Genomic DNA, 113,881 nt, shown 5'->3' with positions numbered 1-113,881 from the left:
AACAAGCATTCCCGCTAACAGGTTGTGCTGCGTGCTTGAAGTGAAGACCAGGTTCCGATGAAGATATCAGACCCTTTCTTAAATGGAAAATGTCCAAAGTTTCTCCTGACTCTCGGGTTCATCCTCATACTCTATAACCTCCTTATTCTGTACTCGCATCAGCCTCAAGGCTATGCTGTGGACATCTACTCGGTTCTCCCACTATCATTTTACAGTGCCGCAATACTCTGCTACCTTATCAGTTCTATCGCTCTCCTTTCGGGACGGGAACGTGCGAAAAAACTCGGAGTTCTGTTACTTATTCTCAATCATGCAGTCATCCTGCTGATTCCCTACATGCTCGGCTACTACTCCATGGGCAGGGCAGACGACATGTCGTATATTGGTGAGTATCTCCACATCAGCAAGACAGGTTTCACCAATGATGAGTGGAACATCTACCCGGGAAGCCTCATCCTTGGTGCTGCTCTCTCAATGATGTCGGGGCTCCCGGTGAGCGGTGCAGCCTTCGTGATGCCGGTTATCTTTTCATTCATCCTCGTCGGTGGACTGTATCTCTGTTGCCGTTTCTTCTTGAAGGGAAAGAACTTGATGAATATCGCTATCCTCTCCTCATTCATTCTTTACCTGGGCCCCTACAACTTTCTCAACGTCCCTCATGCCCTGTTTTTCGCGTATATGCCCCTATATATCTTCATTCTGAGTCGTTACATCAATAAAGCCGGTTTCTCGAATGCCATTCTGCTTATTCTCCCGACAATTCTTGTCCCTTTCATGCATCCGTTCATCGTTCTCTTCGTGTTTGCCCTCCTTCTCTCCTTAATACTGTCCGGAGGGCTACTGAACCGGTTTATTCACGAACGTTATTGGCGTGCCGCACATCCTCTCACAATCTCCATCATGGGGTTTCTTGCATGGTTTGTCTACTGTGACGCCCTCATGGGCAGTCTCAGGATAAACTTTCAGAGTTATCTTCTGAAGATAACCGAACCCAGCCTTCTTATGACGACAGAGAAGATAGCACGTATCAATATTGATCTTCCCAGCATGATGAAATTGCTATTCGTCTATTACGGCCGATATCTAATCCCCTTCATCATCATTGGCATCGCGCTAATTCTGATCCGCCTTAAGCAGGATAAGATCACTCAAGCAGTAAAGAACCGCATGTACTTCTTTTCAGCCTTCTATATCGCACTCCTGATCATTGAGGCAATCATCTTCCTGAACCCTATGTTTTCCCATCAACCCGACCGCCTGACCAATTTAAACTTCATGCTTTATGCCCAGGTACCGTTGTTTGTGCTCTCCCTCTCTGTAGTATTTGCAGCGCCGAAGTTTTTCAACCGGCAAACCGCACTTGTACTCATCATTTTGACAGGTATGTGGAGCCTTGGTCTTTTCGGGACGTTTGATTCACCAAATATCTTCGTGACAAATGCCGCTCTGACGCATAACGAAGTTGAAGGAATTGAGTGGTATTATGAAGCAAGGACTGGTGAGAATACGATTGTCCCGGTGAGTCAGATCCAGAGGTTCCACGATCTATTTGATGATGGGGGAATCGACAATGAGATCCAGATACCCGATCACTTCGGTTACAACTCCTCTCATAGAACATTTGCCGATATAAATCTAGAGCCTGATCAGCAGGGTTATGTCATTCTGCTGAATCTCGATGAACTTTTGTACCAGGAAGTTCCCGGATACAGGGAAGTCGGCCGGTATACTGCAGGAGATTATGCCTGGTTCAGAAGCGACCGGTCAATTCGTACAAAAGTCTATGACAATCGCGATATTGAGATTTATTCGACGTGAGGGCTATCCAGAAGGCAAAATCGTCCAGTATTCAACACGCTCTGCAAACCATCGGTGCATCTCATCTCCCGGGCCTTGAGAGCGCAAAGTGTCATTTATTGCCTCACGGGGAAGGTACAGGGGATGGGTGAGCGCTAAAAAGGTATGGTACGGCCCACTCCAGAGGATGCTGGGTCGGCCTCTGTATCAAAGATTCCTTCATATTCGTAAGTATGGCAGGTATGCTGGATGAATCACCCTAAAAAAGAGCAGGGCCATACCGCCCCGCAAAGAAGACCTCATGTCTCCCAGGCACCTGTCCGGAGGTACTTGCCGGTAAGCACACATTAAGGAGTTAACTCATCGGATGCGTGTTCTCGTTGATCTAAACCACTGCAATGACCCCCGATATAGTGGTGAACGACTGCTACCTTTATCCCGAAACTTATTACCGCGGCTACCCCTGTTGTCAGAGCAGCTCCGTTTATCCCGAGATGAGGGATGAGCAGGATGTTCAGGACGATCTTCAATGCCCCGGAGACTGCGCTGATCCGGAAGGGAATATGCACCTTTCCGATGTTTGCCAGTGTGGCACCAACCGCACCAAAAGACGCATTGACGGCATACCCCGGCAGCAATATCAGCAGCGGGGTATACGACATAAGATACTCTTCGGTAAAGAGAAGAACAATGACATATTGACCAAAAACAGCAATGAGCGTTGCAATTCCTGCTGAAATGAGAAGACTCTTCTTCAATGTTGAGTAAAAGAGCCTTCTTATACCTTCGATATCCCTTTTCCCATACAGCGTCGCCGTCACCGGTGCTGTCACTCCCTGAACAGCCGTAGGTATGAGCGTGAGTATCTGTGTGAAGAGGAAAGCGACAGCATAGATCCCTACCTCAGTCGGGTTGAGATAGTACCCGATCATGATGCTGTCAATCTGACCGCTAAGAAACGATATCGAATCTCCGAGCATGACATAAAACCCAAAAACTGTCGTTGCACGAAGGGCGGCGATATTGCTCAAAGATACATCGAGCTGGATCCAGTCACGGATCAGAACAGGACATACGCTGCCGATGAGTATGGTCGGGCCAACAAACCCGATCACCGCCCCCATCACACCCATCCCTGCCAGTAGCACCAGAGTAATAGATGCTACGACAACGGTGACATTCTGAATGATGTTCAGAAACGCATAAAGATGCATTTTACGGAACCCATTCAGTGTCCCAAGCACTGCCTTCTGGATGGCGATGAAGGGGTAGCAGAGGGCGGTCAGCTGGATCAACGGCTCCAGTTCAGGGATCCGGAAAAAAGATACTGCAATAGAGGGAGCCAGAAAGTAGAGTGCAACTCCCATCAGGGCGCCTACAATGATCGAACTAACCATCCCTGAAGAAACGTAATTTCTTATAGCGACGTGATTATCGAGGAACTCCGCAACGTATTTTGTCAACGCAGTTCCAATCCCGAACGCGGCAAACTGCATCCCAAAGAGATAGATAGTGAAGGCAAGGGTGTACACCCCAAGCCCTTCTGGCCCGAGTTCCCTGCCGAGGACGATCCTGAGGATGAAGTGAGCCAGTGATGCCGTGGCAATACTGATGAATGCCCATTGTACATCTATTATTGCCTTGCTCACCGGGATCTTCAAGATTTCAACCTCATTTACGTGTTAGCGGATTCGTATGCTGATCAAAAAGATACAGAGCGACTGGAGGATTCACCTGTGACTATGCGTTACATTTAAGGCTTGTTTTCTCTCGTTTTGTGGATCTACACTTATCCCCGCCATATCTTCTGACGCTCCGATATCACCTGCCAGGGAGTACCCACACTCACACGGCAAGGAGCCCCTGCACGCCAGCATCAAGCAACGATCACCCTGCAGTTACAGCAACGGCGCATTTTCAGGCAGTCACTCGTAGGACCCGATGCAATTGCCCGGGACAACGATACGAGACCCCTCGTCTCTGAAAGATGCGGACTAACAGAGTATGCACATGGTAATCGCTTCAGGTGAGATACAAGACACATCGCATCAGCATGTATAAATGTTTCTATACATTGCTATGTCAGGCAGTCTCACCGGGGGTTACTTTGCCCAGATCATAACCTCTGTCTTCGTTTCGACCGCATGGTAACCAGTATGCTGCAGCAATCCAATTTTCAGTATAACCTCCAACGAATCTGTCAAACCCATCGCTGGACCATCCAGGTTTGAACACATCAGCATCTTCTGCAGGATTCCGGGGAAGCAGGGCGCTCAGGCGCTCTGAATCTGTAACGAGTTCATTTGCGAAGTAGTCCTGAACAAAAGTTCCGGGATGAACGATGGCGGGCAAGCCCAATAGGTTTCCGGCTTTCCGTTTCAAAGCGGCCCGGAAAGTGGATTTCCCATTAAACGGATTGCAGAGAACGATACGAAGATATTTAGAAATCCGGCTTGCCGCGATCGATCATATCCATATATATAAAGAGGGTCAGTATTCTCTCCAGTTTGTCCAGTTCCTCCTCGGTACGAATCACATTCCGGGTTGCGGCAAGAGAGAAGTATCTCTGGATCAGGCTCGATCTCTCAAGCAGGTTCAACGCAAAGGCTCGAATTTCCTCCTTTTTCGGGTTGAATCTCTTTGAAACGCCGAATTTTTCTTTAAAATGCAATGCCTGCCATCCAAGTTGTCTTATCCATGGGGTCCGCACTCCCTTCTCTGCAAACCTGTAGATATACAATGTTAGAGGGTTCTTAAGACTCATTCCGGTATTGTAGTAGCCCACAGCGCAGGTTCTGGGGTCAAGCGAGTAAAGAAAGTCTCTGAAGAAGAGAGTGTCCTTTTTACGCTCATCTATCGTATACGCTGTCCAGAAAAAGTCTCTGGAGTAAAACGGTGTAACTGTCCAGAAGAAAAATCGGTTTCTATCCTCACCCAGACCAGCCCACTTATAGTCTTTCTCAAACTTGAAATGGAGATACTTGGCATAGAGATCCTTCTCCGGGTAAGCAGCGATATGCTCCCGGATATGTTCCTGGATCTCATCTTTTGAAGCCTGCAGCATCGCGCAGACTTTTTGGTGAGCATACCCATACTGATCCGGGGTGGTGAGGAGAAATTGTGCCAGATCATCGTCTGAGCCAAAGCCGGACGTCACATTCAGATATCTGCATAACTCCCCACCATACAGTCCGGTGTAATGAACAATATCGCTTCCCTCGTGAAGCATGATCTGTTCTTCGATGTTCACGACGTTTGCCAGGTTTATAGATTGGCCTGCATCGACCAGTGCGACATAACGGAGATACTCCTCATAATCCATATCCTTTGAGGGAGCGAAATGAGTGAGCGAAACACCGAAGGTTTCTGCAATTTTTTGAGTGTATCCCAGTTCCCCGGCATCCTCCGGGGCCGTATCATAGGTTATCCCCCGGGGTTTAACTCCCTGCGCAATCAATCCTGCCAGCGTCGCCCTCGAGTCCAGGCCCCCGCTCAGCGAGATAAGGGACCTTCTGGGACCCAGTTTTGAGACCCTGCTCCGGAGACCCGCGAGAAAAGATCGCTTGAGGTCTTTGATATTTTCCTTGGATATCTTCCGGTCTTCTTTCTCAAATTCAAACGTGAGAGGTAGAACCTGTTCCTTTAAGAGAGTCTGACTCAATCCGCTATACATCATTACGGTAGCCGGCAGCAGCCTTTCAACGCCCTCAATAAGTGTCCTCTCACCGAGGGGGAATTCATAAAGAAGATACTCCATGAGCGCCAGCCTGTTGAATGCTATTGGTCTCACAAAGGGGTACATAAATTTCATCTCGCGAGAGAATACCAGAACCGCATCATCCCTGTACCAGAAGAACGGCAACCTTCCCAGCGCATCATTGAAGACACAAAGAAGCTTTGTCGGTTTGTCGTAGATCAGGACAATGAACTCGCCATCGGCATGAGTTAAAAATCTGGCTATCGTCTCTGAAACCGTTGCTCTTTCCGGAACAAGATCTGCGATGGCAAAAAGATTGTTTTTAATTGTCGCATCATCGATGTTGTATATTATACCTTCAAGGAGAATGAAAGATCCGGGGCTTTCAAAACAGGTTATGGGATACTGATCGTATGCTGTCGACCCAATAAGAAGGCAGTCATCTTCGAACAGCGTATTTGCCTGGTATTTAGGGTAATGCAACATCGTATTTTGAATATCAGAAAATTTTATGCGGTGATCTGACATTCCAGAGGAGATGAGAGCATTTATCCCGACCATGCCCTGATATGCCCGATAGATGTATTAACGATTTCGGTGCCTCCATTAAATGAGAGAGCGATCTGAAGAGCCATTCCCTGGCACTGAAGCGATCGGAGCAGTATAGCCTCCTTGAAAACTGCACTTTATTCCAGGTTTAAAGCGTCAGCCAAATTTACCCTCCGATGTACGATTCACAAAAAAATAGGAATGGTTAACTGTTTTTGATAGAATCTGCTTCCCTTTCAGATCAAAACCCACAACCTCAGCAGAGGTCAATAAATCTTGGCAGCCCTCATAAATCCGTTTACCCCGGCAGCGTTTACCCCGGCAGGAATGTATGATTCTATAGCAAGGCATTTAATACCCGCAAACAATCTAGAGGTCATACGATTGATAAGCACGTCAAAGGGGATAAAATGCACAATATCTGTATAATTGGACCTGATGGAGCAGGTAAGACATCACATATTACAAAACTCATTGCAAAATTCGGGCAGCAAGATCAAGAATACAAGTATTGCTGGTTGGGTTCTCGTTATCTTCTATCGATTCCTCTTCTCCTTTATGCAAGGGCAATGGGGTACACCAGTGTAGAAGTGCCCCCGAATGGGGAAAAAGTTAGTTATCACCATTTCGAGGAGTCTAAATTCCTGTGTTTTTTTTATCCTCTATCGTTATGGCTGGATACCGTAATACATTTAACACTTAAATACTACATTCCCAGGTACATCCTTGGTCAGAATATAATCTGTGACCGGTTCGTTTTTGATACCCTTATTGATCTGGGTCTATCGATTAATCACAAAGAGATAATCTCTACAAAGATAGGAAAATTGTTTTTGCGGTTAGTGCCATCGAAATTAGTTGTTATCTTGCTAATCGCGGATCCGGAGCAGTTACGGAAGAGAAGGAGCGATGTATATTATGATAAGAAGATAGCCGAAAAAGTAGTAGCATACAGGAGACTTGCCACTCAATTAGACATCCCGATAATAGACGCGAACTCCAGATCTGAGACAGTGCAGAAGGAGATCATCCGAATAATGAGAAAATACGTGGATACCATCACATAGACGCATCAGTTAGAGGATTCCATAGGTTCAATCAAGCGTGCATACGTTATAATCAATCTCGCTAAATTATATTTAGTCCCGTATCTCGTCAACAGAACAGATGTCAGCATATTTTCCAAAATTCGGCGCATGCGGCGTGTGTCTGATACGTTTGTTTTTGGGAGGTATACTCATATAGTCCCCAAAGGCGCACGTAAGACAGTCAGTGTAGCCTGCCGGGACTGGAAATTTGATACCCTCAAACTCTAGCTCCACAAATTGTTCGAATGCTTCCGATGGGAAACAACAGAGCGTACTGTAGATATACGAGCCCGGATTTTCTCTGTTGTACTTCTGAAACAGGTACTCTCTTCGATTCTCAAGCCAGGTTCTGCTGAATGGTCTTGAAAACCATCGCAAACCCAAATAGAGCACTCTTCTTAGCAGCGTAGAAGGTTCTACCGTATAATTGTACTTAATCTCGCACATATGAATGATTGTCATAAGCCTGAACCGGTGAATATCTCTTAGAAGACGGTTGCTTGGAGTGGAATCAAATGGAAATATATCCATCCAGATGCCTCTCTGATCAGATACGGCCTTGTACTTCGGTTCAGGATACTCGGTACCAACCAGGCGAATTTTAGCAAAGGGGTGAGCATATGTCCTGTCAGTCTCGAATGTTTGAAGGGTATATTCCTGCGACAACTCGTCTTTGCAGACGTTAAGGAACTTGATATACTCGGATCTCATCATCCCGACATCAATATCATCGTCCCAAGGAACAAATCCCCGGTGGCGAACAGCGCCAAGAAGTGTACCCCCGATCAAGAAGTATTGGAGATTGTGTCTTTCACAAATACGCTTAAACTCCAGTAATATCTTCAATTCGAGAATCTGTAATTTACGAAGAGTTGCACCCTCGCTAACCATAGTGCAAGCGTGCAATTCATATTATATATATGTTGGCCGGCACCATCAACAGTTCCCGAACCGATACCTCCCATTCGGCACCCGGATCTCGAACCGTGCCCCCTTCCTGGTGGCTCCGGTCTTCCTGATCGTATCGGTACTGCCCATGTGCGTTATTTACTCTTTCGGCGCTTACAAGAGAACGTCATCCAGACCGGGGCGCCTGCCGCGGCCGCTGACGTCGACGAACCTTTCTCGAATTTTATTCACAGTGCTAGATACAACAACTATTTAAATTACCTCAGAAGAGATACCGGCGTTGATCGCCGCTCGCCGCAAACAAAGAGCCTAAAGGGGTTATGGGCGAGAATATCCTGCTAAAGGCTGAAAGCGCTCTTCAGTCAGACCAACTCGTTCCTCCGCAGGAACTCCCGGATCTCGCGTGATTCAACCCAGCCCTCATCGAGCTGCTTCACAATCCCGTTGATACGCTTCACCTGCTCCCGGATCCTCTCCGAGGCCGGTCCGTCCTCGATCAGGTCGGCCATGCCGAGGATCACCTGCAGGGGCAGGCGGATGTGGTCCGCGAGGACGGCAAACTGCTCGATATTCTGCTCTATCTGCTCGAATGCCTGCAGCCGCAGGGCCTCGTGGCGTTTCCGATCCGAGACATCACGCCCGACGACCTGGACGCCGATCACTGTTTCATCCTCGACGACGGGCGAACAGTTCATCTCGATGACGGCAACCGTCCCGTCCTTGCGGCAGAACTCAACCAGGACCCCCTCAACGGACTCCCCTTGCGCGATCCGGCGTCGCACCTCCTGCCATCCGGGGAGAGCCCGCTCAAGGAGGTAATCCCTGCAACGGCGGCCGGTCATCTCTTCCGGGGTGTAGCCGAGGATCCTTGCCACAGCCGGGGAGATATAGGTGATCCCCCGATCTGCGTCGCAGATGAAGATCATATCGAAACTCCGCTGGGCGATCTTCCGGAATCGCTCCTCGCTCTCCCGGAGGGCGCGTTCCGCCCTCTTCTGCTCGGTGATCTCCTGCCCGACGACAGCGAGCCTCCCGACCTCCAGGCGGAAGATGTAGAGGTCGTACCACCGCCCGCTCCTCGGCTCCTGCAGCCGCCGTTGCACAGGAACACCCTGATCGGCGACCTCACCGTAGAGGAGGCGTGCCCCCTCGCGAATCGCCGGAAAGACGTCGAAGAGCCTTCGGCCGACCAGTTCCTCCCGACTGCGGCCAAAGAGATCGGCCGCCTTCTCGTTCAACTCAAGGATGCGGTAATCAACGGGGTTCCCGGCGCCGTCCCGGATCACTTCGTAGAGAGTATAACTCTCGAGCATCTGTTCGTAGAGGCGACGGTAACCCTCATCGGCCCTGCCGGAAGTCGGCTGCACCTGCTCGATGACCCGGCCGAGCCTGATGGCGACTGCATCGGCCAGAGGACGCCCGTCGGCGAGGAATGATCCTTCACCCTCCCGGTAGCAGATCTCTACCCTCCCGGCAGTCCGGCCGTGGACCAGGAGCGGGCTCTCCTGTCGCCGGGAGGTCTCGACGTAACCGGGCGACCGGTACTCCCGGCCTTCGAACGCGATCCGGATGCCAGCCTCCTCAAGGTCGAGCCAGCCGGCAAGGACGGCCGCGATGACCCTGAGAATCTCGTCGATCGGTACCCCTGATCGCTCCATAATGCTCACGGCAGAGAGCATTGCAGGGTCCTCGCGATGCGGCTCATCACGGACGGTGGCATCAAGACTGATCCCTACCCAGAAGAGGACCCTGTCAGCCGCATCCCTGACGGGAACGCCCCTGCTTGCGACGGTGAGATACTCCCCATCCTCGCCTCTGATGCGGTAGGTGCACCTCCACGGCGTGCCGGCCGCAAGGCTCTCTCTCCATCCGGCAAGCACTGCGTCAGCGTCCTCGGGGTGGAGAGCCTCCACCCACCCGGAGCCCCGGCAGACTTCGAGCATCACCCCGGCGAGGAGAGGACAGGGCTCCGGGAGGGAGAGGGGCTCGCCCCCCGGCCCGCAGATCCAGACGCTACAGGCTCTCCGCTCTCCGGCAGGACACACAGACGCGTCAGGGTCGTTCTGCCGTGCTCGGGCAACGTCGGGTGCTCTCATGCTTCGGTCCTGAATGGTTGGTGCAGGGGAGGCAGCGTCTGGCCCCGCCTGTCGTTTGGGGCGCCACCTCCGGAAGGGGTCTCGCACCCGGGTACAACCGTGCACCGGTGGTCCGGGCAACCACCCGGTGCAATCGCACCATAATTTGAGGGATCTCACTATAATGGTTACCATTTGAAGAAAGGGCAGTCTCGCCCCGGGGCTGCGCGCGGATGGTCGGAGCGCCATATTTATCCCGAGCATGGCAAATACCTCCTGCAGTATGCTTACGACCCATGCCCGGACGGCGGGGAAGTATCCGGAGGCGAGCCGTGGCCGCTGATGAGGCATGCCCATCCTGCCCCCGCTGCCGGGCCGGCGTCTGTGAGGTTCACGGACCGATCGTCGGCCGGCGGGAGGTTGCGGTCTTCGCAATATCAGGCATCCTCCTCCTCGCCGGGATACTCGTCGAGTATCTCACCCCATACCCCCTTGCGGGCACGGTTCTGCTCCTCGCCGCCGCGGTCATATCCGGCTACGAGGTCCTGAGAGCCGGATTTCTCGCTCTCATACGGCTCCAGTTCAGCATCGCCGTGCTGATATCCATTGCGGCGGCGGGGGCGTTCCTGACCGGCAACCCCGCAGAAGGCGCGACCGTCCTCTACCTCTACGCCATCGCCGAGTTCCTGGAGGAGTACGCTGCCGGGAGGGCGGAGCGCTCGATAGCCTCGCTTCTTGAGATCGCGCCGCAGACGGCCCGGGTCCGGCGGGACGGCGGGGAGACGACCGTCCCCGTCAGCGAGGTCGGCGTCGGCGAGACGGTGGTCACGAGACCGGGCGACACCGTCCCGCTCGACGGCGTCGTCATCGCCGGCGCATCCTCCGTCGGCCAGGCCGCGATCACCGGCGAGAGCGTCCCCGTGGCAAAGGGTGTCGGCGACGGGGTCTATGCCGGGACCCGGAACGTGGAAGGCTACCTCGAGGTCAGGGTGACGAAGCCCGAGGAGGAGAGCACGATAGCCCGGGTCGTGGCGCTGGTCGCGGAGGCCCAGGCCCACACCTCCGCAACCGAAGCGTTCATTGAACGATTCTCCCGCTACTACACCCCGGCGGTCATCCTCCTCGCCGCCCTCCTCATCGTGGTCCCGCCGCTCGCCTTCGGCGTCCCGTTCCTTGAGGCGTTCTACCGGGCGCTGATCCTCCTTGTCATCTCCTGCCCCTGTGCGCTTGCCATATCCACCCCGGTCTCGATGGTCTCGGGGATCACGACTGCGGCGCATAACGGGGTGCTTATCAAGGGCCGGGACGCTCTCGAGGCCGTGGGGCTTGCAAAGGTGGTCGTCTTTGACAAGACCGGGACGCTCACAACCGGGAGGCTTGAGGTGGACGATGTGGTCGGCTTCGGAGTCCCGGCGGCGGAGGTGCTCGCGATCGCCACGTCGCTTGAGTCCCGTTCCGGCCACCCTATCGCAGAGGCGGTTCGGCGTCGGGCGGAGGAGGAGGGCGCCGCCCTCCGGGATGTGGAAGAGTTTATCTCGATCACCGGCAGGGGCGTTCAGGGAGTGATCGGCGGCGAGACCTATCTCCTTGGGAACGAGACTCTCTTTGCAGACGTCGGGGACAGCGGATGGCGGGCAGCGTATGACCGCCTGGAGCGCGAGGGAAAGACGGTCGTCCTCGCCGGTACCGATACGACGGCCATCGGGCTCATCACTCTCGCGGACGTCATTAAGGAGGACGCCCAAACGGCCGTGACCAACCTTCGGTCACGGGGGATTCGTACGGTGATGCTCACCGGGGACAACGAGCGCGTCGGGGAAGCGGTGGCCCGCCGCATCGGGATCGACGAGTGTCATGCCGGGCTCCTCCCCGAGGAGAAGGTGACGATGGTCGAGCGACTGATGGACCGCTACGGGCTCGTCGTGATGGTCGGCGACGGCGTAAACGACGCGCCGGCGCTTGCCAGGGCGAACGTCGGGGTCGCGATGGGGGCCATCGGGTCGGATGTCGCGATCGAGGCGGCCGATATCGTCGTGATGGAGGACAACGTATCCCGGGTCGCCTACCTCGTGGCCCTCTCGGAGAAGACGGTCTCGGTCATCCGGCAGAACGTCGCGGCAGCACTCGTTGTGAAACTCGGCATCGCCGGACTCGCCGTCGTCGGTCTCGTCACCCTCTGGATGGCGGTGGCGTTCGGGGACATGGGACTCTCGCTCGCGGTGATCGCGAACGCCCTCAGGATAGGCCGGCCGGACACCGGCAGTTGAGGCGCCGGCCGGCAGAAAAAGGAGAAGCACCTCACTCAAAGAGGCCGGTCTTCTCCGGTGTCCATGCCGGATCGATGAACGAGAGGATCGTTGTCGTCGAGTTCGCGGTGTTTCGGGTCTCTTTCACCTGGCCGGGGAGAACATACGCAGCACTCCCGGCAGGGACCCGGATTGTACTTCCGCCGGGTGTGGCGACCTCAATCTCCCCCTCGATCACGTAGAGGAGATCCGATGAGCCGCGGATTCCGTCATAGCCGAGATAGCCGCCCGGGAGGAGTTCCACGTAGGCAACGCTGTAGTCGATCGGGATCTCCGTCTCGTTCATCAGTACCGGATTTATGAGAGTGAAGACCGCCACGCCGGACTCGAGGTCCCACTCGATCCCTTCGTGGGGATCGGCTACGACGATCGGTGTACCGTCCGTCGTGATATCAAGTGCGTCAAGGTTGTCCCCTGCGATCTCGATATCCGCTGAGAAGGGGGGCTGGGTGACGGTGAGGTAGCAGAGATCAACATCTCCGACCGAGGCTATCGACTGCAGCACTCCTTCCGGGAGGAGGACGGTCTCCCCTTCGCGGGCGGTCACCGTCTCGTTGTCGCAGCGGATCTCCGCCACGCCGGCGATCACGTGGACGAGCTCGGTACTTCCGAGCAGTCGGTGCGGGGGCGTCGCGTTTCCGGGCGGGATGACGACGCAGCCCGCGCTGTAGTTCGTCCGGATCTGCGGGGTCTCATTCCCGATGAGCCCGGCGTAGGTCGCCTGGCCATCGAATAGAGAGATCTCGTCGACCGGGGTGATCAGCGCGATCTCCGTCTCTGCCGGGGACTCGCTTGCGGTGAGGCAGCCGGCGGAGAGGAGGATACAGACAAAGAGAGGCAAAACAATCTTGTGCATGGCTATATTTTCCATGACAGGGGAATTAAATCCTATCGTTTTGGCCAGCCGGAGACCCGGGGGCAGGAAAGACTCCCCGGACGGATTACGCTCCCCTATCCTGGTCGGCCTTCCGGAGCGTGAACCGGAACGCCGCACCCATCTCCGGGCGGCCCGGGACACGGTCCTCGACCCAGATCCTCCCTCCGTAACGCACAGTGAGCATCCGGCAGATCGAGAGGCCGAGACCCTGGCTTCCCTGCCTGCCGCCCTCCCGCTCGAAACGGAAGAATATCGCCTCTTTCGCATTGTCGGGGATACCAGGACCGTTGTCGGCAACGGTGACAAGGATGGTGCTCCGGTCCAGGTCTTCGATATCCACAGCGACCTCGATGCCCTGCCCACCATGCTTTGCGGCATTGCCGAAGAGGTTTGTGAAGACCTCCGACAGGAGATCGTCGGCGAGGACCTTCAGCGGCAGCCCGTTGTACCGGATGCTGAGATCGGGATAGTGAGCAATCTCGTCCCGGATTACGTCGTGGAGGTCAAGGGGCGCAAGTCCGGCACGGGTCTCGTGGATCTTGCGGATAGTGGCGACATTTGCGGTGATCTCGATGCTCTTCTTGATCCCGTCTTTCAGTTTCCGGGCGTGCCGGGCCGGTTCCCCGTCGAGTTCTTCGATGAGGAGGTCGGCGTAGATGTTCGCCACATTGTCAGCGTTCCGGATATCGTGGGTGAGGATGTCGAGGTAGAGGTTCGCCTCCCGGTTTGCCGCCTCAAGTCTCTGGTAGAGCATCCCCCGCAGGATGCCGCCCCCGATCTCCCGGCAGACCGCCTCAAGGAGCGCACGCTCCTCGGCAGAGAAGGAGCCCCGGGCCCTGCTCCCGACAAGGAGCGCCCCGACGACAGCGGACTCGACAACGAGCGGGATGCAGGCAAGTGCCGCAAACCCGAGTTCCCGCAGGAGGCGAGATCCCGAAGGATCCGGGGCTCTGTCCTGTTCAAGGTAGCAGGGCAAACCGGTGGTGAGGGTCTCGGCGAACGAGACTCCCAGAATGGCCTCAACCGAGTTTTGGCACGCGTCCGGCATGTCTCGCCGGCACTCAAGGGTTGCCTCACTCAGTCCAGGATCGAGACGGTAGATGGCGCCGCTATCGTAGCCGAGGAGGTCAAGTGTCTGGTCAAGCGCCGTCTCCAGGAGTTCGCCGGGTGTTCGGGCTGATGCTGATGCACCGATGATCTTGTTTAACAGCAGAAGGTGCCGGTTGCTCGCCTGCAGCCGTTCCTCCGCCTGCTTTCGATGGGTGATATCCCGCATAACGACCTGAACCGCAGGCCGCCCCTCAAAGAACGTCCGTGTACCCCTCCCCTCGATGGGGACCGTCTTCCCGTCAAGCCTGACAACCTCCAGTTCGGCAAGAGGCGTCTCCTCCCCTTGCAGGTCCCGCGCACTGAAGGACCGGATGGTGTCCCGGGCCTCCGGGTGGACGATATCAAGGATAGCTTTCCCGAGAACCTCCTCCGGGCGCGAAGCACCGAGCAGCCTCAGCCCGGCGGGGTTGACGAATACGATCTTTCTATCGCGATGGATCAGGGTCGCTTCGGCGGAGAGTTCGACGAGCGATCGGTACTTCTCCTCGCTCTCCCGGAGCTGCATCTCCATCCGTTTCAGAGGGGTGATGTCCTGGACCCCGGCAAGGAACCCCAGAGGGGCGCCTCCGGCGTCAAGGACCGGGGTGGTCGCCATCAGCGTGTGGATACGGCCACCGTCCTTGCGGATGAGATCGATCTCAAAAACCTCATGCGGGGATGTATCCAGGTTCCGCAGGTACTCTGCCATGCACCGGGCCCCCTCGTCATCAACGACCGCAGAGACAGGCATCCCGATCATCTCGGCGACCGGGTAGCCAAGGATATCGGCTATCCTCTGGTTGGCAAAGACCGCGATACCCTCCCTGTCGATCAGCCCGATGCCTTCATTGAGGTTCTCAACGAGGAACCGATACCAGTTCTCGTTCTGCTGCACAATCTCGTCTATCTGCCTCTGCCCTGAGGTGCCGGAGACTGTATCTCCCCGGTGGCCGGAGGGCTCGGGAGACAGGCGGATGACCCGCATACCCCGGAGAGGCCCTTCATCGACGATCCTGCACGAGCAACAAACCCGCTTGTCCCCGGCAGGCGAGTGTATTGTGCATGGCATATCATCGGTCGGGGAGTGGCTGGAGAGAGACGCCAGAACCTCCGCCCGAGAGGATTCGTCGGAGATCAGGGGGACCAGGATCCGGCGGATGAGCCTATCCGCATCGGTGCCGCTGAGCGCATCCCGATCGATGCCAAGTAGACCCTGGAGATACCTGTTGATGCAGGCCACCCGATTATCTGGACCGATAACGAGCAGTCCTTCGTCAAGCGCATCAAGTATGCCGGAGAGCGCCGTGATACCGCCATGTTCGGGTGTGTATTCGTGCATCGGACAGGGCCACCTTCCATTACTATTAGGGGATTTTTATACCATATGTAGATAAAATGTTCCCATCGTGCTCGAACAGATCAAAGCAGCATTTAGAGGAATTTGCCCGATATGCCACTTCTGGGGGCAGGTTTGCCTGACTACAAGCAGTATGCTATTCCCCTGAATTTATAAACCTGTTCATTTCCTCTGGAGGGCATTCGTGTCTCTCCGGTGGCGGACGCTTCCTGCAACAGTATACTTCCGGCCGTCCTGAACTGTGGGAAGGTGCCTGAGATTCTCCTATGCCGCTGTAGCCGGTATAGCCTCATTCCGGAAATCTGCATCCCCCACCATGGACAGATGCATGCACCTGTACCGGGACAACGGCCACCATACGGTGACGGGCGTGCTCCGGGAGCGCTTCGCGCGGGGCGAGACCGATGAGGATGGCCCCCGGGGCGCAGTGAGAAGTTTGACGGGGAGGGGCGGATAGGGAACCACAGGTACGGGGGAACCAGACGGCAGCCCGGGGCGCAACGTGCGGAGGCGATCCGGCAGAAGCCGCCGGAGAGCCATCGGCCCCAGGGCAGCCAGAGTTCGAGTTCCGTTTTCAGGAACATCGCAGCAGCACCACGCCTCGAGGACCTGCGGCGCCGGTTTATCGTCCCGAGCCGGCTCCAGCGCCGTTGCCATCTCACTTGCCGCGGCACGCTCTCCGGTATCGGTATCATCCTCACCCCGGCCGCCGGGGCAGTGCTGACGAGCGCAGGCATCGTGATTGCCGGGATCAGTGCCCGGGCGATCGGTTGAACCGGGAAGCTCAATGCGGTCAAATAGAGAGAATGGCCAGTATCTACCGGAGCTCGATCACTCATGAAGCGTAATACTACGATCCGGGTCTTCTCCCTCTTAATCGCCCTCGCTGTGGCGATCCCTGCCGTGCAGGCCGCTCTCACGGTCGATGCAGGGAGCGACCGCACCATACTCGCCGGGGAGCCGATCACCATCCTCGCTACATTCAACGGGACGGATTCTTTCGATGCGATGAACATCTCCGCCTCCATCAACTGGAGCACAGGAACGACTGAGGCGGAGATCGTGCCGGACGACGGCCACAATGGCACCATACAGGCCACCCACACCTACGTTACCGCCGGAACCTACGCCGTCACCGTGAAGGTTGCAGACAATCTCACGGGTGCTGCCGCCTACGACACCCTGAACGTGACCGTGAATCGCCAGCCTGCAGAGATGAAGGTCGTCCCAAAGACCCTGAATGAGAAGGGCAACGGCGTCTCGACCGTCTTTGTCAACCTTGCGGAATGGCTCGGATTCGCCCGGACCGACCGCACAAACATGACAACACCTGACCCCTCGGAGTTCAGGATCGGAAACGCAACGCCCGAGAGGATCAACTTCTGCATGAAGGACGGCGGCACGCTCATCCTCAAATACCGGCGAGCAGATCTCGACCCCGCCGCCAGCGACGGTAACCTGACCGTGATCGGCAATGGTGCCATATCCGCGATCAATCCGGGCAACGGGCAGAAGGGAGAGTTCGGCAACCATAACGGACATGCCGGGAATGCAAAAGAGAAGGTGAAGAACCAGAAGGAGTTCCGTGAAGAGCACCAGAAACAGAACAGAAACGCAAACAAACAGGCATCGTAATGGTGCAACGGAGGGGGCCTGAATCCCCCCATTTACTATTTTGTAGACGTTGCCTCAAACCCAAACGAGGCTTTGTTGGTTTCCATTGGATACAACCAGGCTCTCCTTAAGCCGACGCGTGGGATCATTATTGAAGGTAACGGTTCAGTTCACAGCCCGAATAAAGGAGGAGAACGCTAACCTCGAGCCGCACGCTACAACCCGGATCAATCCACTTATCGGTTCTGCAACCAACCTGTATGCACATGGGGCAGTATATCAGTGGAGACGTCGTCTTGGCCCCCGTGCGCATAGGAGGTCTCGGCGAACGGAAAGTGCGCCCGGTGGTGATCATTTCTGCAGAGAACGGGGACCTGCTCATCTGTCCGGTGTCAAGCAATCCGTCGTCCGACGCTCCCTCGATCCCGATCTCGCTCGACGACTTTGCCCGGGGCGGGCTCGACCTCTTCACCGAGAGTTACGCCCTGACCGCCCACGCTTCCACCATCCGGAGAGCGGACGTCATCGGGAAGAAAGGCACTCTGCTCCCGGAGACGCTTGCTGCCATCCGTGAGGCCATGCCGGCAGTCCGTAGCCCCCGCGAGAAGCGCCAGCGGCGGTAGCGCGGGTCTCTTGCCTCTCAGAGTTCGTACCTTTTCAGGAACTCACGGATCTTCCGCGATTCAATCCACTCCCGGTCGAGATAACTGATCCGGGCGTTGATCCTCCGGACCTGCTCCCGGAGTTTCTCTGCGGCTTCCTCGTCGTCGAGCAGGTCCGCAACCCCCATGATCACCTGGAGCGGGTGGCGGACGTGGTCGGCAAGAACGGCAAACTGCGCGATGTTTCGCTCGGTCATATCAAAGGCCTGCTCCCGGAGCCGCTCATACAGGATCCGCTCGGATATATCTCTCCCGACGGCCTGAAACCCCACGATCTTTCTCATCTCAATGATCGGAGAGACGTTCAGTTCCAGTATGACGGTCTCCTCGTCCTTTCGCCTGCCTTCAATCTTGAGCCCTTCGACCTGCTCGCCCCGGAGTACCTTCCACCGTCCTTCCTCCCATGCCGGAAGGCTTGAAGGGAGGATATACTCCTCCCAGGCTGTCCCGACCATCTCCTCAGGAGAGTATCCGAGTATCCGTCCCGTCGCCGGCGAGACATAGTTCAACCCACCGACCAGGTACGATGTGACGATGAGGTCAAAACTCCGCTGGGCGATCCCCCGGAACTTCTCCTCGCTCTTCTGGAGCGCCGCTTCGGCCCGCAGCCGTTCGATGATCCGGCCGAGCCGCTCCGCGACAGCGTCAAGCAACATCTGCTCTTCCGGCAGAAACGGCTCTTCCCCCGCCTCCGGTGCCTCTGCGAGGTAACTGACCTCAACCTCGCCAAGCTGCTCCCCACAGACAATGATCGGGCTACTCTGCTTCCAGGGGGTCTCTCCAGGGTCACCCCACCGGTACTCGCGGTCGTCGACCCGGATCCGGACTGCGGTATTCTCCGGGTACAGCCAGCCCGAGGGAAGGGTGCCGGCAACCGCCTGCAGGAGCCCGTCGAGTGTCATCCCCGGCGTTTCCACAAGATGCGTGATGGTGTACAGGCACCGGAGTTCATCCATCCGTTTCTTCAACTCACACGTCTTCTCCCGGAGCGCATTCTCTACCCGATTTCGTTCGGTCACATCGAGGGCTGTCCCGGTAACACCGACGATCCGGCCTCCGGCATCCCGGAGTGGCTTTAACGTCAGATCCCTGACGCGGGGATCGCCTGTGACGGTGATGGGCACCGCCGCCCGCACGGTCTCTCCTGTATCGAGGACCCGGCGCTTAAGCGAGGTAAGGAGCCCGGTATCATCAGGAAAGACCTCATCATCCCGCATGCCGATGATGGACGCATCCGGGGGCCCCAGCTGCTGGTTATACGACCAGATGTAGCGAAGGTCCTCATCCTGCGCAAAGACAACCACCGGCGACTGATCGAGCGCGGCCCTGAAGTGGTGCGCATCCAGGTCTCCGGTGACGTCCCGGATCTGGATGAGCCGACCTCCGGTGGAAGCCGGGGACGGCATATCCGATATCGAGATCCAGTGCCGGGTGCCGTCAGGTGCCCGGACACGGCAGGGATGGGCAGGCAGGCTCGCCCCGTTCTCCAGGGCCTGTCGAAGCAGCAGCGCGGAGGCATCGTCGTCGAGGATCGGTACAAGGTACCTGCTGAAGAGAGTGCACAGATCCATCCCGGTGATATCTTCCTGCTGGATGGCAAGGATCCGCGCGAGAGCCGGATTGTACCAGAGAATCTTACGATCGCTGTTTGCCACGAGAAGCCCGTCGTCGAGAGCATCGAGCACTCCACGATCACAGAGCTCCCGGTCTTGATGTGAGTCTGTCATATCCCTCCCGCGCTGGAATGTAGTCACTTTAGTGATTTTGAGTCCGCGGGGATAAAAACAGTTCCATCCGACTTCCGGCCATGCAGTCAGGTTTTCCAATATCCGGGGGCCTTTCGGTGAGATTCCCGGTCTCCTGGAGGATCATCCCCCGATGCGGTGTCCGGAAGGGGGATTGAGTACGGATAAGTTCTGCCGCGGCGATCTCTGGTATATGGCAGTGAGAACGCATCTGTTCATCAGCGGGGAGGTACAGGGTGTCGGGTTTCGGTGGGCCGTAGAGGACAAAGCCCGGGCGGCAGATATCACCGGCTGGGTCAGGAACCTCCCCGACGGCCGCGTGGAAGCGGTCTTTGAGGGTGACGAGGAGCAGGTGCAACGGATGATAGAGTTCTGCCGCCGTGGTCCGACAACGGCCCGGGTCGAGGATGTGCAGGTCATCCCGGAGGAGTATTCAGGGGAGTGCACCGCGTTCTCCATCCTTCGGTGAGGGAGAGATCCGTACGGCCCCCCTCAAGACATAAATATTGCCAGCGGGTCATACGGGAGTCCATGATGAGGGATATGGAACCAGTCGAGATCCTCTCCGTGATCCGGGAACGCCGGAGTGTCAGGAACTACATCGACCGGGAAGTCTCTGATGAGGCCATCCGGGCGATCATCGCTGCGGGCATCCAGGCGCCGACTGCTCTTGGACTTCAGCCCTGGCAGTTCGTGGTCGTGAGGGACAGAGACCTGATGCGGCGGGTCTCCGACTACTGTAAGCCGATCCTGGCAGAGAAGATCGGCGAGGAGGCCCGCCCGGGGACCGAAGAGTTCCTTGCGGCGCTCAAAGATCCGGAGTACAGCATCTTCTACAACGCCCCGGTGCTGGTCCTGGTCCTCGGCGCACGGGAGACCGTATCGAGTGTTCTGGACTGCACCCTCTGCGCGGAGAACATGATGCTTGCCGCCTGGGCGCTCGGCATCGGGAGTTGCTGGATCGGTTCTGCGGCCCTCATCGAGCAGAACCCCGACTTCCGCGCGGCACTGAAGATCCCCGACGACCACCAGATAGTGGCACCACTGATCTTCGGTTATCCCGCCCCCCTGCTGCCGAAAGCAGAGCGGCGGGAACCCCGGATCACGTGGATCCCATAACCGCCCCTCGTCTCATCCGGTTGCAGGGCACGCGACAGCTTCCGCCGGGACGATCGGGAGCGTGATCCGCCGTCCTCCGCGAATAAGCGTCAGGGTCGCCGGCTCCGCAATCGGCCAGGTGGTGAGGAACCGGTGCAGGTCGTCCACGCACGCGACGTCGGTCTCGTTGATCGCTATGATGAGGTCTCCCGGGCGGAGCCCTGCCCGACCGGCGGGGCTTGCCCTGCTCACCGAGACGACCTCAACCGCCTGGTTTGCGGTAAGCCCGAGCACCGTGATGAGCGAACGCTCAAGCGGCCGGGACTGACCGGCGATGCCGAGGTACCCGCGCCGCACCCTGCCGTCGGCGACCAGCTGCGGAAGGACCCAGGCAGCGGTGTTTGAGGGGATCGAGAAGCAGAGACTCTGGGCCATCGGAATGATGGCTGTGTTGATGCCGATGACCCGGCCGCGCGAGTCAACCAGCGGACCGCCGGAGTTGCCGGGGTTCAGGGGAGCGGTGTGCTGGATGATGTTCTCGATCAGGCGGCCGTCCCGGCTCCGGAACGCCCGCCCGAGAGCGCTCAGAACTCCCGTCGAGACGGTTGAGTCAAAACCAAGCGGGTTGCCGATGGCTATAGCGAGCTGGCCTACCGAGAGAGACCCGGAGTCCCCAAACGATGCGTACGGCAGCCCGCCGGTATCCACACGGAGCACGGCGAGATCGGTCGCGGGGTCGGCCCCGGCGAGGCGTGCCAGAATAGTGGTCCCATCCGACGTACGGACCTCAATCCTCCCTGCCCCCTGCACCACATGGTTGTTGGTCATGATGTAGCCTTCCGGCGCCACGACCACGCCTGAACCTGCTCCCGTCTGCTCGCCGTGCCGGCCCCGGGGATTCTTCCCCACAACCACGCTCACGACCGCGGGTCCCACAGAACGAACGACCTGGATGACAGCCCGGGAGTAGGCGTCGAGGAGGTCGGCATCGGACTCCCCGGTATCGAGAGGTGCAGCGGGCACATGTGCACCGGATACCGGTCGAGATTCGCCAACCTGCTGGAAGAATTTGTGGCTGGTTTTATTCATTACTGTTTATAATTGGTAACCAATAGTAATGTACTTTCTGCACCGATTGGCGACATCACGCCATCCACGGTGCGCAGGGCTGCCACTCTCATGGATCGCATAGGGCTCCCACCGTTCCGATCGCTCCCGGGCTCCACGCCGCAAGGGACAAATAGGGACAGTATCTATTGCCCCACTATGCTTGGGACGGCTGCGATTGAAGTGGACGCAACGAGGATCGAGGTACACCCCACGAACGTGAGAAGAGTGCCGGAGGCCGGCAAGGCTTATGATCTCGTAGAGATTGAGACCGACCGCGGAACGACCACCTGCCGTTACTGCGAGGCAAAGGGTGCCAGAAGCGGCGTCGTCATGGTGGGCGGCGTCGGCGGTGGGTTTGATACCCCCGCCCGGAGACTCTACCCGCGGCTGGCGCAGGACCTCCGAAACGACCGGATCAGCACGCTCCGGGTACGCTACCGGCACCCGACCAATCTCGTGGAATCGACCGTCGATACGATCCTCGGCATACGCTACCTCGAGAGCCAGGGTATGACGGCCATCGGACTGATCGGGCACTCGCTCGGGGGAGCAGTGGTGATCCAGGCAGCAGCAAGCGATCCGGCAGTCAGGGCCGTCGTCGCCATCTCCTCCCAGGTCGCCGGAACCGAACCGGTCAAAAATCTCGCCGGCCGTGCGGCAATCCTACTGGTTCACGGGGATGCCGACACGGTCGTCTCTCACCACTCTTCAGAGGATGTCTACCGGCGCGCTCAGGAGCCCCGGCGGCTGGTCATCTACGAAGGAGCGGGCCACACCCTTGACGAGGTGGCGGAAAGCCTCTACGTCGAGGTGAAGGCGTGGCTCCTCAAGCACCTGCCGGGAACGCTCATCTGACCGGTCCGTCACCCTGCCGGGACACGAGACTCCGCGTTCCTCCCCTCCAGGCACTGCCGTGCAACGCAGGGGTCGTCGCTCGCGAAACCGTCAACACCAAGCCGGGCTGCTTCCTGAATGGCGCCCTCTTCATTCAGGACCCAGGGGATGACGAGCAGCCCGGCATCATGCGCCCGTTCCACCACCTCACGCGAGACCCGGTCCCACCGCGGGAGGATGAGGTCCGCCTGCACCGGACTCGCGAGCCCAACAGGATCGCTGGTTTCCTGTGAGTAGATGAGGCCGGCCTGCACCCCGGGGAAGAGTTTCTTTGCCATCGCGACGCTTTCAGGATGAAACGAGACTAGAATGAGCCGTTCCGGCATGAGGTCCATGAGCCCCGAGGCGATGATGGCTTCAGTCCCGGGTTCCTTGATCTCCACGACGAGCCCCGTCTGACCATGGGTCAGATCGAGAACCTCATGGAGTGTCGGAACAGTCTCGCCTTCACCCGCATCCAGCCGTTTTAACTCATCAAGGGTGTAGCCTTTGACCGGTCCGGATCCGTCGGTCGTCCGGTCGACCGTTGCGTCATGCATTATAACAGGAATGCCGTCCCTTGTGAGGCGCACGTCGACCTCGACGAGGTCGGCACACGCCATGCCGCTTTGCAGTGCCCGGAGAGTGTTCTCCGGCTCGACGCCCTTCGCGCCACGATGTCCGACGATGAGCATGCAACGCCATGCATCCAGGAACCAGATATAACTGGCGGACGACCCCGGAGATATCCAGGCTCATGATGCCGATACCGGCTGCCACGGCTTCTGCCCGGACCCGGGCACCCTGTCTCCGGCGTGGCACTCGTAGCGGAAGAGTTACCCGGGTCCCCGGGGCTAAAAAAAAAGATTATTTTCCCTGAATCCTCTGGATCTCGGACTTGATGTCATCCGGACTGTTGTACTGCTTGTCCTCGAACTGGTTCAGCATGTCAAGGATGCCCTGAGACGCTCCGCTGTCCTTTGCCTGGGCGATAAGACTATCCTTCGATGCAGGGAACTTGATCCTGGAGGAGATCTGCTCGATGAGCCGTGGGTCAAGCCCCTGCAGGGCCCCGGCGGCCTTTGACATTCCGCCTGTGGCGGATTCTTTCATGCCTCTCATACCTTCTCACCACCAAATCCGCGCCCCATCTCGGGAGGCGGCCCCTGAAGGAGAATATGGAATAAAAAGGTATCGTCCGTAGACAGCAGGAAGGAGTACCTAAAGAGCGATGAAAGGAGAGCCTCTTCATGATGGCTCTCTGCGGGACCAGGCCGTTCTCGAAAGCCAAATCAAAAGGTTCATTTTACATACCTAACTAACTCCTTCTCCATGAGAACGCAGGGCATTCTTACGTTGCTCGCCTGTATGGTTGCAGTGCTGGCAGTCGCAGGTGCAGGGTGCACCGGCACAACCGAACAGACCGGTGGAGCAGAATTGAAAGATTCCTACATCGTCGGGATCGACGGTGCATACCCGCCTTACAGTTACGTCGATAAGGACGGCAACGCCCAGGGATTTGATGTCGACTCCATGAAGTGGATTGCCGAGAAGAAGGGTATCAAAGTAACATTCCAGGCAGTAGACTGGGACGCCATCATCCCCACCCTCCAGGCAGGGAAGATCGATATGGTCTATGCCGGGATGTCGATCACCCCTGAGCGGCAGGAAGCGGTCAACTTCACCAACCCCTACTGGTCAATCAACCAGGACGTCGCGGCCCGCGAGGACTCAAACGTGACGCTTGATGATGTCCTTGCCGGAAAGGTGGTCATCGGAGCGCAGCGGGGATGCACTGCCGCCATCTGGATCGAGGAGAACCTGATCGAGACCGGGAAGTTGCCCAAAGACAACCTGAAATACTACCCCGACACAGTGGCTGCCGTCAGCGACCTCGAGATCGGCAGGGTCGACGCAGTCATGTACGATGACGTCTCCCTGCAGGACATCATCAGGGGCAAGGCGCTGAAGACCATCGGGTCCGTCGAGACGCAGGAGCAGGAGCAGTTCGGTGTCGCCATCCGGAAGGAGGATACCGCACTCCTTGCGCTCATGAACGAGGGGATCGCGGAACTGCAGGCCGACCCGTACTGGGAAGAACTCAAAGTGAAGCACAACCTGAGCTGATCGGGGACGATCTATCCCCCAATTTTTCAAACTTTCAATTCATCCGGAGGCCCTTCTTCTGTATCCCCGTAAACCCGCCGGCATAGACCACGGAGCCACTCTTGCCCGCTACCGGGCACCCGTCATCTGTGCGCTCTTAACGGCAATCCTCATCGGCGGGAGCGCCCCGTTCACCAAACTCCTCATCGATGGTGCCGGGCCGCTCGCGCTCGCCGCGCTGGTCTCGCTCGGGAGCGGTTCGGGCGCCCTGCTCTTCTCCCTCTTCGGGACCGCGTCAGGCACCCGGCGGAGCAACATGGAGGCGCCGCCAGGAAGGAATGACATCCCCTGGCTCATCGGCGTGACCCTCTTTGGCGGGGTCCTCGCGCCGGTCACCCTGATCTTCAGCCTCCCGGGGACGGCGGCAGCGACGGCGGCCCTCCTCCTGAACTTCGAGGCCGTAGCGACGACGCTGATCGCCGCAGCGGTCGTCGGCGAGTGGGTGAGCCGTCGGGTCTGGGTCGCGCTCGGGTGTATCACCGCCTCATGCATCATCCTCACCTATGACCCGGCAGCCGGTCTCGGCCTCTCGCTCCCGGCGCTCGGCATCCTGCTCACCTGCCTCTTCTGGGCCGTCGACAACAACCTCGGGCAGCGGCTCTCGGCGAAAGACCCCCTTATCGTCATCTCCGTAAAGGGGATCGGCTCCGGCACCGTCACGTTCCTCGCCGCGCTCGCCGCCGGCGAGGCTCTCCCGGCACCGGTCACGGCCGCTGCCGCTATGATCGTCGGGTTCCTCTGCTACGGCGGCCTGACAAGCATCCTCTTCCTCCTCGCCCTCCGGGGTATCGGCGCCGCACGGGCAGGCTCGCTCCTTGCCGTCTCCCCGTTCTTCGGCGTCTTCTTCTCGCTCCTGCTCTTTGCCGAACTCCCGACGAGCGCGTTCTACGTCGCGTTACCCATCATGGCACTCGGGGCGTGGCTGCTGATCTCCGAGGAGCATACCCACCCCCACCGGCACCCAAAAATCGTCCACGAGCACAGGCACCGCCACGACGACCTTCACCACGACCACACCCACGCGGCCGGCGACCCGCCGTTCTCGGCGAGCGGCGAGCACTCTCACATGCACGCCCATACCGAGATCTTCCACGAGCACCCGCACCAGCCCGATATCCATCACCGGCATTCGCACCGGCGATAGGATGAGGGGGGGGCTTTTGCACCTGTTACAAGTAGTGCGGGTGAGCGGGTGGGAGTGAGCACAACTCAAAGCTTGACGATCTCTCACGGTTTTTGCAACCGCATTTGCGCTTTTCGCATACCATGCCCCATTTCGTTGGATAAACTCTGGCACGGATCTCCAGCGGATATCGCGCCCAAAGAGTGGGGCTGCTTGAGACCATCCCGGAACTCCAACGGTCCCTCTTTAAAAATTACAACTGAGCCGCGGTGGTGCCCCGGGTCGTTCCGGGGATGGCCACACGCTTCTCCAGGATATTGACCGCGACAGTCGTGATCGTCACCAGCACGAGATAGACGATGCCGACGGCTGCAAACGACTCCGTATAAAGGAAGTACTTCGTTGCCACCAGTTTCCCCGCCCCGGAGAGCTCGATCACCGTGATCATGTAGGCGAGCGACGAGTACTTGATCAGGTAGATGAACTCGTTCGAGAGTCCCGGGATCGCGCGGCGGAGCGCCTGGGGCAGGACCACGTGCCGGATCGCCTGCCACCGGGTCATCCCGAGCGCCTGGGCGGCGATCATCTGACCATCCTTGATCGATATGAGCGCACCCCGGATGTACTCAGCGTTGTACGCCGCGTTACAGAGGATGAACCCGACCACCGATGCCGTGAACGCCGTGAAGGTTATCCCGATCGCCGGGAACCCGAAGTAGAGAATGAAGAGGAGGAGGAGTAGCGGCGTGCCCTTGATGAGAAAGACGAACGTCTTACAGAGCCATGATATGGCACCGCCGCCGTACTGTCTTCCCACCGCAATGGCGATTCCGAACGCGAGGCCGAACGGAGCGGAGCATGCAATCAACTGCAGGGTTATGATCAGCCCCTGCATCAGCGCCGGGAGGAGGATGTCGAACGTAAAGGCCGCTAGATCCATACCGCTCCTCAGTCTCCCAGGCGTGAGTCGATCCGGCCGATGAAGTCCTTCATCCGGGTGTACTGCGGGTCATGCAGGAGTTGGTCAGGCGTCCCCTGTTCGGCCACCACACCATTCTCCATGAAGAGCACTTCGTTTGCAACCGAGCAGGCAAACCCCATCTCGTGGGTGACGACGAGCATGGTCATCCCCTCCCCGGCCAGTTTCTTCATGACTTCCAACACCTCCCGGGTCAGCTCGGGGTCGAGCGCAGACGTCGGTTCGTCAAAGAGGATGACGTCCGGGTCCATGGCGAGCGCCCGGGCGATGGATACCCGCTGGGCCTGGCCGCCCGAGAGCTCGGCCGGGTAATGGTCGGCCCAGTCTTCCATCCCCACCTGCCGGAGTTCGTTGAGCGCTTTTTCGCGCGCCTCCGCTTTTCCCATGCCTCTGACCTTCAAGAGCGCCAGTTCGACGTTCTTTAACGCGGTGAGGTGGTCAAAGAGGAAGAAGTTCTGAAAGACCATCCCGATCTTCTGTCGGAAGTAGTTGATCCGGGCTCCCGAGTTGGTGACCTCCTCTCCGTCAAGCCAGACCCTTCCCCGGTCAGGCGGCGTCAACTGGTTGATGCACCGGAGAAGCGTGCTCTTCCCTGTCCCCGAGGGGCCGATGAAGACCTTCGTCTCACCTCTCCGGACGTCAAACGAGACCCCACGCAACACCTCGTTATCCCCGAAGGACTTGTGTATGTCCTCGACTCTCAGCACAATATCGTTGTTCATGTTATACTGCTCCGGATCCAAATCCCGGGATTGCTATCCTCTTCTCCAGCCCGTGCAGGACTTTGAGGCCCCCGTAGTTCAAGATGATGAAGATCCCCGCCGCAGCGAGGTAGATCGGCATCGTAATATGGGTCTGCGTGACCATCCGCGACGTAATGGTGAGCAGTTCAGCGACCCCAATCGCGTAGCAGACCGCTGAATCGGTCAGGATGTTGGGGTACTCGTTCGACCACCCCGGAAGAGCGATCCGCATCGCCTGCGGGAGAATGACAGAACGGATGGCGGTGAGCCTGCTCATCCCGAGGGAGCGCGCCGCTATCATCTGGCCTTCCCCGATCGACTGGACGGCTCCCCTGAAGATCTGGGACTGGTATGCCGCCCCGCGGAGGCCCAGTACCACAGCCCCGACCGCGAATGCCGGGAGAGCACCGAGCCCGAGCATGGGAAATATGCCGAACCAGAAGAGGAAGAGCAGAACAAGGATGGGAAGACCCCTGAAGAACCAGACGTATATTCCAATGACCCAGCGCACCGGCCGGGAGCCGTACACCTGGCCGAGCGCCATGGGCAGACCGAGAAGGAGGCCGAGGCCCAGAGCACTCAGAACAAGACCGAGAGTTGTGGCAATGCCTGAGAGAAGGTATGGAAACCAGTCGATAAGGATTAACAGAACGTCCATTTGGCTATCCCTGAATCATCATGCGGCACTATTTCTCAGCCGGAAGAACAGCGCCAGGTAATCTACGAATGATTCTGACGGAGAGCAAAATAAACGTTCTGAAACGCACTTCGATTCCGAACATGGTTTCCATTAATACACTGCCCGGTCCACCGGAGTCATCGCTTGGAAAAGAAGTTCTGCCAAATCTTCGCCGGGAAACATGAACCGGCTCGTGTCCGGCTTACCGCATCCAGCCCCATTCTCCCGGGACTCCAGCAACACTTAAGTATGTGGGGATGGGGAGGAGGGGTATGCCACCTGCACCCGATATCAGGATCCCTCTCGATGTGCCCGCCGAGGAGCAGGAGAGGTACCGGGAGAACTACAGTGCGATCACCCATGGCACCGGGAGGCTGATGCTCTTTGCCGGGGACCAGAAGATCGAGCATCTCAATGACGACTTCTTTGGCGAGGGTATCCATCCCGAAGACGCCGACCCCGAGCACCTCTTCCGGATAGCGAGCCGCGCGAGGATCGGGGTCTTTGCGACGCAACTCGGGATGATAGCGCGGTACGGTGCTGACTACCGTGACGTGCCGTACCTTGTCAAACTCAACTCAAAGACCAACCTGGTCGGGACCGCCCAGCGTGACCCCCTCAGTTCGGAACTTCACCACGTCCGGCAGGCCGTCGATCTCCGGGACGAGACGGGGCTGTCGATCCTCGGCGTCGGCTACACGGTCTACCTGGGGAGCGAGTACGAGCCGATGATGCTCTACCAGGCGGCCCAGATCGTCAACCATGCGCACGCAAACGGCCTCATCACCGTTCTCTGGATGTATCCCCGCGGCAAGGCGGTCAAGGACGAGCGTGACCCGCACCTGATCGCGGGCGCAGCGGGTGTCGCAGCGACCCTCGGGAGCGACTTTGCGAAGGTGAATCCGCCGAAGGTGGGCGGGTCGATCGATCCCGCCCTGCTCCGGGAGGCGGTGGCGGCCGCGGGCAGGACCGGTGTCGTCTGTGCGGGCGGGTCGCATGCCGATATGCAGGAGTTCCTGCAACAGCTCCACGATCAGATCCACATCGGCGGTACGGTCGGGAACGCGACCGGCAGGAACATCCACCAGCGGCCGCTCGAGGAGGCGGTCCGGTTCTGCAACGCGATTTCGGCGATCACTCTCGACGATGCGAGTGTAGCGGAGGCAAACAGGATCTGCATGGGAGGGAGGTGTTAGGATGACGACGGTCGGCGTCCTCACGGGAGGAGGGGACTGCCCGGGTCTGAACGCGGTGATCCGGGCGGTCGTGCGGACAGGGGCGAAGCACGGGTTCGACACGATCGGGATCCGGGACGGATGGCTCGGCCTCGTGGCCGGAAACGTCGAGCCGCTCACCGATTACTCGGTAACCGGCATCCTCCCGAAGGGCGGGACGATCCTCGGGACGTCGCGGACGAACCCCTTCAAGAGTGAGGCGGACGTCCAGCGGCTGCGCGACAACATCAGGAAGTTCGGGATCGATGCGATCGTTGCGATCGGCGGCGAGGATACCCTCGGTGTCGCAAACAAACTCTCGCAGATGGGCATTCCGGTCGTAGGGGTACCAAAGACCATCGACAACGATGTCGGTGCGACCGACTACACCTTCGGGTTCGATACCGCCGTCGCGACCGTCACGGAGGCGATCGACCGGCTTCATACAACGGCGGAGTCGCACCACCGGATTATGGTGGTGGAGGTGATGGGCCGGCACGCGGGGTGGATCGCAACCATGGCCGGGATCGCGGGCGGGGCCGACGAGATCCTCATACCGGAGATCCCGTTCGACCTCGACGAGGTCACCCACCACCTCCGGGCGCGCTACGAGCGGGGAAAGAAGTTCAGCATCGTCGTGGTCGCGGAGGGCGCCCAGCCGAAGGAGATGGAGGGCGCAATCACCCGGTCGGGCAGGACGGACGAGTTCGGCCACGTGACGCTCGGCGGCGTCGGGAACTACCTGCGCGACGAACTCGAAAAAAGGCTCGACATGGAGGTGCGGGTGACGGTGCTCGGGCACGTCCAGCGCGGGGGATCGCCGACGGCGCACGACCGGGTGCTCGCGACCCGGTTCGGGGTGGCAGCCGCGAACCTCATCAAGGAGAAAGACTTCGGGAAGATGGTCGCGCTCCGGGGGGACGATATCGTCGCGGTCCCGATCGAGGAGGCGGTGGCGAACCTCAAGACGGTGGATATGGACCTCTACAAGATCGCGAGCATATTTTACGGGGGGTGAAAGGAGCCTCCCCTTAATCCTCAGGCCCTTTCAAGTTCTTGTCCTGCTCTTTTCCCGAAACTCTGCCGCACAACCGCGCCGGCAACCCCCCCGGCGGTCCCGAGGAGCGGAAAGAGCAGTCCCAGCGCGATGGCGACCATCCCGGCAAGCCCGGCGGCGAACCCCGTTCCATGGGACGCCGTCCAGAGCATCGGGAGCAAGAAAAGACCGGTCCCGAAGAGCGCCGCGACAAGCCCGGCCTCGAGGCCGTCTTCCGGCCGGGTCCCGGCGGAATATCCTGCGATGAATCCGCCGGCGAGCGGAACGATCACGACGAACGGGGCGATAAAGACGAGCACGAGAGCCGAACCGGCGATGACGGCCGTCCCGATGCCGATCCCGAGCCACCGGCCCCGTCCGTGGCCGTCGGCAGTGCCTCCTCTCCCGATGCCGTTTCGCACCGCCGTCCCGCCCGCTCCGCCGACGGCGCTGTAGGGGAGGAGGAGCGCCGTGAGGATGAGGGCGTAGAAGAGGAAAGTCATCCAGAACGGGGGATACTGCGGGTTGTTCTCCACCAGGCTCATGAGGGTTATCGTAGAGGCTGCAAGCAGGGCCACGAGCACCCCGCAGACGGCGCCGGTGATGGCTCCGTCCTTCACCGAGCCCGGGGTGAGAAGCCCGGCAATGAGCCCTCCGCAAAAGAGGAACGCCACTATTTCAAACGACCCGGGGAGGACCTTCAGGAGACCAAGGAGTGAGGCTGCACCGATCACCGCCGCTCCCACAACCGCCCCGTAGAAGCGTCTGGCTACGGCACGCGATACCATGCGTCGATCTCATTTCGCCGGATATTATCCGTTTCGGTTTACCCCCGCCTCCAGAGCAGAGGTATTATACGCGAGGAGGTTATGGAACTGGAACGGAGACGTGGCGGGAGACCGGGTGGCGGCCCTCCGGAATCCGGCCTCAGACTCGCTGCTCCTTAACCGGACCGGTATACCATGAGCATCACTGACTACTGTCGACGTACCGTCGCCTTCACCCGGGATATCATGCGCCAGCCGGTGAAGACAAGGAGAGACCTCCAGTTCTCCGACCTTGGCTTCTTCCTCCGGTTCGCCCGGCCCATCTGGAGCGTGGGCGTGCTGGCCCTCGCAGCGACTGCTCTCGTCTCGGCCGCAAAGACCGTGCTCCCACTCAGCATCAAGTTCTTCATCGACAACATCCTGCTCGGGGAGACCCCGGCCACCGATACCCTCCTTGCAGGGGCCGGAGGGATCCTCTCGTCGCTCAACACCCTGATCGCCGCCCTCCTGGTACTCGGGTTCTTCACCGGCGGCATGGATCTCTTGCGGAACTACTGGACCGCCCGGTTCCGGGAAGGCTACGCCTTCAATCTCCAGACCGCTCTTGTCGAGCACGTCTTAAGTTTCCCGCTCTCGTACTTCAAGTCGCAGCAGACCGGCTACATCATGTCCCGCCTCTCCGACGACGTCCAGATCCTGCAGTATACTATCTCCCAGTACCTCCCCCAGATCATCGCAAACGCCCTCTATGTCATCTTCACCTTCGCCATCCTCTGCATCTTAAACCTCAAGTTGACCCTCGTCGTCGTCGCCTTTATTCCCCTCTACCTGCTGGTCAACGCCGTCTTCATCAGGAGGATCCGTGCCGCCACCCACCGGGAGCGCGAGCGGCAGGCCTACGTCTCGCGGGACCTGCAGGAGGTGATCTCCGGCATCGACACCGTGAAATCACATGCCGCGGAGGACCGGGAGGTGCGCAAAGTATCCGGGACGCTCCGGAACATGGTCGATGCCCGGATCCGGAACACCATGCTCTCGGCGTTCTCTGAGTACTTCAGGATCGGCACGATGTCGCTTATGCTGATTGCCGTCTTCTGGTTCGGCGGGACTGAAGTGATCGCCGGTGCTATGACTGTCGGGGATTTTGTCGCGTTCGCTGTCTATATCGTGACGTTCGCTCCCACCGTCAACACCTTCTTCGCCTTCCCTGTCGTCATGCAGCCCGCGGTGACATCCGCCGCACGGTTGCGCGACCTCTTCCGTATGCACGGCGAGCCGGGCACAGTCTCCGGCACCGGCGGGATTGTCCCCCCCACGGTGCAGGGACGGATCGAGTTCTCGGGTGTCACGTTCGGCTACGCGGAATCGGAACCGGTCCTCTCGGACGCGAACTTCGTCGCCCATCCCGGGGAGGTGGTCGCCGTCGTCGGGCGGACCGGTGCCGGGAAGACGACGCTCATCAACCTGATCCTCCGGGCGTTCTCGCCTCAGAAAGGGACGATCACGCTCGACGGACACGACCTCTCAATCCTCGATCCCCGGTGGCTGCGGCGGCAAGTATCGCTCGTCTCGCAGGACCTCTTCCTCTTTCACACCACCATCGAGGAGAACATCCGCTACAGCAGGCCCGAGGCGACCCTTGATGAGGTCATCGTAGCAGCTCAAAAAGCGCAGATTCACGATGACATCCTGCAGTTCCCGGAGGGATACGGGACGATCGTCGGGGAACGCGGGACCCAGCTCTCCGTCGGTCAGCGCCAGAGGGTCGCCATCGCCCGGGCGTTCCTGAAGGACGCGCCCATCCTGATCCTCGACGAACCCACATCGGCGCTCGATATGCAGACCGAGGATCAGATCCGGCAGACGCTCCAGGCTCTCGTCCGGGACCGGACAACCATCCTTGTCACCCACCGCCCTTCGCTCCTGTCCCTCGCCGACCGCGTCCTCGCGATCGAAGGCGGGCGGGTGCTGGAGGAGCGGGGAGCGGGGGCCGGTCGCGGGGTTGATCCGGATCGTGCCTCGCCAGATCCCGGCCAATCCGCCGTCCCCTGATCCCGGCCGCAGGCTTATGGGATACTGCGACGCACCCTATGGCATGGAGCATAAGGCAGGATGCCTCATCTGCGGAAGAGATCTTGTGTACAGCGAGGAGCCCGGGGATATGGTGTGCGCCGTCTGTGGTGAGACCCGGAGCACCACGGCGGCCTGCGAAGCCGGACACTTTGTCTGCGACCGGTGCCACAGCCTGGAGGCGCTCGATCTCATCGAAGAGTTCTGCATCACGACAACGCTCGAGGACCCGCTTGCCATCGCCCATACCCTGATGCGTCATCCGGCGATCAGGATGCATGGGCCGGAGCACCACTTCCTTGTGCCCGCTAGCCTCATCGCCGCATACTGTAACCATCAGGGGGAGCCGGGGCGAAAAGGGGCGCTGCTCCGGCAGGCGCGTGCGAGAGCCAATGTGGTCATGGGAGGATTCTGCGGCACCCACGGCACCTGTGGAGCGGCGGTCGGGACCGGTATCTTCGTGAGCCTGATCACCGGGTCGACGCCCCTGAAGAAGCAGGAGTGGTCGGTCTCGAACCAGATGACCGCACGAAGCCTGATGGCGATCGCCCGGCACGGCGGTCCCCGGTGCTGCAAACGCGACTCGTGGCTTGCGATCCGGACGGCGGTCACCTTCCTTGCCGAGCGGTTCGGCGTGGCTCTCCCGTTAGGGGAAGCAATGCGGTGTGAGTTCAGCGATATCAACCGCGAATGCCTGAGAGAGGAGTGCCCCTTCCACGCGAGTTATTCGACCGGGTGACCCGCAGCCCGGAGAGCGGTTATGATGATGAAGTAGCCAAAGACGGTCCCGAGAAGCGTCGATACGACGGTGATCAGATCGTTTCCCCAGTGGATACGGCTCCACCAGCCCGCAACACTGCCGATGAGGAAGGAGGCGAAGATGATGAGGATCTCCAGTCTGTCCAGTCTTACCATGACTATTTTCCTGCCGGTTGATGGAGAAGCATCGGTTTTCACAAGTCATATCGGTTGCGAATACCCCCAACCACAGGATTATAATCAACCAGTGTCGAACTCATGAAGAATGTTCATCGCCTGCCACCTCTTTGTCGGCCTCATCCTGGGCCTCGTGATCGCCGAACGCCTGGGTGATCGGCGGTTCATCGGCTTCTCTGCTCTCGGGGCCGTCCTTCCCGACCTGCTCGACAAGCCGGTGGGGCATATCCTTCTTGCGGACTCGCTCAACTACGGGCGAATATTCGGGCATGGCCTGCTCTTCCTTGCACTCCTGCTTATCGCAGGCATTGCCCTCAAAAGACAGCGTGGATCGTTTGCGCTCATCGTCGTCACGGCAGGCGCACTCTCCCACCAGATCCTCGATGCGATGTGGACAGTGCCCGTAACCTGGTACTTCCCGCTCCTTGGCTCGTATCGGCCCTATGAGTTCACTAACTACTTCGGCAACGCGATTCTCGCTGAAGTCTCTTCCCTCTCGGAGTGGATATTCCTCGCTGCATCGGCAGGTATTGCCCTCACGGCATGCCGGGGCTTCTGCCCCGATCTCTCCGGGGCTGCCCACGGGCTCATTCGCGCCGCCACTCCGCTCCTTGGAATCCTCGCCATTGCCTCTCTCTACGCCTGGGTGACCGGTATCCCTGAGAGCATCCTGATGGCCGGGGCAGGGCCGGAGGATTACCTGCTGCTTGCAGCGGTGGGTGCCATCGGGGTCATGGGGGTGGTCAGGCACCGGAAACTCCTGGATACCGAATAACCTCAGTCCAGACGGGTCAGCTGGCTGATACTACCCGGGACAGTCCTTTCCACACGGAGCGCCGCCCGCCCCGCCGGTTTGATCTCGATGGCAAACGATCTGTATGGGGCGCAGTCCTTTCTGTTTTCCAGCGTAATGTTCAACACATACTCTTCCCCGGCTTCGAGGAGCAGATCGGAGTCGCCGTTCAACCGTTCCTGGATGCTCCATCGATTTCTTTTGGGATTTACAGAAACAAGAGGATCATTCCGGTCAATTTCTATCATGTGGTTACGGCCAACAAAACGGACGGAGACTGTGGTCATATCGATCGGTTCGCCGCCGACGGTGAGCTTGATCGGGATGATGACGGAGTCGATATAGTTATAGGGAGCCTCGCTGACGCCATGGATACTACCGGACACCATACAGGCCGAGCCGGCCTGCCGGATGCCCTGGTGAACGGTAGACTGGCTTTCCTCCGAGAAGAAGAGACCCATCGCAAGGGCGATATAGGCAAAGACGGCAGCGACCACTACAAAGGCAATCAGCACGATTGCCGCCTCGAGCCCGGTGAACCCGGCATCCGGCAGGCCGGAAGCATCAGAAGAGTTCGATGTAGACATTCTTCTCAATGCCTGCGGGAATGGTCCTGGTCAGTGAGGCGGCCGCCCCTTCCGCGGCGTTCATACCGATCGTAAACGTATCCCCCCGCCCAATGCCCATCCCTTTTAAATCCAGTTTCACCTTGACGACTTCGCCGGCTTCCAGGAGGTTTCCACCATCTTTGGGGTAACGCCATTCTATATCAGTTATGCGGTCGTCACCCGGAGGAAGCGTGACAAGGGCCTCTTTTGTGGCGACGGTGTAGGTCATGCTCCTCATATCAATTGCGGCGAGATCGGTCGTGACCTCAAGATCGAACTCTACAGACACAACGAGGCCCTGATCGTTGTCCAGCTTTGCGATGACCGCGTATCCTGGACGAAGGGCGGATCCGGCTTTCTCAAGGCCAGCATGCATCACCTCCTGGCTCTTTTGCGACGCAAACATGCCCGCTCCAAGCACGACGTACGCGAAGACCGATGCAACAACAACGAAGGCGATGAAGACAATGGCTGCTTCGAGACCGGTGAAAGCCTGATCGTCCCTGTCTTCCCGGGGCATCTTATGGGGCATTGGTCGCACTTTAATTAAAACCTGCTGATTTTTTCTTCAGACTGCAGTCAGCATTGAAGCGCTGAAAGTAAACCCTGTTTCCGGGCGCCTCGTCCGTTCCCGTGGTGAAAACGTAGCAGGGGTTTCTGCACCGGGAACCTATTTATAGCATGCCTTTTTATGGGGTAACAGAATGCTGGTAAAAGCCGCTATGGGCCATCTCGTCCATCCCCCCGACCCTCGCGCCATCCTGCTTGCGTACGGAGTCTTGATAGCCATCACGCCGCTTTCCGGCCTCATGCTCAGTTATGCGCCCGGCGGTGTCCGGCCCGCTCCCATTCCCCTCATGCTCGCGGCATTCAATCGCGCCATCGGCCTTACCGTGCAGTCTCAAAAGAATAAGCGTGCTGAAGAGGTCCATCTCATAGCCCCGGGCCAAACACATTTCTCCTCGACAAAAGGCAATTCTTCCAGCACCTCTCCATCCCCTGCCGAGCGGGTCTTGAGCATCGTCCTTGCTGCCGCCCTCCTTGTGGCCGCCGCGACGACGATACTCATTGTCGTGAGCCCAAAGGAAGGAGAGAAATTCACCGAGTTCTATATTCTCGGCCCCAAAGGGAAGGCAGCCGATTACCCGACCGAGTTCATGGCCGGAGTACCCCAGACGGTCATCATCGGGATCGGGAACCACGAGTACCGGGATATCACCTACACTGTGGAGACGTTTGCCGTAGAGAGCAGGTATGACAGCGCAGCAAATCAGTCGACAGTCATCTCAGCGACGCTTCTTGACCGGTTCTCCGTCACGGTGCCGCACAACCAGACCGTGGAGCAGCCCTACTCCTTCCGGATCATGGATCCGGATGCAAACAGGATCGAGTTCCTTCTCCACAAGGAGACGCCGCCGGAAGAGAGCCCGGAGAGCAACCTCCTCGATGCCGGTTATCGCAACCTGCATCTCTGGCTGCGAGTGCACTGACAGCAGGATTGCAGCCGATAAGTCCCCGCTCAGCCCATCGTGATATTCTTGCGGACCGTTAGGACGACCGGTGCAAACGACCCTCATGGGGGGTGAGAGGTGCCGTCCTGCAGGTCGGTACCGTCTCCCAGGTGATAGTGCTTCCTCAGAAACTGCCTGGCACTCAGCGACGCTACGTACCCTCTATCCAGCTCTGTAATGATCCCGTCAATAACCCGGGCCTGCCCGGCGATCTTTCGGGCGGCCTCATCACCCTCCAGGTCTGCAAGACCGACGATGACAGCGAGCGGGTTTCTGATGCGGTCGCCAAGGCATGCGAGCTGCTCGATGTTTTGATCGATCTGTGAGGAGACTTCCCGCCATACGGAGTCATCGCTGTGGTTATCGTCGGCTTTCTGCTTTGCAACCGCGATAATCCCGGTGAAATTGCCTCCACAGTCCCTGACCAACGAAAATCCGAAGGTCACGGCTACCTGCCGGCCCCGCACGTCGGTGAGGTTCGCCTCCACTATGCGCGCTCCCCCGGCCGGATCGGAGCGCCCCGCCGATCCTCTGGAGACGCGATCCAGGAAACAGGCTTTCTGGAGTTCAGCAACAGAATCCCGGGTCATTATGGAAGAGAGGTGTTTGCCTGCCAGATTGTCAGGGTTGTGCCCGAGGAGGTGCTTCACCGAGGGGCTCACCGATGTTATCGTAAGGTCGAGATCGAGGGATACGACGAGATCCGAAGAGAGAGCCGTCAGAAGTTCATACCGTTGTCGGTACTCCTGACAGCTCGCCTCCAGCCGGCTGGAGTCCACGGCGGTGTGATAGATGTCCAGGCGCGCGCCCCGGCTCACCCCGGTGGGGATCACGGTGCTTGAGTACTCCACCCAGACCCTTTCAGCCGGAGTACGGGATATGCAGTACTGCCTTGTCGGGATATTTTCACAAAAAAAACAGGAACTGATGAATTCGGCTTTTAAATCCTCACCGTTCACGAGATTTGGGGAGATGCAGAGAGAGATGAACTCCACGGCATTCATGCCGATGGTTTCGTATTCGCTCACCCCGAAGAGATCTTCCATGGCCTTGTTCATCCAGGCCACAGTCTGATCCGGGCTAATCACCACGATTCCATCCCCCTGGCAGCCAACCAGCAACGCCAGGAGATCCCGGGCGGATACCGTAGCGCGGACACCGTTCTGAGAACAGCAACTGTCACGGTAAAGCAGCATCTCGGCTACCTGCTCTCGTTTCGGTTTCTGCTGTCCGATCCCGTTGCAATTCATACTCGCCGTCCCGGACTGATGCATCTGTTTCCCCGTGATATACATTAAAATAACCAATATAAATTGCTTTCTTACGGTTTCGCCGAAAGAATACAGGTATTTTGAGAAATTACAGCAGGATTGAATCTGTACAATAGTACTGTACAATTTCCATCAGAATGTAATATTTTCCCCTTGTGGGTTGTATACAATATGCAAGCACAAGGCCTAATCATCTCGATACTTGTGGTTACGCTTTCAGGAGCCCTCAAACTGCAGTTTGCGTATGGATTCCTCGGTGACCATGTACCGCTCACTGAATTTGCCGCCGCGGCGCTCATTGCATACGCGGCCTATGCGTTCGATCGTGGTGTGGAGAATAAGGAGGATGAGAAGCGTGGAAGTCGGTTCAAAAAAGCGCTCCTGGTGACAGCAGTCATCGCCACAATCGGTGCATTCGCCCTCTACCCGAACCCCGCCCTTCTTGTGCCGTTCCTCGTCGCATACCTCTATACAAAAGGAATCGGCGGGTACCGGCTGAAAGGCAGCAGGGGGATAAAGAACTGTATCGTCGCTCTCACCTGGTCGCTCGGCATCCTGATATTCCTCGGCACCATCAGTATGCCGGTCATGCTGGTCTGCCTCTTCTTCTTCTGCAAAAGCTTTGTCAACACCGTCATCTACGACGTTCGCGATGTTGATAAAGATAAAGTGGCAGGTATCCTGACCATCCCGACAGTCCTCTCCCGGACTCAGGTCACCGCCCTGCTGCTCGGCCTCAGCCTGGTCGCCCACCTGGCAGTTATCGGCGCGTATTTCTCAGGTTTTATTGCCGGTATCGACGTTCTGCTCATCAGTTCGGTTCACAGCACCTTCTACATCATCGCCTACTGCAACCGGTTCGAGATGTTTCGGAACGCGCTCGTCGATGGGGAATGGATTCTCTATACAGGCTATACAATCCTGCGGGATTGTGTCCTGTAGTAGTGGATAAGATCCTTTCCAAATTTTATCGCCTCAGGAGACACTGCGATGAGGTCGCGCGTGAAATCGTAACTTCCCGATTTGTAGAAGAACCCGATCGAGAGGAACGTATCCGTAACAGTGGCGGCGATCCCGGGGGATTTTGGAGCGAGGTATATCTCAAGGTTATCGTAGTTCCCGAGCGGGTAGGTCGAGACAATATCGAAGACATCCTGCGTGACCACAAGTGAGATCGTATCGACGCTCTCTGCCAGACCCTGGAAGAACTCAGGATAATCAGGGAAGAGGATTGGCGAGACACCGTAAATCTCCCGGGTATTCTTCAGGTAGTCGGTAAATACCCGGTGTGGCTTTAAGATGTCGGACGGCTCCGAGACGATAACCTCGGCATCGCAGATCTCACAGAGACGGAGAGCAAACTCGTCAGGAAAAGCAATAGAATGGTCTGGAAAGGCTTTGTAGAGCAGCCTGAGAGTATTGATGCTCTCTTTGAATCTCTCAAATATGACGAGGTTGGCATGTCCCCTATCGGTCAGCGAAACGTCACCGTCAGCCTCTCTTACAAAACCCACTTTCTTGAGGTAATTGACTGTGAAAGCGTAGGTTGAGGATGGTATATGCTTCTTAATCTCATCCTTGGTCTCCTGCCGCATGAGTGCATCAAGAACCTCAATTCGACGTTCACTCGAAAAGATCCGCATGAAATCGGTGATCTTCATGTGTCTCCTAATACTTCGTCGGCATCGTCAGATTAATCTTGTTCTTTACAGAGACGGTATATAGAATGCCCTGCAGAGCCAATCGTTCCCCGGCTCCGCGGGAGAATCAACACCGAAACTGCTTCTGCCGGCCCCGATTCCCGGACGGGACGGCAGGCAAGAACCTTTCGCACCTATGAACGTTAACTGGCGAGCCATATCCCAGGCAAACAACTCCCTCGCTGCCCTCTCCGCGGCGTGCGAGGGCTACGGCTATCACCTTGAGGTCACTGACAGACCGCTTCACGATGTCACCATCTACAGCATAAACTCCATCAATGAGCGCCTGTATCGTGACGAGATCGCGGAAGCGGACTGCATAACGATCGCGGGGGGCCCTCACCCCTCCGCATGCTACGAGGAGGTGGCGCGGTATGCCGATTATGTCGTCGTCGGAGAGGGCGAGTACACGCTCCCTGCCCTCCTTGCCGCGATCGAGGAGGGGAGGGACCCGCCCCCGGGTGTCGCAACCGCCGCCGGGTATACCCCCGCCCGCCATACCGTTCTTCTTGACGGTCACCCGCCCTTCTCGCATATCAAGGGGTTCATCGAGATCACCCGGGGATGCCCGTTCTCCTGCGGCTACTGCCAGACGCCCCGTCTCTTCGGGAGGTGCATGCGCCACCGCTCCGTCGACGAGATTGCCCGGTATGCCTCACGCTACCGTGATATCAGGTTCGTCACCCCGAACGCCTTTGCCTACGGCTCGGACGGGGTTCATCTGCGGCTTGATCGGGTAGAACGTCTCCTCCAGAGCCTCAACGGCCAGATCTACTTTGGGACGTTTCCCGGCGAGGTGCGCCCTGAATGCGTCTCGCAACAGTCCATCGAGCTCATCCTCGACTACTGCGCCAACACCCGTCTGCACTTCGGGGCCCAGTCGGGGAGTGATGAGGTGCTTCGCCGGCTGCACCGGGGGCATACTGTTGAGGACGTCATCCGTGCCGTCGATCTCTGCCGGGAGAGCGGGCTCGTGCCGATTGTCGACTTCATCCTGGGGCTGCCGTTTGAGAGCGACGACGATCAGCGCGCAACGCTCGACCTCGTGCGGCAGGTGACCCGGCACGGGAAGGCGCACATCCACTATTTCATGCCGCTGCCCGGGACCCCGCTCTCAAACGCCCGGCCCCGCCGGCTTCTCCCGGAAACGGAAAAAGTTCTTGGCAAACTGGCGCTCGGCGGCAGAATAACCGGCTCATGGATGGATCATGAGATAAGGTTTTTTAGACGCACTTCTCATCTATAGTGCATGACGGATGTGCTACTCTTAGCAGATCTGCACGGTAACTACGGAAAGCTTGACGCTTTTCTCAGCTACGACTACGATGCAGTCATCATTGCAGGCGACATCACCAATTTCGGTCCACTTGAGCCTGTAGATTCGGTGCTCTCCAACTTTGAAGTACCGTGTTTCGCAATCCCCGGCAACTGTGATCCCCGCGAGATCATCGACGTGCTCGAGCGTTCTGATGCGGTCTGTCTGCATGACTCGTGGATCGCACTCGGCAAGATTACGCTCGCAGGTCTCGGGGGCTCGAATAAGACGCCCTTCGACACACCGTTTGAGATGATGGAAGACGAGATTGATGGTAAACTCACCCGGATTGTCAACCACATGGACAAGAACGTTCACAACGTCCTGATCAGCCATGCCCCGCCGTACGAAGCGCTGGACGCTGTCGGCGAGAATCACGTCGGGAGCCAGAGCATTCGGAAGCACATGACCCGGTTCGACCTGGTCTGCTGTGCCCATATCCACGAGGCACGGGGCATCACCGAGGTCGACGGGGTCACCGTCGTTAACCCCGGGCCCGCCTCAGAAGGGTATGGCGCTCTCATCCACTTTGGGACGGAGCCAAAAGATATCCATATCGACCTTATTGCTGTTTAGATAACAGCATCTCCAGATACGAGGTGTAGATCGGTGGACCGTCTACACCCAATTCTTTTGCAATCATTCCGATCCGGTCGGCAGCGTCGCTTGTTTCCTCTTCAGTCAGGATCTCGATCTCGATGAACTTCCCAAGGCCGTCGACGTCGTCGAGTGTCACCGTCACGTCCCCCATCTCGTAGAACTCCCGCACTTTAGATACCGTGGCAGCCCGGCGGAAACCGAGACGGGAGAGGATCTCCTCAAGGGTCTTCCCCGAGGCCACTACGAGGTTGAACTCCTCACGGGCCTTCGCGCTCCCGACGCGGACCTTGGGCCCTTTATATGTCACGGTAAACCCGGTGTCGTCATACCTGACCCTTAATGCTTCATCGGTCTCTCCGAAATCACGGTGAGGAGCGTTGTAGTAGACGTCGCGCTCCTGCTGCCTGCTGGCCATCCGCACTCCCCGCCGGTCAAGCCGGCCCCTGATCTCCTCAAGACCCGGAACCGCAAACTTTGCTTCTACTTCGAGCATATCAGTCGAGTCAAACCGTCTCTCCGGAAGCGTGATAAATCCTCACCGGCCGGCCCGTCCCGGCCCGGAGACCTTCTGCCGGACCAGGTCTCTCTGCTGCTCTGCGGCGGCAAGGAGGGTGTCGTCCGCAAGATGCCCGGCAGCGGTGATCGCCCGTTCCGTGAGCACCAGCGCAGTATCGTAATCCTCACGATGGTAGAACCGGAGCCCGAGCTCCAGGTTCAGGTCCGCTGCTTTCCCGTACTCCCGCGCGTGGAAGAAGTGGCAGGCAAGCGAGAGAAGTGTGTGCAGCCTGCCGGGGAGGCGGTGCATGGACCGCTCAAAGCAGTCTGCCGCGCGGGCATTGAGCGCCGCTCGTGCGTCGGCAGGGAGTTCGCGCCTGCAGTGCTCCTGCAGGAGAGGATGGGCGAAGGCGTACTCCCCGCCCGGAAGCCTCCGGAATACGCTGCTCTCCCGCAGCCGGTCAGTAGCGCTCGTTCCCTGGAGACCGAGCATACAGGCCACGACCGGGACCGGGAACGGGGGGCTCAGGATAGAGAGTTCTTTTGCCCACGTCCTCCCGGACCCGGTGAGCCCGGCAAAGGCGATCTCTGCCGGACTCTTTGCACCGGCGAGGATGGTTGCGATGTTCTCGGGAGAGGGGTCGAGGCCCCGTCGGCTCAGAGCGTTGAAGCAGGCCATGAGGCTGAATGGGTCGCCCGAGGTACCTTCGAGGAGATCGGCGGCTGCTTCGCTGACAAAGAGATCGAACCGCCTCTCTGCCATCTCACGGATCTCATCCCCCCGCATGCCGGAGAGGCGCACCTCGGAAAAACCGAGATCCCGGAGTTCCTCCTGCATCGCCGGGTATCCGGGGCAGGCCCCATCCTCTGCCCGGCAGGTGAAGGCAAGGATGATGCCTGGCGGGAGGTCGCGCATGATGTCCAGGAGGAGGCGGCGATCAAGGCTTGAGGCAAGATGGACGTCGTCCAGCAGAATCGTCCCGATACGACCGGTCCCGCTCATCAGTCTCCCGAGTTCCTGGAGCAGTTCGAGGAATGCCTGGCACACCCGGTCATACCCGACCTCAGGCGAACGAGCGAATATGCCGATGATCTCCTCTCCGGACTTTGAGAGGAGGCCGACCGGCTCGACCGGGGCGACATACTTCTCGAGCACATCATCGGCGTACCGGACCGCTTCCTTGATCCTCTCGACACCGAGGGTCTCTCCGAACCTCGTGGACGCAGTATGCCTCCGCAGGTCTTTCAACAGGTCCCGAAATGCAGAAAAGATCATCCCCGGGAGGTCAAAGACCTCTCCTTTGAGAGCAGGAGACCGGAGACCGCCGGGGCGTTCCTGCACCTCGTATGCGAGCCAGCTCAAGAGTGAACTCTTCCCGATGCCGGGCGGGCCGGAGATCATCACGACCTGTCCGCGTTCCCCTGCCTGCGAGAGGAGGACCGTGAGCCGCTCACGCTCTTCCTGTCTGCCGCAGAACTCTTCTGGAGGGGAGGGTGCATACGAGACACCCTCAGCCTGCTGCTGCACCTCGTCCATGATCCTGCCCGCCTACCCTCCATCCGGGGCATACTTCAACGTTTGGGCGGGGGTCTCAGGGGTGCGCCGGACATGCCCGGAGATTGGCAGCCGTGCCTGTGAGACAACAGCGGCGAAAGGCCGCCCCATACAAGGCAGCCATGTGTCCCCCGGGGCGGCCCGGTAAACACTATAAATACCATTCCATCCAAATAAACTAGAACAACGAGACGCAGGCATGCGGCGGGCCGGCACGGGAAGCGTGCCGGGGACCGCAACGCAATCTGCTATCCAAGGTGAATGGAATGGCACTTCAGGAAGGAGATTTTATCAGGCTCAGGTATACCGGCCGCTTCGATGAGAATATCTTCGATACAACAGATGAGGAGAAGGCAAAGGAAGAGGGGCTCTACAACCCGCGGGCGGAGTACGGTCCGGTCACCGTCCGCCTGGGGAGCCACCACATCATCGTCGGCCTTGAGGACGAGCTGATTGGAAAGGACGTCGGCGCTGAGGGAGAGGTTGACGTCCCGCCCGAGAAAGCGTTCGGGGCACACGATGACGAGAACGTCCGGTCCGTCCCGGTCGCGCAGTTCCGCGAGAAGCCGAAGCGCGGGACGCGGATCGAGGTTGAAGGGCGCGAGGGCGTTGTTGTTGACGTCATCGGAAGGCGTGCGGTCGTCGACTTCAACCACCCGCTTGCCGGAAAGACCCTGAACTACTCCTACGCGATCATCGAGAAGGTCGAGGACCCGGTGGAACAGATCAAGGGTCTCATTAAGCTCTACTCGGGCCGGACCGACATCGGCATCAGCATCACCGACGGCGTGGTCGAACTGGCGCTTCCCCCCGCGATTACATACGACCGGCGCTGGATGGTCTGGCGGGGCACCCTCGTCCGCGAGATATTTGAATACTACCCCGATATCAACGACGTCGTCATGAAGGAGACGATCTCGCGCCCGGCCAAGCCAGAGGCGGCGCCTGAGGTCGTTGAGGCCGAAGAGCCCGCTGAGACGGAAGAGACGAAAGAGTCCGAGGAGTAATTCTCCTCTGCTCTTAGGGTTTTGCTTTTTTTGAAGACTATTCTACGTTAGTGTGCATCTTTGAGATGCTGTGGGGCGTGGGGTAGCCCTGGCCGGACTTTTACGCTCCTGCGGTTGCACATCCCCGAACACAGATTCCCGGTGGATATCGCCACGCAGGGGAGGGGCTGACGAGGAGGGGGGAGCACCCCCCCTCCCCTGTCCCCACCCCCCTTAGGGCGATACTCCCACGGTCCAGTGCATCGGGTTTTTCCCACGCTTTGAATGCACCGTCTATTACAGTTCGGGCTTTCGATGCTTGAATATCTAGCACTAAGTTCACTCCTACCGGTCACAACCAAACATGCCATTGGTCTCCGGGGTGCAAGCAGTCTGTGAACATAAGCACTGGTAATGAAGGATGCACTTGAAACGTCTTGATAAGTTCAGAGTGCACTCTGCAAGTTACCGGGTGCGGCGGGCCCAGACTCACTATCCCAACCCTCGCTCCTCCGCCCGCTCCCCACCGGATCAAGAACCTGCATCACCTGCCCGTACCCTTCTTTAGGTACCGGACCGAATGTATTCTGGAACCAATGGCAACATTACAGGGAATGAGCGGGGTCGATCTTCGGGCGCTGGTAGCGGAGGCTGCCGATCGCCTTCCGCTCTGGGTCGGCAAGATCTACCAGTTCGACGCAAAGACCCTCGGGATCAGGCTGAACGGTGAAGACCGGGCAAAGTATCAGCTGCTCGTCGAGACAGGACGGCGTGCTCACTTCACCGCGGAGTTCCCGACACCCCCAAAGAACCCACCGAGTTTTGCGATGCTGCTCCGAAAGCACCTCGATGGCGGGAAGGTGCTCGGCATCCGCCAGCTCGGGCTTGAGCGCACGATAAGCATCGATGTCGGGAAACGGGATACAACCTACCACCTGATATTCGAACTCTTCGATGAGGGGAACGCGGTCCTCTGCGACGAAGGGTATACGATCATCAAACCCCTCTGGCACCACCGGTTCAAGACCAGGGAGGTGGTCCCGGGGGCAGTCTACGCCTTCGAGGGCTCCGACTGCTCGGCACTTCCTCCTGTTGAGTTCCAGAAGATGCTCGCCGGGTCCGACCGCGACATCGTCCGGACGCTTGCCGTCGGGTGCATGCTCGGCGGTGCGTATGCCGAGGAGGTCTGCAGGATCGCGGGCGTCGAGAAGAGTGCCGCGGCCGCGGAGGTGGACGCAGAAGCCGTCCGCGAAGCGCTCGAACGGCTGATGGCCGATGTCGCCGGGCGCCGGGAGCCGGTGATAACGTCGTCCGGGTGCTGGCCGGTGGTGCTGGCCGGCGAGGAGGTCCGCGAGCGGTTTGCGACGTTCAGTGAGGCGTTGGATGCGTTCTACCCGAAGGTGGCGACCGAGAAGGAGGGGGCTGCGGCCGAGACACCGCGCCTCTCCCAGGCGGAGGTGATCCGCCGGCGCCAGGCAGAGGCGATCAAAGGCTTTGAGAAGAAGATTGAGCGGTATGGGCGTATCGTGGAAGTGCTCTACGAGAACTACACTGCAGTCACCGGGATCATAACGACGCTTGATGAGGCGAGCAAGACCCGATCCTGGCAGGAGATCGAACGGGTCCTCAAGTCGAACGGCGATAACCCGACGGCAAAGATGGTCCGGGCGGTCCACCCCGCGGAGGCGGCGGTGGACCTCGATCTATCGGGCGAGCGGGTGAAGGTCTACGTCCATGAGACGATCGAGCAGAACATCGGCCGCTACTACGACCAGATAAAGAAGTTCAAGAAGAAGAAGACAGGCGCACTCGCGGCGATGGAGCGGATGGTCCCCGAGAAGCCCCGGACGAAACGGAATCTCGCCCTCCAGAAGAAGCGGTGGTACCACCGGTTCCGCTGGTTCACGACCTCCGATGGCATCCTCGTCATCGGGGGCCGGGACGCCTCCCAGAACGAGGAGCTCGTCAAGAAGTATATGGAAGGCGGAGACCTCTTCGTCCACGCCGACGTCCACGGCGGGAGTGTCGTCATCGTGAAGGGCACGACCGAACACCTGGACGAGGCCGTGCAGTTCGCCGCATCCTACTCCAACGCCTGGAAGGCCGGGCACTTCACGGCGGACGTCTACGCCGCCCGCCCCGACCAGGTGAGCAAGACGGCCGAGTCCGGCGAGTACGTGGCCCGCGGAGCCTTCATCGTCAGGGGAGAACGGCAGTACTTCCGAAACGTCCCGCTCGGAGTGGCGATCGGTCTTGCGATAGCGCCCGAAGTCGCCGTCATCGGCGGCCCGCCCGGGGCCGTCACCGGACGTGCGAAGGTATGGGTGGAACTCCGTCCCGGGCAGTTCGAGCCGAACGATACAGCAAAGAAGGTTGTCCGGGCACTCAGGGAGAGACTCTCGGAGGACGAGTGGAAAGGCCTCAAGACCGCCCTGAATACCGAGGCGGTCGCAGCATTCGTCCCGCCGGGCGGCTCCGACATCGTGGAATCATGAAGGCTGAAGTCAAGGAACTCCGGAAGCAGTTCGGCGAGATACGCCTCTTTGCAGAGACACTCGACGACCTCTGGCACCTCTCCCACCTGGTCGGGCCGGGGGATCTCGTCTTTGCGACGACTTTTCGGAGCGTTGAGGCGGCAACCGATAAACTCCGGCCTGAAAAGGCGGAAAAGAGACCGGTCCGGCTCGGGATCCGGGTCGAGAAGGTGGAGTTTCACCAGCACACGAATCGCCTCCGCATCGCTGGCGTCATCGAGAGCGGTGTGGACGTCACCGCGCACCACACCCTCAACGTCGAGCCCGGATTCGAGATCTCGGTCATCAAGCAGTGGCGGAACGTCGACTGCGAGAGGGTCCGGCGGGCCGTCGATGCCTCCGCATACGGCGTGGTCCACGTCGTGAGCGTCGAGGAAGGGGAGACGCAGGTCTACCGTCTGCGCCAGTTCGGCCCGGAGTGGGTGACCACCGTCACGGCCGGAAGCAGCAAGGGTGCGGACGCCGGCACCCGGTCCGCGCTCTTCGAGAAGACGCTCGAGGCGATCGCCGCGGTCACCGGCCCCATTGTCGTCGCGGGTCCGGGGTTCGTGAAGGACGAGTTCGTGACCTACGCAAAATCCCGTGTACCCGACCTTGCTGAGCGGATGGTCGTTGCCGAGACACGACGCATCGGGCGCGGCGCCGTCCAGGAGGTGATCGGGCAGGGGATTCTGGAGCGACTGCTCGGCGATCTTCACCTTGCCCGGGAGGTCAGGCTGATGGACGAGGTCCTGCACCGGATCGCGACCGACGGTCCCGTCGCCTACGGCATCGACGAGGTCCGTAAAGCGGTTGCCTACGGTGCGGCGGAGACGGTCCTGGTCTCCGACACCCTGCTCCGTGACGAAGAGGCTACGCGCGTCGTCAGGGAGGCCGAGCGCGTCAACGCATCGGTCGTCGTGATGAGCACCGAGTTCGAGCCGGGAGAGCGTCTTTCGGCCCTCGGCGGAGCCGCAGCAATCCTGCGGTATAAGATCGAGTGAGGCCCGGGTTTATCGGGTTTTTGATCCGGGAGTTCGAGAGTGAGAAGAAGTCGGAGCACCTTATACGCGATATACAAGCGCGACTGACCCTGAAACCCCAACTTCCCGACAACCTCCTGCCTCCGCCTCCTCTGCCGTATCCCCACATGAAATTCGTCACGAATCATCCCGATCTGCCGGGCCTCCGGTTCCGCAGGGTCGGAGGTACCTACCTTTATAACCGGAGAACACCCTATAATGTAGTAATTCCGTCGATCCGGGGGGGCGGCCGGGAGCCTGTTATTCTCTCGGGTCGCCGTCCCAAGGAGACCTCCCTTCCCGGAATGGCGTAACACTGGTGTCACGATGAGCGAGAATGCGGTAGCAGCAGAGGTTGAAAAGACACGGCCCCGGACACGTGCCGAGAAACAGGTCGAGCACAGAGATCGGATAAAACGGACGCTTGTAGCCTGTCTCATGGGCATTCTGACCGGAGGGCTCTCGTTCTATCTCTCCGGCACCCCTGACCCGGCAACCGGGCTCCAGCAAAACGCTATCATCGGCATCCTTCTCCTGATGGCAGGCGTCGTCTTCCAGAAACACATCTTCATGCTTATCCGGGTCGACTACATGGAACTGACCGGCAAGGACTGGTTCTACCAGAGTTTCATGACGTTCGCGCTCTGGTTCATGACCTGGACGATCCTCTTAACCACCACCGTTCTGTGATCTCTCATGCGTATTGCTGTTGTACACCGTGATCGGTGCCACCCTGTCAAGTGCGGCACCGAGTGCATCCTTTACTGTCCGCGTGTCCGAACCGGTGACGAGACCGTCATCATCGGTGAAGACCAGAAAGCAGTCATATCCGAGGAACTCTGTGTCGGATGCGGCATCTGCGTCAAGAAGTGCCCGTTCGAGGCCCTCGATATCGTCAACCTCCCCGAACAGCTCGACCAGCCGACCCACCGCTACGGCAGAAACGGCTTCGTCCTCTACGGTCTCCCGATCCCCGTCGAGGGGAAGGTCACCGGGATTCTGGGTCCGAACGGTATCGGCAAGAGCACGTCGGTGAAGATCCTCTCGGGCACGCTCGTCCCGAACCTGGGAAGGACCGACGCCGAGGTCTCCTGGAAGGATGTCCTCGACCTCTACCAGGGGACCGAACTCTTCGACTACCTCCAGGTGCTCTCGCAGAAGAACGTCAAAGTCGCCGTAAAACCGCAGTACATCGACCAGATCCCGAAGGTCTTCACCGGGTCGGTGCGCGACCTCCTCGCGACCACCGATGAGCGCGGGAAACTCGACTATTACATCGACCGGCTCTCACTTGCGGCGGTCATCGACCGGCCGATCGGAACCCTCTCCGGCGGCGAACTCCAGCGGGTGGCGATCACCGCCTGCCTCGCCCGCGACGCCGACTTCTACTTCCTTGACGAGATCACGCCGTATCTCGATGTCTACCAGCGGATGGCCGCGGCGAACCTGATCCGGGAACTCGCCCTGGAGCGGCCGGTCGTGATCGTCGAGCACGACCTCGCCATCCTCGACATGCTTGCCGACACCGTGCATATCGCCTACGGTGAACCGGCGGTCTTCGGTGTCATCACTCACCCGAAGGGCGTCCGGGTGGGGATTAACCAGTACCTGGAAGGCTTCCTCCCGGAGGAGAACGTCAGGTTCAGGACGTATGCGGTGACGTTCGAGACCCGGGCCCACGCCGCCGACGCGGACCGGGAGGTGCTGCTTGAGTTCCCGGCGATGGCGAAACGCTTTGAACAGTTCTCGCTCACCGTCGACGGCGGGGAGATCCGGAGCGGCGAGGTCCTCGGGGTCCTCGGGGCGAACGGTATCGGGAAGAGCACGTTCGCCCAGCTCCTTGCCGGGGTGCTCGAGCCCGATACTGGGGCGATGGATACCCGGGTGCGGATCTCGTATAAGCCGCAGTATATCAAAGGCGACACAGAGGCGACCGTCGAGGAAGTCCTCCGGCAGACGACGACGAAGTTCGACACATCGTACTACCAGCACGAGATCTTAGAGCCCCTCTCCCTTTCGCAACTCCTGCAGGCGCCGGTGAACACGCTCTCCGGCGGGGAACTCCAACGCGTGGCGATCGCGATCTGCCTCTCCCGCGACGCCGACCTCTATATCCTGGACGAACCGAGCGCCCACCTCGATGTGGAGCAGCGGGTGAAGATCTCACGCATGATCCGGAAGCACGCCGAAGGGCGCGACGCGAGCACCCTCGTGATCGACCACGACATCTACGTCATCGATATGATCAGCGACCGGATCCTGGTCTTCGAGGGCGAGCCGGGCATCCACGGCAAGGCTGCAGGGCCGTTCGATATGGCGCCGGGCATGAACCGGTTCCTTCACGAGCTCGGGATCACCTTCCGCCGGGACAAGAGCGGGAGGCCGCGGATCAACAAACCGGGATCGTTCCTGGACAGGGAGCAGATCGCCGCCGGGGACTATTACTACGCGGAGATCTCGAAGTCGTAAAGGGGTGCAGGTGTATTACACCTGCCATTTACAAACAGTTACACCTTAGAAGCGAGGCAAAAGCCCAATACCGTGGACCGTGGGGATCCACGTCAGGGATGATCGAAGCCATTTCCCGATCCGGGTCTCATTCCCCGCTCACCCGGCCGACCACCGATCCGAACCATCCCACAAGAGACGCCCACGCATTCTCAAGCACCTCCTGAGACTCTCCGGGTGTCACCTCCGGCGCCGGGGTCCGGGGCAGGGTGGTCTCCAGCACTTCCGGCGTCTGCGTCGAAACGGCGGAGAGATCAAGGGAGGGTGAGCCCGCTATCAGCGGGATGTAGCCCACGTTTCTGGGGACAACAAACCAGCATCTTCCGCTGGCATCGACGAAGAGTTTCTTGACGGCGTTCGAGCGAATCCCATCTCCCGACGTAACATGCAGGGTGACACTCGAGCCGTTCCATCCGTATATCCCGTTTGTGGATGCGACGAGGAGCATCCCCCCGGGCGTTGCCGCGAGATCGTTGATCGTGACCGGGAACGCACTCAGGTTCCCGGCACCGAGGACCGGGACGACTTCTCCATCAGGTGTATACCCAAGAACCGTCGTATGGTTGAAGAGGTATACGCCCCCGAACGGGTTTATCCGCACATCAGAGATTCCCCGAACCGGTTCACCGTGGTAGGCAACCTGCTCAAAACAGATCTCCCCAGACCGGTTCTTGATTACCTGGATGCCTTCCTTCTCGGATCCGATGACGAGAGCATCGCTCGCGGCATCGACCGCCATGCTCACGACGGTATGGCACTCAAGGCCTTCGGGCCCGAACGGCTTGTACCACGTCCAGTTGCCGTCGTGGTAGCGATGGAGGCCTGCCCGCCCGGTGGCGATCCACATCTCGTCCCCCCACCGTGTTATGCAGTTGATGTTGCGGTTCTTAAGAAAAGCCTGATCGGAGATGATCCGGTATCCTGTCTCGTCTCCGACCTGCAGCCCGTTCGGATACCCGATCCAGAGGTAACCCCCTGCATCGAGGGCGATCGCGGTCACCATAGCGTCGAGGTGAACGAACTCGCCGTAGGCCGTCTCTCCCGGGTGCCTTGGATTGACAGAATACCAGGTGCCGTTTGCCGTGTAGATGGAGATGCCGTAGTCGGTTGCAAAGATGACATCCCCATACAGGCCGTTCGTTATGTCTTTTACTCCGGCCGATGCAATACCCGTATAAAAATCGGGCTCCTCGACATAGAGAGCCGACGAGGCAGGAATGAGGAGGAAGGCCGCAACAATAAAGAGGATCAGATTTCGGTGCATGTCCCGTCAGCTCTCTTAATGAAGAGGCGGCCCTTTCCCTCCGGCCAGTAGTATACGGACCGTCCAACCTTTCCGCCGGTCTCTTCGTGCTCAATCCGGATACCCAGTTTGTGAAGCAGGTCTTTGACGGCTGCGGCGTTTCTCTCGCCGATATTCAGTGAATTTGCTGAATATTCGAACATGCTCGCACCGCCGACAACACTTGCGCTAATCGAGAATCTCGTGCTCCCGAGCCTCTCCATCTCCTCAAGGAGGGTGCTTGTGGCGGTGTCCGCAAACTTGCCGGGCCGGTCGATCTTTCCGCGGCTCTCCGGGAGCATAATGTGGGCGAACCCGGCAAGGGATCTACACCGGTCGTGCAGAATGAGCGCGATGCAGGAGCCAAGCCCGATCGTTCCCATCGGGCACGTTCCTACCCGGTATTCACCAAGACCGAGGATTACCCCCTTCTCCTCATCGAAAAAGTTGTTATCCATGCTATCCCGGAGGTTGACTACGTGAGCGGCTCCATCAGGCGCTCCAGCATGGAGGATAACTGTTGCATGAGGTCGGGGTTCGGAAGCATGTAGATGCTCCCGTAGACGGGAGGCGCCTTACTTGTGAGTTCCGTGTTGAAGATCAGAACATCGTTCACATCGCCGGCCATCTGTGCAACAATGGACTCAAACGCCGCATGCCCCATATCGATGGCCAGTGCCGGCGGGGACGGCAGCATAACGATACCGAGCAACTCAGCGGTCGCATCCAGGAATGCCGATATCATGATATTCCCGATCTCGATTGCGGCACTCTGGTCCATCTCGTTGATCTCGCGGTCGGCATCGGTGGTGCCGAGCATCTGGTTCGTCAATTGAATGATGGTTTCCCGGGGCATGCTGACGACGATATAACCCCCGTCCATGACCTCTCCCTGGATCTGGAAGACGACCATTGCCGAGATCTCGTTACTGATGCAATTATGCATCTCGGCGATATCAACGGCCTGCACCTCCGGCACCGTCATCTCGATAGGGCTCATCAACATCTGCGAAAGGGTTGTCGCCGCATGGGCTGCACCAATGTTACCGAATTCTGCAAGTGCATCTTTCTGAATCGGATCAAGTTCCATGAAAAACCTCACTTAAACCATTGTGTTTACGTCGAGTACCGGAACAACGTCGCCATCTCCGGGGATGGTAATCCCGCTTATCCCGCGGCAGTTGCCGGCAAGCCGGGAGAGCGGTTTGACCACAACCTCCTGCTGGCCGTCCACGGTGTCAACGACGATACAGCATTTTTTACCGTTATTCTGCAGCACAACCAGCGTATCGCTCTTCTGCGCCTGGCCGAACATATCCTCCAGGCGGTGCATGGGAAGGATCTGGTCACGAAGCAGGATCGCCTCACTGTTGCCGATCCGGTGAACTGCCTCCGGCCTCGTCTGCGCCACCTCGACGACGTTGCTAATGGGAATAGCGCACCGCATCCCGTTGATCTGCACCATCATGACATCGATGATTGCCATCGTCGGGGGGAGGACCAGTTCGAATTTCGTCCCCCTGCCCATCTCGGACTCGACTTTGATCGTTCCTTTGAGGGATTCAATCGTCTTTTTGACCACATCAAGCCCAACACCCCTGCCGCTGATGTCGGTGATGGTCTCAGCCGTGCTGAACCCCGGCTCGAAGAGCAGGTTGACGAGTTCTTCTTTGGTTGCGGTCGCGGCTGCCTCCGGCGTCATGAGATCCCTCTCAACGGCCTTCTTCCGGAGTTTTTCGGGGTTGATGCCGGCACCATCGTCTTCAATCTCGATGATGACGTTATCCTTATCCCTGCGTGCCGTCAGTCGCAGCAGCCCTTTCGGCGGTTTTCCACCGGCTTCGCGGACATCAGGTGTCTCTATACCGTGGTTCACAGCGTTTCGGATGATGTGCAGGAGCGGGTCGGAGAGACCGTCCATCATGCTCCGGTCAAGTTCGGTCTCACCACCCTCGATGACAAACTCGACCTCCTTTCCGTCGTGGTTCGCCACATCCCGCACGACCCGGGGAAGGCGATTGAAGATGCGTTCGAGCGGCATCATCCGGATCCCCATCATGAGGTTCTGGAGATCGGAGACCGAACGGCCGACCATGTTCAGCGCCTCGTCGAACTCCTTGATGCCGTGCTTATTTGCGATCTGCTCAAGCCGTCCACGGTTGATGACCAGGTCCTCGACCAGATTCATCATCCGGTCGAGTCGCTGGATGTCAACCCGGATATTCTTGATCTCCCGGCTCTTCTCACTCTTCACTGGCCTTTGCACCTGCGGTGACGGCAGTTCTGCCCGGGGTTCTACCGGAGAGTCCCCCTGGCATACCGGAGTCGGCCCGGGCGTTGGGGTTTTCGCCCCTGCCGTCGTTGAAGACAGAGGAGAGAGACCAAGAAGAGAGATCTCAGTGCCTGAAGCGACGGTCCTGAGCGCATCCTCTCCTGCTTCGCTCTCGATGAGGACCTCAAACGATCCGTCGAACTTCCCGTCCTCAACGAGTTCACGGGAGGGGGTTGTCGAGAGGATCGTCCCGAGCTCTTCGAGGTTCTGCAGAAGCAGCATGGCCCGGACATCCTTCATGGTGCAGGACGGGTCGACAGCGATTGACAATGTGTAGGCCGGACGTCCATCGGACTCTTCTGCCGGTTTCACAGGCACCTCCTCTCCGGGCACTTCCTGTTCATCCGGGCTATCTTCTATAAATGCCCGGAGTTCCTGCACCAGGTTCGCGGACTGCGCATCCGACGGTGTTCCTCCCGCTTCGATAGCGTCCAGCATTCCCTCAATCGTATCGGTGCAGGTCAGCAGAAGGTCAGTGAGAGATGCATTCACCTCCTGCTGGCCATTGCGGATGAGCGAGAAGATGTCTTCCATTGAGTGGCAGAGGTGCTCCATTGCATCAAAGCCCATCGATGCGGACATTCCCTTAAGCGTATGCGCAGACCGGAAGATCTCATCAATGGCAGTCTGCTGATCTTCTCCGCTCTCTAGAGCAAGAAGATTATTCACGATGTTCTCGTGGTTCTCCCGCGACTCCTCAACGAACAACTTCCGGTATACCTCTTCGTCAAACATGGTTGACCTCAAACCGACTGACAGCTCTCGCGATCTCGTGTGCTAAGCCCCTGAGTGGAACCACCTTATCGACACAGTCCCTGGCAAGGGCAGACCGCGCCATCCCGTATACGAGACAATCCTCTTCGGCGCAGACCATCGTGGTGCCACCTGCAGCCTTCACTGCGAGTGTTCCCTCGCCACCGTCGCTTCCCATCCCCGAGAGGATCACCGAGACGGTACGCGGACCGAAGACGTGCGCTGCGGAGGTGAAGGTCTTGTCGACGGCAGGCCGGACCGCATGGAGAGGGGGGGCCGTCGAATGGACAATCCGTCCGTAGTTTCTCCCGACACCTGCATATTCCCCCGAGATCACGGTGTGGTGCCCGGCTTTTGATACCAGGACCACCCCTTTCTGCAGGGTGTCTCCGTTGGCGGTCTCCTTCACCGGCAGGGGCGAGACGCGGTTCAGGCGCTCGGCAAGCGATGCGGTGAACCCCTCGGGCATGTGCTGGGTGACGACGACCGCTGCCGGCAGGTCTGCCGGGAGTGCGGAGAGAAGCGTATCGAGCATCGGGGGCCCTCCTGCCGACGAACCTATCAGCACAACCGTATCGGCCTCTTTCCTCCGGGGCACCGGAGATTTCACGAATTCAGGAAGTGAGAACAGATTTCGGATCTTCTGGACGAGTTCTCTCTCAATCCCTCTGACGTTCGGGACATCCCTCGGCTTGAGCATAAAGTCGTCTGCTCCAAGACGGAGCGCACGGTGGGTCATGTCGGCCTGCCGGGACGTCAGCGTGCTCAGGACGATCACCTTCGGCCGGGAACTTCTCTCTTTGAGCGCTTCGAGTACCGCGAGACCGCCCATCCTGGGCATCTCGATGTCGAGGGTAATGACGTCGGGTCTTAGATCCGATATCTTTGCAAGGGCATCGATGCCGTTGACTGCCGTCCCGACAATCTCGATGTCCGGACTGCCTTTGAGCATATCCCGTAGGATGGTCCGGATAAAGAGTGAGTCGTCGACGATCAGAACCCGTATCATGGTCACGCACTGAGGACGTTTTTGACTTCTTCAAGAACCTTTGGAGCCTGGAACGGTTTGACGATGTAACCTCTCGCCCCGCTCTTGACGGCAAGTTTGACCATCTGTTCCTGGCCGACTGCCGTGCACATAATGACCTTTGCAGACGGGTCGGCAGCCTTGATGGCCTTGAGCGCCTCGATCCCATTCATCTTCGGCATGACGACGTCCATCGTGACGAGGTCGGGCTTCAATTCCTGGTATTTGGCAAGAGCCTCCGTTCCGTCCGCCGCCTCACCAACGATGTCGTGCCCGCCGGAGAAGAGGATATTCTTCAACAGTGTTCTCATAAACATTGTATCATCGACGATCAGGATTTTCCCCATCGAACACCACTCATTGATTATTTGGAGAAAAGGGTATATAGTTTTTATTATTCTGAATAAGTAGTTTCATTAACCCGTTGAGGATTTCATTGCATTAGAGATGTATCTGACCCCTTTCGCCGTCAACTGCACCTCTTTTCTGACGTAGAGTACCTCGGCAAAGCCCTTGCTGAGGAGTTGTTCATAGACGGCGTCGAGGTCTTTGTGAGAGAGTTGAAGCATGTTCTCGATTGCACCCGAATCCATTCCGCTGTAGACCAGCATGGCCACCTGCCCGGTCAGGGGATCGATCTCCTCATTGACCTCATAGTCATGCGTCGCCTCTTTGAGGAAGTTGTAGAGGACCTGGAGTGTCGTCAACGGGCAGAGAACAAAACTCGTCACGACCTCGTTCTCGACGAGGTGGTCGATCTTCACGACATCAAGGTTCTTCTCCTGGATCTCCCGGGATGTGAGTTCGATGTCGGCCACATCATCAAGAGGGATGCAGACCTGGGTATCCTGGCTGACGAACCAGATGCCGGTCTTCATGACGGCAATGACTCCTTTATCCCACCGGGCATCCTGAACGAGCACCCCCCCGCGGATTGCAGGCGACATGAAGAAAGCGTTTAACCGGTAGGCGCTGCATTGTGTGATGACGAACTTCTTTAAGACCGAGAGAACCTTCTCAACCGATGCAATCCGGTAAATCTTCTCCGCATTCACACCGGTGGCGATCATCACCTGGTTCTTCTTCTCTTCAAGGTCGACCATGGATTTATAGGGAATCTCGCAACCAAGAGGAGCATCGATGCGGATACGATCCTCACCGATGCCCATCGTCGTCGGAACCCATTTGCCTTCATGCTCGACTTTTACCGGAACCGATTTCATCTTCACCCCTGTAGCATTATTCCGTCGTAGACTATCATTATGATTTCATCGCCACGAGGACATCCTCAAGTTCCGCTGCAAGGTCTTTTGCAAGGTATTTTTCTCCCTTCAACTCGCGAACCAGGCTGATGTCCTCCACAAACTTCTTCTGCTTTACCTCGGACTTGAGTTCAGCGATCAGGTCGTCGTCAACAGCGCCGCCGGACGCGAAGGAGACCATGTCAAAGTCTTCCTCCGGCTTCTCCTCCAGCTCCTCAAGGATCGTCTCGTCGAGAACAGGCTCTTTTGCATCGGCCTCCTCATGCTCCTCGCCCTCGATCTGGATCTCATCGAGATCCAGACCATCGAGTGCGGAGAGGTCCTCATCGAGCAGCAGACTCATATCCGGTTTTTCGCCTTCGGGCAGCCCGGGAGCGTCAGCGGCTATCGACGGAAGCGTCGCGGGCGGGCCATCGTGGCGGGAATCATCGCCCGCGTCTCCAGAGAAGTCGATGCCGGCCGTCAGGTTGAGGTCATCAAGGTCGTCCTGGTGCGTCTTGAGGATCTCCGATACCGCGTCTGCCTCTTCCCCGGAGAGGAGGGAAAGTCCATCGGACTCAAACGCCATCCCGGGGCCGGATGATTCGCCGTCGAGGTCGAGGTCCTCCAGAGAGTCGAAATCGAGATCCGCAAGCGAGGCGAGGGGATCGACCGTACCCCCGGTATCCTTTGCGGCCTGTTCGGGGACCGTGCCATCGACAGCCTGATCGAGCATGGCATCGACCTTTGCGATCCGCCTTTGCTTTTCGCCCTCTGGAGCGCGGGCATGCGTGATCGTCTCCCGAATCGATGCTACGAAGGTGCCAAGCATGCCGGGCAGATTGATCTCGGTGGCTGCGAGTTTCTGAACGAGGGATGGTTTTTGTGCCGTTGCATCAGGTTTTTTCGTTTCAGATACCTCAACTGATGCTTTTTCCTTCCTTCCCTCCCGCAGCGCGGAGCGCAGTCTGGATGGTCTTAGTTCAGCAAGATTGAGCGCCCCGGTGACGACGAGCGCGAGAAATCCCGCGAGTACGGTGCCTGCGACGATAACCTCGATGGAGGCATCGACGATGATGATCAGGGAGCCTGTACCGACAGTGATCAGGAACAGGAGCGGACGACGTATGTTTTCTCTCATATTACACCCCCACAAATGCTGGAATGGTGAAGAATGCGTTCACGACGATCGGTGCAACGATGTAGATGAACCCGGTGGCGACACAGAGCAGGCTTGCAAAGAAGTAGTACAGGTACCGGTCACCGCCCATGACAATCTTTCCTGCAAGCATGTTTGCAACGGTCAGCATTAAGAGGATCGTTACCACGTAGGTCCGCATCGTGTCTTCCGGGAAGTTTACGAAGATGTTTAAGGAACCTATCGAAGAACCGCCGATCGTGGATGAACCTCCCGTGAGCGCTGCCGAAGTCTCTGCAAAGTGATCCATCACTTCCTTCACCGCATAGGACATGGCGAGAAGGATCTCAAAGAGGAAGACAAATATCCCGATCATAGCCGCGTGCATCGGCACCAGCAGGACGACGAACCCCTTCACCATCATGTCGCGCTTTCTTCTGAGCAGCACCTGCTCAAGCATCGACGAACCGACGATCTTCCCGATCGCATCAGGAGACCCGCCGAGGGTCACTGCGTCGCGGAAGATGTTCATGTACTTGTAGATCAGGTAACTGCCGGTCTCGCCGATGAACTTCTTCCAGCTCCCGGCCTCATCGAGCCCGAGGTTCAGTTTCGATGAGACCGAGTTGATGAACGGCTCGAGATAGGGGAGCGACTTTCGGTCCACCTCCTGAAGCGCGTCGCCGGTGGTGATGCCCTTGCCACCCATCACCGACCCGAGACTCCGGATGAATGTTGCGAAATCGTTGTCGCGGTTGACAACGTTCGCGTCGTCGATGTAGCCGATGATCCCGAGGGGCATCAGGAGCAGGCCGGCAAGCAGGAAGATGATACCGGCGTTGACACCAAGGAGGATGAGCACAAGCGTGATTGCGGCGACGATCGGGACGACCAGGCGTTCAAGCCTCCTGATGATACCCTGCTCCTTTGAGCAGATATCGGCGAGCCCGTGCGTGCGTGGGTCGTCGGGAACGGCGCGGTACATGATCACGAGGCCGAAGACCGATATCACGAGGATGATGAAGTAGGAAGTGTTCAGTGTCGCTTCTATCCCTTCGGGAGCGTAAATGGCCACCGATATCATGAGGATGATGGCAACGAGTGCGGCCGAGAGAAGCATTGCGATGTAGGCGTCGCCCCACTTCTTCAGGAGCTCGATCCCCTGTTCGAACGTGTTCCGGTAGATACTCCTGATACTCGAGAGTTCCGTGCCGATGAAGTCATCATCAGGGACACCGGAGTCGATAGCGTTTGCGTAGCGGTTGAGCATGCTCTGGAGGGTGCCGTTCCGACACCTCTCAGCGATTGCCCGGAGGCCACTGGCATAACTATGGCCCCATCCGCCGACCAGACGCTGCACCTTTGCGATGTAGCGCGAGGGGATGTACTCGAACCGTTCTGAAGTGAACTGGAAGATCTCAGGCCGGGTTACGGATGCCGTGGTGATCGCGGCCATGTAGGTGTACATAAAGAGCAGGTCCTGCTCCATCTTCTTGTTCTCGAGGATGTAAGACCGGAGATCGTAGAGAGCCTCGACCTGCTCCTCAAACGGCATCTTCCCCTGGTTCGCCGACCGCAACCGTTCGGTAACATCCTCAAACACCGTCACACCTCGATATTGAGCAACCCTTGCTTCTTGATCTTCGTGGTCATGTGGAAGAGGTCCCAGAACTGGGTGTACCCTGCCTTATGAAGCCGTTCGAGGATTTTGGCCCGTTTCTCGACCTCGTCATAGATTTCGGGCCGCCGGTGTTCAGGGATACCGAGCATCGTTGCGATCTTGTTCTCAAGGAGGTAACTGCTCCCTTTCCCGGTGAAGGTGAAGGTGTCGGTCGCCGGGTCCCAGATGAATGTCGCCATGAAGGAGAATCCCTGGGTCTCGGGGTCATAGCCCACGAGCTCGTTGACGCTGAGCATCCGCCGGACGGTCTCTCCCTGGGGGAGTTTTACGGCGCTCTGGATGATGACCAGGTTTAAGTTGTCGACGTAGGTCTTGGGGATATTGATCGGGTCACCACAGAGACGCTGGATCAGTTTCTCGACCGACGCAGCGTGGAAAGTGCTCATGACAGGGTGGCCGGTCTGCATTGCGGAGAAGGCGACGGAGCCTTCCACACCACGAATCTCACCGACCAGGATCCGGTTCGGACGCTGACGGAGGGCGGATTTCAGGAGGTCGAACATGGTGACTTCGGCTCCTTCGCCTTCGCCCTTCCCCTTGGCTTTCGCGACCTCGCGGGTCCAGTTCCTGTGGGGGACCGTCAGTTCCGGGGTATCCTCGATGGTGACGATCTTGTTCTCGGGCGGGAGGAAGGTCGTGAGGGCGTTTAAGGTCGTCGTCTTGCCGCTCGCGGTCTCGCCGGAGACGAATATCGACATGCCGTACTCAAGGCAGATCCAGAGGTAGGCGGCCATCATGTAGTTGCATGCCCCGCTCTCGATGATCTGCAGGATGCTCAGGGGGACCTCGTTTACCTTACGGATGGTGAAGTTGCTCCCGTGCTTGCTGATCTCGGTCCCGTAAACGATGTTGATACGCGAGCCGTCGGGGAGGGTCGCGTCCACGATGGGGCTCCGGTAGGTCAACGGCCGTTTGATCCGCTCGGCAAGTTTGATGACGAAGGCATCGAGTTCCGCTGAGTCACGGAATCCGACAACCGATTTTAAACCCTTAAAGATCTTATGCTCGATGAAGATCGGCCCGACGCCGTCGCAGGTGATATCTTCGATATACCTGTCGGAGAGAAACGGTTTGAGGGTCCCCATCTCGATCTTGTCGCGGACCAACATATACTCAAGCGCCTTGTACTCCTGTTGCGAGAGGATGAGCCGCCCATCTGCAAGTTCGGGGCGGCCAGAGGTCTTCGGTTTTGCCGGCGCACCGATATCGGAGGTGAGGAAAGTTTTGATCCGGTTTTTCCAGTCTTTTGCCGTCCCACCGGCCAGCAGGGACTCATCGATCACCTCACCCGGCTGCTGGACATACACGAGCTGCCGGATGAAGTTTTTGAGCACCTCGATACGTGCCTTCTCGGTCACGGGCTCCTCCTCGAGGGCGTCGATCATGTCGATCAACTTCGCTTCGATCACCGGGAGGATCTCTTTTACGGAGTGGAGGAACGCCGGTTCGATCGGGATGTACCAGTTCCGGACATCGTCCGGGTCCGGGAAGATGTGGATGAACGTTGTCTCGTTCACCGGGTAGATGATGTTCGGGTTCTCCATCGATTTTAAATCCCGCTTCAGTTCCGAGAGGAAGAGCGGGATCCCGACGGTGTTGACCGGCAGGATATGGAGATACTCAAGAAGGTGAGGACTCGCCTTGACGTAGTCCCGGGCGTTTGCCGGGAGCATCCGGTAGAGCGCGCAGGACTCCACGTTGTTGTAGCAGTCGTTCCCTTCATCGATGAACTCGGGCTCGAAGGGGAGGGTTACCGTTGCTTCCAGCGCCGATCCCATCTCTTACACCTTCGCAACCGAGACAGGGATGATCTTGATGCCGTACCCGGGGTGGACCTCGAAGCTGATGATGTTTCCTGTGGTCTTTCGCGCGCCGCGGACCTTGACGACCTCGAGCATCATGACATACTTGCCCCCGACGAGCGCCTTCTTCATGAAGAGGTGAGCGTCGCAGATCGAGCGGATCCGGACAAGGGAGTCCTCGACGAAGGCGTAGGTGTGCAGGGTGATCAGGATGGTCTTGCCGTGATCGACGAGGTTCTTGCAGTTGGTGAAGAAGGTGAGGACCGTGTCCTGCTTGGCGTACTCGGTGAAGAGGGTGAGCGAGTCGATGACGATCACCTGCGCTTTGCTCTGCTCCATGTAGTGAATCATCCGCTCAAGTGTTCCCTGCATCTTGTCCTTCGTCCACTCGAACCCGACGACGTGCATGGGAAAGACACGGAGGTAGCCCCAGGCAAAGTAGTCGGAGATATCAAGGCTCATCGACTCCATCTGGGAGAGGAAACTCTTGCTCGTGTTCTCGGTCGAGAAGAGGTCGACGTTGAACCCCTGCTTTAAGGCTCCCCAGATGATCTGCTGGGTGAGCACGCTCTTGCCGGTGTCGTTCTCGCCCTCGATGAGGGTGAGCGACGAAAGCGGGAGGCCGTCGGCAATCTTCTTGTCGAGCTCGGTGTTCCCGGTCGAGAGAATGTCGGGCTTCTCGAGGATACCACTATCTGCGTCTTCGCTCGTGTTCATTGTCATTCACCTGAGTTTATGTATGCTGAACTGGTGACCCCGTTCGGGGTGACGATCTGGACCCACCCGGGACGGGTTTCCCCGAATTCAACCGAGATATTGAGGGTTTCACCGGGGTCGAGTTCGCCCGGATGGATGTCGTCAGGGTCTATGTTCTCCCAGTCCCACCCGGCGATGCCATAGGGGATATGGGCCGGGACTCCCTCGTTCAGAAGGAAGACGTCGGTAGCCGGGATATCGACGATCGGCTCGCTACCGGTGTTCTTCACCTCGACATAGAGGGTCCGGTCGTCGATTGTCATGTTCTGGATCTCGATTGCGGTTCGCATACGGGCTTCCTGGTGCACAATGAGGTTGCCCTGCGCCTCGACCATCACCTCCGTGGTGGCAAGGGTGCCGCCGATCAGGACGTAGGCCGTGAAAACCAGGAGGAGGATGCCGATGGCAGACGCGACGAGAGACCCTGCGCCCATGGTTAATCACTCGCGGTGAACGTAGTCGACCGGGAGAGCCCTGTGGGGAGGACAAACTGGAAGTAGACGACCCCCTTTTTCGCCGGGATCTCGGTCTTTGCGCTGATATGGAGTGTCTCGCCGGGGTCCCAGTAGTTGTTGGTGTCCTTGATGATCGTGTAACTCCACTGGTTCTCCGATTGCGGCGGGCCTGATATCAGGTCGAGCCTGACAAAGTTGTTCAGGGGCCCGAGGAAGACATCGGCCTGCCGGATGTCGGCATCGGCGATCCGGCCGGTACCAATGTTTTTTATCCATATGCTGGCATTGTTGCCCCCATCGCTGGCATACGTCGTGATGATCTTCACGTCTGTGCTCAGCCGCTCGTCTACGTTATGGGACGACGACGATATCGTGCTGGAGAGAGTGTAGATTACCGGAAACGTTGCGTTAACAAGCACCCCGGCCGAGATGATGGCAGCGATGAGGAACATCGCTGTGGTGAAGGTTTCACTCGACATCCATCATATCCTGTCCAGCAACTCGATCCAGGTGTCACCGGCATCCCGTTCCCGCGAAGGTGCCCCGACGCCTTGCTCTCCCGGGCGGCGGTGAGCAAGCATCATCACTTCGATCATGTCCCTATCAAGCGTTGCATCGTCGGGATCCAGGATCCGGTTTAAGACATAGAGTTCTGAGACAAACTCGTTTGGGCCGATCTCCGCGACGTCTCTGCGGGTCTCGGGAACCATCCGCATGATCTCCCGGATCTGCTCGGAGACGTCCTCGTTGATATAGCCCATCGATCGGTAGGCATCGATCATGATTATCATGCGCTCGTGCCCATACTTGCCGCACCCCTGGTTCACCCACGCAAAAAGCCGGTGGACCATCTGGAGTTTGAGTTTTCCCGCGGGTTTCTCCTGCGCTAAAGCGATCGCGCCGCCCGCAGGGGGGAAAGCCGTTCCGAGGTCGGCCGGGAAGAGGCCGTCGACGAGGCCGGCGACTTCCTCTCCTGCACCAATCTCCGGACCAACTATATCGGCTGTATCGTCCGGTACCGAATCCTCATCCGCGGCATCCCCGGCAACATCCGGCGGCTCGAACCGGTTTGCCGAGTAGGATGCGGCGGCGCTCGTGAACGGATTGTCCAGTTCGTTCATCCGCTCTCTGAGATCTATGAGCAGCCGCTTGATCGAGGTCTTGACAAAGTCCAGCTCCCTCTCAAGTGTATCGAGACGGGCCTCCGGGTCCTCTGAGGATGCGCCGGAGAGTATTTTATCAATCTGAGCCTGATCTACCCCCACCATAATATCAGATTATATCTATGTCATTGACTATAAAGTTTTCTTATGTGGATAATGTTTTTCCTGGCGTCTTGGCAGCTTCCGTTTGTTCTGTGCAGCCTGTTGGGTTTAAAAACTCATGAACGCTCGAATATGGCCCGGGGCCCGGCCACGCACCACTCAAAGGTATCCGGCAGGAGAGCGGGCGGGGCCCTTATTGACCATTGTTTGTTGAAGCCAGAGTTAGCCTCCCCGGTTCGGGCCCAACTGCATCTCCCGGGCATGTGCCGGGGCGCACTATTCGCTGCCGGTCTCCCCGGGGTCGGTGCAACCGTACCACTTGCGAAAGCAACGCATGCATCCCCGGCTAGCAGAAAGTATTCACTTCAATTGGGTGCATCAAAACTGATGCTGATGTGGTGAAAGGATGTAGCCTGGCATTAAACCAGGAGTCTCTCGCGCTTCGGACGCCGCCTATCGGCATCGAGTCCAGGGTTCCAGCGTTCTTTGGGGGAGATGGATGCCGCCCCGGACTGCAACCCAATATACAATATATACATTCCGCATTTGTAAAAGGAAGTATTTGAGAAGATATTAAAATTAGCGGATCCTAAAATACTGAACAGTAGATTTACTCCTCGTACACGTTATCCGGGCGGTTATAATGAGTTCGCAACGACAAAAGTCAACAAAGAAGGTTCAGCAAGATCAGGAGAGCAACAATCAGAGTCCTCCAGAGCAGGGTCAGATATCCTGTTTTTTGAACAGGAACCTCATACCGGTGCTCATCTTCCTCTTCGCGCTCTTCTTCACCATGACGTTCTCGAATCCGGCGCTCTTCTTGAACGACGAGTGGATCACAGTCAACCAGCTTCACCAACTTGGTGAGGGACACCAGATCATCGTGAACGAGGGGAAGTACGGCACATTCCTGAATGGGACGCCGGGGCCCTACTTCCAGGCACGCCATAACCTCCTCGGCTATACGATGATGCTCCCCGTCCTCTCGCTTCCCGCCCTCTGGCTCTTCGGGCTCTTCGGCGACCAGTTCAGGCTGGTCATCATATTCCTCTGGTCGATACTCCCGGTCGCGATGGCAGTGCTGGTCGACGCCTATCGGCCGGAGTACGCCCGGTGGCGCGGGGTCCGGTGGACCTGGCTTATCATCGGCGCGGCATTCTTAGGACTGCTCGCAAACCTTGCCCTCTACTACCCGTGGCCGCTCACAGCCCCGGATGCACCCGTGGAGACCGCAGCGGTGATCTTCACCAATCACCTTCTTTTTGCCGCGCTTGCGGTGATGATCCACCTCACCTGCAGGATCCTCTTCGAGGATACCTGGTTCTCAATCTTCGGGACGATCGCCTGCATCTCCTGTTCATCCTATGTCTTCTGGGCATCGAACGCAAAGGACCATATACTGCTGATAGCAATGACCGCGGCGGTCATCCTCTTTCTGGTGCGCCACATCCGGTACGGAGGCCTCAGAGATGCCGCCCTCGGGTTTGCGTTCATCGGGCTGCTCGCGTGGGCGAGGCCGGAGGTCGGGTTTACGGTCTTCGTCGTTGCCGCGCTCTACTACATCGGGCTCCAGATCTCCCGCGGCCTCCTGGAGCAGCCCCTGATAGAAGCGATAAGGGTGCTCTGCGCACCCCTTGCCACGCTCGCGGGGGCCCTCCCGCTCCTCGTAAACAACGCCCTCGTGACCGGGAATCCCCTGGTGCCCGCATTCTACGTCTACGAGAAGCGGCTCCTCGCCGGTGCCTCAGGAGAGGAGATCATCGGTGCGGGCGAGGCGGTAAACGGTGTCGTCCAGTCGGTGCCGGCGCCGTCGGGAGGTTTATCAGGGTTCCTCTCGGTTCTTGCGAACCACTTCTCCCCATCGTTCTCAACCCTGCCCGGCGATATCTTCGGCATCCTCTTTGCCCCAGCATCCGGGAACATGAGCCTCGTCGCGGTCTCGCCGCTGATTGTCCTTGCGCTCGTCCTGCTCCCGGTGCTCTACCTGGACTGCCGGAGGGGCGAGCGCCCACCACATCTCGCGGTGGCGGCCTTCCTCGTCGCCATAGCCTGCGCCGTCTGGGTCGCCTATGCCCGGAGCCTTCCGGGGCTGAACGCCAGCCACGGCATCGTCCCGGACATCCGCTACCTCGCTCCCTTCTACCTTCCCGCAGGGCTGCTCGGGGTCTACGCCATATCGCGCCTGAACGGGACTATTGACCCGAAGCGGAGGACGTTGTGGCAGATCGCCGTCGTTGCTGTCTCCGCTCCGGCGCTGCTTGTCGCCATGATGCTTATCCAGCCCTACGACGGCCTGTATGCCGGTTACACAATGTTCTTCACGCAGATCACATTCGTACTGCTTGCCGTGACCCTCATCCTCATCGTGGCAAGGAAACGGTTCGGCATCCCGGACACCTGGATTGCAGCAGTCCTGCTCCTCCTCGTCGCCGTGCCGTTCGCGTGGCAGTTGATGATGGTCTTTTTCTACTCCGTGGCGAAGTTCAACGGCTATCCGCTCTGGATACCCCTCGTCGAGACGCTCTACCAGAACTGTATCGGAGTTTCAGGGCTGGAAAATCTCTAACGCATTCTTTTTTGCCTGAAATCGCGAAAACGCGAAGGGGGATCGTCCAAGCTCACCCTGACTCCTCACGACGCAAAATAATGGTTATCGACAGAAACGGTAGATGATGTGCCCTCGGGGGAGAGGGGGCACCCCACCGCGAGGTGCGGTGCTCATGCACCCGCCGTTCCGCAGGGTGCGCCCCCCGATCGCGTCCTCGCGCCTTTTGTGCTCACGCTCACTACATTCGCATCTCGAAATTCTTTGAATTTTTTGAAACCCCCGGCCAACCGCCAGCCGTCCCCGCTCGCCGATTCCCGATGGAAGTCATATCAGCGAACGGGCGGGGAACGCCCAACACTCCGGAATGCCTTACTATCCAGATCTTCAATCACAAGGCAATTTAAGAACGGTTTCACGACCCCACAGGAAAGACGCGAGGCTGCGAAGTGCGACGAACAGGACGGCCTGGAACTCGAACACCGTCAGGTGCGAAGGGGGCTCCCTGGACTCATCGACCGGACTTTGTGATCCCTGCGCCTAACGATGCTTAAACTCCTCCCCCCGCATGGAAACCATGATAAAATGAGAAAAACCCCGCCCAGATAATCTCCTTGCAACGGCGGATGCCGTGACAATCACAACGCGTACAGTGGAGGGGCGTTGTCTATCTACCCTGCGTGGGTTGCCGCTGCCGGGTCGAGTCGTCCGGTATTGGAACCCTGAGAAAAAAAGAGATTAGTAGAGAATGTTCACCCTGTGGAGCGCCGGCGGGAGAGTCTTCTGCAGTGCGAAGACCGCACCCACGGAGGGCTGCAGGTTAACCGAGAACGGCGTGTTTGCCGTCAGGGTCGTCGGCGTCGAGACCCCGATGACGAACTGCTCGCCGGGTTCAAGGACATCGTTGTCGTTTGCGTTGACCTTCTCGATGATACCCCACTTACCCATATTGCCAGCAGTTCCATCCATGGATGCCGATGCCGATTTCAACGTTTCCTTCAGGGTATCGCCATCTTCATCGTCCACGAATTCAACATCCGCGGACCTTGTCTCTCCATCGAGGTAGGAGACAACCATCTTGCTGACGTCAAGCGCGGTGCCGCCGGCCGTGTTGCCGACGGTGAACTGGACATACGCCAGGTTTTCCGATGCGGTCGTCGCTACGCCGTAGACGTTACCGATAACCTCCATGCTGGAACTTGCCTGCTGTACACCTGTGTGGACGACTTCCTGACTCTTCTGGGTCGTGAAGAAGCCGGCGCCGAGCACCACGTATGAGAACACCGCGGCCACGACGATGAACGCGATCAACACGATCGCGGCCTCGAGCCCGGTGAATGCATCATCATGCTTGATTAAAGATCTCATGTTTCATCACCTCAGTACAGCTCGTAGCTGCGGTCTTTAAGCAACGACGGGGGCACGACCTTCGTCATCCCGAGTGCGGCACCGATATCCGGCTTGATATCGATGTTGAACGGGGTGTTCGGCGTGAGTATATTATCACCCACAAACTCATCGGCCCCGGTCAGCGGGATCGTGATCATGACCATCTCGTGCTTCTCGAGCATATGGTCGTCGGTGACCTGTTGCCCGACCGGGGTCCGTATTACCTTGTGGGTACCGGTACCATCCTGATCGACGTAGGTTACGATGTGCTCCGTTGTCGCTACCGTGTAGGTTACTTTCCTCATGTCGACCGACGTTCCGCCGGCCGCAATCTGCAGGTAGAACTGTACATTGCCGAGGTTGGCCGTACTCGATGCCTGAGCGATGACCGGCCCGGATATCTCGAGCGTCGAGCTCGTCTGAGCCACACCGGTGTGGACGACTTCCTGGCTCTTCTGGGTTGTGAAGAACCCGGCGCCGAGAATGACGTACGAGAAGACTGCGGCCACGACGATGAACGCGATCAGGACGATCGCGGCTTCAAGACCGGTGAACGCATCTTCATTTCTCACCATTTTACTCATAAAACGTTTCCTCCATTTACCGAGCCTGGATGAAACATTCATCCAGATCAATACGGTTCTTTGAAGTATATGCATTAACTAGTATAATAAACTATCTAATCTAATGAAGGTTTTTCACAGTGTTATTTGAGGAATGAATCGACATAAGGAGGCATTTGTCGGCCTCGTGAGACTTTAGACAAGTATTTTTATCCGGAAGTGCAAACCTAATGGAAGAGAAAAATAGGTTCCGTTATGCGCCGGAATGGGGAAATAATATTTCTCCGCGGAATTTATCCCCCGGTCCCCCCGCTACGGAGGGTAAAGGACAGGGCAGGGCCGCACAGACGGGACTTATCTTAAGAGAGGCAGGAACAGAGTATGGCTGAGAAACAGGATTTCATATACGTTGTTCTGGCTATCGCGGTCGTCCTCCTGGTAGCCCTGGTGATCAAGCCGGCGGCGACCGGCGAACTCCCGGGACCATGGGGCACCGAAGAGCCGGAGCCGACGCTTACCCCGGCGTGGACGCCCACGGTGCCCCCCGCGACCACGGTGCCGACCCCCACCCCGGTCCCCACCTGGGACGGGAAGCCGCAGGGGATCAAGTTTGTCGACCCCGCGACCTATCAGGTCCCGACCGGAGAGACGGTCCACCGGAACCTGACCACCCCGCCGCCGGGGACCATGCCCGGCACCACCCGGTGGGTGACCTACGCGACGATCGACGGGCAGTATTCGGGGACGACCGGGATCGTCCGGGTCCCATCCCCCATCTGGCGGCTCGACTACTCCGACGTCACGACATCAAACGACGAGATCCCGTTCTTCAACTGCCAGGTCATGGACGCACAGGACCCCAACCGGTTCGTCCGGATCTTCACCCTCAACTTCCCCGACTTCAGGGGGATGAAGGACGAGCCCGACCGCAGGAAGGAACAGTGGACGAGCACGTTCTACGAGGGATATCGCGACTACTACTTCGTCATCAATACCCGGTGCATCGATGCCTACCACGTAAAGATCCAGGTGCCGGAGACCTACGTGGGTACGCAGCTGAAATGAGGAGACCGCCCCAACCCGCAGGGTGCGGTCTGCGACTCCACCTATGGAGGAGTTGACATTCTAAGAATGTGCCGCACGAAGAAGTTGCTCAACGAAAAGATACTGACCGGGACCGCTCAGGCGGTCACTTTGTCGATCATATAACCCGCGGTGCTGAGCACGGCGATAAAGACGACCAGCGCCATGACATACGACAACCCTTCCATCCCCGCCATCAGCCCGGGCAGCATTACCAGCAGCAGGATAAACAGTACAAGGCATCCGAGCGCGGCCAGCACCTCAAGGACCCGTAGATTCATGCACAGAGGTGGGATACGAGCAGGTATATCTCTATCCCCGGCCTGGCTTCCGGGCCGATGCAGAAGACCCACAACCTTATACCCCGCGGTCGATAACCCTTCCCGCATGGAGAGAGACGAGGCACTGGCCTTGCTCCGGCGCTACGTGGCGTCGCCGTCGCATATCGTACACAGCCATGCCACGGCGGCGATCATGAAGAAGGTCGCAGAGCACCTCGGCGAGGATGCTCCGACGTGGGAGATCATCGGCCTTCTGCACGACATCGACTACGACCTCGTCGGCGGAGATATGGACCGGCACGGCATCGAAGGCGCCCGGATCCTCGTCGAGAACGGCGTCTCAGAGGAGATCGCGGAGATTGTCAGACGCCACAACCATATGCTCACCTCCGATTACGAACGCCCGGTCGAGATCGCGCTCCAGGCGGCGGACAGCGTCTCGGGCCTGATCATCGCCTGCGCCCTGGTGAAGGGCGGGGCGATCGGCGAGGTCACGCCCCGGACGGTGAAGAAGAAGTTCAAGGAGAAGTCGTTTGCCGCCGGGTGCGAGCGGCAGAGGATCCGGATGATCGAGGCTCTTATGGAGACGGAGACGTTCTACCGCCTCGCAATAGACGGGCTCACGGAGGTTCGTGGCGAGCTCGATCTCGCCTGAGCATAACCCATATATGGCGCGAGGATTGAGGGGTACGACCATGACAGACGAAGAGCGCGGGAGGGTGATCGACCGCCTGAACGAGGCGGTAATGCTCCTTGCCGAACGGATGGACGCCCGGCTCATCCCGGAGGTCGGAATGAACATCGTCTACGCCCTGCCCGACGCGCGGAGCAAGGACGACGTGGCCGGAATCCTCGGCCGGATCGTGAGGCTCGGCGATACGGTCCACCCCGTCGGGAAGATCGCGTTCGGCGCAAGCAGCAACGTAGCCCGGACCGTTCTCACGGCCATGCGCTTTGACTCCCGCGTCCGGAGCGCGGCAAACATCCGCTTCTCCGAGGCGCTCCTCCCGGAGCTCGAAAACCTCCTCTTCGAGGTCTGCTCCTTTGACCGGGCAAAAGAGCCGCCGGGTGTGGAGACGATGGACTGGGGTATCGCCTCCTGCTGTAAGGAAGGCGTGCCCGACGTCATCTACGACCGGGGGGCCATGGGAATCGAGCCGATGATCCGGGTCTTTGCGGAGGATCCGGTCATGGTCGCACAAAATATTCTTAAACTGTCAAATCGCATTACCTATGCACAATTGTAAGGGAAGGTCCACATGGGAATTAAACCATCGTATATCAAGAACCTCGGCGAGGAACTCATCGTCAAGCACCGTGATCGGTTCAGCGGAGACTTTGAAGAGAACAAACACGCTGTCTCCGAAGTTGCCGTAATCGAGAGCAAGTACGTCCGGAACAGGGTCGCCGGATACATCTCAAGAAAGATAAATACCAGGAAGCGGTAAACCTCACTATATGTTTGAGGGAATCCTTCCGGCAATCATTACTCCTTTTCACCGGGACTCCGGGTCGAGTCTCGATCTTGAAGGATTACGGTCCAACATTGAGTCATTGCTTCAACGTGGAGTCCACGGTATCGTGCCCTGCGGGTCGACCGGGGAGTCCGCGACGCTCACGTTCGAGGAGCACGAACAGGTGATCGGAGAGGCCGTCGAGGTTGTCAACGGACGGGTGCCGGTGCTCGCCGGGACCGGGTCGAACAACACCGCCGAGGCGATCCGCCTGACCCGGTCGGCAAAGGATGTGGGTGCCGACGGGGCTCTCGTCATCAGCCCGTACTACAACAAGCCGAACCGCTCCGGGCTCATCAAGCATTTCACGAGCCTCGCCGACCTTGATCTCCCGATCATCCTCTACAACGTCCCCGGCCGGACGGGGCAGAACCTCCAGCCCGACCTGGTGGCGGAACTGGCGAGACACCCGAACATCGTCGGGATCAAGGAGGCCAGCGGCGACATCACCCAGATCTCCCGCATCATCGAAGAGACCCGGGACGAGGACTTCATCGTGCTCTCCGGGGACGATGCCATGACACTCCCCGTCCTTGCCCTGGGGGGAGCGGGCGTGATCTCGGTTGCCGCAAACGTCGACCCCGGCCGGATGGTGCAGATGTACGAAGCCTTCCGGGCAGGCGACCTTGCCCGCGCAGATGACCTGCACTACGAGCTCGCTCCCCTTATGCGGGCGATGTTTATTGACACAAACCCCATCCCCGTGAAGAAAGCAGTGGAACTCCTCGGCATGGCCGCGGGTCCCGTGCGGCTCCCGCTCGACGAATTGGACGGACAGAAGACGGAACAACTGAGAAAGGTGCTGGCAAACTATGATTAAAGTCGTCATCGCCGGGGCCCTGGGCCGCATGGGGACCAACATCGGCCGGATCGTCGTTGAAGCCCCGGATATGGAACTCGTTGGTGGCATCGACATACGGGAAGGGGCGATCTTTGGGAAGGAAGTGGTCGTTGCTGACCGGATCGATGAGTTCCTGAAAGAGAAGAAGCCCGACGTCCTCATCGACTTCACCGTTGCCGCCGCTGCGGTCGAGAACATCAAGGCGGCAGCCAGGAACAACGTGGCGCTCATCGTCGGGACGACAGGGTTCTCCCCCGAACAGCGGGAAGCAATCCGGGCCGCCGTCGAAGGAAACGTCCCCGCGGTGATATCGAGCAACTTCTCTGTCGGCGTCAATATCTTCTGGAAACTCGTGCGGGAGGCCGCCCGCGAGCTTGGCGACTACGATATCGAGGTCACCGAGGCCCACCACCGCCACAAGAAGGATGCCCCGAGCGGCACGGCAAAGACCATCCTCGAGATCCTTGACCAGGAACTCGGGAACCGCGAGAAAGCCTACGGCCGCGTCGGCGAGACCGAGCGGAAGGATGAGATCGGGGTGCACGTCATCCGCGGCGGCGATATCGTCGGCGATCATGCGGTCCTCTTCGCAGGAAACTTTGAGTGCATCGAGATCTCTCATAGGGCCTACGACCGGGCAATCTTCGCGCAGGGCGCGGTCCGGGCCGCCCGGTGGGTCTCCGGAAAGGAGCCACGCATCCACTCCATGCAGGAAGTCCTTGGACTGTGAGTGGTGCGCCCGTTCCATCTGGAGAAGCAAAACTTATTTTTGATACCCTTGTAAATTATGTTGATATACTCGTAGCGTAATTTGGAGGAGAAAAAGTGCCAGCAATTGTTGATATTGAGAAGTGTACCGCCTGTGAGACCTGTGTGGACATCTGTCCGGCTTCCGCGATTCAGATGGAAGACGGCAAGGCAAAGATAGACGTCGATCTCTGCGTCGATTGCGAGACCTGCGTCGACGAGTGCCCGTCTGAAGCAATATCGATGGAATAAAAAACCATCTCTTTTAATACCACCTACACTACAGATATTTTGTCTATGATTAATGTAGGAGTGCTTGGTGCCACAGGTGCGGTGGGACAGCGCTTCGTTCAGCTTTTAGCGGATCATCCCTGGTTTCATCTCAAGGCTCTCACCGCTTCTGAACGGAGTGCAGGAAAACCGTATGGCAGGGTGGTCAACTGGCGCCTGGATGCGCCGTACCCGGAGAGCGTCAGTGATATTGTCGTCACTCCCACAACCGTCGAGAGCGTCAAAGACTGTGACCTTGTCTTCTCGGCACTGCCCGCGGATGTGGCAACGCCTCTTGAGACCGCGATCGCCGACGCAGGCATCGGTGTCTGCAGCAACGCCCGGTCGCATCGCATGGACCCCGACGTCCCGCTGGTGATCCCTGAGGTCAACCCGGATCACCTGGGGCTGATCGACGTCCAGCGGGACCGCGGGCGTGGGGGGTTCATTGTGACCAACCCGAACTGCTCCACGATCGTCCTTGCACTGGCCCTTGCACCCCTCAGATCGTTCGAGTTCCACGATGTTCGTGCCGCAACCATGCAGGCAATCTCGGGAGGCGGGTTTAGCGGCGTCTCCGCCATGGACATCTACGACAACGTTGTCCCCTACATCGGCTCCGAGGAGGAGAAGATAGAGACGGAGACGATCAAGATCATGGGAACGTTCAACGGCTCCGAGGTGATCCCAGCTCCGTTCCGCGTGAGCGCGAGCTGTCACCGAGTTCCCGTCATCGACGGGCACACCATTGCAGTCTGGGTCGACGTGAAGGAGCCAGTCGATGAGGTGAAAAAAGTTTACGCAACCTTTAAGTCACCCTTAAGCAATCTACCCTTACAGCCGGCAAAGGCAATTGAGCTCCTCGACCAGAATGACCGTCCGCAGCCACGGCTTGACCGTAACCGGGGGCGGGGCATGACCGTCTCTGTCGGGAGAATTCGGGAAGGGTTGCGGTTCGTTGCGCTCGGGCACAACACCATCCGTGGGGCTGCAGGCGCATCCGTCCTCAACGCAGAACTGATATACTCGAGGAAGTATCTTTAGACGAGGTGGGCTAATGATAAAGGATAACACAGTATTCGTTGGAAACAAACCAGTCATGAATTACGTGCTCGCGGTGGTCACCCAGTTCAACAACGGAGCAGAGGAGGTCGCGATCAAGGCCCGGGGGAAGGCGATCTCACGCGCAGTCGATACGGCAGAGATCGCACTCAACCGATTCTTAGAGAACGTGAACAAGAAAGAGATCTTCACATCGACCGAGATGATTGACACCGATACGGGGAAGACGAACGTCTCAAGTATCGAGATCGTTCTCGCTCATGCAAAGTGAGATCTTACATCACCAATTTTAACGTGCTTTTGAAGACGACGGCGAGCGGTTTTCCCCCGCTCCTCGTCCAGTTCAGGCCGTCCTAAACCACACCGGGATACCCGCTGCCGCGCTACAGGTTGCAAGGGTACCCTAAAACCCGTCCTTTTGAGGGCGATCCGGGCGATATTCTCGTATAATGCCTCTCAGGCCCAGGATTGACCATAAAGGTTTTATGACCCCTTCTATAATTATTGTAGTATGAAATGGGTGACGCTCGGCATGGTGCTGATGCTGATCTCCGCTCTCATCGTTCCTGTAGCGGCAGGAGGGGAGGGGCGATACAGTTACATCACGGTCAAAGATGTCACCATCCAGCTGGAGAAGGGGGATGCCCTCATCACCATGAACTATACGATCGACGGGGGCATCGGTCTCCTCGTACTCCTCCTTGGAAAAGCCGACCTGAAACAGAAGGCGCTGAATGTACTGAACTTCAACGACGCAAGGGTTGAGCGTCTCGATCTCGCCCGCATCGAAGTATACGTGGACAACGCGTCGGAAGACTACGGGCAGGGGTCATACTGGTTCCCTGCACACCGGTTCGGCGTGACTATTCCCTCGCTCACCATCATCACCCCGCAGGATACCAGACACTACGAGAATATCAGTGACTTCCCCGAGGGTCTTGGATACTTCGCTTAACCCTGGAGAACGGTCATCTGTGCGTCGGCCTGCGGAGGCGACATCCCGGCGTTACCTGTAGGTATCCCGAGTACAGCGTTAGAGCGTCCTTGACGGGACATCGGCATTCTCAAAACAGCCTGTAGGGAATACAATCTTTCTGGAGAGGCAGCGGTATGACCGCGGCTCACTTCCCGGCTGCGTTTGTGGCCGGGAGCCCGTGCAGTACGAGATCGTACCAGCCCTCGCGGAGGCTCGTCCAGGTTGACCGCCCCATCATTGCATCGCTGCGGCGGTACCGCGAGATGGGAAAGTACCGCCTGAGCCCCATCCATATCCTTGCGATGCTCCTTAATATCGTCAGTATCGGGCCGAAACGCTTCATCCGCTACGTCGTTGAGAAATAAGGGGTTGACTCATGCCCCTCTCTTCAGCGCAACCAGCTCACGCTCATCCCCCCACCGCCCGAGGAGCGACTGGAGGTAGACGCCGAGGAAGGCGCAGAAGAGTCCACCGATGGTGGCGAAGATGATGTATCTCACACCGACATCGTCCGCGATCGGGAATCCGGGGATCTCGCTGATCGAGAGGATGTAGATGCTTGCCCCGTAGGCGATGGCTCCTATGGCAAGCACAAAGAACGGCAGGGCGACCACCCGCCGGATCGCCTCTCGTTCGTTTAAGAAGACATCGATGATCTTTCCCACCGATGCGACGAGGCCGGCGGCAGTGAACCAGGCAATGGCGCCGTATATAAACGCCAGGATCTGGAAGAAGAGACCGAAAGAGGTATAGTATTCTAAAAGACTCGTCAGCCCGAGGATAACCCCGACGATCCCCAGCAGTATTGCAGTGATGTACGAGACGAAGGTGAATCTGCCGCCATGCAGCGACGTTCGTAGCGATCCGATCAGGTAACCGAAGACCTCGTCGATCCCCATGCCCTTGAAGAGCAGGTAGGTGCCGACGACACCGACAACGACGATGGTTGCGCCTTCGGGGTATCCCAGCAGGTATCCCACTGCGTAGAGGAGCATGGCAAGACCAAGCGGCACGAGCACGAGCTTTGAGACCTTCGGGTCATCCAGGAGCCGCTTGAGGATATAGTACGTCCCTTCGAGGTTCGGCATCTGGTTGACCACGACCCTCCGCACGCTGCTGACCGGCACCCGGGACTGGATGATCGGAAGGACATACTCGTCCTCAGCGCCGTCCGTCACCAGAATACAGTTGGTGACATTCGTAGCCATGAGAATCGCGTCGAGACTGGAGGCTATCCGCCGGTCCCCGTCGAGCAGGTTCATGTGGTTACCGCATATGACAGCGACGGCAACCTCTTCCCCCCTCCCGACAAGTTCGTCATAGAGTTTGATCGTCTCGAAGATCGCGTTGACGTCGGAGTCTTCAGAGTCGGCCAGACCAAGGGACGTTGCCGCATGGAGGCATGCCTCTCTGCCTACGATGGGACCTTCAACCCGGGCTTTAAACCCGAGATCGTCATCACGATCGACACAGAGGACAAGCGTCCGCTCCTTTGCCATGCAATAGAACATCGCCTCAGATCTATTAAATAATTTGCAGCGAAGGTGGAAAAAAGTATTAAATGAGTTTTGCACGCTGAAGCAGGAGCAGATCGTCGGTCGTGATCTTCTCACCGTCACGGAACTGCTGGAAGACGCGCTCCGCCTCTTTCCGGACGGCCTTCTGTTCCTTGGTGACTTTGGTCTTCTTGGTCTTCTTCCGCAGACCCGAGATCACCTTGTCATAATCCCGGAGTTCCTTCTGGCAGGCAATGAACTGCTTGTGCTCTTCATCCGCCGCCTCCTGGGCTTCAACAAACTGCTGGTGGGCTAGGTCAGCCTCCTCACGAGACTTATCGGCTTTCCGGTATGCCTCCACCATCAGGTCGTGGTGCTGCTGGGCCGCCTCAGCCTTCTCGGTGACCTCCTTGTGGATCTCGGAAGCCAGCCTCCGAAACTCGCGCGCGTCAGTGAGTTTCGTCCGCATCTCCTTGTTCTGCTCGAACTCGGCCTCCTGATCCTTTGCCGCCGCCTTCAACTGCTTGATCTTCTCGATCAGTTCGCGCTCTTTGTCGGTGCTGTAGACCTCGGTCTGCTGCTTGAACTCCAGGTGCTCGATCTGCTTCTGCAGTTCCTTGATGCCCCGGTTCCGGAGGTTGCCGTGCTCCTTCTTGAAGGCCTCTATCTCATCGAAGAGCGCGTTGGCCTTGTCGTTGTACTCGTTCCTCTGGTCTTTCAGCGCCTGAACGTCCTCGTTGATCTTATCCCGCTGCTCTTTATGCTGCTGCGCCTCCTCGACGAATTCGCGGGTCTGGGTGTTTAAGGCGTTGCGTTCCCGGGCGTTTTTGCTGGCGAGCGCGTTCAATTCGTTGCGCCGGTCTTTGTGCTGTTCAGACTCCGCAAGGACTTTTTTTCTCTTCTCAATCAGATCGTTCAACATTCTCTACCAATCCTCATATTCGGTACCTGTCTCATACCCCACCAGCAGGACCGCTCCATGCGCTGCAGGGATACCGGAGGCTTATGTAGCGGCTACTCCACAAGAAAAGACGTTTCTCGGACTCGCAATCGAGACCGTCATTCATCTGTCTGCTCATGTGTTCAACCCCGGTACTTGGCAACCGCAGACCCGCAGGTTCTGCGCCCTGCACAATACACCCCGTGCTGGAGGGATTATACAAGAACGTCTATAATTCAAACGTCATCTGTACTATTAAGTATTTCGTAGAGGGCCGGAGGGCAGGCTGCCGGGAACCGATTCCACGCGAAAAGATATAAAGAGAGTATAGGGGGGATTAGAGGAAGTCGATAAGATGCCCGCTCGTTTCATCCCTGACCATGCGCCTGCCGGTAGGTGCGCTGGACCGCTGCGGCACCGGTTCGTAGGCACGGTGGCTTCCGAGGATCTGTGCACTTTTAACCCCGGTCATGACCGCCATGACGCGAACTCTTCCTTCGTAATCGCTGTTCACCCGCGCTCCCCAGATGACGTCTGCATGGGGGTCGAGTTCGTAGGTCAGTGAACTTGCTATCTCTTCGGCGTCCTGGAGGGTCAGGTCGTTGCCGCCCGTGATGTGGATGAGGCTCCCTGTCGCTCCCCGGTAGTCGATGTCCAGCAGGGGGTGGTTGAGGCACTCGTGGACGACGCTCTCAGCCTTGTTCTGCTGTTTGCTCTCGCCGACGAGCATCACGGCGACCCCACCCTTGCTCATGATGGCACGCACGTCTGCGTAGTCGATGTTAATGAGCGAAGGCTCCGTGATCGTCTCGCTGATGCCCTTGACGGTCTCCGCGATGAGCTGGTCCATGACCGAGAATGCCTGGCCGAGCGGGAGGTTCGGCACGTACTTGATGAGACGGTTGTTGTCGAGCACAATCACCGAGTCGGCAGAGGCGGAGAGCGCTTCAAGCCCCTCTTCTGCCCGGAGAAGCCGTGCCTTCTCGACCTGGAACGGGTAACTGACCATGCCGACGACGATCGCTCCCTGCTCTTTTGCGATCTGAGCGACGACCGGAGCGGTTCCGGTACCGGTGCCCCCACCCATACCGGCAGTTATGAAGACAAGGTCAGCGTCCGCGAGCAGACCTTCAAGGGTCGGCCGGGCCATCTCGGCCGCCCGTCTGCCGACGTCCGGAAACCCACCGGCTCCAAGGCCTTTTGTAAGCGATTTGCCGACAAGCACCCTCTTGTCAGCCTGGATCATGTCCAGGTGCTGCTTGTCCGTATTGATCGCAATCGTCTCCGCGCCGCTCACCTGCATATGGTACAGGCGGTTGATGGTGTTGTTGCCTGCACCACCACATCCTACGATGACAATCCGTGGCTGGCCGAGGATATCGTCTTCCTCAACCGAGTCCGTCTTCAGGTACTTTTCACGTTCTGCGTGTTTCAACGCCTCGTTGATGATCGTCTGCATTGCATACCTCCTAAACTTGGAATGAAATCTGGTCGGCCTCGCGTAGAACACGGTTTCCATGCCTTTCAAGAAGCGCCCTGACCGAGTACCGCACAGCCTCCGATACTGTAGGGAACTCGCCAGCCTCCACCAGCCTCTCGAGCATCTCAACCTGCTGCCGGGGCAATCTGATAGTTATCCGATCCATCATCTCAATCACTCATATCTGACATTTGGCAGCCTGAAGTCAGCCATTTGTCAGACAATCGCAATCTTTTTGTCTGACTGCATCAGATAAGCCATAATACTACCCGTATGGTATAAATACCTTTTGAAACGGAATGCTGCCCGACATAACGGTTTTATGGATAGCAGCCGACAACGTATCCTCAAAGAGTTGCCACAGATATGAGAGATAACCTCCCCAGAAGGATGGAACATGGCGGTCGGGTGCGCTGGCATCACAACCGGGCAAGAGGCGAATTACTCGATTTTAGCGCTAATATTAATCCTTACCCCCCGGAAATACCCTGGATGCCGGACCCTTCGACGCTGAAAGACTACCCGGACGACCGGTATGAGATGCTCAGAGAGGTGATCGGCAGGACGTTCGGGCATGATGCGACAGAGGTCGCCGTCGGCAACGGATCCGTCGAACTGATCCGCGCGTTCTGTCTTGCCATGCTCGGGGATGGGGATGCCGCCTGCATCAAACCGCCGACGTTTGCCGAGTACGAGATGGCAGTCATGCTGGCCGGTGCGCAGTGTGTCACCTGCGAGAGTGGGGCAGCGGTCCGGTTCCTCTGCAATCCGAACAACCCTACAGGAAGGCTTTATACCCGTCCGGAAGTTCTCCAGTTGCTTGACGGAATCGCCGGAGAGGGAGCCTGCCTCTTCCTCGATGAAGCCTTCATCGAACTCGCCGATCCGCGTCAGAGCCTTGCCGACGTCTCGCACGAGAACCTCTTTGTCCTGCGCTCCCTGACAAAGAGCTTCGCTGTGCCGGGCATCAGGTTCGGCTACGGGTTCGGCACGCCCGAACTCATCGAGAGGATAGAGACGGTCCGCCTCCCCTGGACGGTCAACGCGTTCGCCGAGTCGTTCGCGATCGAGGCCTTCCGGCACTATGACAGACTCGAAGAGTCGCGGGAGAGAATCGCCATGGAGCGAGACTGGCTCTCCGGCCGGCTGAAGGAACTTGGCCTCACCTATGAGCCTGCGTCTGCAAATTATATCTTAATAGAGGTCCCGCTGGAAGCGGAGGTGCTTGTCGACCGGCTCTTCTCGCGCGGCATCCTCGTCCGCGACTGCCGGTCGTTCGGGCTTCCCCGCCACATTCGGGTGGCCGTACGGACTCACGAGGAGAACAGACAACTCATCGAGGCGCTCGAAGCATGCTTGCCCTGATCATGGCCGGGGGAGAGGGATCGCGGCTCCGAATGGGCGAAAAGCCGCTGGTCACGATCTGTGCTAAGCCGATGCTCTCGTATGTCATCGACGCCTTCGCATCCGCGGGGCACGATGTGGTCGTGGTCGCCTCGCACAAGACACCGTTCACCAAGAACTGGTGCCGGGCACAGGGGATCACCCTGTATGAGGCCGAAGGGCTCGGTTACGTCGAGGATATCCGTGCAGCGGCAATAGATCTCGCGGAGGCTGGAACACCCTTCTTTACCTGCGTATCCGACCTCCCCTGCCTTGCGCCCGAGATCATCACCGGCGTCGAGGACGCCTGGTCCCGGGCAGGAGTGCCGGCATGCTCCACGTGGGTCCCCCGCGAGCTCTATCGAGAGCACGGCTGCCGCACGCAGTATATGGAAGTGATCGACGGCATCCCGGCCTGCCCCGCCGGGATCAACATCCTGACGGCCGGAGGCCTCGACGGCCCGGAGGAAGAACTGCGGCTCCTCCTGCACGACCAGAGGCTCGTCTTCAACATCAACACGCGCGAGGAACTGGCGCTGGTGCAAGGGTACCTCTGCCGGAAGCGGAGTGAATAAAACCCGGGGTGCGCCCGGCTCCATAACACCGTTACCGGAATCACTGCACCGCCGCATCTCCCCCATTTGATGGCAGAAGTCCCGTTATCTCACCCAGGGCGTTTGGTCTTCTCAAAACCCACCCCCTCGGCACCGCGGATGTAGCGCTCATTCAACCCGCCGGCCGTTGCGCCAATGGAGACAATGGACGGCGATACTCCCCGGGGGGAATGTCGTCGCAGACCGGTGGCAGAGGTGGCGTTCCGGGGGAGCAGACATGCGGGGAAACTGTATTATCGGACTATCACCAACCCCTATACATGGATTGCTGCCGGGAAATCGAACTAGAGGGCCATATCATCGACTCAGGCATCATGACCCTGGTGTTTGACAGGATCATGGATATGGGGGGAGAATTCGAGATCCTCACGTTCAATGTCGGGAAGCAGAAGACGGACACAAGTTATGCGCGGCTCCGGGTGGCCGCACCAACCGAATGGCAGCTCGACGCCATCCTCTCCGAGCTGCACCGGCTCGGCGCACGCTCCCCCGAGATCGACGACGTCACCCTCGTACCGGCAGAGGGCGACCGGATCCTTCCCAAGGGCTTCTACTCGACGACCAACCACCCGACCTTCGTGAAATACCAGGATGAGTGGCTGCCCGTCGAGCGCATCGAGATGGATTGCCATATCGTCGTCGATGAGAAGGCAAAACGGGCGTTCTGCACCCCGATCTCGAAGATCAAGGCCGGCGACGCCGTCGTCGTCAGCGAGGCAGGGGTTCGGGTAGTCTACCCCGAGCGGCCACGGAAGGTAAGCACGTTCGAGTTCATGCACGGCACCGTCTCTTCAGAACGGCCGAGCGAGGCGATCATCGAAAAGATTGCCCGCGAGATCCTGAAGCTGAAGAAGAAGGGAGGGAAGATCGCGCTCGTCGGCGGCCCGGCAATCGTGCACACAGGAGCGGCCGACGCCCTTGCCAGGATGATCCACGAAGGCTATATCGACGTGCTCTTCGCAGGAAATGCGCTTGCCACCCACGATATCGAGTCCAACCTCTTCGGCACGTCGCTCGGGATGGACGTCAAGACAGGCACACTCATCACCGGCGGGCACAAGCACCACATCCGCGCTATCAGCGAGATCATGCGTGCCGGGTCCATCAAGAACGCGGTCGACCAGGGGGTCGTCACCGGCGGGATCATGTATGAATGCGTGAAGAAGGGCATCCCGTTCGTGCTTGCCGGCTCCATCCGTGACGACGGACCGCTTCCCGATACAATCACGGATGTCGTCGTAGCGCAGGACGCCATGCGCCACCACATCCATGATGTCGGGATGGTGCTGATGGTAGGAACACTCCTCCACTCCATCGCCGTCGGGAACTGCCTTCCCTCGTACGTCAAGACCGTCTGCGTCGATATCAACCCGGCATCGGTGACGAAACTGATGGACCGGGGCACAACGCAGGCCATCGGCGTCGTCAGCGACGCCGGGACGTTCCTCCCGCTGCTCTGTGAGCAACTCGAAGAACAGGAGAAGTGTTAGCGGGTGAGCGGCATACAGAACGGCTCTTCCCGGTCCAGCACAAACTCCCACTCTTCTTTGCACCCGCACTCCGTCTCCGCAAGGGCACGCAGGAGCCCCACATCCCCGGTCAGCGAGTAGTCGCCGATCCCTTTCACGATCGGGGCGTCGCAGGCGCCGCAGTTGTGAGGCCCCCGGACCTGCCCGCCGCCGACAGGGTCGCAGAGGACATGCACCGGGGAGCCGATCAGCACGTCAAGGACGCTCCAGAGGTACGGCGGGCGATAGGCGTGCTGGTTCCAGAGGCGCTCGACCTCGGTCCTGCTCTGGACGGTGCAGAGGTTCATGGAGATGCTGTCCGCGATAGAAGCGACGTCCTTAATGGAGCGCACCATGTCGTCACGCGCCTCGCGCTCGGTCAGGAACGGCGGCTTCATCAAGAGGTAGGCCTTGACGCCGGCACCTGCAGTGTGTGCAACCTCTGCGGCACTGAGAAAGTCGGCATATGTGAACCCTTTGTCGATGCTTTTCTCCCGGATGGCGTCGTTCGTGGTCTCAAGGCCCACGGCGATAGAGAGCGGTCTAGACCAGGCGCCGGTATCGATACCCTCCCGAAACTCCCGGAGCGCCTCCGCGTCGACGTATTCGGGCCGCGTCTCGGCGATCACGAGTTTGCCCCGGAACGCCTCCGCAACTGCGCGCCGGGCGGCGAGGGGGACCTCATCGGGATCGAAGAAACTCCCTGACGTGAAGATCTTCAGCATCTGGTAATCCTCGTCCCGGAAGTTCTCTTTCACCCAGCGGACCTGGCGGATCAGCCGGTCGGCGAGCTCATCCCGGGGGAGGGCCAGGTAGCGTTCGTGCCGGTAGCCGCACATACGGCACCGGTTCCAGGAGCATCCGCCGCTCCGAAAGATTATCGTCAGCGTATCGAGGATCTGCCCATCGTAACGGTCTTTCCCCCGCCAGGACGCCAGCGGCTTCTCGATTGATTTGGATAGCATTATACCTCATATTCGTTGATGTACTGGTATGAAAAGGATCGCATGGCTGACGGTCATCGCTGCGATGCTGCTTGTTGGTACGGCATCAGCTGCGTACGTCGCAATCAGTGCTCCACAGACAGTGAACGTCGGCGAACCGCTCGAGGTCACGGGCACCACGATCACGAAAGGGCTCACAAAACCTTCGCTCAACCCCGGGTTCAGCACGGAGGTTGTCCTGTACTATGCCCAGCACTCGAAGCGCGAAGTGGACCGCAAGACGATCGTCGTGCAGCAGGACGGGTCGTTCTCCGCGACGTTCGAGACCAGCGGTCTTGCTGCAGGATTGTACACGATTGAGCTCATCGATCCCACGCAGACCACCTTCGGCGGCAGTTCGACCATCCGGCAGATCGTCACCCTGGTCGACCGGTCCGGAAGTCTCACGGTGAACTCCCCGCTCAACCAGGACTTCGACGGATATCTCGACCTCCAGGGGGCGGTCAGCGGCATCGGCAGTTCGGGCGTGCAGATCCAGGTAGAGCATGACGGTTTCATCGTCTATGGGCCGGAGTTCATCAGCACTGATGCAAACGGCGGATTCGGCACGGCGGTGCCCATCTCCAGCGGAGGCTCATACAAGGTCACCTTCGCCGATACCAGGGGCTACATCGATACCCGGGACTTTGTGGTAAGCGGTGCGCCGACTCCCACGGAGACCCCGGGGATATCCGCCAGTGCTCCCGCCACACGATCCGCCCCGGCATACTTTGAGATCGATACCCGGAGCGGCACGGTGACGATCGCGACCTCGGCCGGGATCGACTGGGTGGTCGAGTACATCGACGAGGATGAGCGGTTCCATAAAGTGAACAACAAAGGCCTGCTCGAACCCGAGACCGCAGAGTTTGCGGCGCGGGGAGGCGTGGTCTATGTCAAGGTCTATCCCATGAGTTACAACGACAGCGGAACGGTCCAGATCTCGGCCGCGAACGCCGAATCGGTCAGGGTGAGCCAGGCTGCGCCCGCTCTCTTCGGGGACGCGACCCCCACCCCCGCCCAGGCTGCACCACTCCCGGTGGCCCTGGCACTCCTCGGGCTTGTTGTAGTCGTCCTCGCCCGACGGGGATGAACAACCTTTTTTTGTCCCACGACCAATAGGTTAAGGCGAGCCGGGATAGTCTAGTCCGGGAAGGCGGTGGCCTTGAAAGCCACTGGTGCCTGGCACCTCGGGAGTTCAAATCTCCCTCCCGGCGCTCACGATTTTGTGCAGTTTTTCAAATTTGGCAATTTCCAGCCATTTCACCCTTCAAGAAGCGGATAGCTCCGCTCTGTTGAAACCCTGTTCCGGTCTTTCCCTGCCCCGATGAGGGCGGTGCTGACCCGGTTTGTCCCCGGGATCGGCCTTTTCCCTCGGCATGTCTCCCGACAGTGGACCGTGGTGGCCTGCGCACCACCAGGTGCGATACCCGGGGGGAAGCCGTGTCTCGGAGTGCCCCATGAGTGTGACTTTCGAGAACCAACTGGTGGGGATTCAACAAATCCGATAGATCGATAAATCTTACCGATTGAAAAGCATCCAATTATTTAAGGAGCACGTTATGAGGAACAATCTCGCCATCCCGCTGTTGTGCAGTTCAGCGATCTACTTTTTCTTTGTAAACTTTTATCTTCTGGTCTTATTGGGACCCCCTCTACCTGTCCCGCCAAATATGAATTGGTTCTGGGGTCTTGTTCCGACTGCTTTCGGCTTCGTATCCCTGGCGGGAACAGTTCTGGTCCTGAAGAATATCCAGAACAGATCAAAGAAATGGTACCTCGGAATTCCCCATACCATCGTCCTGATCGTTATCACCGTCATAGGACCACTTGTCATGATTTCTGGAGGAATGTATATAATGGAATTCCTGTATATTCCTCTCGTGCTTCTCCCGATAACCTCCGTGGGTTTTTTCGGGGCATATTCCGCGTCAAAACGGATTGCAGCCACTGTTGTTATGATTATCCCGGCATTGATCAGTATCTACGCAGTCTTCAGTTGTTACGCCGTAGTTCGCGCTGTTCTGTTCCCGCTCCGGACGTCATGGGCTGTTATCTCCGGACTGGAGATTATTTACTTGCTCATACTGATGCCGGTCATCGGGCTGTGTTACATCGCATTGGCTCTCATGCCAGCAGATGATCGTAATTCTTAGGAGCATGCTATAATCTTCGAAGCGTGAGCGGAAGCGACCGTGAGAAGACCGAAGGTCTTCGAGAGTGCCGAAGGGCTGAAGGGCCGGAGCTCGAGCACCATCAGGCGCGAAGGTGTCCCTCTTCCGGCAACAGCGTTTTGGGACAACTTCAAGAACAATCTGAAAGTTTCAATAATCTTCATGTCGCTCGTCTTCTTCTTTCCCTATAGCAGCTACGTAGTTTGGCGCTACGGCCACACGCTCTTCCGGGGCCGCGAGGTTTTTGAGTTCGCCTATGCCCAAAACACTCCACCACCGCGACGCTCAGACTCGTGAACTCGATAACGATAGTGCTTGAGATCATCACAGCCGCCGTCTCACTCCTCCCTGATCCAGCCCGCCCGGACCCACCGCTCGTATTCGTCCGGCCGCCAGTCGCGGTTCGTCCGCACTATACCGGCAAAGTACTCCCGGTTCTCTGCCATCTCGGCCTCCTGGTCCGGGTACTGCGGCCGTTCGTCGATGGCGCGGACGAGCCGCCTCCCGAGCTCGCGTGCCGCGTCTTCCGCCCGGTCGAGCGCCTCCGCATCGTCATCGAGTGCGACGCTCATCCCCCCGACCGTCGTCACCCCGAAGTAGTTGAGCACGTGGTTCAGGTAGCCGGCGACCGCGTCGCCTCCCGAGACCCCGGTGGTCGCCACACTGCAGCCGTATTTCCCGGCGAAGGCCTGGTAGTGCATCGCGTCCGCCAGCCGGTCGATGAAGATCTTCATCTGGCCGCTGACGCTGTCGACGTAGACCGGCGAGGCGAGCACCAGCCCGTCGGCATCCAGCATCCGGTCGTATGCGACGGAGAGATCGTCGGCAAAGACGCACTTCCCGTCCAGGCTGCAGCTCTCGCAGGCCGTGCAGGGGGTGATCCGCAGATCGGCGATCTCGATGATGTCGACCTCGGCCCCGGCGTCTTTGGCCCCGGCAAGCACGAAGCCTGCAAGCCTTCTTGTCCTGCTTCTCATCCCCCGTGGGCTTCCCACAACTGCAGTAATCTTCATTTTTCACCGTTTCCGGATGAAGCGTTGGCTCCGGTGCGGGAAAAATGTGCGGAACCGGGAGGCGGGCTATCCACGAGGCGGTGCGCGAACGTATGGAAGATGGTTGGTTGATCCTGGCCTCTTTAGGTGATCGCCAGAACCGTTTGGGTTCGTGAAAAGTCCCGTACAGTGGACCGTGGGGATATCGCCATGCACTGCCCCCGCCCCGAGGTGTGGGGAACGATGCTCCGGAGAACGACGTCCTGAAAGGACGGAGTTCGAGAAACCCGCAGGGTTTCGAGGAGCAGAGTTCGAGCACCGCAGGTGCGAGTTGCGACTGCCGGAACGGCAGGAGTTTGAGCACCGCTAGGTGCGACTGAGGAGGCCGAAGGCCGGGTGGGGTGGGGTTGTAGACATCAGTTTAGGAGTGGAGATAGGGGAGGGGGATGCTCCCCCCTCCCCGCGATCCGCCTCCCCCAGTGGCAATAGCCAACGGAAATCTGTGGGTGGGTAGTCGCCTGCGGCACAAGAGAACCTGGGAGAAGGCCGTGGATACTGCCCATGGCAGATCCCGACAGAGATCCCGCAGAAAAAAGTTAAAGGATCTTCTCCCCGGCCTTTGCGCCGGGAGAACACTCGTAGACCTCGCGGATCTTCATGATGAGGAGACTCTTTGCCGGAGCCTTCGCCATCTTCGAGTGGACGGTAAACTGCATCTTCTCAAACTCCGGCCCGCTGGTCCTGATCTCGACGTCGCCCTTGACCTGGAAGCAGCCCTTCGTCTCGGGCCCCCAGACGTAGATGGAGACCTTCGGGTTCTCCTGGACGTTTGCCAGCGTCTTCTTCATGAAGTTGTCCGCAATCCAGATCGTCTCATCATCGACGAGCTCGACGAACCCGATCGGCACCACGTTCGGCCACCCGTCCTTTGAGGCCGTGGCGACCGGGAAGGCCTTCATCGTCCGAAACGCCATCTTCATCTCTTCAGTAAGTGCAACCATCAGTCTTCACCACTATATTCTCTCAACTGCAGGTTTATAAGTCTCCTGCTGGAAAACGGCTCCGGTAGCAGCCCCCGGGGCTGTGACCCAACGCCATGCCGCTCGTACGGGGCAGAGTGCGCCAGGACCGATCGTCCAGGCATACCCGGGATCGGATCGGGTAAGGTGCCGGCAGAAGGGGGCGGGGGGTTTCAGGCGCCGGACAATCACGGCTCAAAGTCCGCCACGACGGCGGAGTGGTCGCTCAATCCCTGCCCTCGCAGGTCATGCAGGTACCAGCATGCCGTCGGGTTCAGGCGCATGGACCCAAAGATGTGATCGTAGCGCTTGCACTTCGGGACGTCCTCGGGCCCGCGGTCAGGACACCAGCTGTACTCCCTCGCCCGGTAACCGTGCAGCTTCCGGAAGATGTCGGGGAGGTCGTACTCTTCAAGGCCGGAAAGGACATTCATCTCAGCGTTGTACCACCACTTTCTCGGGCGGCCGAGATACTCGTCAGTCTCGGAGACCCCAGTGGTATAGTTCTCGTTCGGGAGGATATCCTTGTAGAAGGGAACGACTGTCCCGTCGGAGAGTTCCGCCTCCGGGATGTGAAGGTCTCCGCAGAGGATCCGCGGTCTCATGGACCTCGCGGCAAGGCGCCGGTATATCCCGACCAGCGTCTCTGCCTTGACGATCTCGTTCCTCCGGCCACCTATCGCCGTGGGCACGTGGACGTTGTGGAGTTCGAACTCGCCTCTGGGTGCGCTGATGACGGCAGAGACCGCCCGCTGCTTCCACGGGATGTCGAAGTCGAGCGGGTTAAGGGGGGTCAGGGGATACCTGCTGGCTATCAGGCATCCGAAGTCCTTTGCTTCGCCGGCCGGCGAGCACTGCTCCGAGAGCCGGGAGACGCTGTACGCGAACTGGAAAGGATCGTTCGCGTTTCTCGCGCGGAGCTCGTTCAACCGCTCGGCCATGTAGGCCACCCGCGCAATCTCCACCAGGGCAAGGCTGTCAACGGAGTAGATCAACCCGTAATTCTCCAGTTCCTCCCGGAAAAGCGGCAGAGCCCGGTCCGTCACCTCCTGGAAGGCGACGATATCCGGCGAGTGCTGGCAGACTGCTTCAACTTTCTTCTCCACGCTCTTTAAACCGGAGCGGAAGAGATCCACGTTCCATGATATGAGCCGCATAGTGCCGATACATTTCGCATTGGTGCTCCATGCTCATTAACGCATCGAGTTGAGAATGATCGGCGGCACCGTACCGGAATTTGAACCCGGATCAGAACTCATCAGCAACGGCGGTTCGATCCGATCCCCTGCTCGGTACAGTGCTTATCGATGGCATCGAGGAATTTCCTGCCGTAGCGTTGCAGTTTCGCCTCGCTGACGCCGTGGATCCGGAGGAACTCGACACCGGTGCGGGGATAGCGCTTCGCCATCTCCTTGAGGCTACGGTCGGGGAAGACGACGAACGGCGGCACGTGATCGAGGTCGGCGAGGATCTTCCGGAGCCGGCGGAGCCTCGCGAAAAGAGCCTCGTCGTAGTCGTCCTCGACTTCCGGGGCGAGGATACCCTCCGGCTGCGGTTCTGTGAGCGGGACCACAAGATCACCTGCAAGGACAGCCCGGCTCCGATCGTTTAACACGAGGACCGGGTAGCGGCCACCGGTCGATGTGATGAACCCTCTTTGGACCATATCCTGGATGAAGAGCAGCCACTGGTCGCGGGTGTAGCCCCCACCGGAGTTATAGGCGGGGAGGGTGTCGTGCCCGTTCTCGCGGATCCTTCCGCTCCTCGACCCGGTCAGCACGTCGGCGATGTAGCCTGCCCCGAACCGCTCACCTACCTCACGTGTGCAGGCAATGATCGTGGACGCAACAGCCGTCCCGTCAAAGACCTTCACCGGCGTCTCGCACCGGTCGCACCCCCCGCACCGCTCCTCTGAATAGGCCTCGCCGAAGTAGGTGAGCAGGAACTTCCTCCGGCATCCGGTCGTCTCGCAGTAGTCGAGCATCGCCCCTGCTTTACGGTAGGCGACGTCCTTATGACCCGCATCGGCGCACTCCTTCTCGATGAGATACCTGATCGTGCCGTAGTCGCCCCGGCTGTAGAAGAGGATGCAGTCGGCCGGCTCCCCGTCTCTGCCCGCTCTGCCGGTCTCCTGGTAGTAGGACTCGAGATCCTTCGGGAGGTCAGTATGAATGACGAACCGGACGTCGGGCTTATCGATGCCCATGCCGAAGGCGACGGTGGCGCAGATGATCGTGGCGTCGCCGTGGGAGAAGGCCTCCTGGTGCTCCGCACGAACGGCATCAGAAAGGCCGGCATGGTAGGGGAGGGCTGAGAAGCCTTTGCTCTGGAGTTTTGCCGCGAGGTCTTCCGTTGCCTTCTGCGAGAAGCAGTAGATGATACCGGCATCGTCCCGGTGCTCGCTTAAGTAGGCAACAAGCCTCTGGAAGTAGTGGGCCTTCGGCACCACCCGGTAGGTGAGGTTTTTGCGGTTGAAACTCCCGACGAACCGGGCCGGGTTCGAGAGAGCGAGCTCGCCCGCGATGTCGTCCTGGACGGTGGGGATGGCTGTCGCGGTCAGGGCGATGACGGGAACCGCGGGAAACCGCTCCTTGAGCACCCGGAGCCGGCGGTATTCGGGCCGGAAGTTGTGCCCCCACATGGAGATGCAGTGCGCCTCGTCGATCGCGATGAGCCGGACGTTTGCCTGTGAGAGAAGCGAGAGAAAGAACGGCTGGACGGCCCGCTCGGGAGAGACGTAGAGGATCCGGATACGGCCTTCGAGGATCACCCGTTCGATGATCCGCCGTTCCCCGTAGCCAAGTGAACTGTTGATCGTCGCCGCCGGGACGCCGTTTGCCCGGAGGCTGTCGACCTGGTCCTTCATCAGGGCGATGAGCGGCGAGACAACGACCGTAAGCCCTCCGAAGACCAGGGCCGGGAGCTGGTAGCAGAGGGACTTCCCACCCCCAGTCGCCATGACGGCAAGGACGTCCCGCCCGGAAAGGACGGCATCGATGATCCCCTCCTGGTGGGGGAGGAATGACGTATATCCAAAGAATTTCTCAAGAACACTATGTTTTGCATCCATTGCGTCACAAAACCCGATACTGCTATTACGCTGTTGGCTGAGAACCGGGATAGTGTTTGTTATTGTCCAAAAAGAGGTTATTTGAAGATCAACATCGTCGAGGTCTGGTTGATATGCCCGATGTACTCCTCGCCGTAGGTGGAGAACCCGATCGTCGGGATATCAGTGAAGAGCGAGCCATATGCCCCATCCTGCCCCTTCTCCTCGAGTTCCAGCGCCCGCAGGATACAGTGGAAGTTGATGAGGGCAGAGGCCCCGCCCAGTTGTCGGACCTTCTCGTCGACGGCTCTCCTGGTGTCCGCGACGATGTCCGTCGACTCCAGCAGCGCGAGTTCCATCCCTTCCTTGACCATGCAGTAGAAGAGGATGCTGTCGCCTTCGATCTGCCGGGGACTCCGGACGAAGAAGTCATCGCCGGTCACGAGCCCGACAGGGTTGTGCATGAACCTCTTTGGCGCTTCCTCGACGGAGACACCGAGCGCCCGGGCGTAGGCGAGGGGTGCGGGCATGTCGTTGAATTCCATGACCTCCCGGCGATCTTCGTTCACTTTTGTCGGCACAAGGGTGATCTCCAGGGGTTTGAAACTCTGGGTCTTGATGATATCGAACTCGCCGACGGGCTTTAAAAGGGCAAGCACGGCCGCGTTGGTGTATGCCTTCCCGTCCAGGTAGACGTGGGTTGATTGGAACTTGAGATCGTCACCTGCAGATCCGCCGATGAACGTCACGTCGGTGAGATCCCCGAGCCTGTCCATCACCCGCTCCTCCGAACCGCTCAACCCGTCGATCAGAATGATTCCCACGTATTGCTGGAAATCGAGTTCGTCAAGCGGGGTACCGATCTCGTCTTCAAGCTCCCGGACTGCATCTGCAAGCGAATCCGGGGAGGTGACGTCGGAGACGAGACTGCATGCAATACCTTCGATGGTGCGCTCGTCGAACGCCATCGCCACGATCGAGTCTTTCATGACCCGGCCGCTGATGATCTCCCCGGCAGTCGAGCAGCCGAGGACCTGCGCCTCCGAAAAGGCGTCATGCATCGCTCTGCTGATCAACACCGGATCATACCGTGAGGAGGCAAAGAAGAGCACCATCTTTGGGGAGATTCCGTTGCACTGCTCTCTAATATCGTCGACAGCCTGTTCGATCGATGATGCCGTTGTAGAAGCGGTAGTAACACTCATAAAAAACCTCCTAGAGCTCAATGCCCATATCGCGGGCGATCTGCTTGAGTTCTGCAATCTTTGCCGGGTCGTCCTCGGACTGCAATGTCCAGCGATCCGGATTGTACCCCTTGATGATCAACTTTGTCCGGGTCGTGTTCTTTAATACTTCGTTTCCGTTCGACCGTTTCTCGATGATTATATCAATCATACGCTTGATTTTGCCTGTCATACCTAAATTAAGGGAATGAGAGCCAATTATTTAATGATTGCTTTCTTGGTTAAGGTGAATCAGAGCTACTTAACCCGTAATAGCCGGATCGTGGCTCCAGTGGGACCGGCCTCAATAATCGTCACCCGCCCGGGTCTGCCCGTGGGCGCGGGTTCAGCGTAAGGCCAGATTGCTTTGCCACCGCATCGTTCGGCCGGCTCTTTCCCGACCACCCCGGCAACCGCATATACACCTGCCTGACCGATCAAAGTGCATATCTTTCCGGGCATGCGATTGATAAGCATGAAGAACATCGATATGGCAGTCGAGGGAGACATCCTCACCATACGCGTGGACCTCAAAAGAGAGTTCGGCGAATCAAAGAGCGGAAAGTCGATAACGATCGCCTCAACCGAAGGTAACGTCTCGGTGCCGGAGCACGAGGAGATCAAGATCGGGCTGAACATCTACCGAAAAAAGTGATCGTATCGTCACGCCCGGGCGCCGGCGCACCGAAGCGAGCCGCGGACCTCCCGGATGGGACAGCGATCACAGAGCGGGGACTTTTTGCAGACGTTGTTTCCCAGACGAACGATCTGCGCGTGGTAATCGTTGAAGAGTTCCACATCAGGAGCGAGGTTCTCCGAGAAGAGGAGCTGCGTCCGGTCATAAGACGCCTCCTCAGGCAGGAGGCCGTAACGCGAGAATATCCGCCGGGTGTAGGCGTCGACGACGAAGACCGGCTTTTTGCAGGCATACAGCAGTATGGAGTCCACCGTCTCCTTCCCGAGACCCCGGAGGGCGAGCAGGCGCTCGCGCAGGGCCCCGGTCTCGACGGCCGCCATCACCGCAGGATCGGCGCCAAACTCCGTGACGTAGACCCGGGAAAACTCCCGGATCCGCTCCGCCTTCTGGTTGTAGTACCGTGAAGGGATGATCAGACGGGCGATATCGGCGGCATCGGCGGCGGCAAGCAGGTGCGGGTCAAGCATCCCGGCGCCTTCGAGGTTACGGACAGCCTGCGCCGCGTTCGTCCAGGAGACGTTCTGGGCGAGGATCGCGCCTATCATCGTCTCAAACGCCGTCTCTGCCGGCCACCAGTGCTGGTGGCCGAAGGCCGCAGAGAGGGCGCCATAGATATCGAGCAGGTCGGCGGTGAGGGGTGTTGTCATCAGCGCCACCAGGGCCTCGCGGCGATCGGCATATGCCAGTCGGTGCCGAAGGCCCGCCCGGTCACCCTGAGCGCGGGGGGAGCCTGCCGGCGCTTGAACTCCGCCGATCGGACCATCCGGAGGACCTGATTGACGGTTGCCGCAGGGTATCCAGCGGCGATGATCTCTTCGGGCGACTCATAACGGTCAATGTGACGGTAGAGGATCGCGTCGAGGAGGTCGTAGGGGGGGAGGCTTTCCTGGTCAATCTGGCCGGGCCGGAGCTCCGCAGAGGGGGGTTTCGTCAGTACCCGTTCGGGGATGATGGGGCGCTCCCTGTTCAGCCACCGGCTGATACGGTAGACCATCCCCTTCGGGACGTCGGCGATCACGGAGAGCCCCCCCGCCATATCCCCATACAGGGTGCAGTAGCCGACCGCGGCCTCCGACTTGTTCCCGGTGGAGAGGAGCATGGAACAGAACTTGTTCGAGAGGGCCATCAGGACCGCCCCCCGGATCCTGGCCTGCAGGTTCTCCTCGGTGGTGTCGTGGGGCCTGCCGGCAAAGATATCCCGAAGGGCCCCGTTAAACGCCTCCATCATCGGGGTGATGGGGATGCACTCTATCCGAATACCGAGATTCTCTGCAAGTTCCCGGGCATCCTCGATGCTTTCTAGGGAGGTGTAGGGGGAGGGGAGGAGCACACCGAGGACGTTCTCCGGGCCGAGCGCCCGGGTGGCGACTGCGGCTACGAGCGAGGAGTCAATCCCCCCGGAGAGCCCGAGGTGGACCGACTCAAAGCCGCACTTATGGACATAGTCGCGGGTGCCGAGCACCAGCGCCCGCCAGATCTCCGATTCGGGCATCGGGTCGTCGGGAGTGACTCTCTGCGGAGCGGGGACGGCGAGATTGACGTTCACGATATCTTCAGCGAATGCCGCACCGCGGGCTACCAGGGCCCCGTCGGCACTGAAGGCCGAACTCCGGCCATCAAAGACCAGGTCGTCGTTGCCGCCGACGAGGTTGACCATAGCGATTGCGACGTGATGGTCCTTCGCGACCCGGGAGAGCGTCTCCTCCCGCAGGCGCTGGACACCTGCGGCAAACGGCGATACGGAGAGGTTCACGATCACCTCCGGCACCGGGCCGCCGCGCCAGACCTCCTCCCCGATAGAGACCCCGACCACCTTCCCGCCGAGGCGGAGGATACGGGAGTCCCCGGCCGCCGGCTCAAAATAGCTGCCATCATCGAGGACACCCGTCGAGAGGCAGGTTTTTCGGAATATCTCCCCCACCTCCCCATCCCGGAGGAGAGCGGCAGCGTTGAAGAGCGGTCTGCCGGTGCCGGAGAGGTTTGGCTCCGGAAAACCGACAAGCACCGGTGGCGCTCCGGAGAGATCGGCAGCCAGGTCGTCCAGAACAGCGAGACTCCTCCTAATGAATCCCGTCTGAAGAAGCAGGTCCCGGGGCGGGCAGCCGGGGAGGGAGAGCTCCGGGGTGACTATCAGGTCCGGCCGGTAACGAGACGCCTCCGCGACGCCGGCCGCTATCCGGTCGGCATTGCCGGCGAGATCACCGACAACCGTGTTCACCTGGAGGAGTGAGATCTTCATGGGTTTCCCTGATCAGTATTTAGCAGAACGGGAGGCATATGCCTTTGCATGGCCTCGATCCCCCGCGGCAGGAGCGGACGGAGAGCACCGGCGCCGGATACGCCGCCCCGGCGATCAGATCTATTTTAAGGCCCGGAAACCAAAGCGCCTTATAGGAACCATGCAGAGAACATGCCGTAGAGCAGCATCTCCGGTCAGGACCACCCAAAGGCCGTTTGCACCCCGAATCTACAACGGGGGGCGAAGAGTCTGATCCCCTGGCAGCGCCGGTCCGCGAGAATGGCAGGAGATGATGCCCGCCTCCTCCTGCTTGCGGCATCAGTCATTATCGTCTTCGCCGCAAACGCCGTCGGACTTTTGACCGGCATCACGACCGTCCTTCCGCACCTGATGTACCTTCCAATCGTGCTTGCCGCCTACTGGTTTCCCCGCCACGGCATCGTCTTCTCACTCGTTCTGAGCTCGGGATACCTGGTGATGACCCTGCCCTTCGCCCGGGGAGGAACAGAACTGCTCGTCGCCGTCTTCTCGCGGGTGGCAGTCTTCGTCGCCATCGGCGCCGTCGTATCACTCCTCTCTCGCCGGTTGCGGGAACAGGAAGAACGCTACCGTGGTATCTTCGATCACTCGGAGGCGGGGACGTTCATCATTGCACCGGACGAGGCCGGGCCGCGCATCGAGGAGGTTAACTACGTGGGTGCCACCCTCCTCGGCTCCACGATACGCGACATGATCGGAGAGCCCGTCACCCGGTTCCTCGACGATCCCGAAACCCGGGACGAGTTCAAGGCGAGGATTGATCGGGATGAGGCTGTGTACGGGTATGAGACGACCCTCCGGAACGTCAACGGGGCTGCCGTGCAGGTGCTCATATCAGGAGGCCGGCTCCCCGGTGGACGGGTCGTCCTGACCATCATCGATATCACCGCCCGGAAGAACGCTGAAGACGCGCTCCGTGAGGCTAACACCAGACTGAACATGCTGGGGCGCCTCACCCGGAACGACCTGATGGCAGCGGTCTCGGGGCTCCTTGCCCGGATAACCGAGGGAAAGCAGCAGTTCGATGACCCCGCCGTTCGCCGGTACCTGGACAGCCTCTCCGAGGACGCCCGGCTCGTGCAGCGCCGCGCGGAGATCACCCGGGACTACCAGGACCTCGGTCTCCAGCCACCGGGCTGGCAGCCCCTGCAGAGGGTAATCCAGGATGTGACGTCACGCCTGCTGCTCCCCGGGATCTCGGTCCGCTCCTGGGTGGAGCGGCTCGAGGTCTTCGCCGACCCGATGCTCGATCAGGTCTTCTCCAACCTGATCGAGAACGCTGTCCGCCACGGGAAGACCGTTTCAAAGATCGTCATCACCTACCAGATCCGGGATGACGGGCTCTCGATCTACGTCGAAGATGACGGTGTGGGCATTCCCGAGACGGAGAAAGAGAAGATCTTTGCGTACGGCATCGGCGCCGGCGGCGGGCTCGGGCTCTTCCTTGTTCGGGAGATCCTCTCCATCACCGGCATGACAATCCGGGAGACGGGGACACCCGGTGAGGGGGCGACGTTCGTGATCCATGTACCGCCGGAGGGTTACCGGATAGTCTGAGGTGAGAGTGGTGTTCACGAAAGTGCTCATTCCGACAGACTTCTCTGCCGCCTCCATGGTCATGACAGAGCGAATCACCGAGATCCCGGGTCTCCGCGAGGTCGTTCTCTTTCACGCCCGGCGATCGGCCGGTCCTCCACCCGACGAGAGCCTGATCCGCCGGATGCAGGAATCAATGCAGCAGCAGGGCCTCATGGTAACGGTCGTGGTCGCGGAAGACGACGGGACGGATGTCCCGGAGAGGATACTCCGGGCAGCCGCTGATACGGGCACCGGCCTGATCGCGATGGGGGTCCGGGATCAGGGTCTGCTCCGAAACCTCTTCTCCGGGAACGTCGCGGCCGCCGTGCTCCGGGACACCCGGCTCGTGCATCTCCTGATCGTTCCGCAATCAGGAGGGGGCAGGCCGCCGCTCTTTGAAAACCTGCTGGTGCCGACCGATCTTATGGCAACGGCGCCGGAGGTCCGTTCTGTCCTGAAAGATCGTGCGGGAGACGGAACAGCGGTGCTCCTGCACGTCATCGAACCGGGGCATGCCGGGACGGAGCAGGAAGCAGGCGACCGGCTCGCTCTCCTCCGTAAGGACCTCTTACCCACAGAACGTGAGGTCCACGTGCTGGTGCGGACCGGAGACCCGGCACGGACCATCTGTGCCGTAGCAGACGAGATCAACGCCTCCGCAGTCGTCATCCCGCGCATCGGAAAACGCGATGCCGCAGGGAGCGCCCCGCTCGGGAGCGTCACGAGTGCGGTCGCAGGATGCGTAAGGTCACCGGTGCTGGTGCTGGCAATCCCGATTAGCCTCAAGATAGAAACCCGGGAACTGCGAAGGGAGGAGTTCCCTCTCGCCGAGGAGATCTGGCTTGACTATCACCAGTTGAAGGCGGATCCGGAGACGGACCGGGTATTCGGGGTCTTCGCGGACGGGACCCTCGTCTCTGTCGCCCGGTGCCGGCGGCACCCGGACGGCTACGAGGTTGACGGCGTCTTCACTCCGCTCCGGTTCCGGGGAAGAGGATACGCCCGGAGGGCAATGGATGCACTCGTCGAGGCGTGCCAGCATGATACCCTGTACATGCACTCGGTCCGGAACCTTGTCGGGTTCTACGGAGCATACGGCTTTGTATCAATTCCAGAAAGCGACCTTCCCCCGACCATCCGGTCAAGGTTCGCGTTTGCCCTTGGTGAGATGGAAGGGGCAAACGTTCAGCCGATGCGCCGTGCTGCCGGCCCGTTCCGGCGATAGTCCGGAGGGACGGCGCCCTCCCGCACTCTGCCGCCAGTCTCAGTCGTCATAGAGGTCCGGGGATTCCGCATCGTCATCGAGATCGTCAGTATACGGGAGATCGATGATAACCGAGCCGTCCTCAAGGATATCGCCGATCTCGATATACACCCCTGCAGGAAACTCTCGCTCTTCTGTTTTGCCGTCAGAACGTTTGACATACGCCCACATGTTGTATCTCCATCAATTACTTCCAGGCTCTCGATGCACCGGGCCCGGATCAAGCCTCAGACCCGGTGCAGCCTTGAGAGCAGACTCCTATTCCAGTATCAGACAATCGATGAATAAAAATTTTCGATCAAAAAACCCGGAAATACTGGAATCTTCGGGATATCCTGGAGATATTGTGCCAGAAAGCGCGTACTGGAAAGCCGGGAGCCTACCTCCCGGAGCGCCCGGCAGACGGTCATGCAGAAGGCCCACAGTCAATTATATGGTGATGGCGGTCAGGAGATGCATATGCGCATCGGGATCCTCTCCGACACCCATGACAATCTCCAGGTAGTGGATGCGGCCATAAGGCAGCTGAACAGCGAGCGGGTAGACCTGACGCTTCACGCGGGGGATTATGTCTCACCGTTTGTCATTCCCCGGTTTGCCGACCTGCAATCGCCCATGATTGGAGTTCTCGGGAATAACGACGGAGACCACCATCTCCTTTCTGCACGGTTTGCCGAGCACGAGCACCTCGACCTCCGGGGAGGGTTTGCTGCGGTCACCGCCGGCGGTATGACGATCGGGCTGCTGCATGGCGATGATCGGGAACTCCTGCAGGCGCTCATCGGGCGGAAGGCCTTCGACGTTGTGGTTCACGGCCATACCCACCAGACGGAGGTCCGAACCCTGGGGGGGACGCTGGTCGTTAATCCCGGAGAGGCCTGCGGTTACCTGACCGGCAGGCCCACCATCGCCGTGCTGGATACGGTGACCCGGGACGTGGAACTGCTCTCCCTTTAACGGCAGAAAAAAGGGTGGTGCGGGTTAGACCGCAACCGCATCGTCGGGCTCCTCACCGAGTTCTCTCCCGAGATCCCAGGCAGGAGTTCCGGCATCCCCGAGATCCGCCCTGAGGATCGCACCGGAGACATCAAAGGTGGCAGGGACATCAAAGTAGAGGTAGCCGTCCGTGGACTCATACCGCTCGAGCGGCTTTTTGCCGGACGACTCTCCAAGCGAGGTGAAGGGCGGGACCTCAAGGGATTCAAACGTCACTCCCTGATACTCGAGGGTGAACGCCTCCCGTCCGGGAGTCTCGATGGTGTAGAGGTCAGAGTCACCCTTGTGCCCGAGATTGGTCGACTGGATGGCGACAAGGAGGAACATTCGCCCATCACCGGCCTCGACTCTTGCCGGAGACGCGTTGGTCGGGACCGGGGTCGCGTTGATCGAGACCTCCTCGAATGCTGTTGCGTTCCGGGTGGACGCCGCGATCAGCGATACCATGTTCTCACCTGATGGGTCGTCGTAGGTGTAGCGCTCGCCAAGGGGCAATGCCTCCTCTGGCGGTGCGACCGGGACCGGGTAGGTCTCGGCTAGAACCGCGGGCGCATCTGCCGCCAGGCTGGTGGCGCTCATCGTGGAGAGACCCATGCTGGCCGGTTGCACCTCGACAGCCTGCTGGCTCACCGTCTCAAGGCTTTCCGACGCTATATCCAGATCCCTGAAGGCAGTCTGGACAGAATCTGTCCCGGCATCCGTTGAGTTGACAAGCGTCTCGCTTGCCGATGAGTAGGCCAGGAGCGACCGGACGAACTCATCCTTGACGGGCTGCTGTTCCGGGGAGACCTGAAGCGGCTGCACCTCGTCAAGAAGCCTGTCAGAGAGCGCATGCAGGTCGCCCGCTGCGGCAGAGGCGGCACCCGCATCCTGCAGGTAGAGAGCATGGGCATGCTCCATCGAGAGTCTCACCAGGGGGACGCTGTTGGCGTCGATTAACCCTGCCAGTTCTTCGTCGTCACTGCCGGCCCCACCCGCAGGCGCGTCGGCCCTGGAAACCGGATCGGCGGGCTGGCTGGGATTCTCCGGTTCAGCAGATGCTACCGGCTCGGTATCGGCGGTCAGGTCAGGGGCACCCTCATCATATGGAAGGCCGGAAGATCCAAACCCCACTTCCGCCGACAGAAGATCGCTGAGCGGGGACTGGAGCAACTCACCGGATTTCAGCGCCGCGAGCCCTTGCACGGGGCTGGCAACGGCTGGCACCAGGAGGAAGAATGCCGTGGATACGGCAATTCCAAGGAGAATTAGAGCGTTCGCATAGGGCTTGCTCATGCCCATTTTTCTTTTGGTGACAGAATATAAATATTATTATATTATTCATTTAGAAAAAGAGGCTCTCCGGTGAAACCGTTTCCGGTGCCGTCAGATCTCCGCCAGCCACGGCCGGCATACCCGCCAGCAGGGATACTGCTTCAGGGGGCCGGGGCCAGGAGCGGGAGTTGAGGAGAAACCTGCCCAAACCACCCGGATCAGGGTAGGGGATTATGGGAGAGAGAAAGGGAGACCTCTCCCGGGAAAGCATGCAGTCCATCTTCCCGGCACTAAAGTGGCAATTTTCATAAGCCTCTGGATTTTCGGAGTTTTTCTCGTTCTTGAGAGAAAGTCCGACCTCCTGTGGAAACATATATGAACCCTCGCAGGTTACCGGAATATGAGGATACCGATGGAGATTGTGAAGATTCCAAATATGGATAAAACGGAGTACGACAAACTCATTGAAGAAGGATTTATCAGTCGCATTGCATTCCAGGGTGCTAAGTATCCCTATATCGCCCCGTTCCTGTACGTCTTCGACGGAAAGTTTCTCTACTTCCTGGCGACCAAGTACGGCAGAAAGAACGACCTCTTCCGGCAGCACCCGTATGTCTCCGTCGAGATCGAGAAGTATTCAAGCGATCTTTCCTGCTATACCTTCGTGACCATGCAGGGCTACCTGGTGCAACTTGAGGATGCGATCGAGAAGAAGATCATCAGGGAGAAGTTCGTGAGTATGATCAGGGCGCACAACCTCTCACAGAATATCCTTGCGGCGCTGGGCCATAAACCCGAAGAACCGCTCGAGTCGATTGCCTCCGAGGAGCGCTCGAACATCTGGAAACTGACCGGCGTGACTGATATTGTTGCCTTAAAGAACCTCTAATGTAATTTTTTTTGGGCCCGGACGGTGCCCGGGGAGGGTCGGATACCCGGGGGTGCGGAACCATTATGGACCCCCGGAGCCCGGGAGGGTAGCATGGTACCCGGCTCCCGTCTGGTGACCGTCGCTCTTCTCGCCATGCTCCTCACCGCAACACCTGCTCTTGCCCACGTCCCCCTCTTCGCCCGGGACGGGTCCTCGCCGGGTGCGGCGTTCGTCATCGAGGACCCTGAAAAGTCGTGGGTGATCTACGATACATTGCCCGGGGGGGTTGCAGCCCGGTACTACCGGTTTCACATGGAGGAAGGGGAGAGGATACACGCAACGCTCCAGGTCACGCATGCGGGAGAGTTTGCGCCCGGGATGGTGCTCGCGGGACCGGGCATCGAGAGTTCGGGCAGGGTCCCGCAGGACGTCGGGGTCCCGGAGGGCGCCGGTGCGCTGGCAGTGCCGGGGAGACTCCCCGGACAACCGGAGTATGAGCCGTTTACGCCGTCGAGAGTCTATCCACTCGCCCGGATCGATATGCCCGCACCGGCAACCGGGGACTACACCCTCGCGGTCTACACCCCGGGGGAGGGAGGGAACTATGCTCTTGCGCTCGGTTCTGTCGAGACCTACACCGTTGTTGAGTGGATCCGGATCCCGATCGACGCCGTGATCATCCACCGTCACGAGGGGCAGCCTCTCCTTCTGATCCTCGCACCGATGATCGCCGTCCTCGCCGCAGGAGTCGGGCTGCTACTCCGGCGGCACCGGCCGCTCTCCCCCTTCGCTCTCCTCGGGGCGGCCGCAGGCCTCCTCTTCATCGGGAGCGGCGGCATGACGCTGCTGCAGACGGCTATTGCGGCCGTGGAAACGGACCCCGGCGCCGCCCTCCTCCTGACCCTTCTCCTCGCGCTCATACCCATCCTCCTCGGGATCGGGGCACTTCGGGTGGCCTTGCGGGCGCGGATCGGAGCCGGGGAGCGGGTCGGCATGGCAGCGCTCGGTCTCCTGGGTCTCGCCACCTGGGCCGGGATCGTGATCGGCCCCCTGCTTGCTCTCATCGCGGCCGTCATGCCGCGGCACCCCGAGAAGTAGTCCCCGGGGTGCGCCGCGCATCACTCCAGGAGCGGTTCGAGCATTGTCTGTGCCGTATCCAGCAGACCACGAAGCCCCTCCGGCGTGGTGGTCCCTCTCTCCATCCAGCGGATGATGCCATCTTCGTCCACGAGGTAGATGTAGGCGAGGGAGGGATCGTCGATCCCGTAGGCCCGCCGGCACCGCTCGAAGTCCCCGGGGACGGTCAGCACCAGGTTGTGCTTCGCGAGGGGGACACTGCCCCGCAGCCCCTCGTGGATACGCTCTGCAAGAGACCTCCCGATGAGGCCGTCGCCGACGACCGATACCAGGTAGGTCGTCACCCGGGGGTTTTCCGTGAACGCCCCGGCAAAGGGGCCGCTCCATGACTCCGTCATCGGCCATGCGGACTCGAGAAAGACGAGGACGATGAGCGAGAGATCGCCTTCTGCATCGTCGGGAAGGGTGACGACCCTGCCGGAGAGAGACGTGCCCATAAGGGTGGGAAACGTCCTGCCGAGGGCCGCAGGCACCGGTTCTGTGGTGGCTGCCGTTCCGTTCATGCCTGCGAGTGGCAGGCACTCCAGATAAAGCCTCTCTCCAGCACCTGCAGGCAGCAGGGATCCGGGGGACAGGGTTCCGAGAATGTTACGTCAGGCACTATAACTATGAGCCATAATACCCTCGTAAGAGGCCTTATGATCAGCATCGGGAAAGGATGGGAGGAACTCGCCGCGGCGCTTTTGCGGGCGGACACCCCCGAGCGCGTATACGTTATCGGGGCGACGGACAGCGGGAAGTCAACGTTCTGCCGCTACCTCGTCGAGAGGACTGCAGCGCATACGCGGACAGCATACGTCGACTGCGACACCGGGCAGTCCCGGATCGGTCCGCCGACGACCGAGGGGATGATCCTCTATCCCGGCACGCCGGAACCGCCCGGCCGGCCCTATCTCCGGTTCGTCGGTTCAACCTCTCCAGGCGGCCACTTCATCCAGATGCTGACAGGGGCAAAGCGCCTTGCCGAGAGAGCTGCCGAACTCTCGGCCGGCGTCACCGTCATCGACTCACCCGGGATCATCTATGGCGGGGCGGGGATCGAGTTCCAGGTTCAGATGATCGATCTCCTCCTTCCTACCCGCATCGTCGCCCTCCAGCACGGCCGGGAACTCGAACGACTTCTTGCGAACTTTTCCCGGCACCCCGCGATGGTGATCCACCGGATCCCCGTAGCATCTGCGGCCGTCGCACGGACTGCAATCGGCCGGCGGCGCTACCGCGAAGAGTGTTTCGCGGCGTATTTTGCTGAAGGCAGGCGGCAGGAGATCCCGCTTTCCGGGCTCGGGCTCCAGGGCAGATTACCCGACATGAAGAACCCGCGCGAGGTCGCCGGAAGGCTGGTCTCCTTCAACGACCCCGAGAACTTCGTCCTCGCCCTTGGGATTGCCGAAGAGACGCACCACAGAGGGCAGGTGCTCGAGGTTTTTGCCCCGCCCTTCGAGCATGCCGCCGTCGCTTCGGTCAGGTTCGGCTCAATCTACCTGAACCTCGGGGCGGAACCGGGGTCTATGGAGTCCTCCCGCCCCTGAACCCCTCATGCCGGGAGGAGGGAGAGGAAGAGCACGTAGACCGCCGCCTGGGCAAGCGTGAGCGGGATGCCGATCCGGGCGAACTCCCAGAACGTCAGCGTCTCGCCGCCCTTCTCCGCACCCTGGATGATGATGACGTTGCTTGCCGCCCCGAGGATCAGCATATTCCCGGCGATGGTGCTGCCGGCCGCAAGCGCCATCATGCTCACCGTGGAGGTCCCGAGATGTGAGAGGACGGGGAGGGAGAGGGCAACGAAGGGAACGTTCGATACAGACTGGGAGATAATGACGCCCATCACAACAATGACCGGGACGGCGGTGAGGTCCAGGGAACTCCCCTCGATGAGCGGCTGGAAGAACCCGGACTGCCAGACGCTCGCCATAAGGACGAAGAGGCCGGCGAAGAAGGCCAGCGTCGGCCAGTCGATCCGACAAAGGATCTCAATCCGCCGCCTGCTTCCAAGAAGGACCGGAAGCGCCGCAACGACCGCGATCCATGTCAGCCGGATATCGAGATCGGGGATAAGCATGGCCGCAACGATTTTAGCCCCGATCAGGAGAACGAGCAGGATGAGCGAGAGGCGGGCGAGGGCTGCAAGGGCAGGGTCAAGGATCTCCTCCTCGCGGTGAACCAGCGGGGCGGTGGCGTTAAGGTCACCCGGGAACGCCCGGCAGAGAAACCAGAAAGCGAGCAGAAGAGAGATCACCGTGGGGATGGCCAGGTAGAGAGGGAATGTGATAAACGGGTTCTCGATACCGCCCGCGAGCGCGACAAGAAGGTTCTGTGGGTTCCCGATGGGGCTTGCAACGCTTCCCGTCGTGACTGCAAACGCGAGTGCGAAAAGCAGAAGTTTCGGGGAGATGCCGTGCCGCCGGGCAAAGTAGAGCATCAGGGGGGTGCCGACAACCGCGAGCGTATCGTTCATCAGGAGCGCAGAGAGTGCGCCGCCGCCGATGAGGATGAGAAGGACCAGGTGCCGGACGGATTCTGCCCGGGCAAAGAGATGATGGGAGAGATGGTAGAGGTAGCCGCTCTTGGCGAGCGCCTCTCCGATCACGAACATGAAGAAGAGGAAGAGCATCACGTCAAGGTTGATGGATGCAAGCGCATCCTCCGGGGTGATCGCTCCCGTCACCAGGACGGCGATCGCACCAAGGGCCATCACATGCCAGATGCGGAAGGTAATGCTCCCCACCTTTCGGACCGCGATCAGGAGGAAGACGATGATGAGAACGAAGAGCGAAATGAAGGTGCCCATGGAAGTACCAGCAAGAGAGTGCGTCCTGAGAGGATTTGCGGTCCACTCAAAAAAAAGGGATCACCCGGGCCCCTCAGATTCCCTCTCCCACGGCGTAGTTGATGACGCTCTCGGAGATGTCCCCGGAGTATTCTCCGATCCGCCGGATACTCTCTGCGATCTGCACCAGGAGGATCGCCGCCACCGCTTCCAACCGGAGCGCCCGGGCATTGATCTCCCGGGTCTTCTCCTCGAGGTCGCGCACCGTCTGGAGCGTCTCGTTTGCCTTCCTGATATCGCCTGTATGGAACGCTTCCATGCTCCGCGAGAAGATCTCGAGGGCAAGTGTGCTCGCCTCGTCCATGAGGTCGAGCATCGCCGCCTCGATCTCGCGGTCGATCAGGGCAGGAGCGTTCTGCGCCACCCGGGTAGCGTGGTCAGCTATCCGCTCGATGATCCTGCTGACCTGCAAGTAATGCGCCGCCTGGTTTGGCAGGATGTTCATCCGGCGCGAGAGCATGGCATCGGTCAGGATAAGATTATCCTGCCGCGCAACGAGCCAGTGCAGCCGGTCCACTTCCGTATCCCGCACGACGACGTCCTTTGCGAGAGCCGCATCCCTTCCTCGTATGGCGGTCATCGCGTCCTGCTGCATGCCCCGCGCCAAAAGATGCATCCTTTTGATGGTGTTCTCAAACGGCATCTCGGCAGGGTTGAGGAGATCTCTGATTGTCACCGAGGTATCCGTCTCTCCGACCACTTCCTGCCCGATCGCCATCTGCGTGAACTCCCTGACCAGCTGTCGGATGAACGGTGACAGCCGTTCCTTCGATTCTAGGCGGATAGTCGTGAATCCCGCGATGTATGCCCCGACAAGGAGGCGAAGAAGGTAAGGGCGGTCCGTTGTGGCCCCGACCTCAAAGACCCGGGTCCGCTGTATCGACTCTCTGCCTATCTTCGGGGTGATCAGGAGCGAACCGTCAGGCTGCACAATCAGCCCCACAGGATCGTTCTTCTGGATATTCTCAGACTTGATCCACTGTTTTGGCAGGGATACGATGTACGACGAGCCTCCGGTGATCTGGATCTTTCTGATCTCCATGAATCAGTAGGCGTTGACGCCGTTAGGGTATATACATTCGGCAGAGGCGTATGGTCTACCCCGATCTACGGTGCGAGTATATATACGCGGCATCTTCACCGGGATATGTTGCGGCATGTCTGCATGCGACGCAGATACAGGTGATCTGCCGTCACGGGCCGGATCTTAACTCAAGCAATGGTCCGCGAAGCCGAGGAGCACCACCATCCGGGTATGGACGGCGTATGCCGCGACATGCGAAGAGAACTCAGCGGTCGGTATGCGTGAGAGATGTCGATTGCGAGGGTGGCAAAGCGCGGAGAGGAAGACCTGCCTGGCGGTCAGATCAATTTCAGAATAAATGCGGTTTAGAGAGAAGAGGATACACGAAAAGACGACGTCAAGGGGGGAAGTGTCTTGCGTGGACCCAGATCTCTCTAGGTCCATTTAGTACTGACAAATATTTATAAATTTCCATTTCCGATTGAGGTGAAATAAAGGTTTTGACCGGTTGCCCGGTCGCTCACCGACTACCGTGCGGGGGCCGTCTCTACTCTCCGTTCTCGTGGTTCCGGTCCTTCTACGACCGGACTATCCGGGCGTGTAACCCATTCCGTGAACGAACCCTCATAGAGCCGGACGTTCGGGTAGAGGTAGAGCCACTTTAAGAGGACGAACTCATTTGTAGCCTCCCGACCGGTCCCGCACGTACAGATGACGGTCTTGCTCCGATCGACGCCGTGATCTTCGAGGATCATATCGAGTTCATCGTTCGATCGGAACCGCGCCGGGTTCCCGTCATCCATCAGGCTTCTCCAGGGCAGGCTGATAGCACCGGGGATATGCCCCGCCACCCGCCAGGGTCCCCGCCCCTCGTAGACATTTTTCGGACGTGCGTCGAGCACAATTACGTCATCGTTGTCCTTGACCCGCAGGAACTCCTCGTAGCCGATGGAGTAGTCGTCGCGAACCCCGACGACAAAACTGGACGGCTCAACAGTGGGGTATTCCTGCGAGAGCTCAAGACCTTCACTCTTCCATGCATCAAGCCCCCCATCGAGGAGATACACGGTGTCGTGCCCGTACTTTGCCAGGGTATAGGCCATCATCGTCTGTGCAAGCCCGTCGCCCCGGCCGGAGAATGCGCCTTTGGAGGTATAGACGACGGCCGGAGAGCCAGCCTCAAGGCCCGCACGCCGGAACGATTCCTGGATACAGGCGTTCGGGCTGTATGCGGTTGGAAAGCCGCGGTTGGATACCCGCAGGACCCCTTCGGTCAGGTAGACAGCACCGGGGATATGCTCCTGAATGTAATCGTGAACATCCGGCTGGACGTCGATGATCGTCAGGTTGCTATCGTCGAGGTGGTCAGCCAGCCAGCCGGAGTTCACCAGTTTGACCTTCCCGTCCCCGCGGGGATACGGGACGTTCTCCCGATCGCTTGTGGCCTGGAGACGCTCTATGCCGCCGGGGGTAAACATCTTCTCTTCCACTCCCATCACCTCATAGTGGGTATTCTCACCGGGTGCCGGTGAGGCTCCACTCCGTGCTTGAGACCACATATACCTTGTGCAGGATCCAGCGGAGACCCGGCCGGGACTGCTGGAAAACTGTCTGGCATACGCTCACCGTGACTCCGCCCGCTCAGGTGCTCCAGGGAAGGCCGGAGTAGGAAGGGCTCCCGGCCCTCACTCCTCTGATACTTCAGGACCGAGCTCGATGCTCTCGCCAGGGGCGAGAATCCTGACCTTGATCGGCGTCGTCCGCTCAAGGGCCTGCTTGAAGGCCTGGACATCCTGCTGGATGGCGGGGAACGTATCATAGTGCATCGGGATTGCCAGCCGCGCTCCGATGTACCGGGCCGCGATCATCGCCTCCTCGATCCCCATCGTGAAGCGGCCGCCGACGGGTAGGAGCGCCACGTCCGGCCGGTAGAGATCCCGAACGAGCTGCATATCCGAAAAAAGCGCCGTATCACCGGCGTGATAGACGCGGATACCGTCCATCGTGATGACGAACCCTGCTGCGGTGCCGCCGTAAAAGCCCATGCCTTCATCCTCAAGCCAAGACGAGTGGAGCGCGGGCGTCATCGTGAACCGGACGCCGTCGAGCGTGATGCTGCCGCCGATGTTCATCGATTCGGCCGGAACGCCCTTTGACGCCAGGTACTTCGCCACCTCGTTGACGGCAACCGTCTTCTTCTTTAACTGCACTGCAACACCCATGTGATCCGCGTGGGCATGCGTCACGGCAACAATATCGGGCTCCACGGGGAGCGAACCCTCCGGGATGAAGGGATCAATGAGAATCGTCTGCGATCCTTCAAGACAGAAACATGCGTGGCCAAGCCAGGTCAACCTCATGGAGAAGAGATCGATTCTCGATACTAAAAAATGTTCAGTAGGGCTACAGAAGGTGGAGCGGGAGTTTAGAACTCCCCCATATCAATCGCTTCGGCGATGTCGATCGCCTCGCTAAGACCGTCGTTCGCGACACCACGGGTCATCTGTTCGGAGAGGTCACGGTCCTCCATCACATCCCTGATCCGTTCCAGGTACGGTTCCAGAATGGTGTCTCTCTGCTGCTCGATCACATGGCGGTACTCACGAAGTGTGGAGGGGCTCACGTCAAGTTCCTCGCTGATCTCCTTCATGGTCTTTCCCGAATCAAGAAGCTCCGTCATCGTTCCCTGGTCGAACGGCATCTTGAAGTCGAGTTCCCTGAAGAGTTTGAGCCGGACCCGGGCACGTGCCACGGTCTTGCTCAGCTTCTCATCACCGAGCGCCCTCGCGATCTCCGTATCGTTCTTGCCGTCGTAGTACGCGACCACGAGCCTTGCAAGCTGCCGTGGGGCAAGTTTGGTCTTGAAATATCCCTGATCGAGGATCTCACGCATGATCAGGGCAATCTCGCGCTCAACGGCGTCCCGATCCCGGAGCGTACCGTGAACCTTCCTCATCGGCTCAACGATCGTCTTCTTGTTCGTGATGGTCGTGAACAGCTCAAGGAGCTGCTGCTTGCGGGTATCTTCTGCCATGTCCGTGTCTCTCTATTCTGTATTCCACCGTCTGGTTCTGGAGGGTCATCCATGACGACCAAGAGTATATATAACTTATCCCCTCATAGGGGCGTAACGTTCCCTACATTACAACCGCTAGCATTTAAAGTTTACCATATAATCTGTCAGTTGAGAAAGATCATTTTTGTGGATGTAACCATATCTTCCGGGATATCACCGACTGCGGAAAAAAAGTCCCCTCTTTCAGCCCAATTTTAAAAGATTTGTGATCTCCTGCAGGAGGAGAACCATTCTTTATTAGCACGGGCGCTCAAGTATATTGCAGGACTATGGCGGAGACGAGCGATATTTACGAAAAAGTCATGGAAGTGGCCAGAAGACGTGGTTTTGTCTGGCCTTCGTCCGAGATATACGGATCTGTTGCCGGTTTCATCGATTACGGGCCGCTCGGAGCGATGATGAAGAGGAACGTCGAGAACCTCTGGCGATCGTTCTACGTCTTCCAGGAAGGCTACTACGAGATCGAATGCCCCACAGTTGGAAACGAAGCAATCTTCGTCGCATCCGGTCATGTGAAAGAGTTTGCCGATAAGATGGTGCAGTGCCCGCACTGCGGCGAATACCTCCGTGCAGATCATATTGCAGAAGAGAACGGCGTCGAGAATGCAGGTACGCTCTCATCGGAGGCGCTCCAGGCAGTGCTCTACGAGCTGCCCTGCCCCTCATGCAAGGAACGCCTGGGTGAGGCGGGGGTCTTTGCGTTCAACCTGATGTTCGAGACCACCATCGGTCCGGGATCGCAGCGGAAGGGCTATCTGCGTCCCGAGACCGCCCAGGGCATCTTCACCGACTTTCCCCGTCTCCTGCGCTTCTACCGGGACAAGCTTCCCTTCGGCGCCGTCCAGATCGGGAAGTCCTACAGAAACGAGATCTCCCCCCGCCAGGGCATGATCCGGCTGCGGGAGTTCTCCCAGGCAGAGGCCGAGATCTTCGTCAACCCGAACGAGAAGGACCACCCTGCCTTCCACCGTTACGCAGAGTACGAAGTGCCCCTCCTCACCATCGCGCGGCAGCTTGACGGCCAGGAGCCGGCCGCGATCACGATGCGCGCAGCCGTGGACGAGGGCCTCGTCGCGAACGAGTACGTTGCCTACTACATTGCGCTCACGCACCAGCTCCTGACCGCCATCGGCGTGGACCCGGCAAAACTCCGGTTCCGCCAGCACCTGACGGACGAGCGGGCGCATTACGCGACCGACTGCTGGGACGCCGAGGTCTACTCCGACCGCTTCGGGTGGGTCGAGATCGTCGGCATCGCCGACCGCACCAACTACGATCTGCGGTCGCACGCCGGGCACTCCGGCACCTCCATGACGGTCTTCATCCCCTACGACGAGCCAAAACGGGTTATGAAGCGGCGGATCGTCGCGGACATGGGCGTGCTCGGTCCCCGGTTCCGCGGCAAGGCGAAGGCAATCGCGGATGCCCTGGCCACCTCGGAGCCGGGAGAAGAGGGCGCCCGCGTCACCGTCGACGGCGAGGAGTTCTTCATCCCCGGCGACCTCTACCAGATCCGTGAGGAGGAGGTGGAGGTCCGCGGGGAAGAGGTGATGCCCCATGTTATCGAGCCGTCATACGGGATCGACCGTATGATCTACGTCGCGCTTGAGCACAGTTACGCCGAGGAAGAGGTCGAGGGCGAGATCCGGAAAGTCCTCCGGCTCCCGCCGGCGGTCGCACCGATCCAGGTCGCGGTCTTCCCGCTTATGACCCGGGACGGCCTCGATACCATCGCGCAGACGATCACTGAGCAGCTTACGAAATGCCGCATACTCGCCCAGTATGACGATTCCGGGGCTATCGGCCGGCGTTACCGGAGGCAGGACGAGGTAGGGACACCCTTTGCCGTCACGGTCGACTACGATACGCTTGAGGACAACACTGTGACTGTCAGGGACCGCGACAGCATGGAGCAGATCCGGGTGCCGATCGAGCGGCTGCCGGAGATCCTCTCCGCACTCATCACCGGCACCGCCACATTGCGTGAAATCAGGGTATGAACTACGTCTCCCACCCGCTGATCCGGCCACAGAGTATTGAGGAGCGGCGATACCAGCTCTCGATTGCGCTTCGGGCGCTTGACGCGAATACGATGGTCGTCCTCCCGACCGGCCTCGGGAAGACGGCCGTCGCCCTCCTGGTCGCGGCATCCCGCCTCCTTTCCCACCGGGGAAAGGTGCTGATGCTCGCGCCCACCAAACCCCTGGTTGAGCAGCATCTCCGTTTTTTCAAGCAGTTCCTGCTCTTCCAGGAAGGTTCCGAGCCGCAGGAATCGGATTTTGCGATGTTCACCGGGGACACCCCCCCCGAAGAGCGGGCCAGGGCCTGGGCGGCATGCCGGATCTGTTTCGCCACTCCGCAGGTGATCAAGAACGACTGCCTCGCGGGGAGATACAGCCTCGCCGACGTCGTGCTGCTGGTCGTGGACGAGTGCCACCGGGGGGTAGGAAACTACGCCTACGTCTTCCTTGCCGGGCACTACTGCACCTCGGCAGAAAAGCCCCTCTTGCTCGCGATGACCGCCTCTCCCGGAGGGGACCAGATGAAGGTGCAGGAGGTCTGCACGAACCTCCACATCGAGGCGGTCGAGACACGGATCGAGACCGACGAGGATGTTCGCCCCTACATCCACGAGCGCGATATCCAGTACGTCGACGTCTATCTGCCCGAAGAACTGCAGGCAGCGCTCGTTGTTCTCAGGGGACTCGTGGAGTCGCGCCTCACCCGGCTCGCGAACCTCAACTTCCGCGTCCCGAAACCTGACAAACTCTCGATGAAGGCGTTAAACGCCCTGAACGCCCAGATCCAGCAGCGTATACGAACACGGGACCCTTCGGCATTCATCGCGGCATCCCTGCACGCGGAGTGCATGAAACTCCGCCACGCCATCTCGCTTGCCGAGACGCAAGGCAGCGAGGCGCTCAAACTCTACCTCGCCCGGCTTGGCGCGGAAGGGGCGTCGAGCGCAGCGAGCAAGGCAAGCAAACGCCTCGTCGGCGATCCTGCCTACCAGCACCTCGTCGAGGTCGCCGGCAACTGGAAGGAGGAACTCCACCCCAAGGCTTCAATCGTCCGCGAGCTGGTGCGGGCGCAGCTTGCCGCGCACCCCGACAGCCGGATCATCGTATTTGCCACCTACCGCGACACCGTTCAGACGCTCGTCGATACGCTCACCGCAGGCGGGATCGCCTGCGAGCGGTTCGTCGGCCAGGCCTCACGGGACGCGGAGCGGGGGCTCTCGCAGAAGGAGCAGATCGCGAGCCTCGCCCGGTTCCGGGAGGGTGAGTTCAAGTGCCTGATCGCAACCTCGGTGGGCGAGGAAGGGCTCGATGTCCCCTCGACCGATATGGTGATCTTTTACGAGGCCGTCCCTTCAGAGATCCGGAGCATCCAGCGAAAGGGGAGGACCGGGAGAAGCGGCAGCGGCACAATCATCGTGCTGGTGACGAAAGGCACATCCGATGAGGCGTTCCGGTACGTGAGCCAGACCCGGGAACGGGCGATGGTGACGGGGATCCGGAGCATGAACACCGTGCCGGCTCCCACTCCCGACCCGGTTCCAGATCCCGGGCCCGCCCC

At 59.0% G+C, this 113,881-nt stretch carries 111 protein-coding genes and 1 tRNA gene; 51 read left to right on the top strand and 61 right to left on the bottom strand.

The features are described from left to right. The first annotated feature begins 57 nt into the window (after positions 1-57). Positions 58-1,818, top strand: coding sequence for a hypothetical protein (locus QZ650_RS05620; RefSeq protein ID WP_292520591.1), 1,761 nt, complete (start codon positions 58-60; stop codon positions 1,816-1,818). 326 nt (positions 1,819-2,144) lie between these two features. Here the strand turns inward: QZ650_RS05620 and QZ650_RS05615 are convergent, their stop codons facing one another. The 3 genes from QZ650_RS05615 to QZ650_RS05605 form a co-directional block, all read right to left on the bottom strand. Further along, positions 2,145-3,458: a flippase gene (locus QZ650_RS05615; RefSeq protein WP_292520593.1), complete on the bottom strand. Its 1,314-nt coding sequence runs from the start codon at positions 3,456-3,458 to the stop codon at positions 2,145-2,147. Between the two features lie 421 nt (positions 3,459-3,879). After that, positions 3,880-4,179, bottom strand: coding sequence for a hypothetical protein (locus QZ650_RS05610; protein ID WP_292520595.1), 300 nt, complete (start codon positions 4,177-4,179; stop codon positions 3,880-3,882). Between the two features lie 58 nt (positions 4,180-4,237). Further along, entirely contained in the window at positions 4,238-6,055 is a 1,818-nt protein-coding gene (locus tag QZ650_RS05605) for a hypothetical protein (protein WP_292520597.1), read from the bottom strand. A gap of 398 nt (positions 6,056-6,453) precedes the next feature. Between QZ650_RS05605 and QZ650_RS05600 the strand changes: the two genes are divergently transcribed. Next, positions 6,454-7,110 carry a hypothetical protein gene (locus QZ650_RS05600; RefSeq protein ID WP_292520600.1) on the top strand — a complete coding sequence of 219 codons (657 nt, stop codon included), beginning with the start codon at positions 6,454-6,456 and terminating at the stop codon, positions 7,108-7,110. 72 nt (positions 7,111-7,182) lie between these two features. On the opposite strand, the gene QZ650_RS05595 is transcribed toward QZ650_RS05600, so the two are convergent. Continuing rightward, positions 7,183-8,022: a LicD family protein gene (locus tag QZ650_RS05595; protein ID WP_292520602.1), complete on the bottom strand. Its 840-nt coding sequence runs from the start codon at positions 8,020-8,022 to the stop codon at positions 7,183-7,185. 380 nt (positions 8,023-8,402) lie between these two features. Beyond that, positions 8,403-10,136: a PAS domain S-box protein gene (locus QZ650_RS05590; protein ID WP_292520604.1), complete on the bottom strand. Its 1,734-nt coding sequence runs from the start codon at positions 10,134-10,136 to the stop codon at positions 8,403-8,405. Between the two features lie 311 nt (positions 10,137-10,447). Between QZ650_RS05590 and QZ650_RS05585 the strand changes: the two genes are divergently transcribed. Further along, positions 10,448-12,382, top strand: a complete 1,935-nt coding sequence (locus QZ650_RS05585) for a cation-translocating P-type ATPase (protein ID WP_292520606.1) — start codon at positions 10,448-10,450, stop codon at positions 12,380-12,382. A 31-nt stretch (positions 12,383-12,413) separates the two neighbouring features. On the opposite strand, the gene QZ650_RS05580 is transcribed toward QZ650_RS05585, so the two are convergent. Further along, positions 12,414-13,277, bottom strand: a complete 864-nt coding sequence (locus QZ650_RS05580; protein WP_292520608.1) for a cupin domain-containing protein — start codon at positions 13,275-13,277, stop codon at positions 12,414-12,416. A gap of 85 nt (positions 13,278-13,362) precedes the next feature. Next, positions 13,363-15,726, bottom strand: a complete 2,364-nt coding sequence (locus QZ650_RS05575) for a PAS domain S-box protein (RefSeq protein WP_292520610.1) — start codon at positions 15,724-15,726, stop codon at positions 13,363-13,365. 855 nt (positions 15,727-16,581) lie between these two features. Here QZ650_RS05575 and QZ650_RS05570 point away from each other — a divergent pair. Both QZ650_RS05570 and QZ650_RS05565 read left to right on the top strand, forming a co-directional pair. Continuing rightward, complete coding sequence (locus QZ650_RS05570) at positions 16,582-17,379, top strand: hypothetical protein (protein ID WP_292520611.1); 798 nt, start codon at positions 16,582-16,584, stop codon at positions 17,377-17,379. Positions 17,380-17,624: 245 nt separating this feature from the next. Then, positions 17,625-17,981: a type II toxin-antitoxin system PemK/MazF family toxin gene (locus tag QZ650_RS05565; protein WP_292520612.1), complete on the top strand. Its 357-nt coding sequence runs from the start codon at positions 17,625-17,627 to the stop codon at positions 17,979-17,981. A 17-nt stretch (positions 17,982-17,998) separates the two neighbouring features. Here the strand turns inward: QZ650_RS05565 and QZ650_RS05560 are convergent, their stop codons facing one another. Beyond that, entirely contained in the window at positions 17,999-19,747 is a 1,749-nt protein-coding gene (locus QZ650_RS05560; protein ID WP_292520613.1) for a PAS domain-containing protein, read from the bottom strand. Between the two features lie 211 nt (positions 19,748-19,958). Between QZ650_RS05560 and QZ650_RS05555 the strand changes: the two genes are divergently transcribed. Together QZ650_RS05555 and QZ650_RS05550 are read left to right on the top strand one after the other, a co-directional pair. After that, positions 19,959-20,234 carry an acylphosphatase gene (locus tag QZ650_RS05555; protein ID WP_292520615.1) on the top strand — a complete coding sequence of 92 codons (276 nt, stop codon included), beginning with the start codon at positions 19,959-19,961 and terminating at the stop codon, positions 20,232-20,234. A 62-nt stretch (positions 20,235-20,296) separates the two neighbouring features. After that, positions 20,297-20,884, top strand: coding sequence for a nitroreductase family protein (locus tag QZ650_RS05550; RefSeq protein ID WP_292522475.1), 588 nt, complete (start codon positions 20,297-20,299; stop codon positions 20,882-20,884). Between the two features lie 12 nt (positions 20,885-20,896). Here QZ650_RS05550 and QZ650_RS05545 read toward each other — a convergent pair whose 3' ends face one another. Next, the gene (locus QZ650_RS05545; protein ID WP_292520619.1) at positions 20,897-21,886 is read right to left on the bottom strand and encodes a trypsin-like peptidase domain-containing protein; all 990 of its coding nucleotides are present in this window, start codon (positions 21,884-21,886) and stop codon (positions 20,897-20,899) included. 243 nt (positions 21,887-22,129) lie between these two features. On the opposite strand from QZ650_RS05545, the gene QZ650_RS05540 reads away from it, so the two are divergent. After that, complete coding sequence (locus tag QZ650_RS05540) at positions 22,130-22,828, top strand: dienelactone hydrolase family protein (protein ID WP_292520621.1); 699 nt, start codon at positions 22,130-22,132, stop codon at positions 22,826-22,828. A gap of 8 nt (positions 22,829-22,836) precedes the next feature. On the opposite strand, the gene QZ650_RS05535 is transcribed toward QZ650_RS05540, so the two are convergent. Both QZ650_RS05535 and QZ650_RS05530 read right to left on the bottom strand, forming a co-directional pair. Continuing rightward, positions 22,837-23,541, bottom strand: a complete 705-nt coding sequence (locus tag QZ650_RS05535) for a glycerophosphodiester phosphodiesterase family protein (protein ID WP_292520623.1) — start codon at positions 23,539-23,541, stop codon at positions 22,837-22,839. A gap of 172 nt (positions 23,542-23,713) precedes the next feature. Next, positions 23,714-23,968, bottom strand: coding sequence for a DUF2795 domain-containing protein (locus tag QZ650_RS05530; RefSeq protein ID WP_292520625.1), 255 nt, complete (start codon positions 23,966-23,968; stop codon positions 23,714-23,716). A gap of 210 nt (positions 23,969-24,178) precedes the next feature. Here QZ650_RS05530 and QZ650_RS05525 point away from each other — a divergent pair, with 210 nt between their 5' ends. Next, the gene (locus QZ650_RS05525; protein WP_292520627.1) at positions 24,179-24,973 is read left to right on the top strand and encodes an ABC transporter substrate-binding protein; all 795 of its coding nucleotides are present in this window, start codon (positions 24,179-24,181) and stop codon (positions 24,971-24,973) included. Between the two features lie 58 nt (positions 24,974-25,031). Next, positions 25,032-26,156, top strand: a complete 1,125-nt coding sequence (locus QZ650_RS05520) for a DMT family transporter (protein ID WP_366932178.1) — start codon at positions 25,032-25,034, stop codon at positions 26,154-26,156. 232 nt (positions 26,157-26,388) lie between these two features. On the opposite strand, the gene QZ650_RS05515 is transcribed toward QZ650_RS05520, so the two are convergent. The 3 genes from QZ650_RS05515 to QZ650_RS05505 are packed head-to-tail and all read right to left on the bottom strand — an operon-like array spanning position 26,389 to position 28,515. Beyond that, on the bottom strand, positions 26,389-27,075 hold the full coding sequence (locus tag QZ650_RS05515; protein WP_292520629.1) for an amino acid ABC transporter permease: 687 nt from the start codon (positions 27,073-27,075) through the stop codon (positions 26,389-26,391). Between the two features lie 8 nt (positions 27,076-27,083). Then, positions 27,084-27,836, bottom strand: coding sequence for an amino acid ABC transporter ATP-binding protein (locus QZ650_RS05510; RefSeq protein WP_292520631.1), 753 nt, complete (start codon positions 27,834-27,836; stop codon positions 27,084-27,086). 1 nt (position 27,837) lies between these two features. After that, positions 27,838-28,515: an amino acid ABC transporter permease gene (locus QZ650_RS05505; RefSeq protein ID WP_292520633.1), complete on the bottom strand. Its 678-nt coding sequence runs from the start codon at positions 28,513-28,515 to the stop codon at positions 27,838-27,840. A gap of 293 nt (positions 28,516-28,808) precedes the next feature. Between QZ650_RS05505 and QZ650_RS05500 the strand changes: the two genes are divergently transcribed. After that, positions 28,809-29,732, top strand: coding sequence for an aldolase (locus tag QZ650_RS05500; protein WP_292520635.1), 924 nt, complete (start codon positions 28,809-28,811; stop codon positions 29,730-29,732). 1 nt (position 29,733) lies between these two features. Further along, positions 29,734-30,768, top strand: coding sequence for a 6-phosphofructokinase (locus tag QZ650_RS05495; protein WP_292520636.1), 1,035 nt, complete (start codon positions 29,734-29,736; stop codon positions 30,766-30,768). 20 nt (positions 30,769-30,788) lie between these two features. Here QZ650_RS05495 and QZ650_RS05490 read toward each other — a convergent pair whose 3' ends face one another. Beyond that, the gene (locus tag QZ650_RS05490; protein ID WP_209727165.1) at positions 30,789-31,574 is read right to left on the bottom strand and encodes a DUF5518 domain-containing protein; all 786 of its coding nucleotides are present in this window, start codon (positions 31,572-31,574) and stop codon (positions 30,789-30,791) included. Between the two features lie 174 nt (positions 31,575-31,748). On the opposite strand from QZ650_RS05490, the gene QZ650_RS05485 reads away from it, so the two are divergent. Together QZ650_RS05485 and QZ650_RS05480 are read left to right on the top strand one after the other, a co-directional pair. Then, positions 31,749-33,605: an ABC transporter ATP-binding protein gene (locus QZ650_RS05485; protein WP_292520637.1), complete on the top strand. Its 1,857-nt coding sequence runs from the start codon at positions 31,749-31,751 to the stop codon at positions 33,603-33,605. 43 nt (positions 33,606-33,648) lie between these two features. Continuing rightward, positions 33,649-34,362, top strand: coding sequence for a DUF5714 domain-containing protein (locus QZ650_RS05480; protein WP_292520639.1), 714 nt, complete (start codon positions 33,649-33,651; stop codon positions 34,360-34,362). Here QZ650_RS05480 and QZ650_RS05475 read toward each other — a convergent pair. Next, entirely contained in the window at positions 34,347-34,538 is a 192-nt protein-coding gene (locus QZ650_RS05475; protein WP_292520640.1) for a hypothetical protein, read from the bottom strand. The two genes, QZ650_RS05480 and QZ650_RS05475, sit on opposite strands and share 16 nt — an antisense overlap. Positions 34,539-34,647: 109 nt before the next feature. Between QZ650_RS05475 and QZ650_RS05470 the strand changes: the two genes are divergently transcribed. Further along, positions 34,648-35,334, top strand: a complete 687-nt coding sequence (locus tag QZ650_RS05470; protein ID WP_292520642.1) for a metal-dependent hydrolase — start codon at positions 34,648-34,650, stop codon at positions 35,332-35,334. A gap of 2 nt (positions 35,335-35,336) precedes the next feature. Here the strand turns inward: QZ650_RS05470 and QZ650_RS05465 are convergent, their stop codons facing one another. Together QZ650_RS05465 and QZ650_RS05460 are read right to left on the bottom strand one after the other, a co-directional pair. Further along, positions 35,337-35,939 (bottom strand): archaellin/type IV pilin N-terminal domain-containing protein, encoded by a 603-nt coding sequence (locus QZ650_RS05465; RefSeq protein WP_292520643.1) that lies wholly within the window; start codon positions 35,937-35,939, stop codon positions 35,337-35,339. Next, entirely contained in the window at positions 35,917-36,480 is a 564-nt protein-coding gene (locus QZ650_RS05460; protein ID WP_292520645.1) for an archaellin/type IV pilin N-terminal domain-containing protein, read from the bottom strand. The genes QZ650_RS05465 and QZ650_RS05460 overlap by 23 nt, the downstream gene beginning before the upstream one ends. Positions 36,481-36,664: 184 nt before the next feature. On the opposite strand from QZ650_RS05460, the gene QZ650_RS05455 reads away from it, so the two are divergent. Beyond that, complete coding sequence (locus QZ650_RS05455) at positions 36,665-37,450, top strand: DUF1616 domain-containing protein (protein WP_292520646.1); 786 nt, start codon at positions 36,665-36,667, stop codon at positions 37,448-37,450. Positions 37,451-37,533: 83 nt separating this feature from the next. Here QZ650_RS05455 and QZ650_RS05450 read toward each other — a convergent pair whose 3' ends face one another. Next, a complete protein-coding gene (locus QZ650_RS05450) occupies positions 37,534-38,868 on the bottom strand; it encodes a PAS domain-containing protein (protein WP_292522474.1) in 1,335 nt (444 codons plus the stop codon). A gap of 78 nt (positions 38,869-38,946) precedes the next feature. On the opposite strand from QZ650_RS05450, the gene QZ650_RS05445 reads away from it, so the two are divergent. Then, entirely contained in the window at positions 38,947-39,684 is a 738-nt protein-coding gene (locus tag QZ650_RS05445; RefSeq protein ID WP_292520652.1) for a UbiA family prenyltransferase, read from the top strand. Here QZ650_RS05445 and QZ650_RS05440 read toward each other — a convergent pair. Then, a complete protein-coding gene (locus QZ650_RS05440; RefSeq protein WP_292520654.1) occupies positions 39,654-40,403 on the bottom strand; it encodes a transcriptional regulator FilR1 domain-containing protein in 750 nt (249 codons plus the stop codon). The two genes, QZ650_RS05445 and QZ650_RS05440, sit on opposite strands and share 31 nt — an antisense overlap. 175 nt (positions 40,404-40,578) lie before the next feature. Here QZ650_RS05440 and QZ650_RS05435 point away from each other — a divergent pair, with 175 nt between their 5' ends. After that, positions 40,579-41,688: a TIGR04013 family B12-binding domain/radical SAM domain-containing protein gene (locus QZ650_RS05435; protein ID WP_292520656.1), complete on the top strand. Its 1,110-nt coding sequence runs from the start codon at positions 40,579-40,581 to the stop codon at positions 41,686-41,688. A gap of 3 nt (positions 41,689-41,691) precedes the next feature. Next, positions 41,692-42,333 (top strand): metallophosphoesterase, encoded by a 642-nt coding sequence (locus QZ650_RS05430; protein ID WP_292520658.1) that lies wholly within the window; start codon positions 41,692-41,694, stop codon positions 42,331-42,333. Here QZ650_RS05430 and cyaB read toward each other — a convergent pair. Further along, the gene (cyaB, locus tag QZ650_RS05425) at positions 42,320-42,850 is read right to left on the bottom strand and encodes a class IV adenylate cyclase (RefSeq protein ID WP_292520660.1); all 531 of its coding nucleotides are present in this window, start codon (positions 42,848-42,850) and stop codon (positions 42,320-42,322) included. The two genes, QZ650_RS05430 and cyaB, sit on opposite strands and share 14 nt — an antisense overlap. Before the next feature lie 42 nt (positions 42,851-42,892). Beyond that, positions 42,893-44,389: an AAA family ATPase gene (locus tag QZ650_RS05420; RefSeq protein ID WP_292520662.1), complete on the bottom strand. Its 1,497-nt coding sequence runs from the start codon at positions 44,387-44,389 to the stop codon at positions 42,893-42,895. Positions 44,390-44,673: 284 nt separating this feature from the next. Between QZ650_RS05420 and QZ650_RS05415 the strand changes: the two genes are divergently transcribed. The 5 genes from QZ650_RS05415 (at position 44,674) to QZ650_RS05395 (ending at position 51,397) form a co-directional block, all read left to right on the top strand. Then, complete coding sequence (locus QZ650_RS05415) at positions 44,674-45,414, top strand: peptidylprolyl isomerase (RefSeq protein ID WP_292520664.1); 741 nt, start codon at positions 44,674-44,676, stop codon at positions 45,412-45,414. Between the two features lie 575 nt (positions 45,415-45,989). After that, positions 45,990-47,888, top strand: a complete 1,899-nt coding sequence (gene rqcH, locus QZ650_RS05410) for a ribosome rescue protein RqcH (RefSeq protein WP_292520666.1) — start codon at positions 45,990-45,992, stop codon at positions 47,886-47,888. Next, positions 47,885-48,910, top strand: a complete 1,026-nt coding sequence (locus QZ650_RS05405) for an mRNA surveillance protein pelota (RefSeq protein WP_292520668.1) — start codon at positions 47,885-47,887, stop codon at positions 48,908-48,910. Before rqcH ends, QZ650_RS05405 begins: the two co-directional genes overlap by 4 nt. A 345-nt stretch (positions 48,911-49,255) precedes the next feature. Beyond that, the gene (locus tag QZ650_RS05400; protein ID WP_292520670.1) at positions 49,256-49,618 is read left to right on the top strand and encodes a hypothetical protein; all 363 of its coding nucleotides are present in this window, start codon (positions 49,256-49,258) and stop codon (positions 49,616-49,618) included. 6 nt (positions 49,619-49,624) lie between these two features. Beyond that, a complete protein-coding gene (locus QZ650_RS05395) occupies positions 49,625-51,397 on the top strand; it encodes a ribosome biogenesis/translation initiation ATPase RLI (protein ID WP_292520672.1) in 1,773 nt (590 codons plus the stop codon). Between the two features lie 127 nt (positions 51,398-51,524). On the opposite strand, the gene QZ650_RS05390 is transcribed toward QZ650_RS05395, so the two are convergent. The 14 genes from QZ650_RS05390 to QZ650_RS05325 form a co-directional block, all read right to left on the bottom strand. Beyond that, positions 51,525-52,700 carry a hypothetical protein gene (locus QZ650_RS05390; protein WP_292520674.1) on the bottom strand — a complete coding sequence of 392 codons (1,176 nt, stop codon included), beginning with the start codon at positions 52,698-52,700 and terminating at the stop codon, positions 51,525-51,527. Continuing rightward, positions 52,685-53,176 carry a chemotaxis protein CheD gene (locus QZ650_RS05385; protein ID WP_292520676.1) on the bottom strand — a complete coding sequence of 164 codons (492 nt, stop codon included), beginning with the start codon at positions 53,174-53,176 and terminating at the stop codon, positions 52,685-52,687. Before QZ650_RS05385 ends, QZ650_RS05390 begins: the two co-directional genes overlap by 16 nt. A 17-nt stretch (positions 53,177-53,193) precedes the next feature. Then, a complete protein-coding gene (locus QZ650_RS05380) occupies positions 53,194-53,808 on the bottom strand; it encodes a chemotaxis protein CheC (RefSeq protein WP_292520678.1) in 615 nt (204 codons plus the stop codon). 12 nt (positions 53,809-53,820) lie between these two features. After that, positions 53,821-55,785, bottom strand: a complete 1,965-nt coding sequence (locus QZ650_RS05375) for a chemotaxis protein CheA (RefSeq protein ID WP_292520679.1) — start codon at positions 55,783-55,785, stop codon at positions 53,821-53,823. Then, on the bottom strand, positions 55,778-56,812 hold the full coding sequence (gene cheB / locus QZ650_RS05370; RefSeq protein WP_292520844.1) for a chemotaxis-specific protein-glutamate methyltransferase CheB: 1,035 nt from the start codon (positions 56,810-56,812) through the stop codon (positions 55,778-55,780). Before cheB ends, QZ650_RS05375 begins: the two co-directional genes overlap by 8 nt. A 2-nt stretch (positions 56,813-56,814) precedes the next feature. Next, positions 56,815-57,177, bottom strand: coding sequence for a response regulator (locus QZ650_RS05365; RefSeq protein WP_292520681.1), 363 nt, complete (start codon positions 57,175-57,177; stop codon positions 56,815-56,817). A 69-nt stretch (positions 57,178-57,246) separates the two neighbouring features. Beyond that, on the bottom strand, positions 57,247-58,053 hold the full coding sequence (locus QZ650_RS05360; RefSeq protein ID WP_292520683.1) for a CheF family chemotaxis protein: 807 nt from the start codon (positions 58,051-58,053) through the stop codon (positions 57,247-57,249). A gap of 37 nt (positions 58,054-58,090) precedes the next feature. After that, entirely contained in the window at positions 58,091-59,212 is a 1,122-nt protein-coding gene (locus QZ650_RS05355) for a hypothetical protein (protein ID WP_292520685.1), read from the bottom strand. Between the two features lies 1 nt (position 59,213). Further along, complete coding sequence (flaJ, locus tag QZ650_RS05350; protein ID WP_292520687.1) at positions 59,214-60,812, bottom strand: archaellar assembly protein FlaJ; 1,599 nt, start codon at positions 60,810-60,812, stop codon at positions 59,214-59,216. A 2-nt stretch (positions 60,813-60,814) separates the two neighbouring features. Then, the gene (locus QZ650_RS05345) at positions 60,815-62,668 is read right to left on the bottom strand and encodes a type II/IV secretion system ATPase subunit (protein ID WP_292520689.1); all 1,854 of its coding nucleotides are present in this window, start codon (positions 62,666-62,668) and stop codon (positions 60,815-60,817) included. 3 nt (positions 62,669-62,671) lie between these two features. After that, entirely contained in the window at positions 62,672-63,409 is a 738-nt protein-coding gene (locus tag QZ650_RS05340) for an ATPase domain-containing protein (RefSeq protein ID WP_292520691.1), read from the bottom strand. Positions 63,410-63,411: 2 nt separating this feature from the next. Beyond that, on the bottom strand, positions 63,412-63,882 hold the full coding sequence (locus QZ650_RS05335) for a flagellar protein FlaF (RefSeq protein WP_292520693.1): 471 nt from the start codon (positions 63,880-63,882) through the stop codon (positions 63,412-63,414). A gap of 2 nt (positions 63,883-63,884) precedes the next feature. After that, positions 63,885-64,382 (bottom strand): flagellin, encoded by a 498-nt coding sequence (locus QZ650_RS05330; RefSeq protein WP_292520695.1) that lies wholly within the window; start codon positions 64,380-64,382, stop codon positions 63,885-63,887. Positions 64,383-64,385: 3 nt separating this feature from the next. Then, positions 64,386-65,171: a hypothetical protein gene (locus QZ650_RS05325; RefSeq protein WP_292520697.1), complete on the bottom strand. Its 786-nt coding sequence runs from the start codon at positions 65,169-65,171 to the stop codon at positions 64,386-64,388. Between the two features lie 736 nt (positions 65,172-65,907). Between QZ650_RS05325 and QZ650_RS05320 the strand changes: the two genes are divergently transcribed. Further along, complete coding sequence (locus QZ650_RS05320) at positions 65,908-67,734, top strand: hypothetical protein (protein ID WP_292520699.1); 1,827 nt, start codon at positions 65,908-65,910, stop codon at positions 67,732-67,734. A gap of 717 nt (positions 67,735-68,451) precedes the next feature. On the opposite strand, the gene QZ650_RS05315 is transcribed toward QZ650_RS05320, so the two are convergent. Next, positions 68,452-69,081 carry an archaellin/type IV pilin N-terminal domain-containing protein gene (locus QZ650_RS05315; protein ID WP_292520701.1) on the bottom strand — a complete coding sequence of 210 codons (630 nt, stop codon included), beginning with the start codon at positions 69,079-69,081 and terminating at the stop codon, positions 68,452-68,454. Positions 69,082-69,092: 11 nt separating this feature from the next. Further along, the gene (locus QZ650_RS05310; protein WP_366829845.1) at positions 69,093-69,677 is read right to left on the bottom strand and encodes an archaellin/type IV pilin N-terminal domain-containing protein; all 585 of its coding nucleotides are present in this window, start codon (positions 69,675-69,677) and stop codon (positions 69,093-69,095) included. 369 nt (positions 69,678-70,046) lie between these two features. On the opposite strand from QZ650_RS05310, the gene QZ650_RS05305 reads away from it, so the two are divergent. After that, positions 70,047-70,730: a hypothetical protein gene (locus QZ650_RS05305; protein WP_292520705.1), complete on the top strand. Its 684-nt coding sequence runs from the start codon at positions 70,047-70,049 to the stop codon at positions 70,728-70,730. A 116-nt stretch (positions 70,731-70,846) separates the two neighbouring features. Here the strand turns inward: QZ650_RS05305 and QZ650_RS05300 are convergent, their stop codons facing one another. Continuing rightward, on the bottom strand, positions 70,847-71,029 hold the full coding sequence (locus QZ650_RS05300; protein ID WP_292520706.1) for a hypothetical protein: 183 nt from the start codon (positions 71,027-71,029) through the stop codon (positions 70,847-70,849). A gap of 106 nt (positions 71,030-71,135) precedes the next feature. Here QZ650_RS05300 and QZ650_RS05295 point away from each other — a divergent pair, with 106 nt between their 5' ends. The 10 genes from QZ650_RS05295 (at position 71,136) to QZ650_RS05250 (ending at position 76,804) form a co-directional block, all read left to right on the top strand. Further along, on the top strand, positions 71,136-71,684 hold the full coding sequence (locus tag QZ650_RS05295) for an HD domain-containing protein (RefSeq protein ID WP_292520708.1): 549 nt from the start codon (positions 71,136-71,138) through the stop codon (positions 71,682-71,684). A 40-nt stretch (positions 71,685-71,724) separates the two neighbouring features. After that, on the top strand, positions 71,725-72,276 hold the full coding sequence (locus QZ650_RS05290; RefSeq protein ID WP_292520710.1) for a thiamine-phosphate synthase family protein: 552 nt from the start codon (positions 71,725-71,727) through the stop codon (positions 72,274-72,276). A gap of 12 nt (positions 72,277-72,288) precedes the next feature. Beyond that, positions 72,289-72,477 carry a 30S ribosomal protein S17e gene (locus tag QZ650_RS05285; RefSeq protein ID WP_292520712.1) on the top strand — a complete coding sequence of 63 codons (189 nt, stop codon included), beginning with the start codon at positions 72,289-72,291 and terminating at the stop codon, positions 72,475-72,477. Positions 72,478-72,487: 10 nt separating this feature from the next. Next, entirely contained in the window at positions 72,488-73,363 is an 876-nt protein-coding gene (gene dapA, locus QZ650_RS05280) for a 4-hydroxy-tetrahydrodipicolinate synthase (protein WP_292520714.1), read from the top strand. Continuing rightward, complete coding sequence (gene dapB, locus QZ650_RS05275; protein WP_292520716.1) at positions 73,356-74,114, top strand: 4-hydroxy-tetrahydrodipicolinate reductase; 759 nt, start codon at positions 73,356-73,358, stop codon at positions 74,112-74,114. The genes dapA and dapB overlap by 8 nt, the downstream gene beginning before the upstream one ends. 95 nt (positions 74,115-74,209) lie before the next feature. Then, positions 74,210-74,383: a 4Fe-4S binding protein gene (locus tag QZ650_RS05270; RefSeq protein WP_292520718.1), complete on the top strand. Its 174-nt coding sequence runs from the start codon at positions 74,210-74,212 to the stop codon at positions 74,381-74,383. A 45-nt stretch (positions 74,384-74,428) separates the two neighbouring features. Beyond that, positions 74,429-75,445 (top strand): aspartate-semialdehyde dehydrogenase, encoded by a 1,017-nt coding sequence (gene asd, locus QZ650_RS05265; protein WP_292520720.1) that lies wholly within the window; start codon positions 74,429-74,431, stop codon positions 75,443-75,445. 13 nt (positions 75,446-75,458) lie between these two features. Then, positions 75,459-75,734 (top strand): DNA-binding protein Alba, encoded by a 276-nt coding sequence (gene albA, locus QZ650_RS05260; protein WP_292520722.1) that lies wholly within the window; start codon positions 75,459-75,461, stop codon positions 75,732-75,734. 240 nt (positions 75,735-75,974) lie between these two features. Continuing rightward, the gene (locus QZ650_RS05255) at positions 75,975-76,418 is read left to right on the top strand and encodes a hypothetical protein (protein WP_292520724.1); all 444 of its coding nucleotides are present in this window, start codon (positions 75,975-75,977) and stop codon (positions 76,416-76,418) included. Positions 76,419-76,573: 155 nt separating this feature from the next. Then, positions 76,574-76,804: a hypothetical protein gene (locus QZ650_RS05250; RefSeq protein WP_292520726.1), complete on the top strand. Its 231-nt coding sequence runs from the start codon at positions 76,574-76,576 to the stop codon at positions 76,802-76,804. A gap of 9 nt (positions 76,805-76,813) precedes the next feature. On the opposite strand, the gene QZ650_RS05245 is transcribed toward QZ650_RS05250, so the two are convergent. From QZ650_RS05245 to QZ650_RS05230, 4 genes are all read right to left on the bottom strand, one after another. Further along, positions 76,814-77,938: a DUF373 family protein gene (locus QZ650_RS05245; protein WP_292520728.1), complete on the bottom strand. Its 1,125-nt coding sequence runs from the start codon at positions 77,936-77,938 to the stop codon at positions 76,814-76,816. 58 nt (positions 77,939-77,996) lie between these two features. Beyond that, positions 77,997-78,857, bottom strand: coding sequence for a phosphoserine phosphatase (locus QZ650_RS05240; protein ID WP_292520730.1), 861 nt, complete (start codon positions 78,855-78,857; stop codon positions 77,997-77,999). Between the two features lie 355 nt (positions 78,858-79,212). Beyond that, positions 79,213-80,334 carry a cell division protein FtsZ gene (ftsZ, locus tag QZ650_RS05235; protein WP_292520732.1) on the bottom strand — a complete coding sequence of 374 codons (1,122 nt, stop codon included), beginning with the start codon at positions 80,332-80,334 and terminating at the stop codon, positions 79,213-79,215. A 10-nt stretch (positions 80,335-80,344) separates the two neighbouring features. Further along, the gene (locus QZ650_RS05230) at positions 80,345-80,524 is read right to left on the bottom strand and encodes a type II toxin-antitoxin system ParD family antitoxin (protein WP_066954444.1); all 180 of its coding nucleotides are present in this window, start codon (positions 80,522-80,524) and stop codon (positions 80,345-80,347) included. Positions 80,525-80,847: 323 nt separating this feature from the next. Between QZ650_RS05230 and QZ650_RS05225 the strand changes: the two genes are divergently transcribed. The 3 genes from QZ650_RS05225 to QZ650_RS05215 all read left to right on the top strand — a co-directional run bounded on the left by QZ650_RS05225 (position 80,848) and on the right by QZ650_RS05215 (position 83,842). Further along, on the top strand, positions 80,848-81,720 hold the full coding sequence (locus QZ650_RS05225) for a histidinol-phosphate transaminase (protein ID WP_292520734.1): 873 nt from the start codon (positions 80,848-80,850) through the stop codon (positions 81,718-81,720). Continuing rightward, positions 81,708-82,313, top strand: a complete 606-nt coding sequence (locus QZ650_RS05220; RefSeq protein WP_292520736.1) for an NTP transferase domain-containing protein — start codon at positions 81,708-81,710, stop codon at positions 82,311-82,313. The genes QZ650_RS05225 and QZ650_RS05220 overlap by 13 nt, the downstream gene beginning before the upstream one ends. 299 nt (positions 82,314-82,612) lie before the next feature. Beyond that, positions 82,613-83,842, top strand: a complete 1,230-nt coding sequence (locus QZ650_RS05215; protein WP_292520737.1) for a TIGR00300 family protein — start codon at positions 82,613-82,615, stop codon at positions 83,840-83,842. Here QZ650_RS05215 and QZ650_RS05210 read toward each other — a convergent pair. Further along, positions 83,839-84,825 (bottom strand): archaeosine biosynthesis radical SAM protein RaSEA, encoded by a 987-nt coding sequence (locus QZ650_RS05210; RefSeq protein ID WP_292520739.1) that lies wholly within the window; start codon positions 84,823-84,825, stop codon positions 83,839-83,841. The genes QZ650_RS05215 and QZ650_RS05210 overlap by 4 nt on opposite strands. 28 nt (positions 84,826-84,853) lie before the next feature. Between QZ650_RS05210 and QZ650_RS05205 the strand changes: the two genes are divergently transcribed. From QZ650_RS05205 to QZ650_RS05195, 3 genes are all read left to right on the top strand, one after another. Further along, positions 84,854-85,936: a hypothetical protein gene (locus QZ650_RS05205; protein WP_292520741.1), complete on the top strand. Its 1,083-nt coding sequence runs from the start codon at positions 84,854-84,856 to the stop codon at positions 85,934-85,936. A 39-nt stretch (positions 85,937-85,975) separates the two neighbouring features. Next, positions 85,976-86,060: transfer RNA gene (locus QZ650_RS05200), tRNA-Ser, on the top strand. A gap of 345 nt (positions 86,061-86,405) precedes the next feature. Continuing rightward, positions 86,406-86,999 (top strand): hypothetical protein, encoded by a 594-nt coding sequence (locus QZ650_RS05195; protein ID WP_292520742.1) that lies wholly within the window; start codon positions 86,406-86,408, stop codon positions 86,997-86,999. A gap of 356 nt (positions 87,000-87,355) precedes the next feature. Here QZ650_RS05195 and QZ650_RS05190 read toward each other — a convergent pair whose 3' ends face one another. The 6 genes from QZ650_RS05190 to QZ650_RS05165 all read right to left on the bottom strand — a co-directional run bounded on the left by QZ650_RS05190 (position 87,356) and on the right by QZ650_RS05165 (position 93,493). Continuing rightward, positions 87,356-88,030 carry a flavodoxin family protein gene (locus QZ650_RS05190; RefSeq protein WP_292520744.1) on the bottom strand — a complete coding sequence of 225 codons (675 nt, stop codon included), beginning with the start codon at positions 88,028-88,030 and terminating at the stop codon, positions 87,356-87,358. Positions 88,031-88,605: 575 nt separating this feature from the next. After that, the gene (locus tag QZ650_RS05185; protein ID WP_292520746.1) at positions 88,606-89,010 is read right to left on the bottom strand and encodes a pyridoxamine 5'-phosphate oxidase family protein; all 405 of its coding nucleotides are present in this window, start codon (positions 89,008-89,010) and stop codon (positions 88,606-88,608) included. A 206-nt stretch (positions 89,011-89,216) separates the two neighbouring features. After that, complete coding sequence (locus tag QZ650_RS05180; RefSeq protein WP_292520748.1) at positions 89,217-90,185, bottom strand: endonuclease/exonuclease/phosphatase family protein; 969 nt, start codon at positions 90,183-90,185, stop codon at positions 89,217-89,219. Positions 90,186-90,286: 101 nt separating this feature from the next. Next, entirely contained in the window at positions 90,287-92,098 is a 1,812-nt protein-coding gene (gene recQ / locus QZ650_RS05175; protein ID WP_292520750.1) for a DNA helicase RecQ, read from the bottom strand. 77 nt (positions 92,099-92,175) lie between these two features. Then, on the bottom strand, positions 92,176-93,282 hold the full coding sequence (locus QZ650_RS05170) for an FIST N-terminal domain-containing protein (protein WP_292520751.1): 1,107 nt from the start codon (positions 93,280-93,282) through the stop codon (positions 92,176-92,178). Positions 93,283-93,292: 10 nt separating this feature from the next. Further along, positions 93,293-93,493, bottom strand: coding sequence for a hypothetical protein (locus QZ650_RS05165; protein WP_292522473.1), 201 nt, complete (start codon positions 93,491-93,493; stop codon positions 93,293-93,295). A 282-nt stretch (positions 93,494-93,775) separates the two neighbouring features. Here QZ650_RS05165 and QZ650_RS05160 point away from each other — a divergent pair, with 282 nt between their 5' ends. After that, the gene (locus QZ650_RS05160) at positions 93,776-93,955 is read left to right on the top strand and encodes a hypothetical protein (protein ID WP_292520755.1); all 180 of its coding nucleotides are present in this window, start codon (positions 93,776-93,778) and stop codon (positions 93,953-93,955) included. 8 nt (positions 93,956-93,963) lie between these two features. Here QZ650_RS05160 and QZ650_RS05155 read toward each other — a convergent pair whose 3' ends face one another. Together QZ650_RS05155 and QZ650_RS05150 are read right to left on the bottom strand one after the other, a co-directional pair. Continuing rightward, on the bottom strand, positions 93,964-94,644 hold the full coding sequence (locus tag QZ650_RS05155) for an endonuclease III domain-containing protein (RefSeq protein ID WP_292520757.1): 681 nt from the start codon (positions 94,642-94,644) through the stop codon (positions 93,964-93,966). After that, positions 94,644-96,236 carry an NAD+ synthase gene (locus QZ650_RS05150; protein WP_292520760.1) on the bottom strand — a complete coding sequence of 531 codons (1,593 nt, stop codon included), beginning with the start codon at positions 96,234-96,236 and terminating at the stop codon, positions 94,644-94,646. Before QZ650_RS05150 ends, QZ650_RS05155 begins: the two co-directional genes overlap by 1 nt. A 279-nt stretch (positions 96,237-96,515) precedes the next feature. Here QZ650_RS05150 and QZ650_RS05145 point away from each other — a divergent pair, with 279 nt between their 5' ends. Together QZ650_RS05145 and QZ650_RS11870 are read left to right on the top strand one after the other, a co-directional pair. Further along, on the top strand, positions 96,516-97,832 hold the full coding sequence (locus QZ650_RS05145; RefSeq protein ID WP_292520762.1) for an ATP-binding protein: 1,317 nt from the start codon (positions 96,516-96,518) through the stop codon (positions 97,830-97,832). Positions 97,833-97,842: 10 nt separating this feature from the next. Next, a complete protein-coding gene (locus QZ650_RS11870) occupies positions 97,843-99,078 on the top strand; it encodes a GNAT family N-acetyltransferase (protein ID WP_366829858.1) in 1,236 nt (411 codons plus the stop codon). Positions 99,079-99,117: 39 nt separating this feature from the next. Here the strand turns inward: QZ650_RS11870 and QZ650_RS05130 are convergent, their stop codons facing one another. Continuing rightward, positions 99,118-99,288 (bottom strand): hypothetical protein, encoded by a 171-nt coding sequence (locus QZ650_RS05130; protein ID WP_292520764.1) that lies wholly within the window; start codon positions 99,286-99,288, stop codon positions 99,118-99,120. 288 nt (positions 99,289-99,576) lie between these two features. On the opposite strand from QZ650_RS05130, the gene QZ650_RS05125 reads away from it, so the two are divergent. After that, positions 99,577-100,074, top strand: coding sequence for a metallophosphoesterase (locus tag QZ650_RS05125; protein WP_292520765.1), 498 nt, complete (start codon positions 99,577-99,579; stop codon positions 100,072-100,074). A 24-nt stretch (positions 100,075-100,098) separates the two neighbouring features. Here QZ650_RS05125 and QZ650_RS05120 read toward each other — a convergent pair whose 3' ends face one another. Next, a complete protein-coding gene (locus QZ650_RS05120; protein WP_292520768.1) occupies positions 100,099-101,388 on the bottom strand; it encodes a hypothetical protein in 1,290 nt (429 codons plus the stop codon). Positions 101,389-101,437: 49 nt separating this feature from the next. Next, positions 101,438-101,740, bottom strand: coding sequence for a hypothetical protein (locus QZ650_RS05115; protein WP_292520770.1), 303 nt, complete (start codon positions 101,738-101,740; stop codon positions 101,438-101,440). Between the two features lie 39 nt (positions 101,741-101,779). On the opposite strand from QZ650_RS05115, the gene QZ650_RS05110 reads away from it, so the two are divergent. Together QZ650_RS05110 and QZ650_RS05105 are read left to right on the top strand one after the other, a co-directional pair. Beyond that, positions 101,780-102,256 (top strand): pyridoxamine 5'-phosphate oxidase family protein, encoded by a 477-nt coding sequence (locus tag QZ650_RS05110; RefSeq protein WP_292520851.1) that lies wholly within the window; start codon positions 101,780-101,782, stop codon positions 102,254-102,256. A gap of 93 nt (positions 102,257-102,349) precedes the next feature. Then, on the top strand, positions 102,350-103,336 hold the full coding sequence (locus tag QZ650_RS05105; RefSeq protein WP_292520772.1) for a hypothetical protein: 987 nt from the start codon (positions 102,350-102,352) through the stop codon (positions 103,334-103,336). Between the two features lie 20 nt (positions 103,337-103,356). Here the strand turns inward: QZ650_RS05105 and QZ650_RS05100 are convergent, their stop codons facing one another. Next, a complete protein-coding gene (locus tag QZ650_RS05100; protein ID WP_292520774.1) occupies positions 103,357-103,878 on the bottom strand; it encodes a hypothetical protein in 522 nt (173 codons plus the stop codon). Positions 103,879-103,983: 105 nt separating this feature from the next. On the opposite strand from QZ650_RS05100, the gene QZ650_RS05095 reads away from it, so the two are divergent. After that, positions 103,984-104,904: a polynucleotide 5'-hydroxyl-kinase gene (locus tag QZ650_RS05095; RefSeq protein WP_292520776.1), complete on the top strand. Its 921-nt coding sequence runs from the start codon at positions 103,984-103,986 to the stop codon at positions 104,902-104,904. A 5-nt stretch (positions 104,905-104,909) separates the two neighbouring features. Here QZ650_RS05095 and QZ650_RS05090 read toward each other — a convergent pair whose 3' ends face one another. The 5 genes from QZ650_RS05090 to QZ650_RS05070 form a co-directional block, all read right to left on the bottom strand. Next, a complete protein-coding gene (locus QZ650_RS05090) occupies positions 104,910-106,163 on the bottom strand; it encodes an SLC13 family permease (protein WP_292520778.1) in 1,254 nt (417 codons plus the stop codon). A gap of 73 nt (positions 106,164-106,236) precedes the next feature. Further along, the gene (locus tag QZ650_RS05085; RefSeq protein WP_292520780.1) at positions 106,237-107,244 is read right to left on the bottom strand and encodes a phosphate uptake regulator PhoU; all 1,008 of its coding nucleotides are present in this window, start codon (positions 107,242-107,244) and stop codon (positions 106,237-106,239) included. 509 nt (positions 107,245-107,753) lie between these two features. Continuing rightward, positions 107,754-108,722 (bottom strand): sulfurtransferase, encoded by a 969-nt coding sequence (locus QZ650_RS05080; RefSeq protein ID WP_292520782.1) that lies wholly within the window; start codon positions 108,720-108,722, stop codon positions 107,754-107,756. A gap of 189 nt (positions 108,723-108,911) precedes the next feature. Further along, positions 108,912-109,586: a metal-dependent hydrolase gene (locus QZ650_RS05075; RefSeq protein ID WP_292520783.1), complete on the bottom strand. Its 675-nt coding sequence runs from the start codon at positions 109,584-109,586 to the stop codon at positions 108,912-108,914. A gap of 65 nt (positions 109,587-109,651) precedes the next feature. Further along, positions 109,652-110,260 (bottom strand): response regulator receiver protein, encoded by a 609-nt coding sequence (locus QZ650_RS05070; protein WP_292520785.1) that lies wholly within the window; start codon positions 110,258-110,260, stop codon positions 109,652-109,654. Positions 110,261-110,571: 311 nt separating this feature from the next. Between QZ650_RS05070 and glyS the strand changes: the two genes are divergently transcribed. Both glyS and QZ650_RS05060 read left to right on the top strand, forming a co-directional pair. Further along, positions 110,572-112,302, top strand: a complete 1,731-nt coding sequence (glyS, locus tag QZ650_RS05065; RefSeq protein ID WP_292520787.1) for a glycine--tRNA ligase — start codon at positions 110,572-110,574, stop codon at positions 112,300-112,302. Then, on the top strand, positions 112,299-113,881 hold a 1,583-nt coding region (locus QZ650_RS05060), incomplete at its 3' end, for a DEAD/DEAH box helicase (protein WP_292522472.1). The genes glyS and QZ650_RS05060, both read left to right, overlap by 4 nt.

It is taken from the genome of Methanoculleus sp. (assembly GCF_020696975.1).
GTDB lineage: Archaea > Halobacteriota > Methanomicrobia > Methanomicrobiales > Methanoculleaceae > Methanoculleus.
The sequence above is the reverse complement of the archived record's forward strand: the minus strand, read 5'-3'. Positions and strand labels throughout refer to the sequence as shown.

Coding starts and splice junctions, on each gene's coding strand:
- QZ650_RS05245 (WP_292520728.1), bottom strand. CDS start 77,938: ATGGCAAAGGAGCGGACGCTTGTCCTCTGTGTCGATCGTGATGACGAT.
- QZ650_RS05240 (WP_292520730.1), bottom strand. CDS start 78,857: ATGTTGAACGATCTGATTGAGAAGAGAAAAAAAGTCCTTGCGGAGTCT.
- QZ650_RS05080 (WP_292520782.1), bottom strand. CDS start 108,722: ATGGGAGTGGAAGAGAAGATGTTTACCCCCGGCGGCATAGAGCGTCTC.
- cheB (WP_292520844.1), bottom strand. CDS start 56,812: ATGATACGGGTTCTGATCGTCGACGACTCACTCTTTATCCGGACCATC.
- QZ650_RS05300 (WP_292520706.1), bottom strand. CDS start 71,029: ATGAATCTACGGGTCCTTGAGGTGCTGGCCGCGCTCGGATGCCTTGTA.
- QZ650_RS05100 (WP_292520774.1), bottom strand. CDS start 103,878: ATGAACGGAACGGCAGCCACCACAGAACCGGTGCCTGCGGCCCTCGGC.
- QZ650_RS05340 (WP_292520691.1), bottom strand. CDS start 63,409: ATGAACACGAGCGAAGACGCAGATAGTGGTATCCTCGAGAAGCCCGAC.
- QZ650_RS05515 (WP_292520629.1), bottom strand. CDS start 27,075: ATGGATCTAGCGGCCTTTACGTTCGACATCCTCCTCCCGGCGCTGATG.
- dapA (WP_292520714.1), top strand. CDS start 72,488: ATGTTTGAGGGAATCCTTCCGGCAATCATTACTCCTTTTCACCGGGAC.
- rqcH (WP_292520666.1), top strand. CDS start 45,990: ATGGCAACATTACAGGGAATGAGCGGGGTCGATCTTCGGGCGCTGGTA.
- QZ650_RS05195 (WP_292520742.1), top strand. CDS start 86,406: ATGAGGAACAATCTCGCCATCCCGCTGTTGTGCAGTTCAGCGATCTAC.
- QZ650_RS05380 (WP_292520678.1), bottom strand. CDS start 53,808: ATGGAACTTGATCCGATTCAGAAAGATGCACTTGCAGAATTCGGTAAC.
- QZ650_RS05115 (WP_292520770.1), bottom strand. CDS start 101,740: ATGTTTCCACAGGAGGTCGGACTTTCTCTCAAGAACGAGAAAAACTCC.
- QZ650_RS05385 (WP_292520676.1), bottom strand. CDS start 53,176: ATGGATAACAACTTTTTCGATGAGGAGAAGGGGGTAATCCTCGGTCTT.
- QZ650_RS05170 (WP_292520751.1), bottom strand. CDS start 93,282: ATGAGTGTTACTACCGCTTCTACAACGGCATCATCGATCGAACAGGCT.
- QZ650_RS05255 (WP_292520724.1), top strand. CDS start 75,975: ATGAAATGGGTGACGCTCGGCATGGTGCTGATGCTGATCTCCGCTCTC.
- QZ650_RS05360 (WP_292520683.1), bottom strand. CDS start 58,053: ATGAAATCGGTTCCGGTAAAAGTCGAGCATGAAGGCAAATGGGTTCCG.
- QZ650_RS05160 (WP_292520755.1), top strand. CDS start 93,776: ATGAAGAACATCGATATGGCAGTCGAGGGAGACATCCTCACCATACGC.
- QZ650_RS05250 (WP_292520726.1), top strand. CDS start 76,574: ATGACCGCGGCTCACTTCCCGGCTGCGTTTGTGGCCGGGAGCCCGTGC.
- QZ650_RS05455 (WP_292520646.1), top strand. CDS start 36,665: ATGCTGGTAAAAGCCGCTATGGGCCATCTCGTCCATCCCCCCGACCCT.
- QZ650_RS05500 (WP_292520635.1), top strand. CDS start 28,809: ATGCCACCTGCACCCGATATCAGGATCCCTCTCGATGTGCCCGCCGAG.
- QZ650_RS05605 (WP_292520597.1), bottom strand. CDS start 6,055: ATGGTCGGGATAAATGCTCTCATCTCCTCTGGAATGTCAGATCACCGC.
- QZ650_RS05315 (WP_292520701.1), bottom strand. CDS start 69,081: ATGAGATCTTTAATCAAGCATGATGATGCATTCACCGGGCTCGAGGCC.
- QZ650_RS05475 (WP_292520640.1), bottom strand. CDS start 34,538: ATGGTAAGACTGGACAGACTGGAGATCCTCATCATCTTCGCCTCCTTC.
- QZ650_RS05310 (WP_366829845.1), bottom strand. CDS start 69,677: ATGGTGAGAAATGAAGATGCGTTCACCGGTCTTGAAGCCGCGATCGTC.
- QZ650_RS05225 (WP_292520734.1), top strand. CDS start 80,848: ATGCCGGACCCTTCGACGCTGAAAGACTACCCGGACGACCGGTATGAG.
- QZ650_RS05490 (WP_209727165.1), bottom strand. CDS start 31,574: ATGGTATCGCGTGCCGTAGCCAGACGCTTCTACGGGGCGGTTGTGGGA.
- QZ650_RS05180 (WP_292520748.1), bottom strand. CDS start 90,185: ATGCGGCTCATATCATGGAACGTGGATCTCTTCCGCTCCGGTTTAAAG.
- QZ650_RS05210 (WP_292520739.1), bottom strand. CDS start 84,825: ATGCTATCCAAATCAATCGAGAAGCCGCTGGCGTCCTGGCGGGGGAAA.
- QZ650_RS05505 (WP_292520633.1), bottom strand. CDS start 28,515: ATGGACGTTCTGTTAATCCTTATCGACTGGTTTCCATACCTTCTCTCA.
- QZ650_RS05600 (WP_292520600.1), top strand. CDS start 6,454: ATGCACAATATCTGTATAATTGGACCTGATGGAGCAGGTAAGACATCA.
- QZ650_RS05230 (WP_066954444.1), bottom strand. CDS start 80,524: ATGATGGATCGGATAACTATCAGATTGCCCCGGCAGCAGGTTGAGATG.
- QZ650_RS05570 (WP_292520611.1), top strand. CDS start 16,582: ATGAAGCGTAATACTACGATCCGGGTCTTCTCCCTCTTAATCGCCCTC.
- QZ650_RS05510 (WP_292520631.1), bottom strand. CDS start 27,836: ATGAACAACGATATTGTGCTGAGAGTCGAGGACATACACAAGTCCTTC.
- QZ650_RS05395 (WP_292520672.1), top strand. CDS start 49,625: ATGCGTATTGCTGTTGTACACCGTGATCGGTGCCACCCTGTCAAGTGC.
- QZ650_RS05215 (WP_292520737.1), top strand. CDS start 82,613: ATGGATTGCTGCCGGGAAATCGAACTAGAGGGCCATATCATCGACTCA.
- QZ650_RS05420 (WP_292520662.1), bottom strand. CDS start 44,389: ATGGACGAGGTGCAGCAGCAGGCTGAGGGTGTCTCGTATGCACCCTCC.
- QZ650_RS05345 (WP_292520689.1), bottom strand. CDS start 62,668: ATGGGATCGGCGCTGGAAGCAACGGTAACCCTCCCCTTCGAGCCCGAG.
- QZ650_RS05285 (WP_292520712.1), top strand. CDS start 72,289: ATGGGAATTAAACCATCGTATATCAAGAACCTCGGCGAGGAACTCATC.
- QZ650_RS05125 (WP_292520765.1), top strand. CDS start 99,577: ATGCGCATCGGGATCCTCTCCGACACCCATGACAATCTCCAGGTAGTG.
- QZ650_RS05365 (WP_292520681.1), bottom strand. CDS start 57,177: ATGGGGAAAATCCTGATCGTCGATGATACAATGTTTATGAGAACACTG.
- QZ650_RS05220 (WP_292520736.1), top strand. CDS start 81,708: ATGCTTGCCCTGATCATGGCCGGGGGAGAGGGATCGCGGCTCCGAATG.
- cyaB (WP_292520660.1), bottom strand. CDS start 42,850: ATGCTCGAAGTAGAAGCAAAGTTTGCGGTTCCGGGTCTTGAGGAGATC.
- QZ650_RS05165 (WP_292522473.1), bottom strand. CDS start 93,493: ATGACAGGCAAAATCAAGCGTATGATTGATATAATCATCGAGAAACGG.
- QZ650_RS05325 (WP_292520697.1), bottom strand. CDS start 65,171: ATGGTGGGGGTAGATCAGGCTCAGATTGATAAAATACTCTCCGGCGCA.
- QZ650_RS05120 (WP_292520768.1), bottom strand. CDS start 101,388: ATGAGCAAGCCCTATGCGAACGCTCTAATTCTCCTTGGAATTGCCGTA.
- QZ650_RS05435 (WP_292520656.1), top strand. CDS start 40,579: ATGAACGTTAACTGGCGAGCCATATCCCAGGCAAACAACTCCCTCGCT.
- QZ650_RS05525 (WP_292520627.1), top strand. CDS start 24,179: ATGAGAACGCAGGGCATTCTTACGTTGCTCGCCTGTATGGTTGCAGTG.
- QZ650_RS05405 (WP_292520668.1), top strand. CDS start 47,885: ATGAAGGCTGAAGTCAAGGAACTCCGGAAGCAGTTCGGCGAGATACGC.
- QZ650_RS05415 (WP_292520664.1), top strand. CDS start 44,674: ATGGCACTTCAGGAAGGAGATTTTATCAGGCTCAGGTATACCGGCCGC.
- QZ650_RS05480 (WP_292520639.1), top strand. CDS start 33,649: ATGGAGCATAAGGCAGGATGCCTCATCTGCGGAAGAGATCTTGTGTAC.
- QZ650_RS05590 (WP_292520604.1), bottom strand. CDS start 10,136: ATGAGAGCACCCGACGTTGCCCGAGCACGGCAGAACGACCCTGACGCG.
- ftsZ (WP_292520732.1), bottom strand. CDS start 80,334: ATGCAGACGATCATCAACGAGGCGTTGAAACACGCAGAACGTGAAAAG.
- QZ650_RS05390 (WP_292520674.1), bottom strand. CDS start 52,700: ATGCACCGAAATCTGATCCTCTTTATTGTTGCGGCCTTCCTCCTCATT.
- asd (WP_292520720.1), top strand. CDS start 74,429: ATGATTAATGTAGGAGTGCTTGGTGCCACAGGTGCGGTGGGACAGCGC.
- recQ (WP_292520750.1), bottom strand. CDS start 92,098: ATGGATGCAAAACATAGTGTTCTTGAGAAATTCTTTGGATATACGTCA.
- QZ650_RS05565 (WP_292520612.1), top strand. CDS start 17,625: ATGGGGCAGTATATCAGTGGAGACGTCGTCTTGGCCCCCGTGCGCATA.
- QZ650_RS05355 (WP_292520685.1), bottom strand. CDS start 59,212: ATGAGAGAAAACATACGTCGTCCGCTCCTGTTCCTGATCACTGTCGGT.
- QZ650_RS05485 (WP_292520637.1), top strand. CDS start 31,749: ATGAGCATCACTGACTACTGTCGACGTACCGTCGCCTTCACCCGGGAT.
- QZ650_RS05470 (WP_292520642.1), top strand. CDS start 34,648: ATGTTCATCGCCTGCCACCTCTTTGTCGGCCTCATCCTGGGCCTCGTG.
- QZ650_RS05460 (WP_292520645.1), bottom strand. CDS start 36,480: ATGCCCCGGGAAGACAGGGACGATCAGGCTTTCACCGGTCTCGAAGCA.
- QZ650_RS05550 (WP_292522475.1), top strand. CDS start 20,297: ATGATGAGGGATATGGAACCAGTCGAGATCCTCTCCGTGATCCGGGAA.
- QZ650_RS05190 (WP_292520744.1), bottom strand. CDS start 88,030: ATGAAGATTACTGCAGTTGTGGGAAGCCCACGGGGGATGAGAAGCAGG.
- QZ650_RS05430 (WP_292520658.1), top strand. CDS start 41,692: ATGACGGATGTGCTACTCTTAGCAGATCTGCACGGTAACTACGGAAAG.
- QZ650_RS05070 (WP_292520785.1), bottom strand. CDS start 110,260: ATGGCAGAAGATACCCGCAAGCAGCAGCTCCTTGAGCTGTTCACGACC.
- QZ650_RS05085 (WP_292520780.1), bottom strand. CDS start 107,244: ATGGAGATCAGAAAGATCCAGATCACCGGAGGCTCGTCGTACATCGTA.
- QZ650_RS05090 (WP_292520778.1), bottom strand. CDS start 106,163: ATGGGCACCTTCATTTCGCTCTTCGTTCTCATCATCGTCTTCCTCCTG.
- QZ650_RS05130 (WP_292520764.1), bottom strand. CDS start 99,288: ATGTGGGCGTATGTCAAACGTTCTGACGGCAAAACAGAAGAGCGAGAG.
- QZ650_RS05495 (WP_292520636.1), top strand. CDS start 29,734: ATGACGACGGTCGGCGTCCTCACGGGAGGAGGGGACTGCCCGGGTCTG.
- QZ650_RS05540 (WP_292520621.1), top strand. CDS start 22,130: ATGCTTGGGACGGCTGCGATTGAAGTGGACGCAACGAGGATCGAGGTA.
- QZ650_RS05620 (WP_292520591.1), top strand. CDS start 58: ATGAAGATATCAGACCCTTTCTTAAATGGAAAATGTCCAAAGTTTCTC.
- QZ650_RS05560 (WP_292520613.1), bottom strand. CDS start 19,747: ATGACAGACTCACATCAAGACCGGGAGCTCTGTGATCGTGGAGTGCTC.
- QZ650_RS05400 (WP_292520670.1), top strand. CDS start 49,256: ATGAGCGAGAATGCGGTAGCAGCAGAGGTTGAAAAGACACGGCCCCGG.
- QZ650_RS05535 (WP_292520623.1), bottom strand. CDS start 23,541: ATGCTCATCGTCGGACATCGTGGCGCGAAGGGCGTCGAGCCGGAGAAC.
- QZ650_RS05595 (WP_292520602.1), bottom strand. CDS start 8,022: ATGGTTAGCGAGGGTGCAACTCTTCGTAAATTACAGATTCTCGAATTG.
- QZ650_RS05465 (WP_292520643.1), bottom strand. CDS start 35,939: ATGTCTACATCGAACTCTTCTGATGCTTCCGGCCTGCCGGATGCCGGG.
- QZ650_RS05335 (WP_292520693.1), bottom strand. CDS start 63,882: ATGGGCGCAGGGTCTCTCGTCGCGTCTGCCATCGGCATCCTCCTCCTG.
- QZ650_RS05580 (WP_292520608.1), bottom strand. CDS start 13,277: ATGCACAAGATTGTTTTGCCTCTCTTTGTCTGTATCCTCCTCTCCGCC.
- QZ650_RS05185 (WP_292520746.1), bottom strand. CDS start 89,010: ATGGTTGCACTTACTGAAGAGATGAAGATGGCGTTTCGGACGATGAAG.
- albA (WP_292520722.1), top strand. CDS start 75,459: ATGATAAAGGATAACACAGTATTCGTTGGAAACAAACCAGTCATGAAT.
- QZ650_RS05375 (WP_292520679.1), bottom strand. CDS start 55,785: ATGTTTGACGAAGAGGTATACCGGAAGTTGTTCGTTGAGGAGTCGCGG.
- QZ650_RS05150 (WP_292520760.1), bottom strand. CDS start 96,236: ATGAAGATCTCACTCCTCCAGGTGAACACGGTTGTCGGTGATCTCGCC.
- glyS (WP_292520787.1), top strand. CDS start 110,572: ATGGCGGAGACGAGCGATATTTACGAAAAAGTCATGGAAGTGGCCAGA.
- dapB (WP_292520716.1), top strand. CDS start 73,356: ATGATTAAAGTCGTCATCGCCGGGGCCCTGGGCCGCATGGGGACCAAC.
- QZ650_RS05295 (WP_292520708.1), top strand. CDS start 71,136: ATGGAGAGAGACGAGGCACTGGCCTTGCTCCGGCGCTACGTGGCGTCG.
- QZ650_RS05110 (WP_292520851.1), top strand. CDS start 101,780: ATGGAGATTGTGAAGATTCCAAATATGGATAAAACGGAGTACGACAAA.
- QZ650_RS05575 (WP_292520610.1), bottom strand. CDS start 15,726: ATGCACGAATACACACCCGAACATGGCGGTATCACGGCGCTCTCCGGC.
- QZ650_RS05075 (WP_292520783.1), bottom strand. CDS start 109,586: ATGAGGTTGACCTGGCTTGGCCACGCATGTTTCTGTCTTGAAGGATCG.
- QZ650_RS05305 (WP_292520705.1), top strand. CDS start 70,047: ATGGCTGAGAAACAGGATTTCATATACGTTGTTCTGGCTATCGCGGTC.
- QZ650_RS05105 (WP_292520772.1), top strand. CDS start 102,350: ATGGTACCCGGCTCCCGTCTGGTGACCGTCGCTCTTCTCGCCATGCTC.
- QZ650_RS05205 (WP_292520741.1), top strand. CDS start 84,854: ATGAAAAGGATCGCATGGCTGACGGTCATCGCTGCGATGCTGCTTGTT.
- QZ650_RS05530 (WP_292520625.1), bottom strand. CDS start 23,968: ATGAGAGGCATGAAAGAATCCGCCACAGGCGGAATGTCAAAGGCCGCC.
- QZ650_RS05555 (WP_292520615.1), top strand. CDS start 19,959: ATGGCAGTGAGAACGCATCTGTTCATCAGCGGGGAGGTACAGGGTGTC.
- QZ650_RS05095 (WP_292520776.1), top strand. CDS start 103,984: ATGAGCCATAATACCCTCGTAAGAGGCCTTATGATCAGCATCGGGAAA.
- QZ650_RS05290 (WP_292520710.1), top strand. CDS start 71,725: ATGACAGACGAAGAGCGCGGGAGGGTGATCGACCGCCTGAACGAGGCG.
- QZ650_RS05145 (WP_292520762.1), top strand. CDS start 96,516: ATGGCAGGAGATGATGCCCGCCTCCTCCTGCTTGCGGCATCAGTCATT.
- QZ650_RS05155 (WP_292520757.1), bottom strand. CDS start 94,644: ATGACAACACCCCTCACCGCCGACCTGCTCGATATCTATGGCGCCCTC.
- QZ650_RS05440 (WP_292520654.1), bottom strand. CDS start 40,403: ATGAAGATCACCGATTTCATGCGGATCTTTTCGAGTGAACGTCGAATT.
- QZ650_RS05330 (WP_292520695.1), bottom strand. CDS start 64,382: ATGTCGAGTGAAACCTTCACCACAGCGATGTTCCTCATCGCTGCCATC.